This window comes from Dolichospermum sp. LEGE 00240, from assembly GCF_015207875.1.
In the GTDB taxonomy this organism is placed as follows: Bacteria; Cyanobacteriota; Cyanobacteriia; order Cyanobacteriales; family Nostocaceae; genus Dolichospermum; species Dolichospermum gracile.
Map to the genome: position 1 here is coordinate 1 of NZ_JADEVZ010000015.1, position 86,704 is coordinate 86,704.

Annotated in this window: 80 protein-coding genes and 2 pseudogenes; 47 read left to right on the top strand and 35 right to left on the bottom strand. The window is 37.9% G+C overall.

Features of this window, described 5'->3' with window-relative positions; all coding sequences use genetic code 11:
• A partial coding sequence (locus IQ226_RS24975; RefSeq protein WP_228039298.1) for a hypothetical protein occupies positions 1-215 on the top strand: 215 nt, incomplete at its 5' end.
• A gap of 145 nt (positions 216-360) precedes the next feature.
• Positions 361-1,884, top strand: coding sequence for a thymidylate synthase (locus IQ226_RS07065; protein WP_193893847.1), 1,524 nt, complete (start codon positions 361-363; stop codon positions 1,882-1,884).
• A gap of 216 nt (positions 1,885-2,100) precedes the next feature.
• Here the strand turns inward: IQ226_RS07065 and IQ226_RS07070 are convergent, their stop codons facing one another.
• From IQ226_RS07070 to IQ226_RS07090, 5 genes are all read right to left on the bottom strand, one after another.
• Positions 2,101-2,715, bottom strand: coding sequence for a hypothetical protein (locus tag IQ226_RS07070; RefSeq protein WP_193893850.1), 615 nt, complete (start codon positions 2,713-2,715; stop codon positions 2,101-2,103).
• A gap of 80 nt (positions 2,716-2,795) precedes the next feature.
• Entirely contained in the window at positions 2,796-3,188 is a 393-nt protein-coding gene (locus tag IQ226_RS07075; RefSeq protein WP_193893853.1) for a hypothetical protein, read from the bottom strand.
• Positions 3,189-3,198: 10 nt separating this feature from the next.
• The gene (locus IQ226_RS07080; RefSeq protein ID WP_193893856.1) at positions 3,199-3,903 is read right to left on the bottom strand and encodes a hypothetical protein; all 705 of its coding nucleotides are present in this window, start codon (positions 3,901-3,903) and stop codon (positions 3,199-3,201) included.
• A gap of 55 nt (positions 3,904-3,958) precedes the next feature.
• Complete coding sequence (gene dcd / locus IQ226_RS07085) at positions 3,959-4,510, bottom strand: dCTP deaminase (protein WP_228039306.1); 552 nt, start codon at positions 4,508-4,510, stop codon at positions 3,959-3,961.
• A gap of 70 nt (positions 4,511-4,580) precedes the next feature.
• Positions 4,581-5,117, bottom strand: coding sequence for a P-loop NTPase family protein (locus IQ226_RS07090; RefSeq protein WP_193893860.1), 537 nt, complete (start codon positions 5,115-5,117; stop codon positions 4,581-4,583).
• Between the two features lie 337 nt (positions 5,118-5,454).
• Here IQ226_RS07090 and rph point away from each other — a divergent pair, with 337 nt between their 5' ends.
• The 6 genes from rph (at position 5,455) to cobW (ending at position 10,495) form a co-directional block, all read left to right on the top strand.
• Complete coding sequence (gene rph, locus IQ226_RS07095; RefSeq protein WP_193893862.1) at positions 5,455-6,198, top strand: ribonuclease PH; 744 nt, start codon at positions 5,455-5,457, stop codon at positions 6,196-6,198.
• A 34-nt stretch (positions 6,199-6,232) separates the two neighbouring features.
• A complete protein-coding gene (locus IQ226_RS07100; RefSeq protein WP_370567098.1) occupies positions 6,233-7,018 on the top strand; it encodes an MlaE family lipid ABC transporter permease subunit in 786 nt (261 codons plus the stop codon).
• A gap of 759 nt (positions 7,019-7,777) precedes the next feature.
• On the top strand, positions 7,778-8,629 hold the full coding sequence (locus IQ226_RS07105) for an alpha/beta fold hydrolase (protein WP_193893864.1): 852 nt from the start codon (positions 7,778-7,780) through the stop codon (positions 8,627-8,629).
• A gap of 28 nt (positions 8,630-8,657) precedes the next feature.
• Entirely contained in the window at positions 8,658-8,906 is a 249-nt protein-coding gene (locus IQ226_RS07110; protein WP_193893866.1) for a hypothetical protein, read from the top strand.
• A gap of 149 nt (positions 8,907-9,055) precedes the next feature.
• The gene (locus tag IQ226_RS07115) at positions 9,056-9,310 is read left to right on the top strand and encodes a hypothetical protein (RefSeq protein ID WP_193893868.1); all 255 of its coding nucleotides are present in this window, start codon (positions 9,056-9,058) and stop codon (positions 9,308-9,310) included.
• A gap of 123 nt (positions 9,311-9,433) precedes the next feature.
• Positions 9,434-10,495 carry a cobalamin biosynthesis protein CobW gene (gene cobW, locus IQ226_RS07120; protein WP_193893870.1) on the top strand — a complete coding sequence of 354 codons (1,062 nt, stop codon included), beginning with the start codon at positions 9,434-9,436 and terminating at the stop codon, positions 10,493-10,495.
• A gap of 305 nt (positions 10,496-10,800) precedes the next feature.
• On the opposite strand, the gene aspS is transcribed toward cobW, so the two are convergent.
• Both aspS and patD read right to left on the bottom strand, forming a co-directional pair.
• Positions 10,801-12,588, bottom strand: coding sequence for an aspartate--tRNA ligase (gene aspS / locus IQ226_RS07125; protein ID WP_193893872.1), 1,788 nt, complete (start codon positions 12,586-12,588; stop codon positions 10,801-10,803).
• Between the two features lie 160 nt (positions 12,589-12,748).
• Entirely contained in the window at positions 12,749-13,105 is a 357-nt protein-coding gene (gene patD, locus IQ226_RS07130) for a heterocyst frequency control protein PatD (RefSeq protein ID WP_193893875.1), read from the bottom strand.
• Between the two features lie 291 nt (positions 13,106-13,396).
• Here patD and IQ226_RS07135 point away from each other — a divergent pair, with 291 nt between their 5' ends.
• Positions 13,397-15,670, top strand: coding sequence for a bifunctional (p)ppGpp synthetase/guanosine-3',5'-bis(diphosphate) 3'-pyrophosphohydrolase (locus IQ226_RS07135; RefSeq protein ID WP_193893878.1), 2,274 nt, complete (start codon positions 13,397-13,399; stop codon positions 15,668-15,670).
• Positions 15,671-15,766: 96 nt separating this feature from the next.
• Here IQ226_RS07135 and IQ226_RS07140 read toward each other — a convergent pair whose 3' ends face one another.
• The 3 genes from IQ226_RS07140 to IQ226_RS07150 form a co-directional block, all read right to left on the bottom strand.
• Positions 15,767-17,125, bottom strand: a complete 1,359-nt coding sequence (locus tag IQ226_RS07140) for an aminotransferase class V-fold PLP-dependent enzyme (protein WP_193893881.1) — start codon at positions 17,123-17,125, stop codon at positions 15,767-15,769.
• A gap of 110 nt (positions 17,126-17,235) precedes the next feature.
• Positions 17,236-18,126, bottom strand: a complete 891-nt coding sequence (locus IQ226_RS07145) for a DUF4922 domain-containing protein (protein WP_193893884.1) — start codon at positions 18,124-18,126, stop codon at positions 17,236-17,238.
• 517 nt (positions 18,127-18,643) lie between these two features.
• A complete protein-coding gene (locus IQ226_RS07150; RefSeq protein WP_193893887.1) occupies positions 18,644-19,147 on the bottom strand; it encodes a pentapeptide repeat-containing protein in 504 nt (167 codons plus the stop codon).
• A gap of 14 nt (positions 19,148-19,161) precedes the next feature.
• On the opposite strand from IQ226_RS07150, the gene IQ226_RS07155 reads away from it, so the two are divergent.
• Positions 19,162-19,602, top strand: a complete 441-nt coding sequence (locus IQ226_RS07155) for a YraN family protein (protein ID WP_193893890.1) — start codon at positions 19,162-19,164, stop codon at positions 19,600-19,602.
• Positions 19,603-19,654: 52 nt separating this feature from the next.
• On the opposite strand, the gene IQ226_RS07160 is transcribed toward IQ226_RS07155, so the two are convergent.
• On the bottom strand, positions 19,655-20,044 hold the full coding sequence (locus tag IQ226_RS07160) for a hypothetical protein (RefSeq protein WP_193894038.1): 390 nt from the start codon (positions 20,042-20,044) through the stop codon (positions 19,655-19,657).
• Positions 20,045-20,206: 162 nt separating this feature from the next.
• On the opposite strand from IQ226_RS07160, the gene queA reads away from it, so the two are divergent.
• Positions 20,207-21,343: a tRNA preQ1(34) S-adenosylmethionine ribosyltransferase-isomerase QueA gene (gene queA, locus IQ226_RS07165; RefSeq protein WP_193893893.1), complete on the top strand. Its 1,137-nt coding sequence runs from the start codon at positions 20,207-20,209 to the stop codon at positions 21,341-21,343.
• A gap of 132 nt (positions 21,344-21,475) precedes the next feature.
• Complete coding sequence (locus IQ226_RS07170; RefSeq protein ID WP_228039299.1) at positions 21,476-22,540, top strand: tetratricopeptide repeat protein; 1,065 nt, start codon at positions 21,476-21,478, stop codon at positions 22,538-22,540.
• 159 nt (positions 22,541-22,699) lie between these two features.
• Here IQ226_RS07170 and IQ226_RS07175 read toward each other — a convergent pair whose 3' ends face one another.
• Complete coding sequence (locus tag IQ226_RS07175; RefSeq protein ID WP_027402359.1) at positions 22,700-23,395, bottom strand: TrkA family potassium uptake protein; 696 nt, start codon at positions 23,393-23,395, stop codon at positions 22,700-22,702.
• Between the two features lie 93 nt (positions 23,396-23,488).
• On the opposite strand from IQ226_RS07175, the gene IQ226_RS07180 reads away from it, so the two are divergent.
• The 4 genes and pseudogenes from IQ226_RS07180 to IQ226_RS07195 all read left to right on the top strand — a co-directional run.
• Positions 23,489-23,695: a hypothetical protein gene (locus tag IQ226_RS07180; protein WP_193893899.1), complete on the top strand. Its 207-nt coding sequence runs from the start codon at positions 23,489-23,491 to the stop codon at positions 23,693-23,695.
• Positions 23,696-23,765: 70 nt separating this feature from the next.
• Entirely contained in the window at positions 23,766-24,461 is a 696-nt protein-coding gene (locus IQ226_RS07185) for a Uma2 family endonuclease (RefSeq protein ID WP_193893901.1), read from the top strand.
• Positions 24,462-24,529: 68 nt separating this feature from the next.
• A complete protein-coding gene (locus IQ226_RS07190) occupies positions 24,530-24,718 on the top strand; it encodes a hypothetical protein (protein ID WP_193893904.1) in 189 nt (62 codons plus the stop codon).
• A gap of 32 nt (positions 24,719-24,750) precedes the next feature.
• Positions 24,751-25,011 (top strand): annotated as a pseudogene (locus IQ226_RS07195) (type II toxin-antitoxin system RelE/ParE family toxin); the annotation flags it as partial.
• A 313-nt stretch (positions 25,012-25,324) separates the two neighbouring features.
• On the opposite strand, the gene IQ226_RS07200 reads toward IQ226_RS07195, so the two are convergent.
• Positions 25,325-26,680, bottom strand: a complete 1,356-nt coding sequence (locus IQ226_RS07200) for a TrkH family potassium uptake protein (RefSeq protein ID WP_193893907.1) — start codon at positions 26,678-26,680, stop codon at positions 25,325-25,327.
• 190 nt (positions 26,681-26,870) lie between these two features.
• Here IQ226_RS07200 and IQ226_RS07205 point away from each other — a divergent pair, with 190 nt between their 5' ends.
• The 6 genes from IQ226_RS07205 (at position 26,871) to IQ226_RS07230 (ending at position 33,854) form a co-directional block, all read left to right on the top strand.
• Positions 26,871-27,731, top strand: coding sequence for a methyltransferase domain-containing protein (locus tag IQ226_RS07205; protein WP_193893910.1), 861 nt, complete (start codon positions 26,871-26,873; stop codon positions 27,729-27,731).
• A 105-nt stretch (positions 27,732-27,836) separates the two neighbouring features.
• Complete coding sequence (locus IQ226_RS07210; protein ID WP_193893913.1) at positions 27,837-28,778, top strand: homogentisate phytyltransferase; 942 nt, start codon at positions 27,837-27,839, stop codon at positions 28,776-28,778.
• Positions 28,779-28,782: 4 nt separating this feature from the next.
• Complete coding sequence (locus tag IQ226_RS07215) at positions 28,783-29,244, top strand: tetratricopeptide repeat protein (protein WP_193893915.1); 462 nt, start codon at positions 28,783-28,785, stop codon at positions 29,242-29,244.
• Between the two features lie 173 nt (positions 29,245-29,417).
• Entirely contained in the window at positions 29,418-30,128 is a 711-nt protein-coding gene (rpiA, locus tag IQ226_RS07220) for a ribose-5-phosphate isomerase RpiA (protein ID WP_193893918.1), read from the top strand.
• A gap of 816 nt (positions 30,129-30,944) precedes the next feature.
• The gene (locus tag IQ226_RS07225) at positions 30,945-31,478 is read left to right on the top strand and encodes a type IV pilin-like G/H family protein (protein WP_193893921.1); all 534 of its coding nucleotides are present in this window, start codon (positions 30,945-30,947) and stop codon (positions 31,476-31,478) included.
• A gap of 204 nt (positions 31,479-31,682) precedes the next feature.
• Positions 31,683-33,854: an O-linked N-acetylglucosamine transferase, SPINDLY family protein gene (locus IQ226_RS07230; protein ID WP_193893924.1), complete on the top strand. Its 2,172-nt coding sequence runs from the start codon at positions 31,683-31,685 to the stop codon at positions 33,852-33,854.
• Positions 33,855-33,912: 58 nt separating this feature from the next.
• Here the strand turns inward: IQ226_RS07230 and IQ226_RS07235 are convergent, their stop codons facing one another.
• From IQ226_RS07235 to IQ226_RS07255, 5 genes are all read right to left on the bottom strand, one after another.
• Positions 33,913-34,542, bottom strand: a complete 630-nt coding sequence (locus tag IQ226_RS07235; protein WP_193893927.1) for a transposase — start codon at positions 34,540-34,542, stop codon at positions 33,913-33,915.
• 53 nt (positions 34,543-34,595) lie between these two features.
• Positions 34,596-39,833 carry a class I SAM-dependent methyltransferase gene (locus IQ226_RS07240; protein WP_193893930.1) on the bottom strand — a complete coding sequence of 1,746 codons (5,238 nt, stop codon included), beginning with the start codon at positions 39,831-39,833 and terminating at the stop codon, positions 34,596-34,598.
• An 809-nt stretch (positions 39,834-40,642) separates the two neighbouring features.
• On the bottom strand, positions 40,643-41,185 hold the full coding sequence (locus tag IQ226_RS07245; protein ID WP_193893933.1) for a Uma2 family endonuclease: 543 nt from the start codon (positions 41,183-41,185) through the stop codon (positions 40,643-40,645).
• A gap of 148 nt (positions 41,186-41,333) precedes the next feature.
• A complete protein-coding gene (locus IQ226_RS07250) occupies positions 41,334-42,050 on the bottom strand; it encodes a Uma2 family endonuclease (RefSeq protein ID WP_193893935.1) in 717 nt (238 codons plus the stop codon).
• A 217-nt stretch (positions 42,051-42,267) separates the two neighbouring features.
• Positions 42,268-42,660, bottom strand: coding sequence for a M48 family metallopeptidase (locus tag IQ226_RS07255; protein ID WP_193893938.1), 393 nt, complete (start codon positions 42,658-42,660; stop codon positions 42,268-42,270).
• Positions 42,661-43,447: 787 nt separating this feature from the next.
• Between IQ226_RS07255 and IQ226_RS07260 the strand changes: the two genes are divergently transcribed.
• The 8 genes from IQ226_RS07260 (at position 43,448) to IQ226_RS07295 (ending at position 50,950) form a co-directional block, all read left to right on the top strand.
• Entirely contained in the window at positions 43,448-45,919 is a 2,472-nt protein-coding gene (locus IQ226_RS07260; RefSeq protein ID WP_193893941.1) for an ATP-dependent Clp protease ATP-binding subunit, read from the top strand.
• 225 nt (positions 45,920-46,144) lie between these two features.
• Positions 46,145-46,702 carry a Panacea domain-containing protein gene (locus tag IQ226_RS07265; RefSeq protein ID WP_193893944.1) on the top strand — a complete coding sequence of 186 codons (558 nt, stop codon included), beginning with the start codon at positions 46,145-46,147 and terminating at the stop codon, positions 46,700-46,702.
• Between the two features lie 219 nt (positions 46,703-46,921).
• On the top strand, positions 46,922-47,086 hold the full coding sequence (locus IQ226_RS24980) for a hypothetical protein (RefSeq protein ID WP_200888887.1): 165 nt from the start codon (positions 46,922-46,924) through the stop codon (positions 47,084-47,086).
• 78 nt (positions 47,087-47,164) lie between these two features.
• Positions 47,165-47,362 (top strand): hypothetical protein, encoded by a 198-nt coding sequence (locus IQ226_RS24985; RefSeq protein WP_228039300.1) that lies wholly within the window; start codon positions 47,165-47,167, stop codon positions 47,360-47,362.
• Between the two features lie 187 nt (positions 47,363-47,549).
• On the top strand, positions 47,550-48,746 hold the full coding sequence (locus IQ226_RS07280) for a DUF262 domain-containing protein (protein WP_168465900.1): 1,197 nt from the start codon (positions 47,550-47,552) through the stop codon (positions 48,744-48,746).
• 15 nt (positions 48,747-48,761) lie between these two features.
• The gene (locus tag IQ226_RS07285) at positions 48,762-49,826 is read left to right on the top strand and encodes an MAE_28990/MAE_18760 family HEPN-like nuclease (RefSeq protein WP_193893947.1); all 1,065 of its coding nucleotides are present in this window, start codon (positions 48,762-48,764) and stop codon (positions 49,824-49,826) included.
• Positions 49,827-50,315: 489 nt separating this feature from the next.
• Positions 50,316-50,588: a hypothetical protein gene (locus tag IQ226_RS07290; protein ID WP_193893950.1), complete on the top strand. Its 273-nt coding sequence runs from the start codon at positions 50,316-50,318 to the stop codon at positions 50,586-50,588.
• Positions 50,585-50,950, top strand: coding sequence for a clan AA aspartic protease (locus IQ226_RS07295; RefSeq protein WP_193893953.1), 366 nt, complete (start codon positions 50,585-50,587; stop codon positions 50,948-50,950). The genes IQ226_RS07290 and IQ226_RS07295 overlap by 4 nt, the downstream gene beginning before the upstream one ends.
• 109 nt (positions 50,951-51,059) lie before the next feature.
• Here IQ226_RS07295 and IQ226_RS07300 read toward each other — a convergent pair whose 3' ends face one another.
• On the bottom strand, positions 51,060-51,476 hold the full coding sequence (locus IQ226_RS07300) for a PIN domain-containing protein (RefSeq protein ID WP_193893955.1): 417 nt from the start codon (positions 51,474-51,476) through the stop codon (positions 51,060-51,062).
• Positions 51,473-51,694 (bottom strand): hypothetical protein, encoded by a 222-nt coding sequence (locus IQ226_RS07305; RefSeq protein WP_193893958.1) that lies wholly within the window; start codon positions 51,692-51,694, stop codon positions 51,473-51,475. The genes IQ226_RS07300 and IQ226_RS07305 overlap by 4 nt, the downstream gene beginning before the upstream one ends.
• A 108-nt stretch (positions 51,695-51,802) precedes the next feature.
• On the opposite strand from IQ226_RS07305, the gene IQ226_RS07315 reads away from it, so the two are divergent.
• The 6 genes from IQ226_RS07315 to IQ226_RS24995 all read left to right on the top strand — a co-directional run bounded on the left by IQ226_RS07315 (position 51,803) and on the right by IQ226_RS24995 (position 53,648).
• Positions 51,803-51,994 carry a DUF3349 domain-containing protein gene (locus IQ226_RS07315; protein WP_228039302.1) on the top strand — a complete coding sequence of 64 codons (192 nt, stop codon included), beginning with the start codon at positions 51,803-51,805 and terminating at the stop codon, positions 51,992-51,994.
• 53 nt (positions 51,995-52,047) lie between these two features.
• On the top strand, positions 52,048-52,320 hold the full coding sequence (locus IQ226_RS07320) for a hypothetical protein (protein ID WP_015083190.1): 273 nt from the start codon (positions 52,048-52,050) through the stop codon (positions 52,318-52,320).
• Positions 52,317-52,682: a clan AA aspartic protease gene (locus IQ226_RS07325; protein WP_193893961.1), complete on the top strand. Its 366-nt coding sequence runs from the start codon at positions 52,317-52,319 to the stop codon at positions 52,680-52,682. The genes IQ226_RS07320 and IQ226_RS07325 overlap by 4 nt, the downstream gene beginning before the upstream one ends.
• A 288-nt stretch (positions 52,683-52,970) precedes the next feature.
• On the top strand, positions 52,971-53,195 hold the full coding sequence (locus tag IQ226_RS07330; protein WP_193893964.1) for a hypothetical protein: 225 nt from the start codon (positions 52,971-52,973) through the stop codon (positions 53,193-53,195).
• 5 nt (positions 53,196-53,200) lie between these two features.
• On the top strand, positions 53,201-53,539 hold the full coding sequence (locus IQ226_RS24990) for a hypothetical protein (protein WP_228039303.1): 339 nt from the start codon (positions 53,201-53,203) through the stop codon (positions 53,537-53,539).
• Complete coding sequence (locus tag IQ226_RS24995; RefSeq protein ID WP_228039304.1) at positions 53,529-53,648, top strand: type II toxin-antitoxin system PemK/MazF family toxin; 120 nt, start codon at positions 53,529-53,531, stop codon at positions 53,646-53,648. The genes IQ226_RS24990 and IQ226_RS24995 overlap by 11 nt, the downstream gene beginning before the upstream one ends.
• A 72-nt stretch (positions 53,649-53,720) precedes the next feature.
• Here the strand turns inward: IQ226_RS24995 and IQ226_RS07340 are convergent, their stop codons facing one another.
• The 3 genes from IQ226_RS07340 to IQ226_RS07350 form a co-directional block, all read right to left on the bottom strand.
• Positions 53,721-54,062 (bottom strand): type II toxin-antitoxin system PemK/MazF family toxin, encoded by a 342-nt coding sequence (locus IQ226_RS07340; protein ID WP_193893967.1) that lies wholly within the window; start codon positions 54,060-54,062, stop codon positions 53,721-53,723.
• Positions 54,059-54,292: a hypothetical protein gene (locus IQ226_RS07345; protein WP_193893970.1), complete on the bottom strand. Its 234-nt coding sequence runs from the start codon at positions 54,290-54,292 to the stop codon at positions 54,059-54,061. Before IQ226_RS07345 ends, IQ226_RS07340 begins: the two co-directional genes overlap by 4 nt.
• Before the next feature lie 159 nt (positions 54,293-54,451).
• Entirely contained in the window at positions 54,452-54,625 is a 174-nt protein-coding gene (locus IQ226_RS07350; RefSeq protein ID WP_193893973.1) for a hypothetical protein, read from the bottom strand.
• A gap of 331 nt (positions 54,626-54,956) precedes the next feature.
• Here IQ226_RS07350 and IQ226_RS07355 point away from each other — a divergent pair, with 331 nt between their 5' ends.
• Entirely contained in the window at positions 54,957-57,584 is a 2,628-nt protein-coding gene (locus IQ226_RS07355) for a DNA polymerase III subunit alpha (RefSeq protein ID WP_193893976.1), read from the top strand.
• Between the two features lie 202 nt (positions 57,585-57,786).
• Here IQ226_RS07355 and IQ226_RS07360 read toward each other — a convergent pair whose 3' ends face one another.
• Both IQ226_RS07360 and rpsF read right to left on the bottom strand, forming a co-directional pair.
• Positions 57,787-58,347 (bottom strand): Npun_F5560 family protein, encoded by a 561-nt coding sequence (locus IQ226_RS07360; protein ID WP_193893979.1) that lies wholly within the window; start codon positions 58,345-58,347, stop codon positions 57,787-57,789.
• Between the two features lie 307 nt (positions 58,348-58,654).
• Positions 58,655-58,981 carry a 30S ribosomal protein S6 gene (gene rpsF / locus IQ226_RS07365; RefSeq protein ID WP_193893981.1) on the bottom strand — a complete coding sequence of 109 codons (327 nt, stop codon included), beginning with the start codon at positions 58,979-58,981 and terminating at the stop codon, positions 58,655-58,657.
• 294 nt (positions 58,982-59,275) lie between these two features.
• Here rpsF and IQ226_RS07370 point away from each other — a divergent pair, with 294 nt between their 5' ends.
• The gene (locus IQ226_RS07370) at positions 59,276-60,049 is read left to right on the top strand and encodes a fumarylacetoacetate hydrolase family protein (RefSeq protein ID WP_193893984.1); all 774 of its coding nucleotides are present in this window, start codon (positions 59,276-59,278) and stop codon (positions 60,047-60,049) included.
• On the opposite strand, the gene IQ226_RS07375 is transcribed toward IQ226_RS07370, so the two are convergent.
• Together IQ226_RS07375 and IQ226_RS07380 are read right to left on the bottom strand one after the other, a co-directional pair.
• Positions 60,046-60,525, bottom strand: coding sequence for a Tic20 family protein (locus tag IQ226_RS07375; RefSeq protein ID WP_193893987.1), 480 nt, complete (start codon positions 60,523-60,525; stop codon positions 60,046-60,048). The genes IQ226_RS07370 and IQ226_RS07375 overlap by 4 nt on opposite strands.
• Before the next feature lie 76 nt (positions 60,526-60,601).
• Positions 60,602-60,799, bottom strand: coding sequence for a hypothetical protein (locus tag IQ226_RS07380; RefSeq protein WP_193893990.1), 198 nt, complete (start codon positions 60,797-60,799; stop codon positions 60,602-60,604).
• Between the two features lie 500 nt (positions 60,800-61,299).
• Between IQ226_RS07380 and glyA the strand changes: the two genes are divergently transcribed.
• Positions 61,300-62,583 (top strand): serine hydroxymethyltransferase, encoded by a 1,284-nt coding sequence (gene glyA / locus IQ226_RS07385; RefSeq protein WP_193893993.1) that lies wholly within the window; start codon positions 61,300-61,302, stop codon positions 62,581-62,583.
• Between the two features lie 373 nt (positions 62,584-62,956).
• Here the strand turns inward: glyA and IQ226_RS07390 are convergent, their stop codons facing one another.
• From IQ226_RS07390 to IQ226_RS07400, 3 genes are all read right to left on the bottom strand, one after another.
• Positions 62,957-64,738 (bottom strand): bifunctional serine/threonine-protein kinase/formylglycine-generating enzyme family protein, encoded by a 1,782-nt coding sequence (locus IQ226_RS07390; protein WP_193893996.1) that lies wholly within the window; start codon positions 64,736-64,738, stop codon positions 62,957-62,959.
• Positions 64,739-65,464: 726 nt separating this feature from the next.
• Positions 65,465-66,370, bottom strand: coding sequence for a peptide chain release factor N(5)-glutamine methyltransferase (gene prmC / locus IQ226_RS07395; protein WP_193893999.1), 906 nt, complete (start codon positions 66,368-66,370; stop codon positions 65,465-65,467).
• Positions 66,371-66,392: 22 nt separating this feature from the next.
• The gene (locus IQ226_RS07400; RefSeq protein ID WP_193894002.1) at positions 66,393-67,166 is read right to left on the bottom strand and encodes a Tic22 family protein; all 774 of its coding nucleotides are present in this window, start codon (positions 67,164-67,166) and stop codon (positions 66,393-66,395) included.
• A 730-nt stretch (positions 67,167-67,896) separates the two neighbouring features.
• Here IQ226_RS07400 and dxs point away from each other — a divergent pair.
• Both dxs and IQ226_RS07410 read left to right on the top strand, forming a co-directional pair.
• Positions 67,897-69,804, top strand: a complete 1,908-nt coding sequence (dxs, locus tag IQ226_RS07405) for a 1-deoxy-D-xylulose-5-phosphate synthase (protein ID WP_193894005.1) — start codon at positions 67,897-67,899, stop codon at positions 69,802-69,804.
• A gap of 168 nt (positions 69,805-69,972) precedes the next feature.
• Positions 69,973-70,170, top strand: a complete 198-nt coding sequence (locus IQ226_RS07410; RefSeq protein ID WP_193894008.1) for a hypothetical protein — start codon at positions 69,973-69,975, stop codon at positions 70,168-70,170.
• Positions 70,171-71,282: 1,112 nt separating this feature from the next.
• On the opposite strand, the pseudogene hsdR reads toward IQ226_RS07410, so the two are convergent.
• Positions 71,283-73,623, bottom strand: a pseudogene (gene hsdR, locus IQ226_RS07415) (EcoAI/FtnUII family type I restriction enzme subunit R).
• 387 nt (positions 73,624-74,010) lie between these two features.
• Between hsdR and sbcC the strand changes: the two are divergent.
• From sbcC to IQ226_RS07430, 3 genes are all read left to right on the top strand, one after another.
• Positions 74,011-77,037: an exonuclease subunit SbcC gene (sbcC, locus tag IQ226_RS07420; RefSeq protein ID WP_193894011.1), complete on the top strand. Its 3,027-nt coding sequence runs from the start codon at positions 74,011-74,013 to the stop codon at positions 77,035-77,037.
• Between the two features lie 180 nt (positions 77,038-77,217).
• The gene (locus IQ226_RS07425; RefSeq protein ID WP_193894044.1) at positions 77,218-77,898 is read left to right on the top strand and encodes an HAD family hydrolase; all 681 of its coding nucleotides are present in this window, start codon (positions 77,218-77,220) and stop codon (positions 77,896-77,898) included.
• A gap of 351 nt (positions 77,899-78,249) precedes the next feature.
• Positions 78,250-78,408 (top strand): hypothetical protein, encoded by a 159-nt coding sequence (locus IQ226_RS07430; protein ID WP_193894014.1) that lies wholly within the window; start codon positions 78,250-78,252, stop codon positions 78,406-78,408.
• Between the two features lie 366 nt (positions 78,409-78,774).
• Here IQ226_RS07430 and IQ226_RS07435 read toward each other — a convergent pair whose 3' ends face one another.
• Positions 78,775-79,398 (bottom strand): CPP1-like family protein, encoded by a 624-nt coding sequence (locus IQ226_RS07435; protein WP_193894017.1) that lies wholly within the window; start codon positions 79,396-79,398, stop codon positions 78,775-78,777.
• 379 nt (positions 79,399-79,777) lie between these two features.
• Here IQ226_RS07435 and IQ226_RS07440 point away from each other — a divergent pair, with 379 nt between their 5' ends.
• A complete protein-coding gene (locus tag IQ226_RS07440; protein ID WP_193894020.1) occupies positions 79,778-80,476 on the top strand; it encodes a response regulator transcription factor in 699 nt (232 codons plus the stop codon).
• A gap of 97 nt (positions 80,477-80,573) precedes the next feature.
• Here the strand turns inward: IQ226_RS07440 and IQ226_RS07445 are convergent, their stop codons facing one another.
• Positions 80,574-80,768: a DUF2811 domain-containing protein gene (locus tag IQ226_RS07445; RefSeq protein ID WP_193894023.1), complete on the bottom strand. Its 195-nt coding sequence runs from the start codon at positions 80,766-80,768 to the stop codon at positions 80,574-80,576.
• An 891-nt stretch (positions 80,769-81,659) separates the two neighbouring features.
• On the opposite strand from IQ226_RS07445, the gene IQ226_RS07450 reads away from it, so the two are divergent.
• Complete coding sequence (locus IQ226_RS07450) at positions 81,660-82,382, top strand: TerC family protein (RefSeq protein ID WP_193894026.1); 723 nt, start codon at positions 81,660-81,662, stop codon at positions 82,380-82,382.
• 154 nt (positions 82,383-82,536) lie between these two features.
• On the opposite strand, the gene ndk is transcribed toward IQ226_RS07450, so the two are convergent.
• Positions 82,537-82,986, bottom strand: coding sequence for a nucleoside-diphosphate kinase (ndk, locus tag IQ226_RS07455; protein WP_193894047.1), 450 nt, complete (start codon positions 82,984-82,986; stop codon positions 82,537-82,539).
• Between the two features lie 311 nt (positions 82,987-83,297).
• Between ndk and speA the strand changes: the two genes are divergently transcribed.
• Complete coding sequence (speA, locus tag IQ226_RS07460) at positions 83,298-85,313, top strand: biosynthetic arginine decarboxylase (protein ID WP_193894029.1); 2,016 nt, start codon at positions 83,298-83,300, stop codon at positions 85,311-85,313.
• 147 nt (positions 85,314-85,460) lie between these two features.
• Here speA and IQ226_RS07465 read toward each other — a convergent pair whose 3' ends face one another.
• Entirely contained in the window at positions 85,461-86,630 is a 1,170-nt protein-coding gene (locus tag IQ226_RS07465) for a sugar phosphate nucleotidyltransferase (RefSeq protein WP_193894032.1), read from the bottom strand.
• Positions 86,631-86,704 lie beyond the last annotated feature (74 nt).

An 86,704-nucleotide genomic window follows, 5' to 3' on the forward strand; every position in this document is an offset into this window, starting at 1 on the left:
CGTCTACCCCCAGGGCGGGGAAACCCCAGGGCGGGGAAACCCCAGGGCGGGGAAACCCCGCCCCTACGGTTTATCCTCTAATTACGCAGCTAAATCTGATCACCATAATTTACTTGAACTTTGTGGTGCGGGCATCTTGCCCGCTAGAATTATACAAACTAAATGCACAACAGCTTAATTCCCATTTAGCTTCAACACATCCCCTCGGCAATTAGTTCTTATGTACCAACTACATCCGTTTCCTTGGGGTGTGACAGTTGTGAGTGTGGAATGTGGGTTTTTGACAATGTGTGATTAATCTAGACTAATTATTGTATCCTGAATAAAAACTTAGTAAATTCAGCGAGTGGTTATCTCAATATGGGTCAAATCACCCAGTTCAATTATACAGCACAGCACAAACCAAACCAATTGATTTATGGTAGCGGTCAAACCGCAGTGATTACAGGATGGATGGTGAAACAAGCGATCGCAAAACATCTACAATCAAATGAATATGCTGTAATTGGACAGTTATACTCACCCACCAGAGGTATCAACTTACTAATTCGCAACTTATTACTAAATCCTCATGTGCGGTATTTAGTTATTCTCAATGCTACCAAAGAAGATAAAAATGCTGGTGCTTGTCAATGTTTAAGTGATTTCTTCCGTCATGGTGTGGAAGAGAGTATTAGTGATGCTGGGCGAAAATCTTGGGTAATTCGTTCTCAAGTTGCTGGTTATATTGATATTGATATTGATATAAATACCTTGGAAAAATTACGCCATTCCGTAGAAATTCAAAACGCTACATCAATTGCTGATGCTGTCGAAAAAATTCAATATTACGCCCAAAAAGAAACAGTTGCACCTTGGGGAACACCTGTAGAATTTCCCATGACTACAGTTGAACCAACAGTTTTACCAGGAACACGCTATGGACACAGAATTGAAGGAAAAACCATCGCCGAAACTTGGGTGAAAATCATTCACAGGATTAAAACCACCGGCACAATTAGACCAACTGGTTATGATGGTAAATGGCAAGAATTGATAGATTTAATGGCAGTTGTCACCGCAGAACCTGATGATTTCTATTTTCCCGAACCCAATTATTTACCAATTGATAGAAGTTTTTTAGAAGAATATATTTCCCAAATTTTAGATGATGCACCCAATCGAGAAGGGGTAAAATACACCTATGGGCAACGTTTACGGTCTTGGTTTGGAAGAGATCAAATTGAAAAGGTAATTGACAAATTAGCAAAAGATATTGATTCTGCAAGGGCTGTAATGTCCTTATGGGATGCTAGTCAAGATGATAATGACAATCCACCTTGTCTTAATCATATTTGGGTGAGAATAGTTGATAATGAACTATCTTTAACTGCAACCTTCAGAAGTAATGATATGTTTTCAGCTTGGCCAGCAAATGCAATGGGATTAAGGGCTTTACAAAAATATATTTATAATTCTTTAGTTAAAAAAACTGATCATAAATTAAAAATGGGAGCATTAATTACCATGAGTCAAAGCGCCCATATTTATGATGATTGTTTTGAAAATATCGCTAATGTCATTTCATCTCAATATCCTAAAATATCTCAACAAAAAGACTATTTTGATCCTGCTGGTAGTTTTATTATTACTATTCAGAATAATCAAATTATTGTCGAACATACAACTCCTGGTTCTGGAGAAGTAGTTAATTGTTATGCTGGTAAATCTGCACATAAACTTTCCCAGCAAATATTCACAGATTGTCCTGGTTTACAAGTTTCTCATGCCATGTATTTAGGAGTGGAATTGCAAAAAGCAGAAATGGCTTTATTAATGAAAGAACAGTTTATTTATGAACAGGATAAAAATTTAATAAAATTGCCAGTTAGAGAAAATGTCTGAATCAGGATGTCCAGGATTAAAGGATTTACAGGATTAAAACACAATACAGTTCAGAATTTGTTCTTCTCTTTTCTCTGTGTCCTCTGTGCCTCTGTGGTTCGTTAAAAAAAAGAGTTTTAGGCTTAACTGAACCGTATTGGATTAAAACAGAAAATTACTCACCAATTACCAATTACCCATTACCAGCCTCAACTAGATAACTAGCAACTTCAGTTATTAATTGCTAACTATAGCAACTAAAATTCTGACTAATTCAGTTAATTCTTCAGGAACTCGATATAATTTGATATCTTCAATTATCTCTTTTTCTTGCCGTTTATAGATAGCAAATCGCCAATCTTCACCGGTAGTTACTGCTCCATAAAGCATAGGTTTTTCTGAATTTATCCATTGGTCAAGCGCAATTAATTCAACAGCTAATTGTGTAAATCCTCTACTCAAATCCGCTTGTTTAGCCTCAATAACTAATAAACTTTCACTTTTATTAATATAATAATCTAAACTACCTTTTAATTGGTCACTGACACTAATAGGATATTCAATATTCAATTGAGTTTCTGTAATTTCACAAACTTCTAAAAGAATCGGTGCTATGATTGCTTGTTTACGGGCATCTTCACTTAATAATTTGACCCGTTGGAGGTTACGTTCAATTACTCGGTGCAATTCTTTAATATAGCGCGGTGTTGATTCCGTCGTGGGTAATTTTAGCCGTTCACGTTGATAAACACAACCAAGTTCCGCCAAAATATCTTCTGGAGAAAATGGTAAATCAAAGTATTTACTAAATGTATAACTTTGACCAGGCTGAATAATTCGGGAGCGACTCATAATATCATCTCCGTTCAAAGAACGTGACAGTGTGGGTGCGGAATTTGGGTTAAAAAAGAATATAACTTGATTTTCAAATTTTAAAGAGATTGCAGATATTCTAACAATAGTAACCGTAAGTAATCCAACATCCTAATATAATTTTTTATTTGTTCATACTTGCCATTATTGCTAAAGTAAAATTGACCAATTGGGGAAACACTAAAAACTCGCATTGCTTGTAATTGAGAAATCACCTGCTCTTTATTAATTATTTGACCTGTAGCTGCGATTTGACTAGCATAACCTCTTAAATTTACTGTTAAAAGTTCAATTTCTTCTAATAGTGAAAACTCTTCATTCTCTGGAGGAAACTGAATAACAATTTCCTTTCTTTCGCTGCGTGTGTTTTGATAGGTATTAGTCAATTGTGACAATAACTGACTAATATTTCTCTTTGTCATTTCTTGCTGATCTAAAACGGCTTCAGTCATAATATTCTAATTATCTTCTACCTATCAATCTTGAAGCTATAACTGAAGCCACTCTTTCTATTGCTATACCTGCTGTTACTGTAACTCCAAAACCGGGGGAATTACCAAAATAGTAATAGCCCATAGTAACTGCTATTCCTATTATCACGATAGATACAAAGCCTAGCTGAAAATCTTTTACTAATGATGCCCTATTTGTCTGAGAAAGTAAGTTAAAAAAGTTTGCCCTGCTTGAACTTGGTTTGTATGCAGGAGAAGCTGGTGATTCATTATTAAAAAATACTATAGTACAAAATTTCTCCTTATATTTTAGTGTAATAACATCTTTGGAAAAGTTTTGTACTGGTATTAATAGTTCACCTTCTCCCCAGCCTGGATCAACTTTTGTAGATATATTGGATAGTCCACGAGAAACTTGTGATACTCTTGATAAGATTAAAGCTGAAATTGAAGCATCTTTTGGCATTCTCAGCTTTTCGTAGGTACTAATTAAAGCTATATCTCCAGGCTTGATTTCAATTGACTTTCCTTCATCTAACGTATCAAGATTTGGCTTGCCAATTAATCTTTTGTAAAATCCACCTACCCTTAAATCATAGCCCATAGGTGTAATACAATCATCTGAACCATCCTCAATTAATAGTGGTTTTTCATGCCACTGGTTTTCGTCATAACATAAAATTCTTCTCAAATCGGTATTTGTAAGCACTGACATTTGTTAATCTCCCTATTCTCTAGCTCAAAATTAAACTCTAAATTTTACATTAAATTTAAACCTTAGCTAGAGTTACAACACCTAATTGGTCTTGATATTTACCCTGACGTGATTCATAACTAACACCACATGGTTCACCTTCCAAAAACATCAACTGCACTATTCCTTCATTAGCATAAATACGACAGTCAGCACTTGAAGCATTGGATAATTCCAAAGTCAAATAACCCCGCCAAGCTGCTTCAGCAGGAGTTACATTTGCAATTATGCCACAACGCGCATAAGTGCTTTTTCCTATGCAAATTACTGTAATGTTATCTGGGATTTCTAGTTTTTCAAGTGCAACCCCAAGTCCATAGGAGTGTGCTGGAAGGATGAAGTAGCTACCATTAGGATCTTGATGAAGTTTTGTTGCTTCCAAGTTTTCAGGATTAAAATGCTTGGGGTCTACTACAGTTCCGGGAATATGTCTAAAAATACGGAAATCTTCTGCTGATAGTCGGATATCGTAGCCAAAGCTACTAAGCCCAAATGAAATTACAGGTAGTTCTTCAGAATGACGAATTAAACTCGATTCAAAAGGCGAAATCATGCCTTTTTGAGCCATTTCGGTAATCCAGATGTCGTTTTTAATCACAAGTTCACAAATAATTCAAGCCAAGTTATTATCTTAATACTTAAGGTTGATGACTGCGACGAATTTCTGTAATTTGGTCTGCTACATCTAAAAGAGACTGGGGCATCTGAGAACCTGTGAGGATAATATCAACATGAGGAGGACGGTGAGACAGAAACTCTAAAACCTCGGTTTCTGGAATTAAACCGAAATTAATCGCTAAACTCAACTCATCTAATAGCAATAAAGAATACTTACCTTCATTAACTACCTTTTGGGTATGTTGCCAAAGTTGTTGCAAAGCTTGATTTTCTGCTGCGTCCAATTCGGAATTATCAATATAACGGAGTAAATCACAGCGAATCCAATCTAAATGTTGTCCCATTTGGGTAGGTCGTTCATGTCCTTGACGAATCCCACCTTTGAGGAATTGGACTATTAATACTGGTGTACCTTGTCCGGCAATTCTCAGCGCTTGTGCCATGACGCTGGTAAAAAAGCTTCGCTGGGAACTAGTAAAAACTTGTACCAGTCCTTCTACGGAATATGGTAAGCTGAGGGTTGAATTTAGACCTGGGGTTTCTAGTTGGGCAACCATAAGGCAAATTTTTGCTAATAGCAAAACATATAGTTATTATACATAAGACTTACGCACGCTCACTAATTTACCATGATATGAATGAACGAAATTGCGTCGTTTTCGGCTTTGGGAATAACTTATTGAGTAGGGTGCGTCAGATAGAGGGAATCTGTTTTTTTGTCAAAATATCGTGTCTGACGTACCCTACAAGGGATAAAATTTACCTGACATATTTGGGGAATCTTGTCAATGCGTAAATCCTAATACAGCAGTATTTATTAGTAAAGCAGCCTTATTCCTTTGTCATCATGGGGTAATCTAAAGGCTGTAGGCAAAAATTCAAAAGGCAATTTCCATGACTTGGCAACGTCCTGACGGGAGAACCCCTGGTGAACTCCGTCCCCATAGTTTTTATCCTAATTTCACTCGGTTTGCCCCTGGTTCTGTTTTAGCGAAGTCTGGTGATACTCAGGTTCTGTGTACGGTTAGTGTGGCGGAAGGAGTGCCTAAATTTTTGACTGGTGGTGGGAAGGGTTGGTTGACTGCTGAATATAGAATGTTGCCTTCTGCTACCCAGAAACGCCAGGAACGGGAATTGATGAAATTGTCGGGGAGAACTCAGGAAATTCAACGTTTAATTGGGCGGAGTTTAAGGGCTGCCTTGGATTTTGAGGCACTGGGAGAACTAACATTGACTGTGGATACAGATGTGCTGCAAGCTGACGCAGGAACGAGGACAATGGCAATTACTGGGGGTTTTGTGGCTTTGGCTCATGCTATTTCTCAATTATTGCACCAGGGGGTTATTGAGCGATCGCCTTTATGTGGACAAATAGCAGCAGTTTCTGTAGGCTTGTTGGAGGGTGAACCATTTTTGGATCTTAACTATGTTGAAGATGTAGCCGCAGATGTGGATTTTAACGTAGTTATGAATCATCAAATGGACATTATTGAAGTTCAGGGAACAGCGGAAGCGGGAAGTTTTAGTCGTCAGCAGTTAAATCAAATGTTAGATTTTTCGGAACAAGGTATCCAGGAATTATTAACTGCTCAAAGAAATGCTATTAGTGATTGGAATACTCTATTTGTAGCAACTTAAATTTTCATAATTTCCTAGTAAAAAAATTTAATTAGTGGCCGTAAACTTGCAACCAAAAAGAAATTTAGAACAATCTTGGATAATTCGCTGTTTGTCAGTATTCCTGTTGTTCGGTCAAATTTTACTGCATTTCCTGTGCGGAAAAACCTACTATCGCAAGATATTAGAACATACAGTGACAACAGGACCAGCTTCCCTCCCTCCAGTATTATTAGTCAACGGTTTTGCGGGGATGATTTTCACGATTCAAACCGCTAGGGAATTAGTCAGATTCGGGGCTGTAGATACCGTTGGCGGTGCATTTGCTTTAGCATTTTGTCGAGAACTAGCACCAATTTTAACTGCTAGTATTATCGCCGGACAAGTAGGTTCAGCTTTTGCAGCGGAATTAGGAGCAATGCGGGTAACAGAGCAAATTGACGCTTTATATATGCTCAGAACAGACCCTATTGATTATCTTGTCCTACCCAGAGTCATTGCTTGCTGTTTAATGATGCCTGTAATGATGATTTTTGCTGTAGTTACAGGTGTTATGGGTGGTGCTTTTGCGGCTATGCAGTTTTATCAGGTTAGTCCTGAAACATTTTTAGAATCAGTGAGAAATTTTTTATTACCATCAGATATTTTAATTATTTTACTGAAGGGGTGGATTTTTGGGGCTATAGTATCGGTTAATGGCTGTAGTTGGGGGCTAACAACTCAAGGAGGCGCAAAGGAAGTGGGAGAATCAGCTACAACTGCTGTGGTAACTACTTGGGTGGCAATTTTCATTATGGATTTTATCTTAGCCCTGGTACTGTTTGAGAAACCCTTGCTATAAGTAGGGTTTGCTGAAAAAGTTGTCTGTGATAGCGCAGCGTGACGTAAGTCATGGGCTAGGAGTCAGGAGTCAGTAGAGACGTTCCGCCGGAACGTCTGTACAGGAGTCAGGAGGAAGAATTAGAAGAAGAGAAGAATAGTATTGAATCCAAGTGATAGGTTTTTGCTAATTTCAACCTTTATTCCTTGCACCTGATTCACCTTTTTTACCTTCAAACTCCTGATATATCTCAGTTCTATGGTTATTCAGCAGCCCCTAAGTAGTTATGGGATTTGTTCATCTATTACCTATGGCTTGCTGAATAAAGCTAAAACCGTTTGTTAGAGGGTGTTTGAAAAGTCTAATTTATTACTTGCAAGGGCGACTAGAAGTCGCAGCTACACAGACGAAACCCACCTATTCCTTCGGTCCCGTAAGGGATACGTGGGTTCAAAAGCCTTGATTTTTCGTTAGTCCACGCAGGTGGACTTTGTTTGTGTAGTAGCGATTTCTAATCGCCGGAAACTTTTCAAACATCCTCTTAATAAAGGTTTCGCTGATTTCTATCACAAAAAAGTGCAAGGTTTTGGCTGATGGTATCTCAAAATATGTGCATTTTTCCTTGTCGGATTGGGAAAATTGAGGATATCCAAATAGTTGAAACTATCACCTGTCACCTGTCACCTCCCCTCACAGACAACTTTTTCAGCAACCCCTATTTATAGGATGATGATATTAGCATTTGTCTGGTGTTGTTGCCGTCGTCAATAGGAAAATAGCGTGTCAATTCAAGAACATAAAATTACAGTAGATTCTCTAGAATGGTTTTATCGAGAAGCTGAACCAATTGGGAGAACTGATTTAATTCCTGTGTTATTTTTACACGGGATAGTTGCTCAAAGTTATAGTTGGAGAAATATTATACCTAGTTTAGCAGCACAGGGAAATAGAGCGATCGCACCTGACTGGATTGGTTGTGGATTTTCCGGTACACCAGAAAAACAGGATTTTGCTTATACTCCGGACGCATTTATCACCGCCTTAGCAGGATTTATTCAAGCTTTAGAATTAGACAAGTTTTCCCTAGTTGTCCAAGGTTTTTTAGGTTCGGTTGGCTTACAATATGCCTTACGTTATCCTGACAAAGTTGCTAATATTGCTATTTTAAATACACCCATTTCTCCAGCAGCAAAATTACCTTGGAAAATTAAACAAATGGGTTTACCTTTTGCGGGAGATATGATTACCCAAGATCCATTATTAGTTGATAGAACCCTAGAAGGTGGCAGTCGTTATCGCATTGAAGATCAAGATTTAGACATTTATAGAAAGCCCTTTTTGAAAAGTTCTGCACCTGGGAGAAGTCTCCTAGCAACAATTCGCAATTTCCAACTCGAAAAAGCCATGCTAGAAATAGAAAATGGGTTTAAAGAATGGCAACAACCTATTTTAGTTCAATGGGGTATGATTGATCCTTGGTTATCTGTAGATATGGCGGAAACTTTTGTAAAATCTGTACCCAATGGGGAAATAATCAAACTTAATAATGTCGGACATTATCCCCAAGAACATTATCATCAAGTGATTTTACAAGATTTACTTCCATTTGTCCGACGTTCCCAATCGAATTAAATATCAACCCGTTTCCCAGGAAACCTTTATGACTTCAGAAAATACTGATATTAAACAAAGTTCCACTGCTAAAGTTATTTACAGATTTCTTGGAGGTGCTGCATTTGGTGTTTTGGTGGTAACTATTCCCATTTCATTATCGTCTATAGATGATTTGAATTTATTTCATCTAGTTATTGCAACAATCCTGATTCTATTATCTGGTTTGCTATCAAGTATTTGGGGAGAAAAATTTATTGATGCAATAACGCGGGTATTAAATTCCTTTGGTTCTTAATTATCAACACCAAAGATAAATTGTAGGTTGGGTCAAGCGACAGCGCAACCCAACGCATTTGTTGGGTTTCATGCTATTGCTTCGCAACGCTAACGCGAACAACTCAACCTACAAATCAAGGCTTTTTCTAATTTGGACAAGGTATTGGTATGAACAGGGAATTAGTCAAAAAATTAGTTGAAATTATTCATTGTTTATCCCCAGAGGAGAAACAATTATTAGAAACAGAATTACAAATTAAACCTGACTGGAATATTATCAAACAAAGCATCATTCAAAGAGGAGAAATACTTAACCAAAGACTTAATAATCAATCTTCACAAGATACAATTACTAATATTATCTCAGAAATGAGAGAAGAAAGATGTGAGAAATTCATCAATTCATTGAAAGTTTATGAATAATTATCTAATTTCTGGTTTTACATCTAACGCCTTAACAAGTTTAGATCCCCGACTTCTTTGAGAAGTCGGGGATCTGGGGCTGGTAATATATGGTAAAATTGAATTCAAAACTACACACAAAACATGGCTACAAAAATCCCCGTTACCGTCATCACAGGCTTCTTAGGAAGCGGTAAAACCAGCATTATCCGTCACCTCCTCCAAAACAACCAAGGACGACGCATAGCAGTATTAGTCAACGAATTTGGCGAACTGGGGATAGACGGTGAATTATTGAAATCCTGTCAAATTTGCCCCGAAGATGAAATAGAAGCAAATCCAGAAACCCCAAATAATAACAATATATTTGAACTGACAAACGGCTGTTTGTGCTGCACCGTTCAAGAGGAATTTTACCCGACAATGCGGGAGTTAATTAAACGCCGAGATAGTATTGATTATATTATCATTGAAACCTCTGGTTTAGCATTACCAAAACCCTTAGTTAAAGCCTTTCGTTGGCAAGAAATCCGCAATGCAGCTACAGTAGATGCAGTAATTACAGTAGTAGATTGTGCCGCTGTTGCTGCGGGAACATTTGCCAGTGATTTAGATGCGATCGCAGCCCAACGTCAAGAAGATGATAGCCTAGAACATGAAACACCATTACAAGAATTGTTTGAAGATCAACTTGCTTGCGCTGATTTAGTAATTTTGAATAAAACTGATTTAGTTGATGCCCAAACACAAGCACAAGTTCTAGAATTAGTCAAGAAAGAACTACCTAGAGTTGTGAAAATTGTCTCTAGTGATTATGGTAAATTAGACCCATCTATATTCTTAGGATTTGCAGCCGCAGTAGAAGATAATTTAGATGATCGTCCTAGTCACCATGATACAGAAGAAGACCATGATCATGATGATGAAATAAATTCAACTCACGTGATTTTAGACCGGACATTTGACCCCGAAAAGCTACAAGCAACATTAGAAAAACTGGCACAAGAACAGGAAATTTACAGAATTAAAGGTTTTGTGGCTGTTGCTAATAAACCCATGCGGTTAGTGATGCAAGGTGTGGGTAATAGATTTGATAAATTTTATGATCGTCCTTGGAAACCAGAAGAAGCAAAACAAACCAGTTTAGTTTTTATCGGTCGTAATTTACAATCTTCAGCAATAGAATCTCAATTAGTAGCTTTGTAATTGCGACCATAGAAGCAACTGACTTAATAGCTAGAAACCAGACGTTTAATGGTAGTGCTTGAATGTTTCTCCATTCATAAACATTATATCTGTTTGGGGTGGTAATTGATAATTTTTCTGGGGGGGAATATTGGTAGGGCGATCGCATCATCAAAGTTAAAGCAAAGTTGTTAATTTACATGAGCCATAAAAGGACAGAAGGTACTGCTGAATGTGGGTCAAAAAATTGTGTATGGGAAATTTATCAACCAAAATTAAACCCCCTACTAAAACTTAGCAGAGGGAATAATATAACATTGAATTACTTAAACCTTCGGTTTAAAAGTAGAAGCAACGTGCAACTCCTTCAATTGTTTTGCGTCCACATTTGCGGGAGCATCTGTTAACAAACAACGAGCTTGTTGAGTCTTAGGAAAAGCGATTACATCACGAATTGATTCCTCTCCAGACAACAACATTACCAAACGATCTATACCGTAAGCAATACCACCATGGGGAGGAGTACCATATTCAAAAGCTTCCAACAAAAAGCCAAATTTGCTTTGTGCTTCTTCCGTTGATAAACCAATAGCTGAAAACACCTGTTCTTGAACTTCTCGCTGATAAATTCGCAGACTTCCCCCACCAACTTCAAACCCATTTAAAACTAAATCATAAGCTTGAGCGCGGGCGGTTTTCAAATCGCTGATATCCTCAGGATGGGGGGCTGTAAATGGGTGGTGTAATGCTTCCAGACGTTTTTCATCTGCATTCCATTCAAACATGGGGAATTCTGTCACCCAGAGGAAGTTAATTTTGTCTTTTGCAATTAACTTAAATTCCTTAGCCACAAATTGACGAATTCTGTCTAAAGTTTTATTCACAGTGGACCTATCAGCCGCCGCAAATAATAACAAATGTCCAGCTTTTGCACCTGTTCTTGTTAAGATTTCCTGCTTTTGTTCCGGTGTCAAATTATCTTTAATTGCGCCAATGGTGTCAATTTCGCCATTTTCCCGGACACGAATATAAGCTAATCCTTTCGCACCTGCTTCTGCGGCTTCTCGGAAAATATCCCCACCTGGTTTAATGCGAACATTAGAAATGGCATCGTTACCGTTAGGAATGGGTAGAATTTTGACGATACCACCGTTAGAAATTGCTTCTCGAAAAACTTTAAAACCGGAATCCTTTAAACCGTCAGAAACATCAACTAATTCTAAACCGTAGCGGGTATCTGGTTTATCACTTCCATAACGGTTCATAGCTTCCGCGTAGGGAAGACGAGGAAAAGGACGAGGTAAATCAATTCCTTTCACAGTTTTGAAGATATGACAAACTAACTTTTCGTTGAGTTCAATAATTTCATCTTCAGACATGAAACTCATTTCCATGTCTAATTGGGTAAACTCCGGTTGTCTATCGGCGCGTAGATCTTCATCCCGAAAACATCGCGCTACTTGATAGTATCTATCCATTCCCGATACCATCAATAATTGTTTGAAAAGTTGGGGAGATTGCGGTAAAGCAAACCATTCACCTTCATTCACTCGACTGGGAAGAATATAATCTCTCGCACCTTCAGGAGTCGAACGGGTGAGAACTGGGGTTTCGATTTCAATAAAACCTTCTAAGTCTTCCAGGTAGCGCCGCATGGCTTTGATGACTTGATGACGCAATTGCATATTTTGCGCCATGCGTTCCCGTCGTAAATCCAAATAACGATATTTTAACCGCAAATCTTCTCTGACTGTTTCCGTGTCTGCGGTGGAAACTTGGAAAGGTAACTGTTTGCGGACGGCGTTGAGTAGTTCTATTTTATCTGCGTAGATTTCTACTTCGCCTGTAGGAAGTCGAGGATTTAGGGATTCTGGGGGACGTTGGGTAACTCTACCGGTGATTGCTACAACGTATTCATTTCGCAGTGAGTTAGCCTGTTCGTAGGAGTCTGGGGTGCGCTGGGGGTCGCTGACGATTTGGACAATACCAGAGCGATCGCGCAAGTCTAAGAATATCACACCACCGTGATCGCGGCGACGGTCTACCCATCCGTAAAAGGTAACAGTTTCACCAATATGTTCTTTTCGGAGTTCGCCGCAATAGTGAGTTCGCATAGTTATTAGTTCTTTGGTTCCGGGCTAGGTTGGGTAAATGTCAAAGCTTTCCCATTATCTAGTATCAACAGTCATTGTAGTAGTTTTAGTTGAAGAAAAATCAGTTATTTTCGCCTTGGCGGTTAGAAAGCACCTCCGCGTCTGTGCGTGAAACAAATTCCTACTTTGATTCCTGCGATTTCCTAGGCTGGGTAATAGCTTGAGAATACCCAATCAAGGTATTAATGCGTTCTTCTATAGTCTTTAATCTAGACTGAAAAGTTGTTGAATGCCTTGCCCCTTGTAGAAACATCATATCTACTTCCAATAGTCGCAACTGCTTACTTATTTCAGTTTTATAGGATTGTTCTCGTGAATTAGGATCAACCAAAGGAACAATTTGCTGGCTAAAAAACGCCTGTAACTTGGCTAAATGTGGACGTAACTCCCCCGCACTGAGTTTACCTGCTGTTACATTAGTCCGAAACTCATCTAGAAATGTTGCCAATTCCTGATATTTATCACAATTAAAAGACATCTGTTGCTAGTTAAGATAGTATTAATGTCAAGAAAATTTTCTTATATCCCCAAGCTTTCCATTGTTCCTGTTCAAAATCACAGGTCTCAAATCTTATTTTGAGGCTTGGTTTACCGTCAATAGGTTTTTGATTATGTTTGAAACAAACCTACAATGGATGATGACCATAGGCAATTAGGACATCATCTCTCCAACCTTGTCTTTAAACCTTCAGTCAACAGCATCTACTTATAGAAATGCTGTCATTTTTGCTTATCTCTTAACCTATCCACAAATTACCTTTTTTATTTTATGAGTAGTGTAGCCGTCAAACCCCCTGTTGATGTTGTTCTCCCCGATTGGCTTAACAAATGTTTAATCGCACCGCCAGCGCCTATCCTTACAGAGGAAGAAGACCGAACGTATAACGGTAATGCCTTGATTTGTCGGGCTTTTCAGTTTGCATATCAACTACATGGTGGTCAAATTCGCAAATCGGGAGAACCTTATATTGCCCATCCTGTTGCTGTAGCGGAAATACTCCGTGAATTAGGTGGTAGTCCTGCTATGATAGCAGCCGGGTTACTTCATGATGTAGTTGAGGATACAGAAGTTACAGTTGAAGATATAGAAGCACGGTTTGGGCCAGAAGTCAGACTCTTGGTAGAAGGTGTTACCAAGCTGTCGAAAATTAATTTTACTAGCAAAACTGAAAGTCAGGCGGAAAATTTCCGGCGAATGTTTTTGGCCATGGCGCAAGATATTCGGGTAATTGTGGTGAAACTGGCGGACCGTTTGCATAATATGCGGACTCTCCAATATATGTCAGATGCTAGTCGTCAACGCAGCGCCCAGGAAACGCGAGATATTTTTGCCCCTTTGGCGAATCGCTTAGGGATTTGGCAAATTAAGTGGGAATTAGAGGATTTAGCATTTAAATATTTAGAACCAGATGCTTATCGAGAAACTCAGAAATGCGTGGCGGAAAAACGCACGGCACGGGAAGAAAAGTTACTCAAGGCTACGGATACTTTGCGCCGTCGGTTACTCAAAGCGGGAATTAATTGTTTAGAAATTAGTGGTCGTCCTAAACACCTTTATAGCATTTATCAAAAAATGCAGCGGCAGCAGAAGGAATTTCATGAAATTTACGATTTGGCGGCGCTGCGAATTATTGTCCAAACTAATGAAGAATGCTATCGGGCTTTAGCTGTTGTTCATGATTCTTTTCGTCCTATCCCTGGTAGATTTAAGGATTACATTGGCTTGCCGAAACCAAACCATTATCAGTCTTTGCATACAGGGGTAATTGGCTTGACTGGCCGCCCGTTGGAGGTGCAAATTCGGACTTTGGAAATGCACCATATCGCCGAGTACGGAATTGCTGCCCATTGGAAGTATAAAGAAACTGGGGGTTCGGAAAATACTCCTGTGACAAGCACTGATGAAAAGTTTACTTGGTTAAGGCAGTTGCTAGATTGGCAAAGTGATTTAAAAGATGCTCAGGAATACTTAGATAGTGTTAAAGATAATCTATTTGAAGATGACGTTTATGTCTTCACCCCAAAGGGGGATGTTGTTCCCTTAAGTCCTGGTTCTACAAGTATTGATTTTGCTTATCGGATTCATACTGAGGTGGGAAATCACTGTGCGGGGGCGCGGGTTAATGGACGGATTGTGCCTTTGTCAACGCGATTGCATAATGGCGATATTGTGGACATTATTACTCAAAAGAATTGTCATCCTAGTTTGGATTGGTTAAATTTTGTTAGCACGTCAGCGGCGAAGTATCGAATTAAACAGTGGTATAAGCGATCGCGCCGGGAAGAAAATATCGCCAGAGGACGGGATTTATTAGAGAAGGAATTGGGGAAAACTGGTTTTGAGAGTTTGCTCAAATCGGATGCTATGCACACTGTCGCGGAAAGATGTAATTATCATACTGTGGAAGATTTACTCGCTGGTTTGGGTTATGGGGAAATTACCTCGAATTTAGTGCTGAATCGTTGGCGAGAAGTTGTCAAAGCTAGACAACCGGTCAGTGATGTTGTCCCATTTATCCCCAAAGAACCAGCTCCAAAATCCTCACGGGATACATCACTAATTACTTCCCGTGCTAGTGATTCCCCGATTATTGGTATGGAGGGTTTGGTTCATCATATCGCTGGCTGTTGTACCCCCATTCCCGGTGAAGCAATTGTGGGTGTGGTGACAAGAGGAAGAGGAATTTCTATCCATCGCCAAGGCTGTCATAATGTAGATCCTATTGAATATGAGCGTTTAGTACCGGTGCGCTGGAATTCGGCTATGGAAAACCGTGGCCGTCCTCATACTTATCCGATTAATGTGCAAATTGAAGCTATGGACAGAGTAGGAGTATTGAAAGATGTACTATCACGCTTGAGTGATCAAGGTATCAATGTTCGTCATGCTCAAGTGAAAACTTCTCTGGGACAACCTGCGTTAATGGATTTGGGAATTGATGTCCGCGATTGTTCTCAGTTGGAACATTTATTTGTGCAACTCAAGAAAATGAGTGATATTCTCAATATTCGCCGTGTTTGTGAGGCTGAGGACTGCGGTTAGTGGGGTGTTACAGCTATTTTCATATTTTTTATCTCACGCAGAGGCGCTCCAGGCGCAGAGGAGGAGATACATGAGAATGGCTGTAATTGGCGGGTTTTAAATAATTTCATTGAGGGTTTGTAGAAGTTGATCTATTTCTGCGGCTGTGTTGTAATGGGCTAGTCCTATTCGTAATAAGCCGCCTGATGTTTCTACGTCTAATTTTTCGGTGAGGTTGGTTGCATAGAAGTTGCCGTACCAAGCGAATATTCCCTGTTCTCCTAATATTTTGGCTATGGTTGCTGGTGTTTTTCCTTCTATGCGAATGGATACTGTTGGTGTGCGCCATGTAAATTGGCTGGGTTCGGTAATTCCATAGAGAGTTAAACCAGGGATTTTTAATAATCCTGAAATCAATTTTTTACTTAATTCTCTTTCGTATTGTTGAATGGCTGACATGGCTGCTAATAATGCGGCTCGACGACTATGATAGGCCGATGCTAATTTGTGGTTTGGTTGTTCTGTTTCGGTTAGGAAACGAGGACAATGGAAGGTGGTTAAGCCTTCTCTATCGGCTTCTATTAAGGAGGAAAGTAATTCGTTATCTAAGGTTGGGGAAACATGACAACCTAATTTTGCTAAATAATTAATTGCTGCTACTAATCCGGCTAAACCTTCATGATTTAATGTTCCTGTTTCCCATCTGGAAGGGACTTCTTCTGATGCGGGTTTAACTTTATAAGGGGAAAATTTGCTTAAATGTTCTCTTTTTCCGTAGAGAATTCCTACATGAGGCGCGAAGAATTTGTAGGCGGAACAGGCGAGAAAATCACAGTCTAAATGATGAACGTTTATCGGTGCATGGGGGGCATAATGGACGGCATCAACATATACTAAAGCCCCAAATTTATGGGCGAGTCTGACTATTTTGGCAATATCATTAATTGTGCCGACGGCGTTGGAAGCGTAAGTTACTGCTACTATTTTGGTGCGGGAATTTATCTTTTTTTCTAAATCGGTTATATCTAATGTACAGTCGGCAATATTAATATCAACTGTCCGAATAATCACACCTTTTTCTTCTAAAGCATACCAGGGAGAAATGTTGGCTGCATGGTCTAGGTCTGTAACAATTATTTCATCACCAGGTTGGAGTTCTCTACCGATAGCGCGACTCACGGAGAAGGTGAGGGTGGTCATATTTGCGCCAAATACTACTTCATCATGATCGCATCCCAGGAAGTCAGCGATCGCCGCCCTGGCAGAAATAATCAAGGCATCGGTTCGCATACTGGTAGCAAAAGCACCGTGAGCGTTAGCATTTGACCTGACTAAATAATCACTAATTGCGTCTAATACTCCACCGGGTACTTGTGTTCCCCCAGGTCCATCAAAGAAAATCGCTGGTTTTCCGTTGATTGTTTGTGTGAGTGCGGGAAACTGGGAACGAATCCATTTTATGTCTAAAGATTCCATGATTTTTCCTCTTTTTGATGATTTTTGTTTCGCGCCAGGACGGATTAGATCCCCGACTTCTTATATTAATTCATAATTTGCTCAGACGATAAAAAAGAAGTCGGGGATCTTCATTTTTTTTGTACAGGAAAAGCAACATTATTTAAAAGGTTAATAGGGCTAATATTTTTTAATAGTTGCATTTGTTGTTGGTTTTTGACTAATAATGCCCCTGCAAACCCCAATGAGTTCACAGAAATTTCTGCAAATTCTTCAAATTGTCGGGGAACAATGAACATCCATTCTCGCGTTATCAAGAGATTATATGCTCCTGATTGCTTATGATTTTCTAGGGGTTTAATTCCCAAAGTTTGTAGTAATGTATGATATTTTTTGCAGGTTATTTCGGCACTTTCTCCCAAGTTAATTTTAGTGAAAGCGTGTAGAAAGGGAAACTCGGGGATAGTTCCCAGATCATTTTCTAATTTTGCAGCTTTTACAAGTGGTGAAATGGGAATATCTGTTTCTGCAAAAGGGACAATTTGTAAATGTTTATGTGGTTGACTCGCACCGGCAAGTTTACCACCGTTATAAAATACTAACCCATTAAATTCTGCTAAACAAGCCCACATAGCTGTAAAATCTTCTAGGGTAAGTAGGCTTTCCTGTGGTTCAAAAGCGCGGGTAATTATCAAAAAGTGATAATCAACAACATTGAATTTATTTAAAATACAAACGTGAGTAGAAGAGATATCCGCCACAAATAAAGCTTCTTCATAAGGTAAAAAAGGATTAAATTCTTTACCAGTTTTAGAGGGTGTTTGATTTTGTTTTTCTTGATCAGCTTTTTTGCGATTGATATTTTCTAAAATTCTGACAACAAACTTGATTCCATCTTGTTCAAAAATTTCCACTTCTGTGGGAATAGATTTTAAAGCTCCAGATTTTAAAGCCAGTTCGGTGGTTTTTTCGAGATTTGTCCATAATGTACCCGGTTTAAGTCGGATTTCCTGCTGGTGCATATTTTATAGGAGATAACTGACAATTTTATAAGCTGTTACGCAGCTAAATTTGATAACCATAATTTACTTAAACTTTGTGGTGCGGGCATCTTGCCCGCTAGAATTTACAAACTAAATGCACAACAGCTTATCATAAATTGGTTATATATTCTATTTATTCTTGATGATAAATACATAGTTAATCAATTTAGAGGTGATGATTTAATTATATCGCCATTATTTCCAGAACTCAAATTAACACTTTCACAAATTTTACAAAATATATAAATACTGTAAGCGTCGTCAGCGTCAGATCCCCGACTTCTTTGAGAAGTCGGGGATCTGATCTGAATCTAAGTCTAATTTATTACTTGCAAGGGCGACTAGAAGTCGCAGCTACACAGACGAAACCCACCTATTCCTTCGGTCCCGTAAGGGATACGTGGGTTCAAAAGCCTTGATTTTTCGTTAGTCCACGCAGGTGGACTTTGTTTGTGTAGTAGCGATTTCTAATCGCCGGAAACTTTTCAAACATCCTCTAAGAACAATATAAAGTATCTCTTGTCTCCCTTCCTGTCACGGGATTAGTACCTTTTGCTACGTTACATAGTTTCTTTTGTTCATCTCGACGCAGTAGGACATCGGTAAAATCTGCACCCTCTATTATAGCACCATCAAATCTGGCACTAGCTGCAAATGCTCCTTCTAAAATGGCGTTGGTTAAATCGGCTTTAATTAACCGCGCTGAATCAAGTGTAGCATTAGTTAGGTCTGCTCCCTGTAAATTTGCTGATTCTAAATTGGCGGCGAAAAAACTCACACCTCTTAAGTTAGAGTGACTGAAATTACTGTAGCGAAGATTTGCTTTAGTAAAACTAGAATCTGTTAAATCACGTCCCGAAAAATCAGCACTGATAAGAATTTCTTTGTTATATTCCAGTGCTACAGCAGAAGGGACAAAAGTTGCTAAGGCTGTGGTGGAAATCATCACCCAAAGTAATAAACTGAGTATACTGATCCAATTGGGATGCTTAGTATTCATGGTATTGTTAATTAATGGCTAATCCTTCTCCATTTAATTATGCAGATATTGGTAACATAGGTGAAGACCTGGTAGCCAAATGGTTACAATCTACAGGTTGGGAAGTTTTGCAGCGGCGCTTTTGTTGTCGTTGGGGGGAAATTGATATTATCGCTGAATATCAAGACACAATGCTGGCGTTTGTTGAAGTGAAAACCCGGAGTTCTGGTAATTGGGATGAAGGGGGAAAAAATGCCATTACTCCCCAAAAACAGGCAAAAATCTGGCGGACGGCGGAAATATTTTTAGCTGAATATCCACAAAAAGCCGATTATGCTTGTCGCTTTGATGTGGCACTTGTTCATTATCAATTACAAAGTAAAAAGACTATTGGCAAAGAATCTTTAGAGCGTTTATCTATATCTGGATATGAATTTAAGCTGCTACAATATATTGAGGCAGCTTTTGAACAGTAATAATCATGATTGCAAAATTATTTTTACTTTGCGATACTTAATTGAGAATTGTTTAAGCAAGTGTTTCTGGACAGTAGCCTAAACCGCGAACAAATTGTTGTCTAAATGCTTCAATTTCTTCTCTTTCCGGGCTACCATGAGAAACAACTGCTACTTGGTAACGACGCATTACGTCTATGGGTGTTTGTCCAGATTCTAAACTCCAAAATGCCATTTGGACTCTCATTGGTGGCTGATAGCTAATTCCCAATTCACTCAAGAAAGCTCGAAAATCACCATCTTGTTGATCTGAGACTGTTTCTTTGAGTTTAATTCTGACTACCCAACCATCAATTTGATGAATCACGCTCACAAAGGACACGGGAAGTTGCGGTCTACCATGTAAGTATTGAACGATTCTCAGAGTGAGGGTGGCATTGCCTAGATAGTACAAGTATTCCATCATCATGTTATGGGATTAAATTTAGTTCTACATATCTATCTTCGTTAATGGGGTGGGGTTCTGGGTAGGGTAAAAGCACCCGTTGTTCTATGGGGAGATTTACCCAATCTGGGCAGGGGGCAGGGAGAAATAATTTTCCCAATTACCAATTACTTGATGAATATGAAGCGACAAATAATACAAGATAAAGCGAAAACACAAAATGTTAATTTAGATTGTTCGTTGTCTAGTTATGACTACGAACTTCCACCAGAACTAATCGCCCAAAACCCTGCTGTTCCTAGAGATAGTTCTAAGTTATTGGTGGTAAATTCTCCCGAAACGGCTAAAACTATACCACCTCTACATCACATTTTCCGTGATTTGTCGGAATTGCTGAAAGCGGGTGATTTATTGGTTATGAATAATACAAAAGTAATTCCCGCTCGGCTATATGGCTGTAAGGATACAGGTGCGGGGGTGGAGGTGTTGCTGTTGGAGGAACGAGGGCATAATTGCTGGTTGGCTTTGGTGAAGCCTGGAAAGCGCTTTAAGGTGGGTAGTGAGATTATTTTTACAGCGGGAGGAGATGGGAATAAACAGGAATTGAGGGCGACAGTTGTTGAGTCAGATCTAGAAACTGGGGGGCGATTATTACAGTTTGATTTGCCCCCAGCAGTGCCTTTAGTGCAGGTGTTAGGGAAGTTTGGACAGATTCCCCTACCTCCTTATATTACGGCTTCTACTGCGGCTGATGAACAGTATCAGACGGTGTATGCGGCTGAACAGGGAGCGATCGCCGCCCCAACGGCAGGATTACATTTTACACCGGAATTATTAGAAAAGTTGCGTAGTAATGGCATTAATCAGGCTTTTATTACTCTCCATGTTGGTATCGGTACTTTTCGCCCAGTGGAAGTAGAAGATGTCACTACCCACGCCATGCACGAAGAATGGATTGAAGTTCCCGCTGATACCGTTGAGCAAATTCGGGCTACTCAGGCTGCTGGGGGACGAATTATTGCGGTAGGGACAACGGCGGTAAGAGCTTTGGAAGGTGCGGCACAATCTGGGGATTTACAGCCCTTTGTCGGGAAGACAAATTTGTTTATTTATCCGGGGTATAAATGGCAGGTTGTGGAGGGGTTAATCACCAATTTTCATTTACCCCGTTCTAGTTTATTGATGCTGGTTAGTGCTTTAATTGGTAGAGAAAGATTATTGGATCTTTACCAGCAAGCAATTAGTTCTGAATATCGCTTCTACTCTTTCGGTGATGCTATGTTAATCTTACCAGAAGGGAAAAGTATTCAATTATGAATTTTTAATGAAGTGATGGATAATCTAATTTAGATTAGATTCAGTATAACTAAAGGGTAGTAAGTTATGTATCAAAAATACCATAAGTATCCGTCTTTTAACATAGCTAAGGCTACATACAAGCAAGTGTTAATGAGTATCCTTTCTACTTCTTCTGCATTTTTAATCTTGACTTTACCTGCAATTATTAATTCTCCCAACAGTCAGGTATCAGCAGCAGAAGTTGTTTCCCAAGATTTAGAAGCAGCGATATCTTTTCAACAGGGAGTAACATTTTATGGTCGTCAAGATTTTCAAGGTTCAGAAATGGCTTTTCGTAAAGCCTTAGAACGAGATCCTAACATTGGTGCAGCGCGAAATTATTTAGGGAATATTCTTTTACAACAAAATCGCTTAGATCTAGCTATCCAAGAATTTGGAGAAGCCATTAGATTAAATCCCAATTTGGGATCAGCTTATTATAATTTGGGTGTAGCTTTACAAAAACAGGGACAAAAAGAAGCCGCTATTACAGCTTATCGTCAAGCTTTAGTGGTAACTCCCACATTAGCTGATGCCCATTATAACTTGGGAGTTTTATTTTATGAGCAAGATCAGCGTCAAGATGCTATTTCTGCTTATGAACAAGCAATTAATTTAGATAGAAATCATGAAAATGCTTATTTCAACTTAGCAATTGTTCAACAACAAGAAGGTCAAGTAGAATCGGCGATTTCCGCCTATCGGGAAGTTTTAAAAATAAATCCTGAAAATTCTGTAGCTTACAATAATTTAGGTAGTCTTCTAGTAAATCAAGGTAAAATTGCTGAAGCAATTAATATTTATAAAGCAGCAATTCTGCAAGATCCGAAAAACACCTCTGCTTACTATAATTTAGGAGTAGCTTTATATAATCAAGGTGTTTTTAAGGAATCCGCTCAAGCATTAAGACGCGCTCGTCAACAGTATATAACACAAGGAAATACTGAGCAAGTTGCCAAAACTGAACAAATCATCCAGCAAATTGCCCAAATTTTAGCACCCAACAAACCGCCTGTAAATCAACCTGGTAGCGCAACGGCAGTTACTACGCCACTAGTTGAACAAGCGCCCGCAAATCTTCCCCCTGTTGAAGACTTACCTGCAAATACTTCGACAACTGAGAAAACTACTTTACCGAATTCGACACCAGATAAACAAATCACAAATCCAAAATAATTAGTCATTGGTCATTGGTCATTGAGGAAATTATTATTCCCAATTCCCAATTCCCAATTCCCAATTCCCAATTCCCAATTCCCAATTCCCAATTCCCAATTCCCAATTCCCAATTCCCAATTCCCAATTCCCTATTCCCTATTCCCTATTCCCTATTCCCTATATTGGTAAACGATTAATATCTTTATTACAACCAATTACTACCATTGCAGAACCTTTTTCTAACCGTTTAGTTGGTTCGGGATTAATGATAAATTTACCATCATGACTGACAGCCAACATATTTAAACCGTAGCGGTTACGCAGTTGCAGTTCAGCAATGGTTTTTCCATGAAATTCATCAGGAACAATTAACTCCACAATACTGTTATCTGGGTCAAGATCAAATCTTTCTAAAATTCCCGGTTTAGTGAGTGTTCTTGCTAAAGCACAACCAGCTTCATATTCAGGAAATACTACATGATCTGCGCCCACTCGTTGTAATAATTTGCGGTGAACTTCACTAGAGGCTTTTGCAACTACGTGAGGTACACCACCTTCTTTGACATTTAAAGTAGTAATAATACTTTCTTGAACGTAGTTACCAATAGCGACAATGACAGTATCAAATTCAAAAATTCCGGCTTCTTTCAGGGCTGCTGATTCAGTTGAATCGAGTTGCAAAGCATGACCAACTATTTCTTCATTCAATGCTTCGGAAACCCGTTTTTCATCAACATCTGTAGCTAATACTTGATAACCTAAATTATGCAGTGTTGAACAGACAGAACGACCAAAACGACCTAACCCAATGACAGCAAATTGGTGGTTATCTTTACGTAAACTGCGAAGAAATTTTAAGGATGAAAGATTCATGATTGGTAATTGGTACACTAAATAAGGAATAAATAATCCCTGTCCATAATGTAGTTGATTTTGATACTATTAAGTAAACCACCTAAATTAGCTATGCAAATAACTAACAGCGAAATCAAAGCTATGCGGGAATTAATGCCTGATTATACCCCCGGACTGGAAGCAATGGATCATTTACCTCTTGATCCTGCCATTGCCACTGTTATAGTTTTATATATCCTGAAAATAGGGGTTAATATATTTTGCGATTACACTGAACCGCCGGCTGCTAGTGGTGGAACTTTACCCCCAGCACCATAATTGATTATATACGGGCGGGTTTTCCCCGTCCTCTGCTGATTGTGTAAATTAATTCTTGGAGGTATAGCAAATGGTAATGCAGCGGCCACAAACTAACCCAACTCCTCAAATTCTACCTTTAGAAAATGGCGATCGCTTATCACGCCATGAATTTGAACGTCGTTATACTGAAAGTCTCGATATTAAAAAAGCTGAATTAATCGAAGGAGTAGTTTACGTGGCCTCACCTTTGCACTTTCAACGTCATGCAGAACCCCATAGCAATTTAATCGGTTGGTTGTGGAATTATCGTATTCATACCCCCGGAATTAAATTAGGAATAGAACCTACCATCAGATTAGATCAGGATAATGAACCTCAACCCGATGGAGTTTTATTAATTGATGAAAGTTTGGGTGGAAAATCTCGAATTACCGATGATGATTATATTGAAGGCGCACCGGAATTAGTCGCGGAAATTGCCGCCAGCAGTGCAGCTTATGATTTATATGATAAGAAAAAAGCCTATAAACGTAACGGCATTCAGGAATATATTGTTTGGCAGAGTTTAGAAAATAAATTAGATTGGTTTGGGTTACATGATAGTGAATATATATTACTGCAACCTGATACAGAGGGCATTATTAAAAGTCAAGTTATGCCCGGATTATGGTTATCTGTAACGGCATTATTAGCAGGAGATATGGTTAAGGTTTTAGAAGTATTGCAAATAGGATTAAACTCACCAGAACACACAGAATTTTTACAGCGTTTATCAGGTTCATGATATAATTTAAGTAGATTTTTAATTTTCAGCTTACAATGTAATCAGAGAGCTAGATTTGAGCTAAAAATATGGAAAAATTAAACATTAAAACTGAAGCCCAAAAATTAATTGATAGATTACCTGATAATTTCACTTGGGATGATTTGATGTATGAGATTTATGTTAGACAAGTAGTTAAGGCTGGACTTGCTGACAGTCAAGCTGGTAGATTAATTTCTGTACAGGAAGTTAGAGCTAAATTTGGATTACCAGAGTGAAAGTTTATTGGACATAAACAGCCGTAGAGAATCTTTCGGCAATTTATACCTATATTTCCCCAAATTCTCCACAATATGCGGCTAGAGTAATTGACAGATTAACTAGGCGTTCTGAACAAATAGCTAATTTTCCGTTTTCAGGTCGGATTGTACCAGAGTTTGCAACCCAGGAAATCCGTGAAGTAATTGAAGGTGCATATCGAATAATTTACTACATCAAATCTGAGCAAATAGAAGTGCTGGCTGTTATTCACGGTTCACAGCAAATAACGCCAAATTTAGAAGCAGAGTAGATATAGAGATAGTTTTGGGCAAAATATTATTAAAGAAAATAATGCTAACAAACTACATTCAAGCAGCCTTAAACCGAGCCAAATATGAACTTTTAGAATGTTCCGAATGGTAATCACTGGCATAAAAATGGTATTTCTGAATTGGGTTTTGAAGGTTTTGTGATGACATTAATCAATTCTACCTGAGTTCGATAAGCTGTTGTGCATTTAGTTTGTATAATTCTAGCGGGCAAGATGCCCGCACTACAAAGTTCAAGTAAATTATGGTTATCAAATTTAGCTGCGTAACAGCTTATCAATTGGTAATTAGTGATTATCCAACAAGGAGATTTTCTTCGGGATAGTGAACTCTGCTGGGACGAGGATCACCTAAGATAGATGACATCAATAATAAAATCCCAACGCGACCAATATACATGGTGAGAATTAAAATTAATTTGGCTGCGGTAGAAACAGTAGCGGTAATTCCTGTGGAAAGTCCGACTGTACCAAAGGCTGATACTACTTCAAAAAGAATTTGAATAAATGCCAATTTGGGGTCAGTAATACTAATTAAAATGGTGGCAAAAATCACTGTTGCTAATGAACCAAACACCACCCCCACAGCTTTTAAAATTAAAGAAATGGCAATTTTACGATTATATAATAATACCTCTTCTTTGCCTTGGAGAATTGCCTTTGTACAACTGGTCAGAACTCGTAAAGTAGTGGTTTTGATTCCTCCTCCTGTACCTCCTGGACTTGCACCAACAAACATCAGTGCAATCATAATAAATAATCCGGCATTAGTCATTTTGCCAATGTCAATGCTATTAAAACCAGCGGTTCTAGTGCTAACTGACTGAAACCAAGCGGCTAATATTTTATCAGATAAACTTAATTGTCCAAAGACGCTATCGTTTCTAATTTCTACGAAAAAAAGTGCAATTGTTCCTAGCACTAATAATATTAAGGTTGTGCTAGTTGCAACTTTAAAATCCAGGGAAAATATTAAACAACTTGTTTTTTTTATGATGCGGTTTCCCTGATAAGCAAAGCTATCTTGCAACCAAAGATACATATCTAAAATTACTTGATAACCAATACCTCCAAAGATAATTAAACAGCCAATTGTGATAATCACTAGTGGGGAAGATTGATAACCAATTAAATTATCTTTAAATAAACTAAATCCCGCATTGTTCCAAGCACTGACACTGTGAAAAATAGCCAGCCAAGTTCCTTCTTGCCAACCTTTTTCGGGAACAAAGGCGATCATTAATAAAAATACTCCCGTGAGTTCAAATAATAGAGTTGTGGCAATAATAGAACGGATAATTTGAGAGCTACCACTCATGCCTGGACGGTCTAAAGCTTGTTGAATTGCCACTTTTTGTCTGAGGTCAAATTTTCTACCAATTAATAACATTAAAAATGTGGTAGTTGTCATATAACCCAAACCACCAATTTGTGCTAATAAGGCAATAAATAATTGACCTAAAAAGGAAAATTCGGTGCCAGTATCTACTACTGCCAATCCTGTGACACAAACCGCTGAAGTTGAAGTAAATAGGGCAACAATTGGGTCATTCCAATTACCGTTACCAGTTGAAAAAGGCATTGTCAGGAGAATTGCTCCCAAAAGAATGACAGTGACAAATCCCAAACAAATTGTCCGTGCAACAGTCATAAGTGATTAATGATGATTAAAAGTGAAAAATGAATAAACTTTCTACTTTTGAGTTATTTAATATCTTCGCAAGGTAGAATTAATGAGTTATTCCCAGGCAGAAAAATATCCCTATCTAATTAGAAGCATAGATGGTAGCATATCAATAAGTTTTTTTTCAATTTCCTGTCATCTTTTTATTACTAAATTAATGAGTCAAATACTTTACAAACAAATTCAGGAATTTTACGATGCTTCTTCCAGTCTGTGGGAACAGATTTGGGGGGAACATATGCATCATGGTTATTATGGTGTAGATGGGAAACAGGTGAAAGAACGCCGTCAGGCACAGATTGATTTAATTGAAGAGTTGCTCAAATGGGCTGATGTTAAGGGTGCGAAAAATATTCTTGATGTCGGCTGTGGAATTGGTGGTAGTTCTTTATACTTGGCTGAGAAGTTTGGGGCAAATGCCACGGGAATTACACTGAGTCCTGTACAAGCTGCTAGAGCCACTGAAAGGTCTTTGGCGATGAATTTGAGTCAAAAAACTAGATTCATGGTTGCCAATGCCCAGGAAATGCCCTTTGAGGATAATTCTTTTGATTTGGTCTGGTCACTGGAAAGCGGTGAACATATGCCGGATAAAACTAAGTTTTTGCAAGAGTGCGATCGCGTATTAAAGCCCGGTGGAACTTTGATTATGGTGACATGGTGTCATCGGAATACGGATAAGTCGCCACTGACAACGGATGAACAGAAGCACTTAGAAGATATTTACCGAGTCTATTGTTTACCTTATGTGATTTCTTTAGCGGAGTATGAAGCGATCGCTTGGCAATTACCATTAAATAATATTCGCACGGCTGATTGGTCAACCGCTGTTGCACCTTTTTGGAATGTGGTCATTGATTCGGCTTTTACACCCCAAGCATTTATCGGTTTATTAATGGCTGGTTGGACGACAATTCAGGGGGCATTATCTTTAGGTTTAATGCGCCGAGGTTATGAAACTGGATTGGTTCGATTTGGATTATTACGTGGGACAAAATCAAGCAGGAGTCAGGAGTAAAAGTCTTGTATGGCATAGCTTTTTGATCAAATTTTTTACCTCATATAGTTGCAATATGTTGTAAGTTCAATTCCTTCAGATGGTGCAAATAAAAAAGAACAAAAGATGAATCAATTTTATCAACAAAATTCGGCTATTACTCCAAAAAGTTGGTTTTATTCTTTTTGGAAGTTTTCCCGTCCCCATACAATTATGGGAACAACTTTGAGTGTTTTGGGTTTATATTTAATTACCCTGGGTGTCACTTCTACAAATTTTTCTGGTTTGCACATTAGTCAAATTTTAGCAACATGGGTTGCTTGCATAAGTGGCAATATTTATATTGTTGGTTTGAATCAATTAGAAGATATTGACATTGATAAAATCAATAAACCTGATTTACCTTTAGCATCGGGAGAATTTACCAGAGGACAAGGACAATTAATTGTTATTATTGCCGGTGTTGTCGCCTTAGCTTTAGCATGGCTAACCGGACCATTTTTAATGGGCATGGTGACAATAAGTTTAGTAATTGGTACGGCTTATTCTTTACCACCAATTCGGTTAAAACAGTTTCCGTTTTGGGCTGCTTTGTGCATTTTTTCAGTGCGGGGAACGATTGTTAATTTAGGTTTGTTTTTGCATTTTAGTTGGGTATTGCAAAGCAGCCAAGGGATTCCGGGGGCAGTTTGGGCTTTAACTGTGTTTATCTTGGTATTTACATTTGCGATCGCTATCTTCAAAGATATTCCTGATATGGAAGGCGATAGATTTTACAATATCACAACTTTCACCCTCCAACTCGGACAACAAAAAGTATTTAATCTCGCACTTTGGGTATTAACAATCTGTTATGTAGGCATGATTTTAGTAGCCTTATTCCGTCTTGCGGAAGTCAACACTATCTTCATCCTAATCACCCATACAGTAGCTTTAATTGTTTTATGGTGGCAAGGTGCAGGAGTTGATTTACAAAACAAACAAGCAATTACTAATTTCTATCAATTTATCTGGAAATTGTTTTTCATCGAATATCTAATTTTTCCCGTCTCCTGTTTATTAGCTTAAACTCATGTTAGAAACATTTCCTACTTCCAATCTAATCGCCATTTCTGTAGTTATTTTTGGTCTTGCCATCCTTGGTTATTTGAGTATCAAAACATTGATTACCTCCAACTTATTCCAAAAAGGCATCAACTTTTATCAAGCCAAAGATTTTGAAAATGCCGAAATAGTCTTGAGAAAAGTTATTGCTATCAACTCTACCAATGATATGGTACGTTTGTTATTAGGAGATATTTTAAATCAAAAAGGACAAATTGCCGAAGCAAAAGCATTATTCTGTGCAGTAATTGATAGCAGTCCTAAAAATCCTGATGCTTATTTACGTTTAGCCAACATTCTCATGCAGGAACAACAGGAAACGGAAGCGAAAGCTAATTTAGTTCAAGCAAAAGAATTATTGCAAAAACAGCGTCAACCAGAAAGGGCGAAAAAGGTAAGCCTGTTGTTAGATAAAATGTCTAAACTGTGATTTTTTAACAACAAGATCCCCGACTTCTTTAAGAAGTTGGGGATCTGACTTATCGTGTTTGCCCTGATACTTGTATTTTAGCGGATAGGGTAAAAGAAGTAGGCAGTAGGAATAAATCCGGGTGTTCTGGTAAGATGAGTGAACCGTTTAATTGATTTTTCAGGAGTTAAAGAATGTCCATACCAGCAGATCCAGTTAAATTGATGAAGCAAGAAGTTGGTAAAGCCGCCGCCAATTTAGTAAAATCCGGTTCTATAGTTGGTTTGGGGACAGGTTCAACCACAGCTTACACCATTCAATATTTAGGAGAACGCCTCAAATCAGGAGAACTCAAAGATATTGTCGGTATCCCCACCTCATTTCAATCAGAAGTATTAGCAAAAGAGTATGGCGTTCCTCTCACCACTTTAGACGCTGTAGACCATATTGATATCGCTATAGATGGGGCAGATGAAGTAGATCCCCATAAAAACTTGATTAAGGGTGGTGGTGCTGCACATACCCGCGAAAAAGTTGTAGATTACCTAGCAAAGCAATTTATTGTTGTTGTTGATGGTGGTAAATTAGTAGACCGCTTAGGTTCTAGTTTCGCTGTACCAGTTGAAGTTATCCCTATGGCTATCACCCCCGTCACAAATGCCATTAAAGCACTTGGTGGTAAGCCAGAACTACGCATGGGTGTGAGAAAAGCAGGACCTGTAATCACTGACCAAGGTAACATGGTTTTAGATGTCACCTTCGATCGCATTGATGACCCTATAAACCTGGAAAAAATACTGAATAATATCCCCGGTGTTCTGGAAAATGGCATTTTCGTCAATTGTGCAGATATCGTTCTTGTTGGTGAAGTTATTGATGGTAAACCTGTAGTTAGACAACTTTAGATCAATGACGAGTTAGGAAAAAGGAGATAAGAAGAAGAAAAGGAACTCTTTTCTTATTACCTTTTTCCCAAGCAACTATCAGTATAATTTTACACATATAATTGGAAAAACTAGAGGAAGAGCGATCGCACTTATCGCACTTTTTTGTCAAAATCAGAATAGCCAGAATTTTAGCACTTTAAAATCCTGGGGTTGCTGAATTGAGGTATGAAATTCCCAAATTGAACCTTTAAAACTCAAACCTCAGTGCGTCTTTGCGCCTTTGCGTGAGACTAAAATTCATACCCTTAATCAGCAACGCCTAAAATCCTATGTAAGAGTTACTGATTTAAACCTTGTAACTATAGCAGGTACTCAAGCAACACTTACCATAACCATTCTGTGCGAAAGTCCTGCTATTGGAATAGGTACTTGACAGGCACAGACATCTACTATTTGTCCTACTGATTGGATATTGTTACCAATATAACAAAGATGAGTATTAAACCTGTAATTAGCAACCTAAAATTAGGTTTTTAAGCCCCTTTTTTAACAGAAGAAGAGTTAACAATTATACAACGCATTAAGTGAATTTAAACCTGCAGTATTCCAATAGTTCACAATGTAGGGAGATTATATACAATGTCTCCACATTTTTTGATGCTGGTTAATTTAGGAACTGATGGGACAAATTCCTTGATAAATAAGCTTTTCAAGCCATTTCCTGAGTTTGTCCAAAAATCTTTTAGGTGAAGTGATATGAAACTGATCAGAACTGGGTAAGTTATTCGTATAAAGAAACAAACAACACCAACTCCCCCCCGAAGGAAAACTGCTATGAAAACTGAACTGAAAGCTAAATTTATCCAACACCTCCTCGGCAAAAAGCAAGAAGGTGAAGGTTTCACCCTGATTGAATTGTTAGTTGTTATCATCATCATCGGTATTCTCTCGGCTATTGCACTGCCATCTTTCCTGAACCAAGCCAACAAAGCTAAACAATCCGAAGCTAAAACCTATGTTGGGTCTTTAAATAAAGGTCAACAAGCTTACTTCACAGAAAAAGGCTCTTTCGGCTCTGCAATATCAGACTTGGGCGTTGGTATTAAATCACAAACTGCTAATTATACATATGCAACCGCAACGACTGGTTCAGGCACTGCTGCGATCGCTCAATCTACTTCTGCTCTAACAGGAGTTAGTAAAGTAATCAGAAATTATGGAGGTACAGTATCCCTAATTGTAGAAGGATCAAGCAGTGATGCAACTAGTATTGCTATTCTTTGTGAAACTACTGCCGTAGGTGTTGCTGCCGTAGTTCCTACTGTTGGTAGCACCTGTGCTACTGGTTCCACTGAAGTAGGTAAGTAATTAAATAGTAAAGCAATGAAGATTACATGAAAAATTGCGGAAGTTGAATTGAGACAATTAAAGCTATCGAGTCACAGCAATTTTAGCAATTTTAGATGAGACAAATATCCAGGATCTTCATTGTTGCATTAAATGTAGAGACGTTCTATAGAACGTCTCTACTGTGTTTTTGTAATACAACCACTTTATACTTACGATTATCAAATGCAACAGAATTCACAACTAAAAGATTACACTCAGGCTATTCAATATTACGAAAATGCAATTGACGCAGAACCTGATGTTAAATCCCATTACTGGTATTTGGGATTATATTTATTATTGCAAGACAAGGAGCAAGAAGCGCAATTAACTTGGTTAATGGGTATCGCAGAGGGAACTACAGAAGAGGTTCAATTGTGGACAACTGAGTTGAGCCAGATTTTATATCAAGAAATCGAAAAACAAGTAACCTTAGAAAACTATAAACAAGCCTGGGTCATTAGTCAACATTTACGAGAAATTAATTCTCATTATATTAATAACTTATTATTCAACTTATATTTAGCTACGCAATTAGAATTATTAGATGATGAATATGTTCAGCAGCTTGATTTAATTAATGCTATTGAAGAAGAGAATATTAACCCAGATATAGAAGTATTTTCAAAAGTTATTCATAAACTTATAGAATATCCTGAACTTTGTGAATTAACGTTAGAAGTAGTAAATTTATTACTGAATTCATCCAGTAATATTAATGATTATACATATACAATAATATCTGCTGCTATTAAAGCAGAACTTTCTTTAATAAATGCTAATTTAGCTATTCAGTTACTGGAAATTTATATAAATGTAAATCCCAATCATCCAGAGGTTTTGATTCGATTAGCCTTTTGTTATCAAACAACTGGTCGGCATCTTCACGGAATTAACACAGCCAAAAAATTAATAGATAGCTCTGATAATTTAGCTGATAAAGTTTTTTATAATCATTTGCTAATTAGGGGATTATTAATATCAGCAGGATCTTGGGACGAAGCTTGTTTAGCAATTGAAAAACAAAAAAATTTAATATCATCTCTCATCCAAGAATCTCCCAGAATATCAGATACTGTGAGAATTCTACGTTTATACACATCAATGTTCTTTTTTCCTTATATTACAGATACTCCTAATATTATTAGGCCACTTCAAAATCAGTTACTGAATTTATGTTTAAATAATTTTGAACTAAATTCTACTCAAGCAATTAACCAATATCGTTATACATCAAATACCACAAAAACAAGCAAGAAAATTTTAAAAATAGGCTATTTGTCCCATTACTTAAGACAACATTCTGTAGGTTGGATTGCTCGTTGGCTTTTTAAATACCATGATTCTGATAAGTTTAAAATTTATTCATACATAATCCATCCGCGTATACAAGATAATTTGCAGAAGTTTTTTATTGAATCTTCTTACCAAGCTTATAGTATTGAAGATGTAAACAGTGTAGTAAAAATTACTGAACAAATTCATAAAGATGAAATTGATATTTTGGTAGATTTAGACAGTCTTACAATTGATTTTGTTGGTGAAGTCCTCGCAGTAAAACCTGCTCCCATTCAAGTTACTTGGTTAGGTTGGGATGCTTCAGGTTTGCCATCTATTGATTACTTTATTGCAGATCCCTATGTATTACCTGAATCAGCACAAAACTACTATAGTGAGAAAATTTGGCGATTACCAGAAACTTACGTTGCTGTGGGCGGTTTTGAGACAGATGTTCCCACGTTAAGACGGGAAGACATTGATATTCCCAAAGATGCAATTGTATATTTTGTTGGGCAAAAAGACTATAAACGTCATTTAGAAAATACTAAATTACAATTAAGAATTATTAAGCAAGTTCCTAATAGTTATTTATTAATTAAAGGTTTTAGTGATTTAGAAGCTTGTCAGAAATTCTATGAACAATTAGCAGCAGCAGAAGGACTAGATACTAAATATTTACGATTTATTCCTCAAGATATAACTGAAGCAATTCATAGAGCTAATCTTACTATTGCTGATATAGTTTTAGATACCTATCCTTATAATGGTGCAACTACTACTTTAGAAACTTTATGGTTAGGTATTCCTATGGTAACAAGAGTAGGACAACAATTTGCGGCTCGTAATAGTTATACGATGATGATTAATGCGGGAATTACAGAAGGCATTGCTTGGACAGATGAGGAGTATGTAGAATGGGGAGTGCGTTTGGGTAAGGATGAGAAACTTAGACAAGAGGTTGCTTGGAAATTAAAACAAGGAAGAAAAAATGCACCTTTATGGGATGCGGAAAAATTTACCCGTGAAATGGAGAATGCCTATCAACAGATGTGGCAGAAATACGTTGATAGTTAGCTTGTAGTGAGGGCTTAAGCCCTCATCTAAATCACAGCACTGAAGTGCTTACTACGGACTAATCATCCCAATTTGTGCCGTAATCTCTTATTGGATACTCAACCCAAGAATCACGCAACCATTGCCGTTCATAAGTTTCTAAATACCAGTGGACACTACTCTCAACCCAATCATAAGGAGATTTTACTAAGCCATGTTTCACCGGGTTGTAATGAATGTAGTTCAAAGTTGTATAGTAATGCCGTTGAGAACGAATAGCTCTATCTGACCACCGATACCATATTTTTCGCTTAGTTACATCATCCTCAAGATTCCATTGACGAGAAAGCGCACCATGTATTTTGCGAAATAACTCACTTAAAACATCAAAATTTACTAACTGAACCAGCAAATGATAATGATTAGGTAAAATCACCCACGCACAAATCTTGAAGTTTGTAGTGAGTGCTTCAGCACTCCCTTCATTACTCCCAGCATCACCAAAATTATTAAATATCATCTCCAACAGTTGCTGACGACGTGATTCTGAATGAAGATGACACTTATGTTCATAACAAGCTGCTGTTAATAAATAAAATTCTTTATCTCTAACTGGATGTGGTGGTGAGTGAGGTGGATAACCTCGACTTAAACGATATTCGACTAGTTCGGCTTTTTGTTCATCTGTAAGTTTATGATACTCGTACATAGATTTTTTTAAAGCAAGTTAGTAATGAGGGCTTTAGCCTGCTCTTTTAAAATTCAAGAAGCACTGAAGTGCTTACTACAAACTTTTTTATAAAAGGACTCTAAACCTGTAACGCAAGCCTTATCATCAAAAAGACAGTCGTGATTTTGGCTCATTCTTTCCGCAATACTCCTTCTCCAAGGTTTATCTAAACCTAATCTAACAGCAATTTCTATATATTTTTGTTCGTTACTAGCAATGGTATCTGTTACACCTATCATTTTGAGAAAACTATCTGTGTGACGACCACGCATAAATTCCCCTGGACAAGTTACTATAGGAAGATTACAGGCGATCGCTTCCAGACTAGTATTACCACCAGACCAAGTAAATGTGTCTAAGTAAACATCCGAAAGCAAATTAATCATCAGATAATCTAGTCGTTCTGGAATATTCAGATGGACACAGTAATCTTCACTATTTAGCCCTACCGCAGCAAAAGCACGTTGTAACCGAGGCTTTAATACATTACCCCGTAAAAAGACAAATTTAGCTTGAGAGACGCGACTAGCAATTTCCGCCACAATAAAATCATACTGTGGTAAATATTTAAAAGGTGCTTGACAACATAAATAAATTACATCATCATCACTTAAACCATAATCTGAACGAGTTTTAATAACTGACGGAATATAGGGTTTAGGATAAGAAACACCAATATTAGGTAAGAGAATTAATTTTTCTGAGTAATGTTCTTGAGCATTTTGCCCTTCCATTAACTCACTAGATAAAAAATAATCAATCGTTGGTAAACCTGTAGTTACAGGATGTCCCCAAGCTGCACATTGCACAGGTGCAAGTCGTAAACCTGCCATTTGCATAGTTGGCGCATCCATACCAATTTCGGGATAGACTAAAATATGAAGTTTATCAGCAATTATCTGTTCACAAACTGCTGGTAAATTATCAGGAATATGATAGAAAAAATCGCTATATTCTTGAAATTTTTCAGTAATTGCATCTGCTTGATTACCTGTATAGTAACAGTAGATTTCAAAATTATTATGATCGCAGTAGCGCAGCCAGCCAGTTAACCAGAGTGTCCCACTATAGGAATGTAGATAATGAGAAGCGTAGCCAATGCGGATTTTCTGATTTTCTTTTAGAGGAGGCATTAATAATGGCATACCCCACTGAGGATAATTAGCTTTCATGATTTGATGCAGCCAATTACCATATTGAGATTGCAAAATTAGAACATTATCTGCTTGATAAGGAAGATAAAAGTTTGTCCAACAACTAGTAGCAATTAGGGTGTTTTGTTGGTCTTCAATATTATTGAGAGGAATATTATTAATTAAATTATCAAGTCCTTGCTTAAATCTTTGTCGGTAAGCATTAATTTCTTCTACTTGATCATAAACACTAGGTAATATAAGATTAGAAATTAATTGAAATGTGCGATTATTAGGTAAGTTATGCAACGCTATATTAGCAGCCGTAATTGCCTCTTGAACCCGTCCACTCATTTGATAATTAACAATTACAGTGAAGTGGAGTTTTGCATTAACAGGATATAGTTTAATTCCTTCTTGAAGAACGGCAAAACATTGTTCAAGAAGATTAAGTCGTCTGAAACATTCGCTGAAACTCCAGTAAAATTCAGGATTACCTATTTGAATCTGCCGAAATTTTTGATACTGTATAATTGCTTCTTGATATTTGCTTTGAGAAAATAAGCTATTTCCTAGCTGAAAAAAAAACTGTTCTCCACTTACTTCTTTTAAATTTTCCAGAGAATATAAAGGAATTTGTTCTACTTGTTTTTTGACAATTACCTTTTGATTTTCATGTTCTAAAGAAACTCTCGCATTAATACAAGGAAGTAAGGCTTGCCACTGAATTTCATTCAAATCAATGAGTAAAGAAATTGTTAACTCCTCAGTTATATCTATTTCTTCTTCCATCATTAGATTCATTACTACGCTAGATAAAAAGATTTCTGCATCTTCAGTATCTATGTCACCTATGTTTATGAGAAGAGTAATTTTTTCGCTGTTAGGATGAGTTGCTAATGTTTGAATTACCTCTTGTAACTCAAGACCTAGTTCATCTTCTGGTTGTGACCAATCAGGAAAGATAATTAAATTAATTTCTCTGAGATTCAAAGGCAATAAAGTTGTATTAATTAGCTCAGAACTCACAATTTCAGCCATCTTTGTCCAGGAGAAATTTTTAGATTGTGCTAAACCTGCGGTAATTAATGCTTGTCTAATATTTGGCTTTTGCACTTCACACAGAGCATTTGCCAGTGCGACAACATCATCATCATTAACATAAATAGCGGCTTCTCCTGTGACTTCTGGGATTGAAGCATTAGGACAAGTAATCACAGGACAACCACAAGCCATTGCTTCTAATAAAGGCATTCCAAAGCCTTCATATTTAGAAGGATAAACTAGTGCCACTGCACCAGAGTAAGCTAGTGCCAGTTCTTCATCACTCAGTTGTACCAGATGTACGGCACTACCTGATGTGTAGGTTCTTAATTCAGGTGTTAAAACTCCACCAATACCAGTACAAATAATATCAAATCCGTAGCTACTGGCTAGTTTGGCAAAAGCTTGAAAGAATAAAATACCATTTTTGTAACCACTACCAGTACCAACTAATAGAAAATATGGTTTAGTAACACCATATTTATATTTAAAAGCGTTAATTTCGCTTTCAGAAGCAGGATAAAAAAGAGGATCTACACCACAATGGGCAACAGTAATTGATTCTGAGGGTATATCAGGGAAACATTTATTTAAGTCTTTGGCTGTATTTTTAGAGATAGAAATATAAGCTGAGGCGTGTTTTATAGCATGATGTTTTTCTCGCCACATAGGCTCATTTAAGTCTCCCCCTAATACTTCGGGAATCATGTCATAAGCCATAAATACCGAAGGCGTTTCTATAGGTGTGGTGTAGTAGGTAGAAATAAATAGTCCCGCTTCTTCTTCATTACAGATTTGTTGAAGCATCTCTTTATCAGCTTCGGTATTGTTATAGTCGTAGCGGGGAATGGTGCGATAACGAATACCATTAATTTTTGGTGCTGTATTGGCTCTATCTAAAACTAAAATATGATTAGCAAAGCCTGTGTTTGTCCACTGTTCTAGTAAAGATTGCCAGACACGAGCTATGCCAGTTTTATAGAGTTGGAAGAATACACCATCAATGAGGATTTTCGGACTAATAGTAAAGTACTTATCAATAAATTTCTTGCGGTTAGCAATATGTAAAGCAATCTGATCTATTCTACCGTCTCTCCCCGTTGCGTTGGTAATATGCTGAATCCATTGAGACATTTGCGGAATAGCGGTGACAGCATAACCTGCCAATCTAGAACGATAACATAAATCAACATCATCCCAATAACCGGGTCCATAAATTTCATTCCATCCCCCTAAGTTTTCTAAAACTGATTTTTTTGCACATAAACCCCAACCTTCTACATAGGGAATATTTAATTCATTTCTAGCGTATCCGGGTCCAGCAATTCCTTCTCCTGTTAAACTACATAAATATTGAATATCTAATTCTTTAATGGATAAATCATTATTAAGATGTAAAATATAATTCCCAGTTGCTATTGTCAAACCTTGGTTGTTGGCGGCTGCAAAACCCATATTTTTCTCATTACGAATTAATTTGATATTATATTGTTGGCAAAAGGTTTCAAGTGCTTTTTTACCTTCTTCTTTACTACCATTATCAATAAATATAATTTCACAATTAGGAAGATATTTTAGGTTATTTTCCCACAATTCTAAAAATTCTGTATGATCCCACCACGGTACTACAACACTTAATAAATCATTAGTTAAACTAATTTTACCTAAATTAACTTGATTATAAATATTGCTTTCACTAATTGATGTTTCTTTGTAACTTCCTTGAAACACAATTTGATTAGCTGTTATTTCTTCAAAATCTTCTTGAGAGATATTGCTTAAAGATAGATTTTCCAGAGTTAAAATTTGAGTTTTAGGATCATAAAATTGATTAAATCTATTTTCTCGAAGATAAAAGACAGATTGAACTTCAATATTAAATTGATCTAATATTTTTAAAAAATCATTTTTCGTAAAAAACCGTAAATGTGTTTTATCTAAAATTCCCTCATCTTCATATTTCCAAGACTTAAGTTCAATTAACTGATGAATAATTTTGAGATTACGGATATTAGGAATACTTATGATAAGAGTACCTTCACATTTAAGCATTTTTAGATAATTCCTAAGAGTTTGCCAAGGATCTACTAAATGCTCCAAAATATCAGCAAAAATCATACAATCAAAAAATCCTCGATCAAAAGTAAGATTAACTTTTTCAATATCAACTTGATATACTTCATCAAGATTCTGTTTAGCAAAATAAACTGCTTCTTGATTCAATTCAATACCAACTACATATCGGTTGCTGTTCTTGCTTTTTAGGGCTTTACCTAACACTCCAGCACCACATCCTACATCAAGAATATTCAACGAATTATCGGGGACAGAGTTAAAAATTTCGGAACGTAAGTGTTTATAGTACGTGGGTAGATCATTAAAATTTTTATTGTTTAATATTAACGGGTTTTTTGTTGAGTTAATTTCGGTTGATTTATTTATTCTATCATTTTCTAATGGGGAGAATTTTTTTTGAATAATAACTTGATATCCTTCATGAATAACATTTATTTTATCCTGGAAAATTGATAAAAAAGTATTGATTGCTGGTGCTGGATGCTTAAGTGGTTGATCTCTGTATCCTTCCCATTGATAATCATCAAAAATTATCATACCTCCGTTTTTTAATAAACGCCAACATAAAATTGTGTCTTCTAAAACATCCGAAGCTATATGAGAGCCATCTATATAAATAACATCGTAATGACTAAGGGGTAATTCTCTTAGGCAAGATTGAGAAAGTCCAACTATTTTTATTAATTTATTTTCGCATTTTGCTCTTTTAAGATTGCCATCAAATCTTGATTCTATTAAAGATAATTCGTCGGAAAATTGATGTTCTATACCTCCCTCAAAAGTATCTATACAAGTAATTTTAGATGAAGGGTGAGTTAAAATATTATCTAACAGCCAGCAGGTTGATTGTCCTTCCCAACTTCCTATTTCCAGGAAGTTAAGATTTGCTAAATCTGAAATATTTTTTAATACTTCTTGCCACACTGGAATATTGTAGATAAACCAATTATTGGTAAACTCATAACCTCTTGACTGACAATGAAGATCATATACTTCTTTCCAATTCTCTTGCAACATTCTTTTTTCCTCGATAAATTAATAAACTAACATCAGTTCTCAATTTTTTTATTGTTATTACTTATGCAAAATGCTACCATAAATTATTAAATCAAAATATTGATTAATAATTTTTCTTTCAATCTCATAGTACCCACAATCCCAGAAAATCTATCATCTTATAGACAGGCGGACGTTTATTTTCATAAATATTTACAATTAACATGAAAAAGTTAAAAACTCAATAAATAACCTGTTCAAAACTATTACTAAATATAAAGTTTAACGCCTCTATCAGCACTTGTAAATCCTCTAATACATAATATTTAACATTCTTAATAAACTCCATTTCTTGCAAAACTGCAAATTCCCATAACTTACCATTAGAAACTATACCAAATAACCGACTAAGCTGTTACGCAGCTAAATTTGATAACCATAATTTACTTGAACTTTGTAGTGCGGGCATCTTGCCCGCTAGAATTATACAAACTAAATGCACAACAGCTTATTTTGATTACTATTCATTTTTTGTGCAGCAATCAGTTCCGCTAAACATTGTCCCCAACCTTCTTCAAAGTTATCTTTTTTAGCTTCCACTATAATTAGATAGGGCTTCTCTAAAATAACGTGAGTTCGACGAAAATAATTTGACCCCTCTCCAAACCTCTCCCCGCAACGGGGAGAGGCTTAAAACTCTGATGTTTCAATAGGTACTTGTTCAATGAAATTTTTTTCTTTGTAAGGGAGTGGAAATTCCTGTAATACATCAGCAATGCTTTTGTATTTATTAAAAGACATAATTTCCCCCATATTTAATTTATAATTTTTTAATTCAACATCTGACTAATAATAATCTCAATATCAGGAAAAGCTAAAGACTTAATTATCGGTTCTTGCCATTTTATTTCTACTAAATAATCCCCGTTTTCAGGGTTACGAAAAACTATTAATTCTTGACTTGTTAAGTTGATAATCCAATACTCAGCTATTTGCGCTTGAGCATAAATTTTTCTTTTAATTGATAAATCTTTACTTAAACTCGTATTAGCAACTTCAATCAACCAAAAAATATCATCGGGATATGGATGATGGTCATTATATCTGTGTTCAGGTAATTTAACAATGGCAATATCAGGTTCTGGTTCAGAATTAGATAAAGTAATTGGACCATTAAACCTTATATCTGCCTTTCCTTGTAAAAGATTTCCTAAATAAGTTACACCTCTTTTTGCAGTATTATAATGTTGAGGCAATTCTGGACTCATTTCTATAATTTCTCCATCTATTAACTCGCAATTACGACCTGTTAAAATGTCTGATTCAATCATTTTATGGTAGTCGCTAATTGTCCATTTAACTAAAGTTTTCATTGGGCAAAACCTCCATATTTTTCTGCTATTTAATTTTAACAAACTCAAGGAATTTAAACCCACGCACCATCTGGGTTTTGCCTGTATAGACGCGGTTTCTAACTGCCCGGTTAACTGTGATTTAAATCATCTCCATATAAAAAATTGCTCAATCATCAAATTCAACGCCTAATTCTCGCAATTTTGCTGCTAATTTATCAGCCCGTTGTTTTTCCTGTTCAGCTTGTTCTTCTCCTGTTAACAAGAAATTACCTTCCAAATCCCACCACCTTAACCAAGGTAACTCGACATTTTTATATGTTCCTTGCCAAATTCCTAATTCAACACCCATTTTTTCAATTACATAATGACCCCTGGCATTAGGTGGCATTAAGTGATATTGTCCTTCAATTAAATGATATAATTCTAAAGATGATTTCTTTTCTTCGTAAATACCATAAAAAGGGACTCTTATTGCTTTTTCATAAACCCAAAATTTTCCTTGATAGGGAGTTTCGTCCCTTTCTTCCCTACCATTACCGGATACAAATTCAATGACAATTAGGGGAGCAACTAATTCTTGCCACATCACATAAGAACGGCGCATTTGACCATTTAAGGCAGGTGGCACATCAGGAACATAAAACCAATCTGGCGCTTCTGCACCTTTTTCTGGTGGTTCTGTAATCCGCCAATAAATACCGCTATCTTGTCCTATGCAAAATTGTTTATCTGGATGAATTGTTTGTAATTTTGACCAGATAGATTCTGTTAAAAGAATACTTTGGGGATGTTCTTGAAAATTTTTCACGAAACTTCCATCTTCACAGGGTAATTGAGTATGATCTGGTAACTGTGTTGAAGGAGAAATTTTCAGGGTGTCCATAGTTTTCCATTTTGGAAGAATATGTTAGCTTTCACTAAAATCGGATATGGAATTATATCCATCTCAAATACATTATAAGTAGGTGAACACAATAAAACCAAACTGTGTAAAGAAACGTAAAATCGCCCAAACCCTCTTCACTCTTGCCTCTTGCCTTTTGCCTTGCCATAACGACAACTTTCAACTCCAACCTACTTAAACAATTCTGATATCGCTCTTACTTTTCCCTCATTTTCTTCTTTACATCTGCCAAAACAGCTTTATAATCCTCTCTATCTGGATGTAATTTTATTAACTTCTCAATTAGGGCAATCCCCCCCTGGTTATCCCCAGACCTTAACCGCATAATGGACAATCTCTCAAGTGCCATTTGATTATTCGGTTCACGTTGTAAAACCAACTCATACCCCTTCATCTGTGTCTGTAAATCATTCCCAGCAGTTTGAACTACTGCTTGCTGAGGTTTTTCCCAAGACTGTTTGATGGCATTAACCCCGCCGAACAATATTGAACCGCCAAATGAAATAAGTCCAATATATGTAACAATTCTTTTCTTTCGCTCAATCTGCTTACCGCGCCGAACCAAGTAATCATCACTAGAGTTAGTCATCTGTCAAAAATTGCTGTTGTCTTAATAGCAGCATTACCCCTACTATGATTAGATTACCCATAAGTAGCAAAAAAATATCACCTGCTCTTCTAAGAGGGTGTTTGAAAAGTTTCCAGCCATTAGAAATCGCTACTACACAAACAAAGTCCACCTGCATGGACTATACTGAAAACGGTTTATAGTTTAACCAAATATAGAACCCCTCTCCAAACCTCTCCCCGCAACGGGGAGAGGCTTTGAACTTGTTTTTCATATCATAAAAAAGTCTAGATTTTAGCCGTTTTGAGTATACTTGCTGGTTGAATGTGCGATTGTCATGAACAAACGAGTTTAAATGCAGTTATTTTAGCCAACTCTCCTTTCTACGAACAATGCCAAAATTTTCACAATCCGACCACTGTTAACCACATTTATGAAGATAAAATAAATTTTTTGCCCTGATTTTATATCAAAATATATTGTATTAAAACTTTTATCTATATAAAAAACTTATCATCGAGTCAATTAATTTGACATTGCTACACACTTCATGATATCTGAGTTTATTTGGGACTGCTAACAAAAATCGCAACATCAATGGTCTATGGTTTGGATTTAGTCCCCAAAATGCTGGTAATATCACTCTCCTCAGTAAACAAACCCCAGAAAGTTAATTAATAGCTACTCATTAACCGATCAACCTGTGTCATCGTAACTGGATATCTACTATTGTTGATATAGATATCCAAAATTTTAGCCTGTGCTAAAATCAGCATACCGGCACGACGCAGGTGATGGGAAAAATGCCATGTTTGAACGCTTCACAGAAAAAGCCATTAAGGTAATCATGCTGGCCCAAGAAGAGGCCCGCCGTTTAGGTCACAACTTTGTCGGAACTGAGCAAATCCTCTTGGGTTTGATTGGTGAAGGCACAGGAGTAGCCGCCAAGGTGCTGAAATCAATGGGAGTTAATCTCAAAGATGCTCGCATTGAAGTTGAAAAAATCATAGGACGGGGTTCTGGCTTTGTCGCCGTAGAAATTCCGTTTACGCCACGAGCAAAACGGGTTTTAGAACTATCCTTGGAAGAAGCACGCCAATTGGGGCATAACTACATTGGTACCGAGCATCTGCTGTTGGGACTGATCCGCGAAGGGGAAGGTGTCGCAGCCAGGGTGCTAGAAAACCTCGGTGTAGATTTGACCAAGGTGAGAACCCAAGTGATTCGGATGTTGGGAGAAACGGCGGAAGTTACGCCGGGTGGCCCCTCTGGTCGCACTAAAACCCCAACTCTCGATGAGTTTGGATCAAACCTGACCCAAATGGCCATAGATAACAAGCTTGATCCTGTGGTGGGACGCGCCAAGGAAATTGAGCGGGTTATCCAAATTTTGGGTCGCCGGACGAAAAACAATCCCGTGTTGATTGGTGAACCAGGTGTTGGTAAAACCGCCATCGCTGAAGGTTTAGCTTCACGCATCGCTAGTAAGGATATCCCCGATATCTTGGAAGATAAGCGTGTGGTGACACTCGATATTGGTTTGCTCGTAGCGGGAACTAAATATCGCGGTGAATTTGAAGAACGTCTCAAAAAAATTATGGATGAAATCCGCTCTGCGGGTAATGTCATCCTGGTAATTGACGAAGTTCACACCTTAATTGGTGCGGGTGCAGCCGAAGGGGCGATTGATGCAGCGAATATCCTCAAGCCAGCTTTGGCGCGGGGTGAGTTGCAATGTATCGGTGCGACGACTTTGGATGAGTACCGTAAACACATTGAACGGGATGCAGCGTTGGAAAGACGCTTTCAGCCTGTAATGGTGGGTGAACCGACCGTTGATGAAACAATAGAAATTTTATATGGTTTGCGCGATCGCTATGAAGCACACCACAAGCTGAAGATATCCGATGAAGCATTGGTAGCGGCGGCGAAATTGTCTGATCGTTATATTAGCGATCGCTTTTTGCCAGATAAAGCCATTGACTTGATGGATGAAGCGGGTTCACGGGTGCGCTTGATTAACTCCCAACTGCCCCCAGCAGCCAAGGAATTAGACAAGGAACTACGGCAAATCTTAAAAGAAAAAGATGATGCAGTCCGTTCCCAGGACTTTGATCGGGCGGGAGAATTGCGCGATCGGGAAATGGAAATCAAAGCCGAAATCCGCACCATTGCTCAAACCAAGAGTAACAGCGCTAGTGGTGACGGCGTTGAACCTGTAGTTACAGAAGAAGACATTGCTCACATTGTCGCTTCTTGGACAGGTGTACCGGTGAACAAACTTACCGAATCTGAGTCCGAGAAGTTGCTGCACATGGAGGACACCTTACATCAGCGCCTCATCGGTCAAGAAGACGCTGTGAAGGCTGTTTCTAGAGCCATCCGTCGCGCTCGTGTTGGGTTAAAAAATCCGAATCGGCCGATCGCGAGTTTTGTCTTCTCAGGTCCTACTGGGGTAGGTAAAACTGAATTGGCGAAATCCTTGGCTTCCTACTTCTTCGGTTCGGAAGAAGCCATGATTCGCTTAGATATGTCCGAATACATGGAGCGTCACACCGTCAGTAAATTGATCGGTTCACCTCCTGGTTATGTCGGTTACAACGAAGGTGGTCAATTAACAGAAGCTGTCCGTCGTCGTCCCTACACTGTGGTGCTATTCGACGAAATCGAAAAAGCCCACCCCGATGTGTTCAATATGCTCCTGCAAATTTTGGAAGATGGGCGTTTAACTGACGCGAAAGGTCGTACGGTGGACTTTAAGAACACCTTGCTGATTTTGACTTCCAACATTGGTTCTAAGGTCATTGAAAAAGGTGGTAGCGGTATAGGTTTCGATTTTGCTGAAGATGCTAACGAATCTCAATACAACCGGATTCGTTCTTTGGTGAATGAGGAACTGAAGAATTACTTCCGTCCTGAGTTCCTGAACCGGTTAGATGAAATTATCGTCTTCCGTCAGTTGAACAAGATCGAAGTTACCCAAATTGCGGAAATCATGCTCAAGGAAGTGTTTGGTCGCTTGACGGAAAAAGGCATTGTCTTAGAAGTCACAGACCGCTTCAAGGATCGCTTGATCACTGAGGGTTACAGTCCTAGCTACGGTGCAAGGCCATTACGTCGGGCAATTATGCGCTTGTTGGAAGATAGTTTGGCGGAAGAAATTCTGTCTGGACGCATCAAAGACGGCGATACTGCTCTTGTTGACGTTGATGAAAATGGCATTGTTCAAGTTAGTTCTCAACAAACACGGGAGTTGTTAACCCAAGGTGTTGAGTCTTAGTTAGGTTTTTTAATTGTTAATTGAACGGTGGAGGATTTCAGTTCTCTACCGTTTTTTTGTTTTTTTCTCACGCAGAGGCGCAGAGTCGCAGAGAGGAGAAGGGAAAAGATCAAAGTCCAGAATAAACTGAGTAATGATATAGTCTCAGATTTGTATAATAAATTTTCGCGTTTTCAGATCAAGATTTATAATATAAATGTACTACACTGCTTATTAAGGATAATTATGCCTATCCAGTTTCGGTTTCACCCAGAAAAAGCTGTAGAAGCCGCAGCTATACTTATGAAGCTGCATGGTAAGCCTATCAAATATTTAGGTTTGCTAAAAATGCTCTATATAGCTGATCGTATTGCATTAGAAAGAATAGAACAGCCAATTACAGGTGATCACTATGTATCAATGAAATATGGTCCTGTTCTTAGTGGTGTTTATGATCTAATTAAAGGTAAACCTATTGATGATGCTCTACCTCTGTGGTCTGAGTACATTTCTCCTGGTGATAAAAACTTTGTTTACTTAGTCAAAGATCCAGGAAATGATGAACTATGCGAAGAAGAAGAGGAGATTCTTCAAGAGGTATATCAAAGCTTTGGACATCTTGATCCATTTCATGTTGCTGAATGGACTCATGATTTACCAGAGTGGAAAGATCCTCATGGTTCTGCTATTCCCATTTCAGTAGAAGATATTCTGAAAAATGTTGGTAAAAGTCAGGAAGAAATTGAGGAAATTAGACAAATAGCACTCAGGGAAGCATATTTAGATGAGGTGCTAAGTGTCTAGTATTTCTATTAACATAGGAGATGTATTTTTAATTGATACACCTCCTAATGGACAACATTTTTACGTCGCAATTGCAAAAACTTCTGGTAATAAATATTTATTTGTTAATTTAACAGACAAGAAAAATAACTCTGAAAGAGTTTGTGTTTTAGTACCAGACCGAGTTTACCAAGTTTTATTAAAAAGGAATCTATTATAGCTTACTATTTTGCTCGTGAAATGGATGCAAATGATCTTGCTATTTGTATAACTTCTGGTAGTCCTATACCCAAAGATTGTTTATCTGCTGATATTGTATCACAAATTCAACAGGGAGGATTGATTTCTAAGAAGTTGAAGAATAAATATAAAACTGCATTGAAGAATTTCTTAGGAATTGGTTAAATTAAACTTAGTAATGGGAAAGGTTTACTTGAAAATCAAGAATAATTGGTAATTGATCAAAATGAGGTAAGGTGAATTATGAGTAATACAAAATCTGTGCGTCGTCGTCAACCAGGGAGAATTTTTCCAGAATTTACAATACCACTGGAAGAATTACCTAGAAGAGAAGCAGAAAGAAATGCGCGTGGAGAAAAAGCGCATGTTGTTTTTAATCGAGTTCGTCCTGAATTAATAAATGATCATTACAATTGGTTTATGGTAATTGAACACCAATAGTGGTGATTATTTTATTGATGTTGATGACAGTATTACTGAAAAAAAGCGCGAAAAAAATATCCTACAGGTTGGTTAGTGACTTTTAGAATTAATGAAACTGGTGTTTGTGGCAGAATATGATATACTGGTAACGGCTAATGATAATTAACCTGGAACTAGATTATTAATAACATAAGGAATAACTAATATGATTGCAAATAGTGAATTAATTTTAGGCGAAACTTTTACTTTTCTAGATAATTTAGATACAAATCATGAATCAGCATCAGATGAAGAAATTAATGAAAAATATAAAAAGGGTGAAATTAGAATTGTTACGGAACAAGCTCGTTATCCGTTAGATAGTATACCGAAAATGCTTGAGAGTAAAAAATATATTCTTGATCCTGAATATCAACGTAGAAAAAGATGGGATAACGTTCGTAAATCTAGGTTGATAGAATCATTCATTATGAATGTACCAATCCCACCTATCTTTTTATATGAAATAGAATATTCTCTCTATGAAGTAATGGATGGACAACAAAGATTAACTGCTATTGATGATTTTTATCAAGGTAATTTTCAACTGGAAGGACTACAGTATTGGAGAGAACTAAATGGTAGAAAATATGAAACCTTACCAGAGCAAGTGAGAAGAGGTATAGATAGACGCTATTTATCATCTGTTGTTTTATTACAAGAAACAGCTAAAAGTCAAGAAGAAGCTGAAGAACTTAAACGAATAGTTTTTGAAAGACTCAACAGTGGTGGAGAAAAGTTAACTCACCAAGAAACAAGAAATGCGTTACAAAATGGAAAATTTAACCAATTATGTATAAAACTTTCTCAAAATGAATATTTCCGGAAAATGTGGAATTTCCCTTTAGAATGTGAAGGAGAAGAAAAATTACTAGAAAATGAATCTTATAAAAAGATGGAAGATGTAGAATTAGTCTTACGCTTCTTTGCTTATCGTCATATAGATAAATTAAAATCTACAGGAGTTGATAAATTTTTAGATGAATATTTAAAACAAGCAAATAGCTATTCTGATCAAACAATGAAAAACCTGGAAAGTCTATTTAATGAGACTATTGACATAATTTATCATATATTAGGAAATCAAGCTTTTATTCCACCAAAAGGAGAGCGGAATAGAAAAATTCCTTTAAAAATAGTTTATGACTCAATGATGCAAGTGTTTGCTAAAAAAATTTCCTTCAAGAATCAATTACTAAAACATAAGAACGCGATAAAGAATGAGATGTATTCTGATGAAAAAATGTTACGTGTAGAAGAAGAAAATAATCGTTTTCTTTTTGAGGGTAGGTATGCTACCAAAAAAGCCTTGGAAACAAGAATTGAATATTTTGATAACTTTCTACAAAAGTATATTAAATAAACTTTGGTAGAAATTATGAATATAGAATCATTAGAAAACTTTAAAAGAGAACTCAATCAAATTAGAGAATATTTGAAACATATTCAATATGTAAATGATGTAGCTGCTTATCATATTCAAGATAATGATAATGAGCAAATCAAAAATTTACTTAATACTCTAAATAGTCACTATAGGGGTTTTAGAACAGATAAGCGAATATTTGAATATAAAGCATCTATTATCTCACTATATGGACTGCTAGAAAAATATGTAGAAATATGGATTAAAGAGTATCTTGATTTTCTATCGACTGTCATACCTGAATATACACAAATACACGAAAAAATCAGAGACAATCATTTTGAACTTTCTTTAAAATTGATAAATACTATTACCAGTAGGGAAAGTGCCAAATATCAGCATCTTACAAAAGAGGAAGTGCTAAAGAAACTTAATGATTGTATAGTCAATCCTACCAAATATCAAATTAATACAGATGCTTTTGTTCTTTTGTCAGGTAATTTAAAACATAATAAAATTGTAGAGTTATTCAACAAGTTAAATTTGGATTTGAATGAGGAATTGTTAAAAAATGAAGAACTTAAAAATGAAATTGGTTTAAACCAAAATACTATTTCTAGAATAGAAAAGGATATTTTGTATAATAAAATAAATGACTTGGTTGAAAGAAGAAACCAAATTGCTCACGGTTCAGAAGAAGTAGATGATATCCTTAGCATATCTGAATTAGAACCTTATATTCAATTTTTAGAGAAATATTGTCAAGCTATTTTTCAGACATTATTTGAACAAGTTATTAAAGAAGAATCCAGACATACTTTTCAGAAAGTAGAAAATGTAATTAAAATTTTTGGCAATAAAGTATTGGCGTTTGAACTTGAAAATTATACGATAAAAGTTGGAGATATGTTAATTATCCAAGCAAAAGAAGGTAGGTTTTATAAAAAACCTATTTTAACAATTCAATTAGATAATACCGAATATCCTGAACTTATAGTTACAGAAAAAACAAAGATTGCTGCAAGTGTAGATCATAAAATAAAAGATAATCACACATTTTACATAGTGAAAAAATAATGAAATCGCTCTTAGTTAGACTATGGTGGAGATGTGCGATTGTGCGGAACTCAGTGCCAAAGGCGATAGCGAAGCGCTCCGCAGGAATCGCTCTTAGTTAGACTATGGTGGAGAGATGCAATTGTGTGGAACTCAGTACCAAAGGCGATCGCAAAGCACCCCGCAGGAATCGCTCTTAGTTAGATGATGGTGGAGATGTTCAATTGTGCGGAACTTAGTACCAAAGGCGATAGCGAAGCGCTCCGCAGGAATCGCTCTTAGTTAGACTATGGTGGAGAGATGCAATTGTGTGGAACTCAGTACCAAAGGCGATCGCAAAGCACCCCGCAGGAATCGCTCTTTGTTAGACTATGGTGGAGATGTGCGATTGTGTGGGGCGCAGTACCAAAGGCGATAGCGAAGCGCTCCGCAGGAATCGCAAAGCACCCCGCAGGAATCTCAAATATTTGATCAAGTATAATAAACTAATCACGAAAAAGGATTAACAAAATGCAAGCTATTCTCCTCAGCAGCAAAGAAGTCGCAAAACGTGCCAAAGAATTATATAAAAATGGCATTCGTCAGCAAGTAGACACCGAAGAAAACATCGGTAAAATGATAATTATTGATATAGAAACAGGTGAATATGCAATTGATAAAACAGGCATAGAATCAGCGCATTATTTACGCAATAAAAACCCATTAGCCAGACTATATGGACTTCGTATCGGCTACAAAGTTGCTGTTTCTTTCTGTGGTGACATGGAGCGTGATTATCAGTGATAAATGGTATTATCAAAAACGGGCGTGCAACTGTCAATGTTATATTTCGTTTGCCAAATAAACCAGATTTTACTATTGAATTTGTAATTGATACAGGATTTACAGGCGATCTTAGTTTACCATCAGCAGCGGTCACTTTAATAAATTTACCTTTTCTATATGAACTACCAGCAAATCTAGCTAATAATAGTTGGGTGGACATACCAGTACATGAAGCTTTAATTATCTGGAATGGTGAGGAAAGAGTAGTTAATGTTTTAGCAACAGGAAAGCGGCCATTATTGGGAACTGGTTTACTTAATGGTTATGAATTATCTATCCAATTCATAGAAAGTGGTTTAGTAACAATTCAAGAATTATAATCGCTCTTAGTTAGACAATGGTAGAAAATTGCGATTGTGCGGAACTTAGTACCCAAGGCGATAGCGAAGCGCTCCGCAGGAATCGCAAAGCACCCCGCAGGAATCGCTTTTATTCCCTAGAAATATGATTTAACTCCCCAGGTAAAATCACTGGAATTTCTGAACCTAAAAATCCAGACACATCACGAGTTACAATCACATCTACCATTGATTTCATAGCACAAGCATACTGCACAGCATCCTCAAAATCTTGAAAATTTAAAGCTACTGCTGTTTCTAAAATATTTTTATCAACTGTGCAAATATGTAAATCTGTGAGAATTTGAGAAATTGCATCTTGAGCAACTTTTACACCTGCGGCTTTACGAATAATATAATAAATATTAGTAATTGTAGTAGCAGCAATAAACCCTATAATCTCACCTGCATCAATTTTTGCAAATAGCTTGACTGCATCTTCTACAAAAGCTTCTCTTTCTAGTAAAAAATCTAAAACCACATTCGTATCAATAAAAACTCGCTTCATTTGTATTTTTCAGTTAGATAAGTGACATAATCTCTATTAATATTCTCATTATTTGAGCTATTTACACTCTTAGCAACACCACGCAGTCGAGATAAATTACCCTTCTTTGATGGTGATATAGTTTCTTGTTGTATTGATTCTAATACAGTTTGTACCAATTGCCAGCGATCGCTCATTGGTAACTGTAATACTTGTTTTTGCAATTCTTGTAATGTCATGATAAGATATCAAAAATTATTCATTTTAATTATATATCAATTTAACTGATGGTGGAGATGTGGGATCACATATCATCTCGAAGATATCGCCTTTTGCAAAGAGTAACTATGATCCCCGATAATCCATTATCTAGAGCCTTAAATCTGCAAGCAACACGCAAAAGCGGTAAAGATTATAGTCTTGTCCTCAATGATGTATATCGGATACAGTCAATTGATGTACCCACATCTGAAGCGATCGCTAATTTAAAGGAAAAATTACTTGTGTGTGGTTATGAACAGTGGCTTGAAGAAGAATAAACTGTACTACTAATCAAGTATAATAAACTAATCACGAAAAAGGATGAAACAAAATGCAAGCCATTCTCCTCAGCAGCGAAGAAGTTGCCAAACGTGCCAAAGAATTATATGAAAATGGCATTCGTCAACAAGTAGAAACAGCAGAAAACATCGGTAAAATGATAATTATTGATATAGAAACAGGTGAATACGCTATTGATAAAACAGGCATAGAATCAGCGCATTATTTACGGAATAAAAACAGATTTGCTCGACTTTTTGGTATTCGCATTGGTTACAAAGTGGCTGCATCATTTAGTGGAGAAATGGAGCGTGATTATCCATGATAACTGGCATTATCAAAAATGGACGTGCAACTGTTAATGTCATATTTCGATTCCCAGAACAACCAGATTTTACAATTGAATTTGTGATTGATACAGGTTTTACAGAATTTCTTTCCTTACCTCCCGCAGCCGTGAATCTTTTGGGATTCCCTTTTGTTTATGATATGTACGCAAATTTAGCAGATAATAGCCGTGTGCTTTTACCAGTACATCAGGCTACTATTATTTGGAATGGTGAGGAAAGAGCAGTTAATGTATTAGCTACAGGAAAGCTACCATTATTAGGAACTGGTTTACTTGATGGTTATGAATTATCTATCCAATTTACAGAAGGTGGTTTAGTAACAATTCAAGAATTATAATCGCTCTTAGTTAGATGATGGTGGAGATGTGCAATTGTGCGGAACTCAGTGTCAAAGGCGATAGCGAAGCGCTCCGCAGGAATCGCAAAGCACCCCGCAGGAATCGCTCTTAGTTAATGGTGGAAGAAGTGCGATCGCTCTTAGACATATTGCCAAGCATTTATCAGGAACACCACAAATGCAAAGACTATTAGTGTGAGTTAGTTATTTTTTGTTTCACGCAGAGGCGTAGAGGCGTGAAGAGAATATGATAGAAATATATCCTAATGGTAAATGGAGGTATGTGGTATGAGTCAGCCTAACTTCCAAGGTATGAGTACAAAAGAATTACGTGCTTATGTTTTATCTCATCGAGATGACCAAGAGGCATTTTATATTTATGTTGATAAATTGAATGCTGAAGCAAATTGGGTGGAAATGCCACCATCAGAATCGGTTGATGATTTGATGAATTTTCCTGAGTTTTTGCAGCGTCTTAGTAATGGTAAAAGATTAATTGAAAGTGAAGAATAACTATTATGATTTTTACTGATGTGGTAGAAGCAATAAAAGGGTTTTCAATTGAAGAAAAGTTACAAATTCAATTGTTACTGCAGCAATATTTAAGAGAAGAACGCTGCGAGGAAATTTCTCAAAATTTGCAAAGTGCGAAGCGAGAAAAAGAAAATGGTGAACTCACATTTTCTGTCAATATTGATGAGTTAAAGGAACAAAATATCAGCCGTCGTGAACTTATAAAGTTACCTATAGAGGAACGAAAAAGGATTTTAGCGTCACAATCTGATTTAATGTTAGAGCATTACCAGCAAGATAAAGAATGGCAAGAATTACAGACAGGAGACTTAATTGATTACTAATTCTTCTAGTCCTAAACGGGGTGATATCTGGTTGACTAATTTTGATCCAACTGTGGGAGCAGAAATTAAAATGAAACAGGTGCTTGTGACAGAATATGATTTTAGGTAAGTTTGGTGAAATTGGGGAGTTAATTTTTGAATAGGCTTGCTAAAAATGCTCTATATAGCGATCGCACTAATTTTATTTTCTTAGCCAATTGATTAAAAGATTTTTAATGAGTATTAGTCTTTCTGGTGAGATATTTCCTAAACGTGCATTGATTACAGATGATTCGACACTTGTTAATCGTCCAAGCCGAATTAAAGAAGCCACTTTAAGTCCGGTAGTAATATAGTCAGAATCTGAGGTATTAATAATTTCGTCAAATCCTACAGTAGCTTGATGGAGACAAGAAGAAATTAAAGCAAGTAATAAATCACGATGACGACCTGGTGCAATAGCAATAACTAAAGCTGGACGTAGTTTCCCTGATTTCAAGTCTGCTTGAGGAAAACGAATTAGAACAATATCCCCTGGTTTCATGGTTGATAAATTTCTTGAGCATCTGCTAGGGAATATGCAATTTCATCTTCTTCTTTAAAAAATTGCTCTAATGAAAATTTTTGCCAGTCTTCATCTTGCCAATTAGTATATTCTGAAATGTTGTTTGGCTCAGTGGAAATTAATCGGGTAAAGTTGGCAATTTTTTCAACAATGTGATCAGGTAATCGGTCAATCTGTTGGTGAAGCTCTTCACGAATTGTAGCAGACATAAGTTAATTTATTTGATTAAGGTGTAAAGTTGATGGCATTGATTATAACTCAGATATTGGATGGTAATTTGGGAAAAAGGCAATTTTGGGTTTCGTCACCTGATGCTGTTGGCGAAATATAAGTTAACGTCTAGAACCGTTATTTTACCGTTGATTACGTTACACAACTACAGGACGTTTGCGAACTGAATAACGTAGCATTAAGGTTTTTAGGGTATTAAATAATGTTTCGCCAACAGCATCCGTCACCTCAATCCAACCTACAAGATCGGCGATCGCACTTGTGTCATCAGCGATCGCCAACTCTTTTCCTAAAAATTCAAACGTTGGCATCTCCATCTTCTCCTCCTACAATGATAAAGTGTAGCAAGTCCGAGTTTTTACACCCATTACTATATTGACAACCTGTTCAAGTATGCCACCATTATTGGATCGATTCATAATTAAAAGATAGCGAGTAGTTTGTAGTTGGTCATAATAAGTTATTATATGATATGTATGGCAATTTAGCAGTTAATAGCGGTGTACTTTTATCAGGACATCAAACTTCCATGATTGGGAATGATGTAGCTTTTGTTAAAAGATGCGCGATTGGGTTATCATTAACTCAAATACTTGATATCATTGTTAATCTAAAATTCTCATAAATCTACCAAATACTAATATGTCATTTGTTCCTTTACATATTCACAGTGATTACAGTTTGCTTGATGGTGCTAGTCAACTACCAGAATTAGTAGATCGAGCGATCGCATTAGGAATGAAAGCGATCGCCCTCACAGATCATGGTGTCATGTATGGCGCAGTTGAACTGATCAAAATCTGCCGCAACAAAAACGTTAAGCCAATAATTGGCAACGAAATGTATATTTTAAACGGTGAAATTGACAAACAAGAACGCCGTCCCAAATATCATCAAGTCGTATTAGCTAAAAATACCAAAGGTTATAAAAATTTAGTTAAATTAACAACCATTTCCCATCTTCAAGGAGTACAAGGTAAAGGCATTTTTTCCCGTCCTTGTATTAACAAAGATTTACTTAAACAATATCGTGAAGGTTTAATAGTCACCAGCGCTTGTTTAGGTGGAGAAATTCCCCAAGCAATTATGAGTAATCGTCCAGATGCAGCCAGAAAAGTTGCTAAATGGTATAAAGATGTATTTGGTGAAGATTTTTATTTAGAAATTCAAGATCATGGTTCGCAAGAAGACCGAATTGTGAATGTAGAAATAATCAAAATTGCCAGAGAATTAGGAATTAAATTTATCGCCACCAACGACTCCCATTTTATCTCCTGTTTTGATGTAGAATCCCACGATGCCTTGTTATGTATTCAAACCGGGAAACTCATTAGCGAAGATAAAAGAATGCGGTATAGCGGCACAGAATACCTCAAATCAGCAGAAGAAATGTACCAGCTATTCCGTGACCATTTACCCGATGATATCATTGCCGAAGCGATCGCCACAACGGTCGAAATTGCTGATAAAGTCGAACCTTATCACATCATGGGAGATCCCCAAATTCCCACACCCACAATCCCTTCAGGACACACAGCCGATACCTATGCAGAAGAAGTTGCCTGGCTAGGACTTTTAGAAAGATTAAATCGCAAATCTCGCCACGAAGTAGATCCAGTCTATAAAGAAAGATTGGAATATGAATTAAAAATGATTCAACAAATGGGATTTTCTACCTACTTTTTAGTAGTGTGGGACTACATCAAATTTGCGCGAGATAATAACATTCCCGTTGGTCCAGGACGAGGTTCTGCCGCAGGTTCTTTAGTAGCCTATGCCATGAAAATTACGAATATTGATCCCGTCCATCATGGCTTATTATTTGAAAGATTCCTCAATCCCGAACGGAAATCAATGCCTGATATTGACACCGATTTCTGCATTGAACAACGAGATAAAGTCATTGAATATGTCACTGAAAAATATGGTGTTGATAGAGTTGCTCAAATCATTACTTTTAACCGTCTCACATCCAAAGCAGTCTTAAAAGATGTTGCTAGAGTATTAGATATTCCCTATGGGGATTCTGACAAAATGGCAAAAATGATTCCTGTAGTTCGGGGTAAACCTACTAAACTAAAAGTAATGATTTCCGATGAAACTCCCGAACCAGAATTTAAAGCCAAATATGATAATGATCCCACTGTCCGGCGCTGGATTGATATGGCCATGCGAATTGAAGGAACTAACAAAACCTTTGGTGTTCATGCTGCCGGCGTAGTTATTTCCGCAGAACCATTAGACGAACTTGTTCCCCTCCAACGCAATAATGATGGTTCTGTAATTACCCAATATTTCATGGAAGATTTAGAATCATTGGGATTATTAAAAATGGACTTTTTGGGTTTGCGGAACTTAACCCTAATTCAAAAAACCATTGATTTGATTGAACAAAGCAAAGGATACCGAATTGATCCTGATGAAATTACAGGACAAGAAAGAAAAGCACAAAAAATATTAGCCAAAGGTGATCATACTAACTTACCAAAAGATGTTGCTAAAGCTTATTCACTATTAGAAGCAGGTGACTTAGAAGGAATATTTCAACTAGAATCTTCAGGAATGAAACAAATAGTCCGAGATTTGAAACCTTCAAACATTGAAGATATTTCTTCCATTTTAGCATTGTATCGTCCAGGTCCATTAGATGCCGGATTAATTCCTAAATTTATTAATCGTAAACATGGACGAGAAGAAATTGAATATGATACTCAAATTTTAGAACCAATCTTAAATGAAACCTACGGAATCATGGTTTATCAAGAGCAAATTATGAAAATTGCTCAAGATATGGCTGGTTATAGTTTAGGACAAGCCGATTTACTGCGTCGCGCTATGGGTAAAAAGAAAGTATCAGAAATGGAGAAACAAAAACAAAATTTTATTGATGGTTCTGCAAAAAACGGTGTAGTACCCCAAGTTTCTGAACATTTATTTGCTGATATGTTGAAGTTTGCCGAATACTGTTTAAGTTATGACACAGAAATTCTAACTGTTGAATATGGTTTTTTACAGATTGGGGAAATTGTCGAAAAACAGATTGAATGTAAAGTTTATACTGTTGATAGTAATGGGATACTTTATACTCAGTCAATTGCCCAATGGCATAATCGCGGACAACAAGAAGTTTATGAATATTTATTAGAAAATGGGGCAATTATTCGCGCTACAAAAGATCATAAATTCATGACTGAAGAAGGACAAATGTTACCAATTGATGAGATTTTTGCCCAAGGATTAGATTTGTTACAAGTTGGTGTGAGTGAATAAAGACATAAATTTATTTCACGCAGAGGCGCAGAGTCACAGAGAGTAAGAGATTTGGCGAGTAGGGGCGGGGTCTCCCCGCCCTAAATTGTATTATTAATAGCTTATGAAAATTAAATGTAAAATTACCTAAGTCTGCTTTTTAAGAGCGTTTATCATCTATGTCAAGCCTACACTGACTTATGGAGTACAGTGTAGGAATATGTCACGCATTCTGGGGAGCAGGTATACTATCGGCTGTCGCTTCTGAACGAGGAAAATTCGGTAAATCAATACCACCATGATTTGCGTAGCGGTTTTTGAGCGCTAAACGATAACTCACACTTTGCAATTCGGCTTGCAATTGGCGATTTTCTCGTTGTAGGATTGTTACCTTGTCTCGTACTGGTGTCATGCGTTCCTCGAACTTACGACGGTAAATTTGGGGTAATTCCTGTACTACTTGCTCTAACATTCGACTACGATCAGTTAGTTCCTGCACAGACTGGCGTAATTGATATATCTCTGTATCCCGATTTGTAATTTGCTCTTGGTAGAACGTTACCTGTTGTTCTACAGCTTGGATTTGATCTCTTAAAGCTTGCAATTGACTGGAATCTATCTCTGGCTCAGGTTTTGGCGGTGTAAAGTTGGTATTCCCCTTAACTAGCCGAAATAGTTCTTGTGATAACTGTTGAACTAATTGATCACGCAGTTGTAAGTCTTGGCGCAACTGGGATATTTCCGTAGACAGTTCTTGGATGTTTGGTATATCAGATTGGCTCACGGCACTTAAAGCTCTTACTTAATATATATACAGTTATGCTTGATTTTTGACTTGCGCCGATTGTATCACATACTGAGCAATTTGATTAAAATAATTTAGAAATTTCTATAATATACTCAAAACGACTTGATTATTTGATTCTAAAGTAGGGGTTTAGTTAAACGGGCGGTTAGAAACCGCGTCTACACAGGCAAAACCCACCTGCGTGGGTTTCAAATCCTTGATTTTTCCTTAGTCCGCGCAGGCGGACTTTGTTTGTGTAGCCGTGAATTCCATTCGCCAGGGCTGATTTGAGAAACCGCGGTTATTAAGCTGCTACAACTTCTTCTGCTGGTTTTTCTTGGTGAACTTCTTGCTTGACGGTCATATAACGAATTACTTCTTCGCTCAATCGCATCGACCGTTCCATGATAGCGATTACTGTTCCCGGACCTGTGTAGTTGAGTTGAATATAAACGCCATCACGATGTCTTTGAATTTCATAAGCTAGACGACGCTTACCACGGTTTTGAATTTCAATATTCTCAGCACCGTGTTCACGAATGAGGTTTTCGTATTTAGCAATTTGTTGTACTACCTGTTCATCTCCCAAGTCAGGACGCAGGATGTACATGGTTTCGTAAACTGTGGTCATGTTTTTTAAATTTACCTTTTGGACAAAATGGCTGAAGAGGTGTTAATTCACACAAACATTGCTGTGAGCGATAATTTCATTGATCAACATCTCAAGCAACAAGGAATTTTGACAATTTTTTAGCCATTCTACACTAACACAATTTTTAGCAGAATTTGTCCACTGGTTTATAGTTTGTCAATTAAATTCATCAGGTTTTCCATATTTATCTTATAATTTGACAAGTTTTCAATGGCAATCATTAACCACATTCTGCATAAAAGAAAGCATATTTAAGGGATATTTGTCAAACTTATGGCGCAGCGATATGTGCGAGTTCAAAGTCAAGAAGGGAAAATTCACTATGGGTTGCTCCAGCTTACTCAGAATGTGGAGGTGCTAGATGCTCCACCTTGGTTGGATGGTCAACCTACGGATTTAATCCTGCCATCCAATTCTTACACGATTCTAGCGCCCTGTGCGCCTTCAAAAATTGTGGGTGTAGGCAAGAATTATGCTGATCATGCAGCGGAAATGGGGACTCCTGTATTTGCTGAACCGCTAATTTTTTTCAAACCGCCTACGTCTGTCATTGCGTCGGCAAAAGAAATTAAGTATCCTCATCAGTCTCAACGGGTAGACTATGAAGGAGAATTGGCTTTGGTGATTGGCGATCGCACCTGTGATTGTACCCCAGCCCAAGCCCAAAGTAAAATTTGGGGTTATACCATTGCCAATGATGTCACAGCCAGGGATTTACAGAAAAAAGACCCCCAATGGACTAGAGCCAAAGGTTTTGACACTTTTTGTCCTTTGGGTCCTTGGATTGTCCGAGAATTGAACCCAGGTGCGAGATTACAAACATTTTTGAATGATCATCCCCACCCAGTTCAGTCTACTTGTATTGATCAAATGGTATTTTCCCCAGATTTTTTGGTGTCTTATATCAGTCAAGTGATGACCTTATTACCTGGGGATATAATATTAACTGGTACACCAATGGGGGTAGGAGCTTTACAAATAGGCGATCGCATCCGTGTGGAAATCGAAGGAATTGGTCGCCTAGAAAACACAGTTGTAGGGCGTTAGCGTACCTGCATATGTACTGCATCGGAAATCGCGGGAATTTCCGCATACTTACCCATCAGAGACTGGAACACAGAATAGACAACTGCGGCCAGTATACCCAAAAAGATGGTATTGGCCAGAGTTTCCATAGCAAAATCAGTGCCAGGAATCGAAGTCAAAATTCGCAGTAATACGGAACACAAAAATATAACAATATCTAAAAGAATTGCTTGCATTGTATTGAAACGAATGAAATGATTGATTTTTTCGTTTCTCACTACCAACATGAATAAGGCAAAAAACACAATCAGTTGACCAATTTGCCCTAAACTTCCGTAAACTATTAGCACTGGTTGCAGTGGTATAAGCAGAAGCTTAAGTAGCGGAAACTGTCTAAACAAAAAACTACCAAAGCTTAGACTGTCAATCAAAGGCAATAAATAAGGTAAACAAGCGAAAATTCGCTCAGGGAAAGTTGTAGACCCGCGCCAAGACATTTTGTGTTCTCCTGTGGCTAAATTTCAACAGCTATTGAGCTTAGGATAACGCAGATACTTGACCTTGCTGGCAAATCTATTTTATATTGGCGACACGAAAGCCCATCACACACTCATATTGGTCTGGCTGTTGTTCTGTAAACTTATTAATTGCTTGACCACAGCGCAGTTTACCTCCACCCCAGCGAGGTTGTCCACTACCATTTGCTAGTAAACAAGACTGACAGACCTTTTCAGAGCTAAGGATTTGATTGTCCATGAGAATGACTAACATCTCAACCCCCTCTTTTCCTAAATAGAGCAATTAAAAAAATTGACAATAGAGAAAATTTGCCACAGTGGTATGCACTTGCGTGAAATACAGAATTGATAAAAAACGATATAATACCAAACCCTGGCGATTAGAAAGATGCCTCCGGCACGCTAACGCGAACGCGGAACCATACAAACCAAGTCCGCCTACGCGGACTCAGGAAAAATCAAGGGTTTTGCCTGTGTAGCCGTGACTTCCAGTCGCTAGGTGCAAAATGTGAGTCTCCCCTTGTTGCTATTGTATCTTGTATATTTAAGAGTTTTGTGAGTTTAGGTACAAAATAATACGTAAATTCCAGCCACCACGTTGATTAAAGTCAATAATTCTTAGATAATAACCTTCCCCGTTCTCAAAGGTTTTCCGTCTAAATTCTTATAATAAACAAATTGCCTAATTTACAACTTTGGTAATAGGTTTAACCCCAATTTCAATTTTCATCAACTTTATCAGCAACATCAAAAATGACAAAAACTAACTCAGACCTGCTAAAAAACTCCGATCCTGCCATTAATGAACTAATTAACCAAGAATTACAGCGCCAACGTGATCACCTAGAATTAATTGCCAGTGAAAACTTTACCTCCGCTGCCGTATTAGCTGCCCAAGGTTCAGTATTAACCAATAAATACGCCGAAGGCTTACCCGGTAAACGTTATTATGGCGGTTGCGAGTTTGTTGACAAAATTGAACAAATAGCCATTGACCGAGCTAAACAGCTATTTGGTGCGGCTCATGCCAATGTTCAACCCCATTCCGGCGCCCAAGCTAATTTTGCCGTCTTCCTGACCCTGCTGCAACCAGGAGACACAATTATGGGTATGGACTTATCCCATGGGGGACACCTGACTCACGGTTCACCAGTGAATGTTTCTGGTAAATGGTTTCAAGTCCGTCATTATGGCGTAAGTAAAGAAACCGAACAATTGGATTATGACCAAATCCGGGATTTAGCACTTAAAGAACGTCCTAAACTGTTGATTTGTGGTTATTCAGCCTATCCTCGGATTATTGACTTTGAAAAGTTCCGCAGTATTGCTGATGAAGTTGGCGCTTACTTACTTGCAGATATTGCTCACATTGCTGGTTTAGTGGCGACTGGTCATCATCCCAACCCCCTGCCCTATTGTGATGTTGTTACCACCACAACTCATAAAACCCTACGTGGTCCAAGAGGTGGCTTGATTTTGACCCGTGATGCCGAATTGGGTAAAAAGCTGGATAAATCAGTGTTCCCAGGGACTCAAGGTGGACCACTAGAACACGTTATTGCTGGTAAGGCTGTGGCTTTTGGTGAAGCTCTCAAACCTGAGTTTACAGACTATTCTGGACGGGTAATTGCAAATGCTCGCGCTATGGCTACTCAATTGCAAAACAGAGGCTTTAAATTAGTGTCTGATGGCACAGACAATCACTTGATGTTAGTAGATTTACGTTCTATTGGTATGACTGGGAAGAAGGGAGATCAACTGGTTAGCACTGTGAATATCACCGCCAATAAAAATACAGTTCCCTTTGATACTGAATCACCTTTTGTTACTAGTGGTTTAAGATTGGGTTCTCCAGCGATGACAACTAGAGGTTTCGGTGTGGCAGAATTTACGGAAGTTGCGAATATTATTAGCGATCGCCTACTTTCCCCAGATTCAGATACAGTAACTAAAGATTGTTTAATGAGAGTCGCCGCATTGTGCGATCGCTTCCCATTATATCCTCACCTGGAAATTCCCGTACCAGCCCTAGTTTAAGCAACCTTGGATTAGTGTAGGGTGGCCATTGTCCACCCTCTGTACTCTCTGTAACCCAGTTTTCATTTTGAAGTGAGAATCACGGATTATACGGATTAAAAGATTACGCGGATTAGGTTATTTGCTATGATAAAAGTTGCTAAAATCCGTGAAATCAGCGCAATCCGTCTAATCCGTGATTCAGACCTTATTTTTTCAAAATGAGAATTGCTGCATATAATTCTGCCTTGTTGCTATTTTCTTAATTGATGTGATATACTTCAGATAATACCTCTATATTTTTTCTAAAAAAATATTTTTCCGCCAAAGGCGGGGGGCTAAGAAGGGAAAAGAGAAAGAAGTGCAGAGGGTGAAAGGGTGAGAGTATAAAGGGCTACAAAGTCCTGAACGAAAACACGACCCGAAAACCGTAGCTGATGCGGCGAACGTCACGCAAAGACCTAATGCGAATCGCAGACCGACAATACCTAGCGCCGTTGAGCCAAGAACCGCCGCGCAAGAACTTGTATTGTGCGCTTCGATTAATTAAAGCACTACCGTCTTTAGGCGCATTATTATAATTTTCTTCATAATCATCTTCACACCACTCCCATACCTTACCGTGCATATCATACAAACCAAAAGAGTTCTGGGGAAAAGTTCCTACATCTTTGGTTTGTTGGCGATATTTACCTTTTGCACCGGCAGCGTAAGGATAATTACCATTATAGTTTACCAAATCAGGGGTGATATTGTCACCAAAATAAAATGGTGTGGTTGTCCCGGCTCTACAAGCGTACTCCCATTCAGCCTCACTGGGTAAACGGTATTTTTTACCTATAGATTTACTGATTCTAGCACAAAATTCCTGTGCGTCAAGCCATGCAACCTGTTCCACTGGTCTGTTTTTGCCAGAAAAATGGGAGGGTTGGGGATTTAGATCATCATTGATTTTTGGTAACGCTGCGACTCTTTCCCATTGTGCTTGAGTAACAGTAAACTTGCCCATGTAAAATGGTTGAATGGTAACTTGATGTTGGGGACTTTCGTTATCATATCTTTCTGGTTCATTTTTTGGAGAACCCATTTTAAAAGTTACCCCAGGGATAGCAATCATTTCCAAAGAAATACCATTACCTAAATCCTGGGTAAATGATCTGTGAGAATTATTAAATTGCGGTGGAATATTTGCTGGTTGGGGTGGGTTAGTTGGGGGAGAAATAAATTGCTGAAAAATTTGTTTAAAGGGATTATTAGAAACCTGTGGTGGAGAAGGAACAACAACAGTTTTTTGACTGATAGGATTTTCCAATGCTGCTAAAACTTCCTTCGCTGAATTATAACGTTTGCGAGGAATATCCTGCAACATTGTTTCTAAAACATCAGTTAATTCTGGACTTAAAGAAACATACTTTTGCCATTGCCATTGCATTTCTTCGGTATCAAATAGTTTATCTTGTCCGTCGGATGTTTGAAAATGTCCCGTCAATAATCGCACACAGGTAACAGCTAAACTATAGAGATCACTACTATGATAAACCATGCCACGAGATTGTTCTGGAGGAGCATATCCGGGTGTACCTGTAATAGTCCCAACCCTAGTTAAAATACTGCTACTGGTTTCTTTGGAAACGCCAAAATCAATTAGGAATAATTTACCTTGTTTACTTCTGATAATATTTTCTGGTTTAATATCTCGATGAATAACATGATTATCATGAATAAATTGGATAACTGGCAATAATTCTGTGAGGATAATTATAATTTGGGATTCGTTTAATTTACCTTGAGTTTGAAATTCTTGCAAAAGATTTTGACCATCTATAAATTCTTGGACTAAATAAAGTAAACCATCTTGAGAAAAAAATGCCAATAAGTCTGGTATTTGGGAATGTTTTCCTAAGTCTTGCAGTCTGACGGCTTCTTGTTGAAATAGTTCTGTAGCTTTTTGTAAGGCTGCGCTTCCGGCTTGTTGGGGTAAAAACTGTTTAATGACGCAGGGGGTGTTTAATCTTTCTTCATCTATTGCTCGAAAAGTCTTGCCAAAACCACCTTCTCCCAGGAATTTAATCGGACGATAGCGATCTCGTAGGACTATTTTACCGCCACAGTTTCGACAAAAGCTAGTACCTGGGAGATTTTCGTAATTACATTGAGGATTGAGACATTGACTCATGGTAGGCGCTGGGTATATCTAGTAATGATTATAGCATACTACTGTCTGATAGCGTAGCATAGCGCAAGCCATATCATGATATCCACCGATTTAAGGATTTTCAGGATAATTTTGTTTGATGTTATGTTCTTTGGAATTTAGATTTTTGAGAACATTTATTCTATCTAAATGGTAATTTCGACGATATTTTTGTTATTGCTGACTATTCAAATCAAAATCCTTCCCATTTCCAAAAGTCTCCAACAATAATCCTGAAAATCCTCAAATCCTGAAAATCCTGATTCAGACAATATTGCTTATTAAATATTTAAATCAAAATCTTTCCCATTCCCAAAAGTCTCCAACCACAATCCTGAAAATCCTCAAATCCTGAAAATCCTGATTCAGACAATATTGCTTATTAAATATTCAAATCAAAATCCTTCCCATTCCCAAAAGTCTCCAACCACAATCCTGAAAATCCTCAAATCCTGAAAATCCTGATTCAGACAATATTGCTTATTAAATATTCAAATCAAAATCCTTCCCATTTCCAAAAGTCTCCAACAATAATCCTGAAAATCCTCAAATCCTGAAAATCCTGATTCAGACAATATTGCTTATTAAATATTCAAATCAAAATCCTTCCCATTCCCAAAAGTCTCCAACAACAATCCTGAAAATCCTCAAATCCTGAAAATCCTCAAATCCTGAAAATCCTGATATGGCTTGCGCCACGCTACGCTATCAGACAATATTTTGCTTACAAGCCACAGCAAAACGTTCAATTCCCGCCAAATCAGCATGAATAGAAATATTGCCATAATTCCCATTACTTACCAATAATTCCCGCACCATTTCCGCCTGTCCTGCCATCATTTCAATTAACCACAGCCCCCCAGGACGCAAATAATCAGGGGAAACATTAATTAAATGACGAATATAGTCTAAACCATCTGCACCACCATCTAAAGCTAAATGAGGTTCATGTTTCACCACTTCCGGCTGTAAAGTTAAGACCGTATCACTAGGGATATAGGGCGGATTGGATACCATACCGCTAAACTGACCCTTGAGAGATTCTAGAGGTTGCCACCAAGAACCCTGATAAAATTGAATCCGTTCCCGAAAACCCAAATTTTCAGCATTGGTTTCAGCTACGGCTAAAGCAGCGGGACTAATGTCTACAGCATGAATCATCGCATCTGTCAAGACTTCAGCCAAACCAATGGATATCGCCCCACTACCCGTTCCCAAATCCGCCCAATGTCCTGTTTTTAACTCACCATTAGCAGCAGCGACAGCCAAATCAATCAATATCTCTGTTTCTGGTCTAGGAATTAAGACCGCATTGGATACCGTGAGTTGAAACTTTCGCCAAGCCGTCATTCCCGCAATATACTGCACCGGTAAACGGTCATCTAATCGCCTTTGCCACAATTGCTCTAAGTCAGTTAAAGACAATTCTATGGGGATTTCCTGCCATGTTTTGAAAGACTCCAAACGCAGCGCCAAGCGGTCTAAATTAGCTATTGTTAATAATAGCCAATCTACCTCCATTGGGGATATATCCGCAGCTACAGCCCCTTGAATTGCGGTTTTGCGCCACAGCCAAAGTTCTAATCCAGAAACCTTATAATTTGGCTTTAACATTTCAGGAGGTAAAAATAATTGTCTATTTCTTGGGTTGAGCGGGAACTATAGAACGAATAAATTCTAGTGATTCCCGTGAAGGAAACAAGAAAATTTTATTAGTGCTGGGATCATTACTACTACTGAGTGTGTCAATCACTCTATACAGATCTAATACCTGAATTTCTGTATTAGCAGCTTCCTGTGGTTTAGCCTTTTTAAATTCTTCTAAAAGAGCCACTGCTTGTTCTTTATCAAAATAGAAAGGAATTAATCGCTCCTTTCCTGCTTGTCCTTTGGGAATTGTTAAATAGCTATTTTCCTGCTTAAATTTTGGCACAAACAAAGGAATACCATCAAATTTTTTGTCTGTTTTACCGCTGCTATTCAGCATGGTTATTGCCTGATCTACCTGTTGTTTAGTAGGGACTAAGGTAAAAATGACATTAGAGTCTTTCTTCTTATTATTTTCTACGACTAATTTATAGTATTCTGCTAAAGAAACAGGTGTGATTTGGATAGTGCTTGCTAACTGAGGATTTTCTTTTTTTAGTCGCTTTTCTAAAAAAGATTGAGCATCTTTTTTGCTCAGAAAAAAGCCTATCTGGGAAATAGTCTTGGATTGATTTTTCCTAGAGATAACTACAAATTCTCCTTTGGTATTAGTTAGTGTAAAAACGGGTACTTCTTGTAAAGTTTTTACTACTTGCTCCTGTGGTAAAGCAAAGGCTGGGAGGTTATTGATTCCCAATACGCCCCCAAACATCACACTACCAGCTAAACCCAATGTCAAGCCCCAACGTACCAATAATTTCATGATCACTCCTCACCTCAATAATTTCATTCAATGCCAACAATTAGACGAATTGTCAGATTTATATACCAATACAGCAGATTGAGTAGTTAGGAGGTACAAAATCTAAATTTAAACCTATACACAAAGTCAATTTTACTCCTGACTCCTGACTCCTGCTGTCACTAGTTTTAGTTATATAGCAGACCATTTATTTTACAAAAAACTTATGGTAGCTATTTGGTATCAACTATCAATTCTTGAAATACGACTTTGTCAAACCTTTTGGTGGCAATGATATTATCACCTGTAGAAACTGAATATACGCATTAAAGTTATTTTATTTTTATTTTTGCTTGGCTATTCATTTCCATTATCCCACCCAAAAGCCTGAAAACCCTATTATATGTCTTCTCTAGGAAGAAAGAAGATCCAGATGTTTTGCCATTCTATCCTGTGTTTAGTGACGATCTGATTACATTTAACGTTCCAAAAACCAATTGATAAGGTGTGTGGCGGTTTTGGGAGGTTACAATTTATGCCAGTTACTGGGTCATTATATGGTTTAAATCAAAATATAACATTGATACTATTCTCATCCAAGAATGAAACAAAAATTTATCCATGAATCTTAAAAACGTACAAAAGTTATAGTTAAACAACAACAATTAACGACAGTCAGATTTTAGAAGCCACCGGAAGTGGGAAAATAAAATCATGCCAAAAGAAGACCTAAAGAGGAAAAGCCGATAATATGCACTTGAGTGAAATTACCCATCCTAACCAGTTGCATGGTTTGTCAATTCGGCAGTTGCAACAAATTGCCCGTCAAATTCGTGAGAAGCACTTACAAACCGTAGCCGCCTTTGGAGGGCATTTGGGTCCTGGCTTGGGAGTTGTCGAATTAACTCTGGGACTTTACCAAACCCTAGATTTAGATCGGGATAAAGTTATATGGGATGTAGGACATCAAGCTTATCCCCACAAATTAATTACCGGACGCTACAGTAATTTCGATACTCTCCGTCAAAAAGATGGCGTTGCAGGTTATCTCAAACGCTGCGAGAACAAATTTGATCATTTTGGCGCAGGACACGCTTCTACAAGTATTTCCGCTGCATTAGGGATGGCTTTAGCCCGCGACTTAAAAGGGGAAAAATTTAAAACCGTTGCTGTGATTGGTGATGGGGCTTTAACAGGGGGTATGGCGCTAGAAGCCATTAACCACGCTGGACACCTCCCGAAAACTAATCTGCTGGTGGTTCTCAATGACAATGAGATGTCAATTTCTCCCAATGTGGGGGCGATTCCTCGTTATCTGAATAAAATGCGTCTGAGTCCGCCAGTGCAGTTTCTCTCCGATGGGATTGAGGAACAGTTAAAACATCTGCCTTTTGTGGGTGAATCTATTTCTCCAGAACTGGAACGCATTAAGGAAGGAATGAAGCGGTTAGCAGTCCCCAAGGTCGGCGCTGTTTTTGAAGAATTGGGCTTTACTTACATGGGTCCAGTTGATGGGCATAATTTAGAGGAATTAATTGCCACATTCCAACAAGCACACCAAATTACTGGCCCGGTTTTGGTTCATGTAGTCACAACTAAGGGTAAAGGCTATGAACTGGCGGAAAAAGACCAAGTCGGCTACCATGCCCAAACTCCCTTTAATTTAGCCACTGGGAAGGCGATTCCTTCTAGTAAACCTAAACCCCCTGCTTACGCTAAGGTATTTTCTCATACTTTAGTAACACTGGCGGAACAAAATCCTAAAATCGTGGGTATTACGGCGGCAATGGCTACTGGTACAGGCTTAGATAAACTACAAGCTAAACTACCTCATCAGTATATTGATGTGGGAATTGCCGAACAACACGCCATTACCTTGTCTGCTGGTTTAGCCTGTGAAGGTATGCGTCCTGTCGCTGCTATTTATTCCACTTTCTTACAACGTGCCTTTGACCAAATTATTCACGATGTTTGTATTCAAAACCTCCCCGTATTCTTCTGTTTAGATCGGGCCGGGATTGTTGGGGCTGATGGTCCAACTCACCAAGGGATGTATGATATTGCTTATCTGCGTTGTATTCCGAATATTGTGGTCATGGCCCCCAAGGATGAGGCGGAATTACAACGGATGGTTGTGACTGGGATTAATTACACAGATGGACCGATTGCCATGCGTTTCCCTCGTGGTAATGGTCACGGTGTCCCCTTAATGGAGGAAGGCTGGGAATCTCTGGAAATCGGGAAGGGGGAAATTCTCCGTCAAGGTGATGATGTTTTGATTGTCGGCTATGGTACGATGGTTTACCCAGCAATGCAAGCGGCGGAAATTCTCAGCGAACATGGGATTGAGGCAACTGTAATTAATGCTCGTTTTGTGAAACCTTTGGATACTGAGTTGATTTTACCTTTGGCTAAACAAATTGGCCGGGTTGTGACTTTGGAAGAAGGTTGTTTAATGGGTGGCTTTGGTTCTGCTGTGGCTGAGGCTTTACTTGATGCTGATGTTGTTGTCCCTGTGAAGCGGATTGGTGTTCCTGATATTTTGGTAGATCATGCTACGCCAGATCAATCTTTTGCTGAGTTGGGTTTGAGTAGTCCTCAAATTGCGGAAAGTATTTTACAAGCTTTCTTTAAGAAGGAATTAGCTGGTGTGAAATAGTTTTTATTGTCTGAATCAGGATTTTCAGGATTTAAGGATTTTCAGGATTTAATTATTTGGCGTTGATGAATAAAAGTATGAATTCGTCTCACGCAAAGGCGCAAAGACTAAGAGGTTGAGAAATGGAATTTTTGATGTTTATACCTCAATTCAACAACGCCAATTATTTTGTATGTATTTCCTGATCCTGTTTATCCTTTTATCTTGGGTATCCTGATTCTGATGTTGATTGGCTTGATGGTGGGGAGTTTAATGGGTGCAATAACTATTTCTAGCATAAACCGACCACAAACTACAAATTCTCTTGCCATTGCTTCCAACATCACAGAAACACCAACCCCAACTCCAATGATTACAAATACGTAAGCATTCAGCTATCAGTGGTCAGCAGTCATTAAAATATTATCTAATTACTTGCAGCAACAAAAAAAGAACTGCCTTTATTTGAGAGATTACGTTTTATGGATGATGAATCTGCCGAAGATGATATCGCTTCATTATTTGAACGTGATAAAGACACAGGCAGGAAGTTTGAGAGGTAAAAATTAGCCGTATAATAATTTTTTAATTGGTGTTTAGCCAGTTTTCAACTTTCAAATTAGGGACACGGGAAAATTCCTTGATTAATTAGAGTTTGCAGGGTTTGGGGGAGTTCGGAAATGGTGATTTGTGTCATAGTGGTTGCTGGGGTTGGTGGGATGAGAATTGGTAGTATATATTTCATTAAGAACCCTTTCGATCCTTCGCTAAAAACACATAAATTAAAAGGTGAATTCAGCGAATTTTATTCATGTAGTCTCACTTATGAATATCGGATTATTTGTATATTTTCAATACAAAATGAAACAATTATTTTAGTTAATATTGGTATGGGTTATCGCCGGCACTTCCACACCATGCAATAACATATTGGTCATACACAATAAATGAGGTAGGGGTTTTTTCTCCACACCTCTTACGCATGATGTCCTGGATAGTTTTAATTGTGGTACTGATTGACATTTGTTGATAAAGATAGAGTTATGCACTATTGGCTATTATGCCAGATACTTGAGTCATCCAGTCAGCCAGCCAGGGAATAAATTCCCCGTCTCAAAGCTAAAGTCGGTTAAAACCGACTATTTTTTCTTTTATTTATTATCTCGTTCCCAGTCTCTGACTGGGAATGCTATCAAGAGGTTCTACCTCTAGTATCACTGAAGGCAGAGCCTTCTAAAATTCATTCCCATACAGAGTATGGGAACGAGTAACTCTTATTTCTCTGTGAACTCTGTGCCTCTGTGGTTCGTTATATCTCGTTCCCAGTCTCTGACTGGGAATGCTATCAAGAGGTTCTACCTCTAGTATCACTAAAGGCAGAGCCTTCTAAAATTTATTCCCATACAGAGTATGGGAACGAGAAATACAGAGTATGGAAGATAAAATTCCTGTTTTATCCTGTAAATCCTGAAATCCTGGACATCCTGATTCTGACAGAATTATGATGCCATATAAAGTTGATTTTTTAACTCCTGTAATGCTTCTAAATATTTTTGTTTATTACCAAATAATTTGATAATTTCCATAGGCGTACCTATTTTATCAAACGGTTGCACTTTTAAATCATTTATATTTTCAATATTTTCAATCCCTTCGTCTGCATATTTATCTAAAAGTGCATCTAAAACCACACGGGCGTTTTCACTCTATTTATTAAAGTAATCACGCTGACGAACTTTTTTAGCCCGTTCTTTACGACTTAATGCAGGTTGGTCAAAAGCTACATGACAAATTAAATCAAAAGGATCAAAATCTTTCCCCACTTCCTGTGCTAATGCTTCTAATAAAATACCCTGTTCATGCAATTCTTGAATTATAGCTTGTTTCTGTGCTGCTGCATTCCAACGACGCAGAAATTTATCTAAAGTCGTAAATTCTTGTTGGACAGTTTTCCGGGTATAGTCCTTAATAGATTCCGTGATTAATTTACCATCTTTACCATAATAAAGAGTCCTTTCAGAAACTATATCAACATCCACACCTACAGGTACAAATTTAACTCGCTTTTGTCCTGATTTTTCGGGTAAATCATCAATATTATCTCTACTATCTGCACTACCATCATCATCATCTGGAGGTACAGGAGATTCACCTGTTTTTGGTTCATATATTTGTACAGGTTCACCATCAAAATCTTTATCATTAAACTTTTTAGTAGCTTTTTTGAAATCTATAATTGTGAAATATGTTTTATCAAATTCTTCATTGATTCTTGTCCCTCTACCAATGATTTGTTTAAACTCAGTCATTGAACCAATATTTTTATCTAAAACAATTAATTTACAGGTTTGGGCATCTATTCCTGTAGTCATTAATCTAGAAGTTGTCACAATCACTGGATAGGGACTTTCTGGTAAAATGAAATTATCTAATTCGGCTTTTCCCTGTTCATCATCTCCCGTAATTCGCATAATATATTTACGATTTTGGGAAACTAAATCAGCATTTTCATTAATTAAAGCACAGCGCATTCTTTCCGCGTGGTCTATATCTTCACAGAAAACAATAGTTTTATCAAATCGGTTGGTAGCTTTGAGAAATTCCGTTATCTTTTTGGCAACTAAAATATCTCGATTTTCTAATACTAAAGTGCGGTTAATGTCTTTTTGGGTGTAAAGTTTATCTGCAATTAATTGATGATATTTATCTAATTCTCCCGGTGCGGGTTGCCAGCCTTCTAAATCTCTATCAATATCAATTCTGACAACTTTATAAGGGGCTAAAAATCCATCTTCTATCCCTTGTTTGAGGGAATAAGTATAAATGGGTTCGCCAAAATAATCTATATTAGAAACTTCTTTAGTTTCTTTAGGTGTAGCTGTTAAACCGATTTGAGTAGCAGCAGAAAAGTATTCTAAAATTTCTCGCCATGCGGAATCATCAGCCGCACTACCGCGATGACATTCATCAATGACAATTAAATCAAAAAATCCCCTAGAGAATTGTTTATAAATATTTTTAGATTATTCTGTTCCTGATACACCTTGATAAAGGGCTAAATAAATTTCATAAGCTGTATCTACCTGACGTTTAGTGATTTTCGTCATAGCCGAACTGAAAGGTTTAAAATCGTTGGTTTTAGTTTGGTCTATGAGAATATTTCTATCAGCTAAAAATAGGATTCTAGTTTTAGTTTTAGATCTCCATAACCGCCAAATAATTTGAAATGCTGTGAAGGTTTTACCCGTACCTGTAGCCATGACTAATAATATCCTGTTTTCACCTTTAGCAATGGCTTCTACAGTTTGATTAATAGCAATTTCTTGATAGTAACGGGGGAATTTACCACTGCCATCATCATAATAACTTTGGGTCACAATAGGCTGTAATTGATCATCAATATTTTTCCATTTACAGTAACGTTGCCATAATTCTGCTGGTGTGGGAAATTTATCTAAAGGAATTTCTCTTGCCATTATTCCTGATGTCACAGTTCTATCATGTTCTAAAAATGCGTCACCATTGGAACTATAAACAAAAGGTATACCTAACATTTCTGCATAGTTGAGTGAGTGCTTGCTGCATTCCACTTCCCACACTGTGGTTATTATCTTTAGCTTCAATGACAGCAATTTTGATATTAGGTTTGTAATAAAGAATATAATCGGCGCGTTTACTTTGTCCTCTTGTGACTAATTTACCCCTTACATAAACCCGTCCTGCGGTAAAGGTGACTTCTTCACGGATTTGGGTATGTAAATCCCATCCTGCTGTTTGCACTATGGCAGGAGTGATGTATTTAGTACAGATGTCGCGTTCGCTGAGGGCTTTTTTTGTCAAAGTCCATAGAATTAAGTCTGATTATGTTTTTAGCACACTTATTACCTATAGTATCAATAAACGCATTTTTGACAACAAAAACAGAATATCTGACGATGGCATCAGATGACATTTGAAAAAAGTTGTCTTTATATTCAGGACTTACGCAACCGGCACATTGGTAGGGTGCGTCAGATATCAAGAACCTGTTTATTGGCAGGATTTATGCAGTCTGACGCACCCTACAACAGATGTTTAGTGTGACACTTGCATAAGTCCCAATATTGTAAATTTTTGTAAAATTGATGTCTTCAAGACTAGAAACCTGCTAATTACATGACTAAACTAAAAACTAAGTGCATCTGTACTGTTAACAATCAAAATTGTAAATGTGGCACTATAGCCTGAATGATCCCAGTCCAACTTATCATTAAAAACTTTCTCAGTTACCGTGACGCAAGTTTAGATTTTAGCGGCTTGCATACGGCGTGTATTTGTGGTTCTAATGGTGCGGGAAAATCTTCCCTTCTAGAAGCTATCACTTGGGCAATTTGGGGTGAAAGCCGTGCTACTGTTGAGGATGATGTGATTCATGCTGGGGCGAAAGAAGTCCGAATTGATTTCACTTTCCAAAGTGGACAGCAAACTTATCGGGTAATTCGTAACCGGGTGAGGGGTGGAACTAGTATTTTGGAATTTCAAATTGAAACTCCCACTGGGTTTCGTCCTTTGACGGGTAAGGGATTAAAAGCCACTCAGGATGTGATTCTCGAACATATTAAGCTAGATTATGAGACTTTTATTAATTCGGCTTATTTGCGTCAAGGAAAAGCCGATGAATTTATGCTCAAACGTCCTGCTGAACGTAAGGAAATTTTAGCAGAGTTATTGAAACTAAATCAGTATGATGAGTTGGAAGAACGAGCCAAGGATAAAGCTAAACTTTATAGAATCCAAGGAGAAGAGTTAGAAAATTCTTTAGCAAATATCAAAATTCAACTCCAACAACGGGAAATAACGGAAACTCAGCGCACTGAGTTAGAAGCGCAACTAAATAATCTACAACAGGTGCAAGCTTTTGAAAATATTCAGTTACAAAGTTTACAGGTTATCCAACATCAAAGACAAAGTTGGGAACAGCAATTAAATTTTCTGCGGCAACGATATGATAATCTGAGTCAAGATAGCGATCGCCTACAACAAGAACAAATAGCCGTAAAATCCCAACTAGCAGATTTAGAAAAGGTTTTAAATCAACAAACTGACATTCAAGCTGGTTATTCTCAATATCAAAATCTCCAATCTCAAGAAGAAATCTTTGCTGCTAAATTTGAACAACATACCCGCGCTACCAATTTAAAACAACAAAAACAACAACAGTTATATAAACAAACTCAAGATTTAGAACGTCAATTACAACAAGCCCAAGCCCAATTAGCAGCTTTAGAACAGCAAGAACAAGAAATTACCCAAACCCTGAGTAAATCTGGGGATATCGAAACAGCTATATTACAATTAAATACCGCCCGTCAGCATTTGACTAATTTAGATCAATTGCAAATGCAGGTAACACCATTATTACAACAAAGAGCCAGTTTGCAAACTCAATTAGATCGCACTCATGCTAGTTTAGTCGCGCGATTAGAGCAAATGCAAGCCACAGAAAAACAACTGCAAAATCAACATCACCGACAACCCCAATTACAACAAGCAGTAATAGAGATAGGCACGCAAATTGAAGAATTAGAAAAGAAGCGCGTTTATCTGCAAAGAGTCCAAGAAAAAGGACAGGAAAGACGACATTTTATTGAACGTTTGCAAGCCCACCAACGAGATTATGAAAGGTTGTTAGGAGAACTAGAACAAAAATTGCAAATGTTACAAAATCCCGATGCTAGTTGTCCTTTGTGTGAACGTCCTTTAGATGAACATCATTGGAGTAAAGTTATCGAAAAAACCCAATTAGAATATGAAGATACCCAAGGACAATTTTGGGTAGTGAGGGAACAACTCGCAGTTTCAGATCGAGAAATTCAGGTACTCCGACAGGAATATCGAGAAATATCCCAAAAATTATCCGGTTATGATTCATTGCGAGAACAACGGGGACAATTAGCCGCACAGTTAGAAGCTACAAGTGATGTCCAACAACAGTTACTACAAATTATTGCCCAAAAAGAACATTTAGAAAATTCCTTAGAAACTGGTGATTATGCCCCCGAAAAACAAATAGAAATTCAGCAATTAGATCAATATCTCCAACAACTTAATTATAGTGAACAAGACCACGCCCTTGCCCGCAGTGAGGTGGATAAATTACGATGGGCAGAAATTAAACAAGGACAAATTAAAGATGCTTTAAAACGCCAAGCACAACTAACAGCTAAAAAGCCAGAATTAACAGCGAATATTACTCAATTACAATGGCAACTGCAACAGGGACAAACTGATTCTGATTGTGCCAAAGAAATCGCTAATTTAGAACAGCAAATTGCGGAAATTGGTTATAGTTCCGAACAGCATAATTATCTGCGTCAAGGTGTACGACAAGGGCAAGTTTGGCAATCACGTCATCAACAATTATTATCAGCACAAGCACAATATCCGCAATTACTTAGTAAAAGTCAAGATTTAGAAGATTCATGGCAAAGAATCCTGAAAGAAAGAGAAATATTAACTCAAGAAGTTGATAATATTGTTAAACAATTATCTGATAGTGCCAACCCCACCGCCCAAATTCATAATTTAGAACAACAATTAGTAAACCGCAGACAGGAACTAGATAATAAAATATCTCAGTTAGGGCAATTAAAACAAATGTCCCTGCAATTGGAAAGTTTACAAAATCAGTATGAACAAGGAATACAACAATTACAAACTTGTAAACAACAACAGCGTGTTTATCAGGAATTAGCCCAAGCTTTCGGCAAAAATGGGATTCAAGCTTTAATGATTGAAAATATTTTACCTCAACTGGAAGCGGAAGCTAATCAACTACTTTCTCGATTGAGTGCAAATCAATTTCATGTTCAGTTTGTCACCCAAAAAGCCGGACGCAGTGGCAAATCCAGCAAGAAAAATGCCAAATTAATAGATACATTAGATATCTTAATTGCTGATGCCAGGGGAACGAGATCCTATGAAACTTATTCAGGAGGGGAAGCTTTTAGAATTAACTTTGCTATTCGTTTAGCACTGGCAAAATTATTGGCACAAAGAGCAGGAGCATCATTACAATTACTAGTAGTAGATGAAGGATTTGGGACTCAAGATGGGGAAGGATGCGATCGCCTAATTGCCGCCATTAACGCCATATCCGCTGATTTTGCCTGTATTTTAACTGTAACTCATATGCCCCACTTAAAAGAAGCTTTCCAAGCCAGAATTGAAGTGAGTAAAAATCAGCAAGGTTCACAGTTACAATTATTGATGTAATACCCAATACCCAGATCCCCGACTTCTTCAAGAAGTCGGAGACCTATAATCATCTATATCCAATTAAGTAGGTGAACACAATAAAACCAAACTGTGTAAAGAAAGGTAAAATCGCTGAAAACTTCTTGACTCTTGCCTTACCATAACGACAATTTTCAACGCCAACCTACTTATCTACTAATGCTGAGATTAATTACTGACTTTGACGGGCCAATCATGGACGTTTCGGAACGCTATTACCGTGTTTATCAATTGTGTTTAGAGAAAACCCGATATCCTGGACAAACAATTACAGAACTGTCTAAAGCCGAATTTTGGCAACTCAAGCGATCGCACACTCCCGAACTCCAAATTGCCCTAAAATCAGGTTTAGATGCCCAACAAGGGCAAGAATTTTCCCAAATCCGTAAACAAACAGTCCACACCCTCCCTTATTTCCAGCATGATGTCCTTATCCCCACCGCATTAGCCGCACTCAGTCAAGTTCAAGCCGCCGGTGTTGATTTAGCCGTGATGACCATGCGGAGAGTGCGAGAACTAGACTATGCCTTTAATCAACATAATTTAAGCCAATTTTTCCCAGAAAATCGCCGTTATTGTCTGAGTAACGACTATGTAAAAACCCGTGATGTCGAAGATAAACCATTGTTAATGGCTAAAGCCTTAGCCGAACTCCCCCCCGCTGCTGATAGTTGGATGGTGGGAGACACAGAAGCCGACATTACGGCCGCCAAAAAACATAATATTAAAATTATCGCCGTTGAATCTGGTATCCGCGATCGCTCACAACTAGAATCCTATCAACCAGACATGATTGTGGCCGACTTAAAAACCGCTGTAAATTTGATCCTCAACCATTGACACTCTCATGTCTAAAGACACTGAGATTCTTTAATCAACGATATGACTTGCTCAGGCAGGATTTCTCCAGTCTGAATAGAGGTCTAGATAGGGCTTGCTGAATAAATGTAAGACCTATATATATCAAAGGTTTGAGTCTGCTAAAAAAGAAAATAGGTGCAAGATTTTTGAAGGAGATAGTCCCAAAAGCGTGCATTTTGGGTTGAATAAATCACAAAATTTAGGGATAACAGATAGCCCAAACTCTTGCCTCTTGCCTCTTGCCTGCCCTCACAGACAACTTTTTCAGCAACCCCTAGATATTTTAGCTTAATCAGCAGAAGCCCCACGTCTCACTCTTAGGAGCGTGGGATGAATGCGCGTGAGTTGAGTTGCGTAGCCCAAATTGTATTTGAGCGTAGCGAAAACAAAGAAGGCTACAGCGACGAAACGAACAAAATATTGATTTTATGTTATTATAAAAAAGTAGGTGTAGTCCAATTAAATGCAGAAATGCAGCCTACAAAATAAAAAACAAATCTCAAAACCAAAGAACCGTGGGGCGCACGGTCTTAAAGCTCAGTTAATGTCCTCATAGAGGAGTCACTGAGAAGCCCACACTCACCTGAAAGGGAGTGTGTGGAGTACGTCACTAGTACAAGATTGAAGGCGGTTAAAACCGCCCGTGTCGCTTATATCTCTTTCTCTGAAGCCACTGAGCTTTACGCTTACCGGATACTTCTGTAAACACAAAAATAATGGGTAATCGGCTACTAAGGAACGCAAATTTAATAACCTGCAATTCTGATGTAACCTGGAATGGTGCGTTACGCTGTCGCTAACACACCCTACTTTTGCACCTTATTTAATTCACATTCCTAACCAATTACCCATTATCTAACGTAAAAAACTACTTACTAACCACAGCAAGATAAAAGTCAACAATGTAGAAAACTGATTCGCCGTCATATTGATCACTGGCAATGGTAATATCAAGCCAGCAATCAGACCACCAGCAATTAAACCAGCAATTAAACTCACCAGCGTCAATAAAACCGCTCTCCCAAACTTTCCTTCCTTGCGATTAAGAAAGTAAATACCAACACCCACCCCAACTACCAAAGACAGTTGTAAAACCTGTCCACCACCACCGGGATACAACAAACTCGTTGCACCCAAACCTAAATACAAAGCACCTGGTAGCAGGACATCAGTTAACGTGGGCTGATCTAAACTTCGCTGTAGCCATGCAGGAGACTGCTGACCAAGGGATTGACTTATTTGAGGAGAAGATGGAACTCGCATTTCTGGAAATCGGATGCGCTCAGGCACTTTAATCTTACCTTCTTGGCGCATCCGCAGGCGTTCCATTAAAATCGCATCATAAGCGGCTTCAATGGCTTCTCGGACATTACCATCACCACCATGTTTTTCCAACAGGCGATTCCGAACATCCTGGATTTCATCGAAGCTTGCGTCTTCCGATACCCCAAGTTTTTCGTAGGGACTTTGATCACTCATGGGAGGTTATTACTTTAGCCTTAATCGGCGGCACTTTTTATTTTACAGAAAAACAACTTTAGATTTTATAGAAATAAAGACAACAACTAGATCGGTAACTATCTGAATTATTTGTCTTAGGCGATTTTATCCATCCATCATAATCATAGCATGAGTCGGGTCAACCGCACATAAATTCAACAAAACTGAATTTCTCGTAACTTTTGCTATACCAGCATATTTACCTCTTCCCTATCCATAATAAAAATCACATTTTATGCAAATAATCAGGATCATCATTCCTGTCCCCTGTAAATTTTGAATTACTACCAAAGTAGAACCTGCGTCTCTACGCAATCATGGTTGTTAATCCTATGCACTTTTATAAAAACTAATCCCTATGGCTGTTGCTAAGATTCTTGTAGTTGACGACGATCCTGCGGTGCGAAATTTAATCCAACGCTTTTTGCTCAAACAAAATTACCAAGTTGAGTCCGCTGAAGACGGGAAGACTGGTATGAGTATGTTTGAACAATTTAATCCCGATTTAGTAATTTTAGATGTTAATCTGCCGGATGTAATTGGCTTTAACCTTTGTCAAGAAATGCAGAGTCGTAGTGGCGTATTTGTACTACTCCTGACCAGTAGAACCGACGAAGGTGATAAAATTCGCGGTTTTGCTAAAGGTGCTGATGACTATCTCACTAAGCCATTTGGTTTGGGAGAGTTAGAGGTAAGAGTAGCAGCTATTTTAAGGCGGCAGCGAGTTGTGACTAATGCCGAAAAGCAACGCTTAATTTTTGACAAATTAACAATTGATTTTATGCGACGGGAAGTAATGCTTAATAGCGAACCTGTTCCCCTAACTGCGCTGGAATTTGACTTATTGTATTTCCTCGCTAGTCACCCAGCTAGAGTTTGGCGACGCTCCGAACTTATTCAAGAAGTGTGGGACTATGAATATGTTGGGGATCAGCGGGTTGTGGATGTCCATATCGGTCAAATTCGGAAGAAGATTGAAATAGATCCGACTCAATCAACATTAATTCATACCATCCGTGGTGTCGGGTACAAATTTGAATGCGCTACTTCTGCCTAAAATTTGACTACCACTTGTAAACACCGCCAATCCCACACCTTGATTGTGTGGGATCAAATAAACAAACTTGGTTTATTTAATCCAGTATTTCTAAGGATCATTGATGAAATAAAGTTTCTAAGTAAACACGAGCGGCTCGGCGATCGCTCTCACCATTTTGCAACAAAAATAACGATAAAGCCGCTGTTAACACCCGGTTTTGATCCCAATCAGGATGGGTTTCTAGGTAGTTGTTCATGGATTCCTGTAATGTTTCGGGAATTTCGGTCAAGATAGGGACTGTGGTGTTCATAAAATTTTCCTGTAGATCAATCAAGAGAAGTTATTTGTGTTCAGTCTGACTGAGGGCTGTTTCATACCCTGTGAGGGACGGAGGGGGGAAATTAAAATAAACCAGAACACAAAATTCAGATGCCGAATGAAATCAAACTTAAGACTCATCATTTTGCGCTCACCAGGGGTGGATTTGTCAATGCTGCGAAATGTTAACAATTAGCAGTCAAAAATAAATCTCGACGAAATAATCAGGCTCACAACTATATTTTTGTTACATAACTTTATAAAAACTCAGTTATCCAGCTTGTTAGTAGGGAAGAATTCACAATCCCCAATAAGTCAGCAATGACTGATTAACTCGTAGAACATCTGTGGAAAAGTCCCAAATCACCTGTGGAAATCCTGTGGAATTAATGAGGAAAACAATAGTTAATAATAAGAATTACCATAATGTCAGGAAAATATGACATATCAGGCAAGTAACAGGGAGTAGGTGGCAGGGAACAGAGGGTAGGGAGAGAGCATAGGAGGTAGGAGGTAGTTAGTAACAAAAGTTACTCGTTAAAAGTGATCTAAATGCACGTTAAGATAAATGGAAGTATGGAAATAATCACACTGTTCCCTGTCACCTGTCACCTGTAACCTGTAACCTGTAACCTGTCACCTGTCACCTGTCACCTGTAACCTGTAACCTGTAACCTGTAACCTGTCACCTGTAACCTGTAACCTGTAACCTGTAACCTGTAACCTGTAACCTGTAACCTGTCACCTGTCACCTGTCACCTGTAACCTGTAACCTGTCACCTGTAACCTGTAACCTGTAACCTGTAACCTGTCACCTGTAACCTGTAACCTGTAACCTATTCCCTTTTTTGTAGATTCTTAAATTTTTGCCTGAGAAATTGGAATGTTAGACCAAATATTTGATTACTTAAATTTTCATTTCAGTGTTGAAGCTTCTATAGTCCTCTTAATATTAGTGTTTTTAGAAGCGGTACTGTCGGCTGATAATGCGATCGCTCTCGCTGCGATCGCCCAAGGACTAGAAGACAAGAAACTAGAACGTCAAGCCCTAAATATTGGGTTAGTCTTCGCTTACGTTCTCCGCATTACCCTACTGTTAACAGCTACCTGGGTACAGAAATTTTGGCAATTTGAACTATTGGGTGCTGCTTATCTGTTATGGCTAGTATTTCAACACTTCAGTTCCCAAGAAGATGAAAACAATCACCATCATGGACCACGTTTTAAATCTTTGTGGCAAGCTATACCCGTAATTGCCTTTACAGATTTAGCCTTTTCCTTGGATAGTGTCACCACAGCGATCGCCGTTTCCCAAGAAACATGGTTAGTAATCACAGGTACAACCATTGGGATTGTCACCCTCCGATTTATGGCTGGATTATTTATCCGCTGGTTAGATGAATATACAAACTTAGAAGACGCAGGCTATATCACTGTAGCATTTGTGGGTTTACGTCTCTTATTAAAAGTCATCAACGATGATTTAGTCCCACCAGAATGGCTCGTAGTGACTGCCATTGGGATCATCTTAGCCTGGGGCTTCTCTAAACGCAACGTTGTGGAATTAGCCCCAGAAGAACGGGAAAAAACGGAAGTGTCGAAGTAATTGGGACAGGGAGTAGGGAGCAGGGAGCAGGGAACAGGGAACAGGGAACAGGGAACAGGGAACAGGGAACAGGGAACAGGGAACAGGGAAGAGTTTTACTACCCATTACCCATTACCCATTACCCATTACCCATTACCCATTACCAATCCCTAACTACTCATTTAACCAAGGTGTAGAATGAGGTTGCCAAGCAACTAATTCCTCTTCCTTAAACCACAGCGCAATTTCTGTTTGAGCGGTTTCTTGAGCATCAGAACCATGAATGAGGTTACGACCGACATTAACGCCAAAATCGCCGCGAATTGTGCCTGGTTCTGCTGTTAAAGGGTTGGTTGCGCCAATAATTTTTCTGGCTGCTGCCACAACGCCCTCACCTTGCCAAACCATTGCTACTACTGGACTAGAAATGATAAATTCCACTAAACCAGGGAAAAAAGGTCTTTCACGGTGAACATCATAATGTTTTTCTGCCAATTCCTTGCTGACCTTCATAAACTTTAAACCCACCAGGGTAAAGCCTTTGGTTTCAAATCGGCGGATAATTTCACCCACCAGTCCGCGCTGGACACCGTCAGGCTTAATTGCTAAAAATGTGCGTTCCAAATCTGTCTCCAAAAACATAATCTAATTTTGATGGGTTAATTGTCAGTTGTATTGATGTCTTTTGTCTAGTAGTTTTGAGAATTTTCCCGAAAAATTTGCAGAGATCAGGGAATTAAGAAAACATAGTCTTCTTTTCTTTTTGGTCAAAACCTAACAAGGCTTACTTACCCCTCTATGGGTAGGGCAACATGGTATTAACCATACTTCTAATTACTAATTCTTAATCAGAAATTATTTCTAGTTGTATATCCGTTATCAAACTATTTTGTTAAATTGTTATTTCGTGGGATAAACACAGAGGTCAGGAAGAAATGGGTGTCGAGTCAACCGCTGATGAGATTGTGAAAGTGCCGTCTAATGGGCATAAAGGCGAATTGAAAAACAAAAAACAGAAACAACTGTTAGTACCTAGTACAATTACAGGAGATTTACCTGTGCCTTGGAAAATTGAGAACAGTGAAGACCTTTACCGCATTGAAGGTTGGGGACAGCCTTATTTTTCGATTAATGCGGCTGGTCATGTCACTGTTTCTCCCAAGGGTGAACGCGGTGGGTCATTAGATTTGTTTGAGTTGGTAAATGCTTTAAAGCAGCGTAATTTGGGTCTACCGATGTTAATCCGGTTTTCTGATATTTTGGAAGACCGAATTGAGCGATTAAACGCTTGTTTTGCGAAGGCGATCGCTCGCTATAACTATCCTGGTGTATATCGGGGAGTATTTCCAGTTAAGTGTAATCAACAACGCCACCTAATCGAAGATCTAGTTCGGTTTGGTAAACCTCATCAATTTGGTTTAGAAGCAGGTTCTAAGCCAGAATTAATGATTGCTCTGGCTTTGTTGGATACACCAGGATCATTGTTAATTTGCAACGGCTACAAAGACCGGGAATACATCGAAACAGCGATGTTAGCCCAAAGACTAGGACAAACACCAGTTATCGTCCTCGAGCAAATTGAAGAGGTAGATTTAGCCATTGCGGCTAGTCGTCAATTAGGCATTAAGCCCATCTTAGGAGTAAGAGCGAAATTAAGCACCCAAGGAATGGGACGTTGGGGAACTTCCACAGGCGATCGCGCGAAATTTGGCTTGACGATTCCCGAAATTATGGAAGCGGTGGAAAAATTAGGTGCAGCTAACTTACTCAGTTCTTTGCAATTATTACACTTCCACATTGGTTCTCAAATCTCCGCGATTAATGTCATTAAAGATGCCATCCAAGAAGCCAGCCGCATTTACGTGGAGTTGGCCATGTTAGGGGCAGATATGAAGTATTTAGATGTTGGTGGTGGCTTAGGTGTAGATTACGACGGCTCTCAAACCAACTTCTACACCTCAAAAAACTACAATATGCAAAACTATGCTAACGACATCGTGGCAGAGTTGAAAGATACCTGTGATGAAAAGCATATTCCCGTACCAACATTAGTTAGTGAAAGTGGTCGGGCGATTTCTTCCCACCAATCGGTTTTAATCTTTGATGTTCTCAGCACCAGTGATGTCCCCCTTGATCCTCCTTCTCCTCCCCAAGAAGGAGAATCCCCAATCATTAAATATCTCTGGGAAACCTACCAATCCATTAATAAGGAAAATTACCAAGAGTTCTATCACGATGCTGCTCAATTTAAAGAAGAAGCCATCAGTCGTTTCAACTTAGGAATTTTGCGCCTCAACGAACGCGCTAAAGCCGAGCGTCTTTACTGGGCTTGTTGTCAAAAAGTTTTAACTCTCATCCGTCAGGAAGAATACGTACCTGATGAGTTGGAAGACCTGGAAAGAATCATGGCTTCCATTTACTACATCAATCTTTCTGTGTTTCAATCAGCACCGGATTGTTGGGCGATTGATCAACTATTTCCCATTATGCCCATACATCGCCTTGACGAAGAACCAACTCGCAGAGGAATTTTAGCGGATTTAACCTGTGACAGTGATGGGAAAATAGACCGCTTTATAGATTTACGGGATGTCAAATCGGTTTTAGAACTGCACAAATTTGAGCCAGGAAAACCCTATTATCTAGGAATGTTCCTAAATGGAGCGTACCAGGAAATTATGGGGAATTTACATAACCTCTTCGGTGATACTAACGCTGTTCACATTAATTTAACTCCCAAAGGTTATCAAATTGAACATGTTGTCAAGGGCGATACCATGAGTGAAGTTTTAAGCTATGTCCAGTATGATTCTGAAGACATGATAGAAAACATTCGCCAACGTTGTGAACGAGCCTTAGAAGAGCAGCATATCACTATAGCAGAGTCCCAACGACTACTACAAACTTACGAGCAAAGTTTACAACGGTATACTTACTTGAATAGTCATTAGTCATTAGTCATTGGTCATTGGTCATTGGTCAGTGGTCAGTGGTCAGTGGTCATTGGTCATTGGTTGGCAGTAAATTACAACGAACAACGAGCAACGGACAACTGACAACGGACAACTGACAACTGACAACTGACAACTGACAACGGACTAAATTGAATTTGTTCCCAATAATTCGGCGATCGCTTGGTGTTCTAAAGGCGTTTGTGAAGGTGGAGTTTGACGAGCATCAGTAATCAACCAATCCAAAGCCGCAGCTTGGACATCAATTGATGCTCCCGTCTTATCTACACAATAACGTCCAAACACCAGCTTATCTACCAAACGCACACCTGGAGCTAACCGCGACCATTCAAAAATCACACTGTTATCTACAGTTGCACCACTGCAAATCCAACAATTTGGACCAATCATCGCCGGACCAATAATTTTTGCCCCATCCTCAATTTTAGTCATTCCCCCAATATAAACAGGTCCAGTAATATCTACTTTATCCCAATTTACAGATACATTTAACCCGGTAAAAATACCGGGCAAAACTTCATGTCCGGGAATTTGCACATTTTTAATTTCCCCTGATAAAACGCCACGAATTGCTCGCCAATAATCGGGAACTTTACCAATATCTACCCATTCAAAATCCATTGGAATGGCATAAAAAGGGGCATTATCTGCCACCAGTTGGGGAAATAATTGCCCACCAATGTCATACTCCATGCCAGAAGGTATATACTTGAACACTTCTGGCTCAAAAATATAAATACCTGTATTAATATTAGTGCTAAGAGCTTCCTCAACAGTTGGTTTTTCTTGGAAAGCTTGAATGCGATTATCGTCGTCTGTAACTACCACACCATAACTAGAAACTTCTTCTCTGGGAACTGATTTGGTGATAATAGTAGCGATCGCCCCTTTGGATTTATGCCACTTTACCGCCGCAGTTAAATCTAAATCAATTAAAGCATCACCACACAACACTACAAATGTGTCGTCAAAAAATGGGGAAAAATCTTGAATCCGACGCATACCCCCAGCCGAACCAATAGCCTCACCGACGAGTTTACCGTCATCATCAATTTTACCTTCAAAAGAATAGGCAATCTGCACTCCAAACCGCTGACCATCTCGGAAATAACTTTCTATTTCCTCCGCTAAATGGCTGACATTGACCATAATTTCGTCAAAGCCATGTTGACGTAATAACTCCAGCAAAAATTCCATAACCGGCTTTTGCAGTATAGGAATCATCGGTTTGGGAATTGTATACGTAATGGGACGGATACGAGTACCTTTTCCCGCCGCAAGAATCATCGCTTTCATAAAATTTTATTCCTTAGTCATTAGTCATTGGTCATTGGTCATTGGGAAGAAATATTCCCCCTGCTCCCTGCCCC

Coding starts and splice junctions, on each gene's coding strand:
- IQ226_RS07065 (WP_193893847.1), top strand. CDS start 361: ATGGGTCAAATCACCCAGTTCAATTATACAGCACAGCACAAACCAAAC.
- IQ226_RS07070 (WP_193893850.1), bottom strand. CDS start 2,715: ATGAGTCGCTCCCGAATTATTCAGCCTGGTCAAAGTTATACATTTAGT.
- IQ226_RS07075 (WP_193893853.1), bottom strand. CDS start 3,188: ATGACTGAAGCCGTTTTAGATCAGCAAGAAATGACAAAGAGAAATATT.
- IQ226_RS07080 (WP_193893856.1), bottom strand. CDS start 3,903: ATGTCAGTGCTTACAAATACCGATTTGAGAAGAATTTTATGTTATGAC.
- dcd (WP_228039306.1), bottom strand. CDS start 4,510: ATGGCTCAAAAAGGCATGATTTCGCCTTTTGAATCGAGTTTAATTCGT.
- IQ226_RS07090 (WP_193893860.1), bottom strand. CDS start 5,117: ATGGTTGCCCAACTAGAAACCCCAGGTCTAAATTCAACCCTCAGCTTA.
- rph (WP_193893862.1), top strand. CDS start 5,455: ATGACTTGGCAACGTCCTGACGGGAGAACCCCTGGTGAACTCCGTCCC.
- IQ226_RS07110 (WP_193893866.1), top strand. CDS start 8,658: ATGACTTCAGAAAATACTGATATTAAACAAAGTTCCACTGCTAAAGTT.
- IQ226_RS07115 (WP_193893868.1), top strand. CDS start 9,056: ATGAACAGGGAATTAGTCAAAAAATTAGTTGAAATTATTCATTGTTTA.
- cobW (WP_193893870.1), top strand. CDS start 9,434: ATGGCTACAAAAATCCCCGTTACCGTCATCACAGGCTTCTTAGGAAGC.
- aspS (WP_193893872.1), bottom strand. CDS start 12,588: ATGCGAACTCACTATTGCGGCGAACTCCGAAAAGAACATATTGGTGAA.
- patD (WP_193893875.1), bottom strand. CDS start 13,105: ATGTCTTTTAATTGTGATAAATATCAGGAATTGGCAACATTTCTAGAT.
- IQ226_RS07135 (WP_193893878.1), top strand. CDS start 13,397: ATGAGTAGTGTAGCCGTCAAACCCCCTGTTGATGTTGTTCTCCCCGAT.
- IQ226_RS07140 (WP_193893881.1), bottom strand. CDS start 17,125: ATGGAATCTTTAGACATAAAATGGATTCGTTCCCAGTTTCCCGCACTC.
- IQ226_RS07145 (WP_193893884.1), bottom strand. CDS start 18,126: ATGCACCAGCAGGAAATCCGACTTAAACCGGGTACATTATGGACAAAT.
- IQ226_RS07150 (WP_193893887.1), bottom strand. CDS start 19,147: ATGAATACTAAGCATCCCAATTGGATCAGTATACTCAGTTTATTACTT.
- IQ226_RS07155 (WP_193893890.1), top strand. CDS start 19,162: ATGGCTAATCCTTCTCCATTTAATTATGCAGATATTGGTAACATAGGT.
- IQ226_RS07160 (WP_193894038.1), bottom strand. CDS start 20,044: ATGGAATACTTGTACTATCTAGGCAATGCCACCCTCACTCTGAGAATC.
- queA (WP_193893893.1), top strand. CDS start 20,207: ATGAAGCGACAAATAATACAAGATAAAGCGAAAACACAAAATGTTAAT.
- IQ226_RS07170 (WP_228039299.1), top strand. CDS start 21,476: ATGAGTATCCTTTCTACTTCTTCTGCATTTTTAATCTTGACTTTACCT.
- IQ226_RS07175 (WP_027402359.1), bottom strand. CDS start 23,395: ATGAATCTTTCATCCTTAAAATTTCTTCGCAGTTTACGTAAAGATAAC.
- IQ226_RS07180 (WP_193893899.1), top strand. CDS start 23,489: ATGCAAATAACTAACAGCGAAATCAAAGCTATGCGGGAATTAATGCCT.
- IQ226_RS07185 (WP_193893901.1), top strand. CDS start 23,766: ATGGTAATGCAGCGGCCACAAACTAACCCAACTCCTCAAATTCTACCT.
- IQ226_RS07190 (WP_193893904.1), top strand. CDS start 24,530: ATGGAAAAATTAAACATTAAAACTGAAGCCCAAAAATTAATTGATAGA.
- IQ226_RS07200 (WP_193893907.1), bottom strand. CDS start 26,680: ATGACTGTTGCACGGACAATTTGTTTGGGATTTGTCACTGTCATTCTT.
- IQ226_RS07205 (WP_193893910.1), top strand. CDS start 26,871: ATGAGTCAAATACTTTACAAACAAATTCAGGAATTTTACGATGCTTCT.
- IQ226_RS07210 (WP_193893913.1), top strand. CDS start 27,837: ATGAATCAATTTTATCAACAAAATTCGGCTATTACTCCAAAAAGTTGG.
- IQ226_RS07215 (WP_193893915.1), top strand. CDS start 28,783: ATGTTAGAAACATTTCCTACTTCCAATCTAATCGCCATTTCTGTAGTT.
- rpiA (WP_193893918.1), top strand. CDS start 29,418: ATGTCCATACCAGCAGATCCAGTTAAATTGATGAAGCAAGAAGTTGGT.
- IQ226_RS07225 (WP_193893921.1), top strand. CDS start 30,945: ATGAAAACTGAACTGAAAGCTAAATTTATCCAACACCTCCTCGGCAAA.
- IQ226_RS07230 (WP_193893924.1), top strand. CDS start 31,683: ATGCAACAGAATTCACAACTAAAAGATTACACTCAGGCTATTCAATAT.
- IQ226_RS07235 (WP_193893927.1), bottom strand. CDS start 34,542: ATGTACGAGTATCATAAACTTACAGATGAACAAAAAGCCGAACTAGTC.
- IQ226_RS07240 (WP_193893930.1), bottom strand. CDS start 39,833: ATGTTGCAAGAGAATTGGAAAGAAGTATATGATCTTCATTGTCAGTCA.
- IQ226_RS07245 (WP_193893933.1), bottom strand. CDS start 41,185: ATGAAAACTTTAGTTAAATGGACAATTAGCGACTACCATAAAATGATT.
- IQ226_RS07250 (WP_193893935.1), bottom strand. CDS start 42,050: ATGGACACCCTGAAAATTTCTCCTTCAACACAGTTACCAGATCATACT.
- IQ226_RS07255 (WP_193893938.1), bottom strand. CDS start 42,660: ATGACTAACTCTAGTGATGATTACTTGGTTCGGCGCGGTAAGCAGATT.
- IQ226_RS07260 (WP_193893941.1), top strand. CDS start 43,448: ATGTTTGAACGCTTCACAGAAAAAGCCATTAAGGTAATCATGCTGGCC.
- IQ226_RS07265 (WP_193893944.1), top strand. CDS start 46,145: ATGCCTATCCAGTTTCGGTTTCACCCAGAAAAAGCTGTAGAAGCCGCA.
- IQ226_RS24980 (WP_200888887.1), top strand. CDS start 46,922: ATGGATGCAAATGATCTTGCTATTTGTATAACTTCTGGTAGTCCTATA.
- IQ226_RS24985 (WP_228039300.1), top strand. CDS start 47,165: ATGAGTAATACAAAATCTGTGCGTCGTCGTCAACCAGGGAGAATTTTT.
- IQ226_RS07280 (WP_168465900.1), top strand. CDS start 47,550: ATGATTGCAAATAGTGAATTAATTTTAGGCGAAACTTTTACTTTTCTA.
- IQ226_RS07285 (WP_193893947.1), top strand. CDS start 48,762: ATGAATATAGAATCATTAGAAAACTTTAAAAGAGAACTCAATCAAATT.
- IQ226_RS07290 (WP_193893950.1), top strand. CDS start 50,316: ATGCAAGCTATTCTCCTCAGCAGCAAAGAAGTCGCAAAACGTGCCAAA.
- IQ226_RS07300 (WP_193893955.1), bottom strand. CDS start 51,476: ATGAAGCGAGTTTTTATTGATACGAATGTGGTTTTAGATTTTTTACTA.
- IQ226_RS07305 (WP_193893958.1), bottom strand. CDS start 51,694: ATGACATTACAAGAATTGCAAAAACAAGTATTACAGTTACCAATGAGC.
- IQ226_RS07315 (WP_228039302.1), top strand. CDS start 51,803: ATGATCCCCGATAATCCATTATCTAGAGCCTTAAATCTGCAAGCAACA.
- IQ226_RS07320 (WP_015083190.1), top strand. CDS start 52,048: ATGCAAGCCATTCTCCTCAGCAGCGAAGAAGTTGCCAAACGTGCCAAA.
- IQ226_RS07325 (WP_193893961.1), top strand. CDS start 52,317: ATGATAACTGGCATTATCAAAAATGGACGTGCAACTGTTAATGTCATA.
- IQ226_RS07330 (WP_193893964.1), top strand. CDS start 52,971: ATGAGTCAGCCTAACTTCCAAGGTATGAGTACAAAAGAATTACGTGCT.
- IQ226_RS24990 (WP_228039303.1), top strand. CDS start 53,201: ATGATTTTTACTGATGTGGTAGAAGCAATAAAAGGGTTTTCAATTGAA.
- IQ226_RS07340 (WP_193893967.1), bottom strand. CDS start 54,062: ATGAAACCAGGGGATATTGTTCTAATTCGTTTTCCTCAAGCAGACTTG.
- IQ226_RS07345 (WP_193893970.1), bottom strand. CDS start 54,292: ATGTCTGCTACAATTCGTGAAGAGCTTCACCAACAGATTGACCGATTA.
- IQ226_RS07350 (WP_193893973.1), bottom strand. CDS start 54,625: ATGCCAACGTTTGAATTTTTAGGAAAAGAGTTGGCGATCGCTGATGAC.
- IQ226_RS07355 (WP_193893976.1), top strand. CDS start 54,957: ATGTCATTTGTTCCTTTACATATTCACAGTGATTACAGTTTGCTTGAT.
- rpsF (WP_193893981.1), bottom strand. CDS start 58,981: ATGACCACAGTTTACGAAACCATGTACATCCTGCGTCCTGACTTGGGA.
- IQ226_RS07370 (WP_193893984.1), top strand. CDS start 59,276: ATGGCGCAGCGATATGTGCGAGTTCAAAGTCAAGAAGGGAAAATTCAC.
- IQ226_RS07375 (WP_193893987.1), bottom strand. CDS start 60,525: ATGTCTTGGCGCGGGTCTACAACTTTCCCTGAGCGAATTTTCGCTTGT.
- IQ226_RS07380 (WP_193893990.1), bottom strand. CDS start 60,799: ATGTTAGTCATTCTCATGGACAATCAAATCCTTAGCTCTGAAAAGGTC.
- glyA (WP_193893993.1), top strand. CDS start 61,300: ATGACAAAAACTAACTCAGACCTGCTAAAAAACTCCGATCCTGCCATT.
- IQ226_RS07390 (WP_193893996.1), bottom strand. CDS start 64,738: ATGAGTCAATGTCTCAATCCTCAATGTAATTACGAAAATCTCCCAGGT.
- prmC (WP_193893999.1), bottom strand. CDS start 66,370: ATGTTAAAGCCAAATTATAAGGTTTCTGGATTAGAACTTTGGCTGTGG.
- IQ226_RS07400 (WP_193894002.1), bottom strand. CDS start 67,166: ATGAAATTATTGGTACGTTGGGGCTTGACATTGGGTTTAGCTGGTAGT.
- dxs (WP_193894005.1), top strand. CDS start 67,897: ATGCACTTGAGTGAAATTACCCATCCTAACCAGTTGCATGGTTTGTCA.
- sbcC (WP_193894011.1), top strand. CDS start 74,011: ATGATCCCAGTCCAACTTATCATTAAAAACTTTCTCAGTTACCGTGAC.
- IQ226_RS07425 (WP_193894044.1), top strand. CDS start 77,218: ATGCTGAGATTAATTACTGACTTTGACGGGCCAATCATGGACGTTTCG.
- IQ226_RS07430 (WP_193894014.1), top strand. CDS start 78,250: ATGAATGCGCGTGAGTTGAGTTGCGTAGCCCAAATTGTATTTGAGCGT.
- IQ226_RS07435 (WP_193894017.1), bottom strand. CDS start 79,398: ATGAGTGATCAAAGTCCCTACGAAAAACTTGGGGTATCGGAAGACGCA.
- IQ226_RS07440 (WP_193894020.1), top strand. CDS start 79,778: ATGGCTGTTGCTAAGATTCTTGTAGTTGACGACGATCCTGCGGTGCGA.
- IQ226_RS07445 (WP_193894023.1), bottom strand. CDS start 80,768: ATGAACACCACAGTCCCTATCTTGACCGAAATTCCCGAAACATTACAG.
- IQ226_RS07450 (WP_193894026.1), top strand. CDS start 81,660: ATGTTAGACCAAATATTTGATTACTTAAATTTTCATTTCAGTGTTGAA.
- speA (WP_193894029.1), top strand. CDS start 83,298: ATGGGTGTCGAGTCAACCGCTGATGAGATTGTGAAAGTGCCGTCTAAT.
- IQ226_RS07465 (WP_193894032.1), bottom strand. CDS start 86,630: ATGAAAGCGATGATTCTTGCGGCGGGAAAAGGTACTCGTATCCGTCCC.